The organism is Paenibacillus sp. 01T424 (assembly GCF_056398745.1).
Genome location: NZ_JBFTPZ010000006.1, coordinates 1 through 115,343, shown reverse-complemented (window position 1 = coordinate 115,343; position 115,343 = coordinate 1). Strand labels below are relative to the sequence as shown.

Genomic DNA, 115,343 nt, shown 5'->3' with positions numbered 1-115,343 from the left:
TGTTCTTTATGCCTACACCGGAAGGCATGAGCTTAGAAGCCCAAAGAGCAATTGCAATATTTACAGGAGCATTGATTTTATGGATTACGACTCCGCTGCCTATTTACTTAACATCTATCATCGCTATTTTGCTTCTTCCATTAGTAGGAGCAGTTGAAGATCAAGAAGTGGCATTCGGTACGTTAGGATTTGATGTGATCTGGCTGATGGTTTCCGCATTCATCCTCACTTCCGCCATGATAAAATCAAATTTGGGTAGACGCTTATCCTTATGGATGGTCACGCAGTTTGGTAAAACGCCAAAAAAGACATTGTTTTTATTAATCGTTATTAATTTTATTTTAGCTTTTTTTGTTCCTTCAACTACAGCAAGAGCTACGCTCATGGTGCCAATATGCTTGATTTTATTAGAGGTGTATAAAGTGCTGCCGGGTGAGAGCAATCTTGGAAAAGTAATGATGCTTCAAGGCGTGCAAGCAGATGCGCTTGCTACCTCAGGTGTTATGACAGCTACTTCTGGCAATATCATAGCTGTTGGTTTCATTAATGAACAAGCGGGCGGCGATATTGGTTATATGGATTGGCTTCTCGCCTCTATGCCAACTGCAATTATTACGATGATGATTACTTTCTTCATTGGTTTAAAGCTCTTCTCCATCAAAAGTGAATCCCACTTCGATCATGCGAGGGATACGTTAAAAAATGAGTTGTTAAAATTAGGTTCCTTCTCTTTAGATGAGAAAAAGGCAGTAACGATATTCCTCCTTACGGTGGCATTATGGGCTACAGGAGATTACCATAGCGCTTGGTTTGGCTTTGAACTCAGTACGGAACAGACAGCTGTACTCGCTGCACTTCTCTGTTTGCTTCCAAGGGTAGGTTTGTTGACCTGGAAAGAAACGAACATCAAATGGGAGCTCATGATTTTTGCAGCAGGCGCTTATGCAGTAGGGAATGCATTGGATAAATCCGGCGGCGCAGAATGGATTATTGGAAAAGTAGTCGCTGCGCTCGGATTGGAGAGCATGAATCATGTTTGGGTATATGTCGTTGTCGTATTCCTTAGCATGTACAGTCATCTTATATTTACGAGTAAAACAGTGAGGGTCACTATATTAATACCAGCATTCATCGCTTTAGCGAAAACGCTCGGCATGGACCCTGTGCCTCTTGCATTAGCAGCAGCTATGACCATGACCTATACCATTACACTTCCGCCGCATTCGAAGGTAAATACGATCTATTTTGGAACAGGGTACTTCTCCGTGTTGGATCAAGTGAAATATGCGGTAGTTACTTGTTTTGTCGGAGCATGCGTAATTAGCTTGGCGATCTTTACTTGGTTTAAAGTAATCGGAATATAGAGAGAGCAGGAGGGAGCCATATTGAACAGAAAAGTTATTTTAGCTATTGCAGATGGAATAGGGGATCTTCCACATCCTTTGCTTGAAAACAAAACGCCATTGGAATATGCAGATACACCTAATCTAGATAGATTAGCTTCTACGGGGGTTACAGGCATCATGGATTTGATTAGCCCTGGCATTCCAGTAGGCACCGATATGGGGCATCTAATTTTGTTTGGCTATCAGCCTCATCATTATCCGGGACGCGGGCCAATTGAGGCTTTAGGAATTAACATGAATGTTCTTCCGGGCGATATCGTGCTGAGGTGCAACTTTGCTGCAGTGGATGAGAATGGGATTGTCGTTGATCGCAGGGCAGGACGGATACGCAATGGAACAGAAGATCTTGCTGACGCGATTAACGGGTTAGAAATAATGGGAGTGAGCATATATTTCAAACCGGCTACAGAGCATCGTGCTGTACTTATATTAAGAGGAACTGGGCTCAGTGATCAAATCAGCGATTCAGATCCGAAAGCGCCAAACGATGGCTGCCCATATCATACTATAGTCTCTCTTGATTCCTCGGCGGAGTCCAAACGAACAGCTATGGTTCTAAATTTGTTTCTTCATAAAGCGCATGTCATCTTATCCAATCATTCTGTTAATGTAGAGCGTATGAAACAAGGGGAATTAGCAGCTAATTTTATTCTCACGCGTGGAGCTGGACAGATGATTCAGCTTGATCCCATAACCGATGCTCTTCATATGAAGGGAAGCTGTATTGCTGGAGAGAGTACCGTACTTGGCGTTGCCAAATTGGCTGGCTTTAAACCGGTAACAGATAGTAGAATGACAGGAAATATGGATACGGACGTTGTACTAAAAGCTAAGCTGGCACTTGAAGAAATTTCTGAAAATGATTTTGTATTAGTGCATCTAAAAGCACCCGACGTTAAGGGGCATGATAATAAACCGTTTGAAAAAGCAAAAGCGATTGAATTGTTTGATCAAATGGTAGGAATTATAGCGCAGGGAATATCTGAAGATGTATATTTGGCTGTGGCGGCTGATCATTCTACCCCTTGTGAAATCGGTGAGCATACCGGCGATCCCGTGCCTATTTTAATCAATGGCCCTAGTATTCGAATAGATCGAACCAAACAATATAATGAATTAGATTGTGCGTATGGAGGATTAGGGCGTCTAACTGGACATGGGTTTATTCAAACATTGCACGGATTAATTGGACGAGTGAAAAAGCAGGGTAATTAGGGTAGGAAGAGAAGATCAATCTTGTTCACAAAAGCAAGGCGAAGCGATAGTTATAATTTAATCATAAAGGTCAAGCCACGTTTCCGAAACGTGGCTTTCTTTTTCTTTTAATGGGTTGATGTCGATATTTGACAAATGAAAGACGATTTTGTCACTACATGGTAATATTAGGCTTAAGAACGATAAGGAGGTAACTATTCGTAATATAGCAACTTATTTTTTTGAGATTTCGGACTTGTTAAGGGGTGAGTGGTATGTATATACTGCGCAAAATTACAGAGAAAAAGAAAAATAAAATCAGTTTGGCTACGCTTTTAATCGGATTAGTATCGATTTCAGTTCTACTTACGTTATCGATATTGCTTTTTGTATCTTATGAATACAAGAAACAATCATTATATGAAACAACGCTAACTCTAAATCTTTCAACCGCTTCTAAGATGAGTCAAACGATGGATTCTCTCTTTATATCCATGCGCAGCAGCCTCAAAAATGCTGCTTCTTTTTATTCAGTGGTTAATGCGGCAGATGCGGACTATCTTGATCTCATCCGTAAAAGCAGCAACTATTTTAACTCGATTATGGTCGTAGATGAATCAGGCGTGATTAGGAATATTTCTCCTTCTTCTATTGGGGCTAAAGGGGAGAACATTGTTACGGATGCAGCGATTGAGGCATTTAAAGGTAAAAAACCATATATATCAAAACCATTCATGAGCCCATCTACGAAACAGCTTATCGTATTTATCAGTGAGCCTTTATATGACGAAAAAGGAATCTATCGCGGTTTTATTGGCGGGAGCATCTATTTGCAAAAAGATAATGTCCTAAACATGATTTTTGGAAATTACGGTCTTAATGAAAGCGGATCGAGCTTATATGTTGTAGGCTCTGATGGAAGTCTTCTTTACGATCCTAATATCATTCAAATTGGCAAAAATATTAGCTCCTATCCGATTGTTCAGCAGCTCAAGCAAGGAAAAAGCGGGTATACACTTACGAAAACAGATGGGATTTCTTTATTGGCTGGGTATTCCTATGTGCCGGAAAATGAATGGGGAATTGTAGTATATTCCGAAATGAGTACGATTAAAGCACAACTTAATATCCAAATCCGACAGATTTTGCTTTATTCGCTTTTACCATTTATTCTATTAATGCTCGCTACGATTTGGTTTGCTCACCGACTAGCAAGGCCATTTGTTATGCTTGCCAATATCGTGGGCAACATGGGGAACAAGGAACAAAAGCTCCTTACGATGGATCAGCACTGGAATCGCGAAGCGGATGTGCTAACCAAAACGGTAGTGCTTGCTTTGAATGGCATACAATTGAAAACAGATCAGCTAACCCAGGCGGCAATGACGGATGCATTAACGGGCTTAAGCAACCGAAGAAGCTTAGAAAAAACGATGAAGCAATGGATAGAGGAGCAAAAAAACTATTCCATCATCGTACTGGATATTGATCGATTCAAGCTGGTTAATGATACGTACGGACATCAAGAAGGGGACAGAGTACTTCAGCATTTGTCGAAAATCGTCATGGCTACGATAAGGCCAGGAGACTTATGCAGTCGCTATGGAGGCGAGGAGTTTGTTGTTCTGCTGCCCTATACTAATGTGCATGATGCTTATGAGGTTGCTGAACGCATTCGGGAATCGATGGAAAACAGTGAGAATCACTTAAAGCATAGGATTACCATTTCACTTGGCATTGCTCATTTTCCATCACAATCAAGAAACGCGGATGAGCTGTTTGTACTGGCAGATCAAGCCTTGTATAAGGCTAAGAATACGGGAAGAAACCGGACGATGATCGCGGAAGTGAAAAATGAGTATTTGTGTTCATTTAATAGAAATAATTAGATTAAGAGCACGCCATGAATGAATGTATTTAAGAGGGTGAAGATATGATTTCAATAGGCCTTGCAGGATGGGGCGATCATGACCAGCTGTATGTTCCAGTTAGCAAAGCGGGCAGCAAGCTGCGGCAGTATGCAAAACATTTTCCTGTTGTAGAGGTAGACAGCACTTTTTATGCCATACAATCTAAAGAGCGATTCAGCAAATGGCTGGCGGATACGCCGGAATCCCTTCACTTCGTCATTAAAGCTTATCAAGGGATGACCGGACATCAGCGCGGACCTGCCGTGCCGGCTTCGGAGACAAATGAAATGTTCGGTGCATTTCGGCAAATGCTGGAGCCCGTAATGGAGACAGGCCGATTGACGGCAGTCTTGTTCCAGTATCCGCCGTGGTTTGATTGTACAGCAGCCAATGTGCGAATTCTGCGGGAGACAAAAGCAAGGATGAATGGCATTCCTTGCGCGCTGGAATTCCGTCATCAAAGCTGGTTTACACAGGAGTACTGTGAGAAAACGCTGGATTTTATGAGGCAGGAGCAGTGGATGCACAGTGTTTGTGATGAGCCGCAGGCAGGAATAGGCTCCATACCGATCGTTCTCACAGCAACCGATGCACAATCAACTATTGTGAGGTTCCATGGACGCAATGTGTCTGGCTGGAATCAAGCCAGTGCACCGAATTGGCGCGAAGTTCGGTATTTATATCGCTATAGCGAGGAAGAGCTGCAAGATTGGGCGAATAAGCTGCGGCTGCTGGAACAGCAGAGCGAGCATATTTACGTCATTTTTAATAACAATTCCGGAGGGGACGCAGCAGACAACGCGAAGCGGATGATGGAGATACTGGGACTGACTCGCCCGAACGGCGAAAGTCCGAATGAGCCGCCGCCCCCGATTATCGAGCAGTTGGATTTATTTTAGATTGACGAATATAATTTAGTAAATACAAAATCATCCAATTAATGTAATGGGAGGCTTGATATGAACCAGAGATGGAGCGTGAAGAGAACAGTTGTAAGTTTCAGCTTGTTCATTCTTATCGCATTGGTTTTATCCGTAATTATTTGGTATCGAATAACGGACCCGTTAGTAAATAACGGACTTCAACGAATCAATAATCATGATGGAAAGGTAGTAGAGTATGTCGTTGAGCTCAGCAATGAAGGGTTTCAGAAAATCGACATTAATAAGGTCAGCGTGAATGGTGAAGATCGCTCGAATGACGTCCAACTAGGCATCTCTTATGATTCTACTCATATGGTGCAGGTCCTTCCGAATTCAGATCCGGCTACTCAGTTTATGAAACTATCGGCCTCTTCTATTTATCCAGCGCTTTCTCGGGGTGAGATTCAAGCAGCACTAGAGAAAAAAGAACATACACCAATGCAATACGGCCTCCGAATTCGCTATGAACATCAACCCATACAGAATGTAACGATCACGTACAAATATTTAGGTTTTACGAAAACGAAAAGTATAACCAATTGGTTTGAGTCCGATTCTCTACAATAAGTGAGTACAACTTTATTCTCCACTTTAATAAAAATTGAATACGCTGAGTAGGCGGGGGGACTGTTTATGAGAACGATCAATGTGTATCACTATGACGCATTCAGCAATATTCCAAACATGGGAAACCCTGCAGGAGTCGTATTTAATGGTGATGATCTCTCCGAAGAGCAAATGCTGACCATCGCAGAAAAAGTAGGCTTCAATGAGACGGCATTTCCGCTGAAATCGGATATGGCTGATCTTCGAATTCGTTATTTTACGCCAGGTCATGAAATAAATCTTTGTGGACATGCAACGATGGCAACCATTTATGCGCTGCAAACGAAAGGGCTGCTGGAACATCCGTCAGCATTCACGATTGAAACAAAAGCTGGAGTATTGCCGATAAAAATCGATTTTGATGCAAATGGTGAACCTCTTATTACGATGCGGCAAGCCGCTCCTCAATTTCAGCCATTCCATGGTTCTTTATTGGAGCTGGCTCATTCTATGGGCATCGAAGAAAGTGAGATCGAGACGGAGCTCCCCACTGTGTATGGAAGTACCGGTGCGTGGACCTTATTAATTCCTATAAAAAGCCTGAGTACTTTCAGTAAAATGAAGCCAAACAATTCGTTGTTTCCGCATATTTTAAAAGAAATGCCAAGGGCGTCCATCCATCCGTTTTGTTTAGAAACATACGATGTGAATGCACAGATGCATGCCCGTCATTTCTCATCGCCATTTTCAGGAACGATTGAAGATCCCGTAACAGGTACGGCTTCTGGTGTAATGGGTGCATACTACGCGAAGTACATAGATAACAACTCGGAAAAATCAATTCATCTTGTCGTTGAACAAGGGCAAGAGATTGGCCGCAATGGCAGAGTTGGTGTATCTGTAACAAGGAATAATGATCAGCTCGATATCGAGATTACTGGCAACGCTATTTATGTTCATGAATTTGAGATATAACTACCTAACGCAGCAGTGATAGATTGAGGGTGCATTTAATAGATGTATAAACATATAATATTTGATTTTGACGGCACACTAGTAGATTCAACGTCGGAAATAATGATGGTTTATAACGAATTAGCAGTAAAATATAATTTTAAAAAAGTAAATCATGAAGAATACAAATTATTAAACCATCTATCATTAAAAGAACGGTTTAAAGCTTTAAACGTTCCGATGTATAAGTTCCTTTTGATTAGAAAAATAGGAAAGGAATTTAAGGAGCGCTATAAACAGCATCTTAACTCGATATTATTTATTGATCAGATGAGAGAAGTGGTAAATGCACTTCAAAGTGAAGGTTATAAAATCGCAATCATTACATCGAACTCTGCAGCGAATGTCTCTGATTTTTTACATACTCAAAATTTCAAGGGTATCCATGAAGTTCGATCGTCAAATGGACTATTTGGAAAACATCAAACGCTAAAAAAATATTTAAAATATAATCAATTAAATTGTGAAGATGTAATTTATATCGGTGATGAAACAAGAGATATTATTGCATGTAAGAAATGCGAAATCGATGTCATTGCAGTGTCTTGGGGATTGGATACAAAAGAATCATTGCTGGCACAGAGTCCGAATTATTTAGTCGATCAACCGCATGAAATTAGGGAGATCTTAATAAAATAGAAGAAAAAATTATTGAATATTTTAAACAAGATAAGGAAATTCAAGTATGAGAATCGTCCAATCCATAACGATATTATAAATTTAAATTCGAGGTGAAGCGATGTTTAATCCAGCGGTCTTCTTCTATTAGTTGTGCCGGCATTTATGGCTTAAGAGCCAAAATCTAACCCGTCACAACGGGGATGAAGATGTTTGATGAGAAGGAAATGACAGCTTGGGGAAATGAACAAAGTTACGCTAGAGAACATGTGAAAATTCACAAAAACCCTAGAAGAGCGAAGTTAAGAGACTTCCGCAAAGGAATAAAGGGCGTTCACTATAACAAAGAGGTCAAAGAAGTAAGGAAATCAGACTATCGTAAGTATAGAATACAAATGAAATGCCTTCTTCGAGGCGAGCATTACGAATTGCTGCGAGGCTATCAACGAACAGGTGGACGGATTACTTGGTAGGTCGATAAATAACAGACATTAAACTAGGAGGAGATGAGAATCTCCTCTGATTTGCATGCTTACTGCCATGTATATCCATAGGTTACTTATAGGTTACTAAGTAAAAAGAAATTGCGTACTTCATATTTGTATATCGTTGTACTATTATTAGACATGAAAGGCTTAAGCAGATGAATAAACAAATGATTCAGATATTTGTGGAAGCGTTATCATGATAGTAACCAACCAAGCTATACCATTTTAAATTACGATAAAACTGACGAGGTGAACGAAATGAGAGTTGTTGTGACAGGGGCTGCGGGCAATGGAGGTCAGGCCGTATGCAAAGCATTGGCCCAAGCTGGTTATACCGTTCGGATGGCAGACGTTATGCCCCCTCAGTCTGATGATTTGAAGCAGCTTGAGTTTGTTAGATGTGACATTAGGACGCCAGGCGATGTACAGCGTGCGGTGGAGGGCATGGATGCCGTTGTTCACCTGGCAGCATGGCACTGTGCACACAATCCGCCAGTTAGTGATGAAACTATTTTTTCTGTTAATGTCGATGGTACTTTTTATCTATTAGAAGCATGCAAGCAAGCGGGTATAAAAGCGATTGTCTATGCCTCCTCGATGGCATTCGGATGGGGCTCGGTTTATGGAGTAAGCAAAGTCATCGGGGAAGACCTCTGCAAGGCTTATCATGAAATGACAGGCGCATCGATTGCAATGCTGCGTTATCATGAATTTATTCCTCGGCCATATTTAGAGTTTGGGGAACGATTACTTCGCAATGGGGTAGATAGACGAGATGTGGCGGCAGCTACAGTGGCATCGGTCAAAGCAGCTTTGGAAAAGAAGATTGGGCTATTTCGCACAATTGTACATACCAATCATCATATGCCGCAAGAGGTTGTTCAAAACTTCAGCGAGCTTGGCGCAGAATGGTGTGAGACACAAGTGCCGGGCGCAAGCCGCCTGTTGAAGAAGTATGAGTTGACGCTGCCAAAACAAGTTGAGCAGCATGATCTATCAGAGGCAGAGGAGATGCTTGGATGGAAACCGGCATATGGTTTTCTTGAGTTTTTGAGAGACTTAAAGAGTAGAGATGAAAAAGGGATCGACGTTGCTAATCTATGGGTTCCTTCGGAAATTCCAGCGTTAAATGAATAGGTTGAATAGTGAAAAGCAGCGCTGTCTGAGGATAGCGCTTGAATAAGCAAATGCCATATTTAGGCGTACAAGAGGTGGTCCCTGCAAGCACGGGCCATCTTTTTTTATGATTTTTTTAATTTCATGACATTTTCATTTATTTGGCGTATTATAATGAGCGTGCTTAACCATAGCGAAAAAAAGGAGTTGAGTTCTGTAATGGATAGTCGAAGTAGCGCCGAACCCGAGCCAAGCTTGTTGCAGGGGGAAGTCATGAACAAACCAATCTTCAGAAGATTGATTACTGAACTGAAGGTCAACTCTTTTGTATGGCAGGGGCATTTCTGGCTTCCTCATTAATCTGAGGAGGTTGTAACCATGTTGAATATTTATATTACTGACGAGCACGGAATACTGAAAGAAACGGATGAGATTACTTCAGGATGCTGGGTCAATCTTGTAGCACCAACGGAGCAAGAAATGAATCTAGTAGCTGCTAAAGCACAAATTCCTTTGGATTTTATAAAGGATCCATTAGATGAAGAAGAACGGTCAAGGATTGAAAATGATAATAGCAATGTGCTTATCGTTGTAAATCTGCCATTGGTTTCGACGGATGACAAGGGTATTCCCATGTATGATACGATTCCACTAGGGATGATTATTGCGGACGATTGTTTTATTACAGTGTGTCTAAAAGACAATCCGATTTTTCACGTTTTTGCACAAAATAAAATAAAACAATTTTACACGTACAAAAAAACTAGGTTTTCATTTCAAATTTTATATTTAATAGCGACTTCATATTTGAAGTACCTTAAGCAAATTATTAAAATGACAGACGAAATAGAGAAAAAATTGCATCAGTCGATGAAAAATAAAGAACTATTTTCCTTATTGAATATGGAGAAAAGCTTGGTCTATTTTACAACCTCATTAAAGTCCAACAACATCGTCATGCAGAAAATGTTGAAAAGCAAATACATGAAAATGTATGAGGATGACCAAGAATTGCTAGAGGATGTCATTGTAGAAAACCAACAGGCTATTGAAATGTCTGAAACGCATACGACGATATTAAGCGGTATGATGGATGCTTTCGCTTCGGTCATTTCCAACAATCTGAATATTGTTATGAAGTTTTTGACATCGATTACGATTATTTTATCGCTGCCTACGATGGTCGCAAGCTTCTATGGGATGAACGTTAAAATTCCGTTTCAGGATTACCCTCATGCCTTTTTTATCGCGATGACCATTTCCGTTATTTTATCGAGTGTCACTGCCGTTATCTTCTGGAAGAAGAGGTTCTTCTAAACTATAGCTGCTTTAAATGAAGTAGAGGCTGTTCTAAACGTAGATTTATCTACTTTTAGAACAGCCTCTTTTGGGGTTAGATGAGCTTATTTAATGAACTGGAAGCAGCGAATCAATGAATTCACTAATCTGCTGGTGATATTCATCCCAGAGATAGTCTTTATTCTCAATGATTAGTTTTGGGATGTCCCACGCATTAACAGTTGCACGGACAAAGGACTGACTCCGTGACCACACCTCTGCAGCTTGTTTGAAATCCTCATCTGTATGCAGGGAGACAGGACCCCATTCATTTCCTCTTACGCTGCAAATAAACCGCCATTGTTTCTCAACATCCACTTGATAATAGTAAATAAGGCTAGGTGCCAGTGGTGCCAGTATCTGCTGTAGGGAAGAAGAGAAAACGAGAAGCTTCTGTTTATCCATGCCCATGAGATGAGCGACACTAATGGTGTCTTGAAGAAACACACTTTCAATAATAATGACTTCATGGGCACTGTGTAGCTCAGCTTGAACAAAGTCAAGATAACGAGTGGTGAGAAGCTGTATGAACTGATCTGCTTCTGCTTCATTTGTGAAAGAACTGAACTCCGGTCCTTGTAAGAGCAGGGGATGTAGTGCTTCCTCTTCTAAAAAACACCTTGCTGCTACTTGTTTTGAATTTAGTTTATCTAAAATGGATTTAGCTGTTGTCGTTTTTCCAGAGCCAGGAATACCGTCAATAATAATTAATCTTTTTTGTTTACTCATGTATAGATCCTCCCTAAATTTAAAATGAATAAGGACGGATCATTCTTGGTTTCAGACAGCAAAAATTGAAATTAGCGTTCATTTTCACTTGTTATACCTCCAAACGTTTGGATTCTAACATTAGATTCGCTTCGTTTAATTCATTTCCCTTTTTCTGGTGAGGCTCATTTCACTAGGAATGTTAATTCAACCTTGCTTTGAGTGTATGAGACCAAAGCTTGTGAATTTCTGCTGCAGAACAGTTGAATGCATCTTCAAAATCGAGTGGATTTCTGATGATTTTATTAAGGGCGTCAATGCCATAGTGTTGTAAAACAAATTCAGAGAGCGTATAAGAAAACTGAAACCCCTTTTTTTCATCAAATTCCCATGTGTTATCTTCTAAATCCTCAAAAGTAGGAATTTGGCTGTGTTTCACAAGCTCTGCTATTGAAGAATCGATGTATTCCTTTGTYATGAGACCAGCTTCGTATCCGCCTAGTCCTTGGTATAACCATTTTGGAGCGGCAGGGTTAATATCTGTCACCAACCAAATCGTATAGAGATGGAGTGTTGATTTAAGAATGGATTGATACGTATGTTCTGGACCTGGATGGAGCGGAGAAGCAATTTTTATCGTATTATTCTCAATTACACCCATAAACCAATTGGGCGCATCTGGCTCACCAACCGCATGATGGAAGGATTGAAGATCTGGATAAATTTCTATTGATATTTTTTTTGAAGGTTGATGTCTTAATTGCGTACAAATACGATCAACGCTGGTTTTCAGATGATTGATGATATCTTGATACACCTTGCTATCCTGCTCGGATGCACCCTTAAGCTCATTTTTACTAATAACAGTAATATAGTCGATTACAGACATAAAGCTTCGAACCTCCTCGTCATTGTGCAATTCTTTTCTTAACTTTTCTAAAGCTCTGTACAGGCGATTTTTGACTGCGCTTAATTTCATCTGAGTAATCTCGGACACCTCTTTCAAAGTGCAGCCGACATCATAATGGAGCGAAATGATTTCACGATCAATCTCGCTTAATTGTTCTAAAGCTAAGGTGATATCGATTCGTATCTCTACATTTTTGGTGAATTCAAAAGATATAAAACGATTTTCTAAGTGGTTTAAGTCTACATAGGTTTCGCAATTACGATCTTTTCTTCGGAGTTCATTTTTTAAATTGTTGTTCGCAATATGGCATATCCAAGTGAATAGACTAGAATCACCACGAAAACTATTGATGTGCTCCATAGCCTTCATAAATGTTAGCTGTGTTAAATCCTCTGCAGTCTGAATGTCGACCTTCAGCGAGAGAAATCTTCTAATTCTATCGTAATATAGCGTGAAAATGTCCTCGAATTTGTCGTGGGCCCCTGACATCAAGTGAACCTCCCCCTGTCTTCACGTTTATTAGACACCAGGGAGATGGAAAAAGCCACAGCAAAATGTATTATTTATGGATTGAATTTTTTGTTAGTGCTTAAAGGAAAACCTCCCGTTAATTCGATAAATAAATGGCTTTTTGCCCCATTAGCAGGAAATTCTCCTGCTATATTCGTCAAATAGGCCCATTTGGTGAGGATATGCTGAAAATAACAGGAGTTTTTCCATCTAGTGGCTTTGAGAGCAAATAATCGTTTTAATTAGCGGGAGTATTTCCTGTTAAACGGCTTAGCAGCTGCTAAGTTACCTCAGATAGGAACGCCAAAAAACAAAGGAGCAGCCATCTCGGCTGCTCCTTTGTTTTGCGAATCCATTGTTTGAACTTCCACCCACCATCAATACTTCAGCTTCAATAAATTGCGTTCCGCAATGAAGGTCGTTGTATTAAACAGCAGCAGGACATCCTCAATCCCGTTGGCTTCCATGTAGTCACTAATATTGCCGTTATTGTAGCGAATGTCGATCACATGGATATCCTCGACATGTTGCGTCAGGAAAGGGAGGAAGCTGTGCGCATATGAATCTTTAATGACAAGCAGCTTCTTCTTATCGGCTTGCTTCGGAGGAAGCTCGCTGTGAAGCGTCATTAAAGCGTGCACGCCGCCAAGAAAATACGAGTATTTATCCTTCTTTTCCAAATAGCTCGAATCATACATGGTCGTAAAGGTTTTGTCCGTATCAGCCACGTACATGTCTGTTTTCATTCCGTTTTTAGCTTTGTAGGCTTCAATGGAATCAGGTGTTAAACCGCTGAACTGACCGCGAGTATGATAGCTGCCTAGAAAAGAGTTGGTAACGGTCTCGATGTCGAAATCCTTCTCGGCCATTGGCGTCCAGCCCATCTTCTCCGCGTAAGTAACATAGGCTAGATAGGCGCCATAAGTCGTCCAGTGGTGGTCTGTTTTGTAATAAAGCGGTCTGCTGCTGCCGGCTTCAGGCTTCAGAAATTCGAATCCGTCGATAAACGACAAGCTCCCTTTAACCTGATCGGCAATAAAGCTGTTTACCTTCGTTTGCGGGTAAGCATCAGCCAGCCATGGCAGCCGTTCTGGATACAGGCCAATGGAGGTCGGAGCAAGCATAAAGGTGATGTTGGCGTTAGGATGGTTTTGTACAAACTTCTCCACCGCAGCAGTGTATTCTTCTATATCTTTATCGTTCGGTTTATTAAATTTCTCGAACAAATAGCCGTCAGAGCCTTTGTAGATGCCGTTATTTTCCTGCTGCAGGCGAAGCTGCTCAAATACAGACTTCGTCCATACCCAGTTGGTTCGGAAAGGAAAATGATCGGTTACGTAGTTTTCCGTATCATCGGCAAACTTCTTAGACCAAAGATTATCCCAAGTCAGCTCAGGTGACTTCTGGAGCGTGCGATTCTCAACGTCCGAGAATGCTTGTACGGGCAGTAAAAAAAATAATAACGACATAGCAAATAGGACACCGACGAAACCCCACACAAAAACGTGGTCCGTCTTCTTGCTCAAAACCGCCAGCCTCCTTTTACATTAAAAACGGAAGTAAAGAAATGGGTTAAACGTCGCATCAACCAAGTAAGCAACGGACATAAAGAACAACAAAGCATGCCAGCCAAGCTGTAAAACGGGTCGCGTACTTCTGTTTTCCTTGAGCTTGCGCTTAGGCAAGGATGCGAGCACTAATAATACGAGTAAAATTGCATTTGTGTACAACAAATAGAAAGTTTCATTGTTCCATAATGGCTGGTCATTGGCGCCAAACATAGCAGCAAAGTAAGTACCCATATTTCCTAAATCGTCAAAGGCAAAGAATACCCAACCGATTAAAATAAGCAGCAGCGCATACATATGCCTAACCCAAGCTGGCATTCGCTGCAACAGCTTTAGACCGAACCATTTCTCGAATACAAGAACGACGCCGAAGTATAAGCCCCAAAGCAAAAAGTTCCAGCTGGCTCCATGCCAAATACCGGTCAGCAGCCATACGATCATAATGTTTCGAAGCTGTATCCAAGGACCTTTGCGGTTACCGCCAAGCGGTATGTACACATAGTCGCGGAACCAGGTGCTAAGCGATATATGCCAGCGGCGCCAAAAATCAGTAATGCTTTGCGCCGTATAAGGACGATTAAAGTTTTCGTTAAACCGGAAGCCAAACATCAAGCCAAGCCCTATGGCCATATCGGAGTAACCGCTGAAATCAAAATAAATTTGGAAGGCAAAGGCGATAATGCCGAGCCAAGCGGTCAAGGCAGGCATCGTATCTGCTCCTGTGCTTGATATCGTATTCCATAACAGTCCGATATTGTTTGCGAGCAGCACCTTTTTCGCTAAACCGATAATAAATCGTCTAACGCCTTCAGCGAACAGCTCGATGTTCACTGTGCGATGGCGCAATTGCTCCGCAATTGTAGAATATTGCACGATTGGTCCTGCGACCAATTGAGGGAACAAAGCGACAAACGTACCGAAATCAATCCAGTTGCGTTGTGCCTTTGCTGTACCTCTATAAACATCAATAATGTAGGACATCGATTGAAAAGTATAAAAGGAGATACCGATTGGCAACGCCAGTTCAGTTAATGGTATTTGTGTACCTAATAGTGCATTCACATTGTTAATGAGAAAATCAGCGTATTTAAAGTAACCAAGCAAGGTTAAGTTTACGACGACAGAGGCGACGACAATCCATTTCCGCTGCAGGCTGCTCCGCTTCGGGTTGCTAAGAGCAAGTCCGAAGCTGTAGTCAGTAACCGTCGAGAGCAGCATAATTGCGATGTACACGGGCTCGCCCCATGCGTAGAATACGAGGCTTGTGGCGAACAAAACAAAGTTTTTAATTCGCCACGGAGACACGAAATACAGCAGCAATACAGCAGGCAGAAATAGAAATAGGAAAAGTAGACTGCTGAATACCATATTGCTTATTTTTTAGCGAAGAAGGAATCGAATTCAGTTACAAATTTATCGGCTTGTTCAGAAATGACGAAAAAGACGTGATTGCCTTTCGCTACAAGCTTGTAGTTTTTGGCGTTTTCGTACTGATCCGGCAAATAAGTTTCAAATGATTTTTGAACATCCGCAGCACGTTTCTTGATTCCATCCTCAACAGCAGCAATATCTTTAGCATCCTTCACTTTGAAAACAGCTATTTCATTTGTTTTAACGTTCATTAACGGTGACATAATTGTATAATCTTCCAGAATAGATGGGTCGAAGTAATACATTTGTTTCACCATGTCGCCTGTCATTTCTGCTAGCGCGGGTTGTTCAATTTTGGCCAACATGCCGTCAACCATCTCTTTTGTCGTTTTTGTTGTTACGAACTGCTCTTCTTTGTTGCCTGATGTATTGGAGTTAGCTCCTGAATTTGAGTTTGAACCTGAGCATGCCGTCAGCACCAAACCTAATGCAATGACAAGCATAAATGCAAAATATCTTTTTTTCATCGTAATCAATCTCCTCGGTGTCATTTTTGTTATCAAGTTTAAAAACGGAAAATATTAAGTTTATGTTGCAGTTTTAATTATTATGGTAAAATATGACGTTAATAATTCATGAGAATTTGATTATTTCATTCGAGAGAAAAATGAGTGATTACGCGGAGTTTTTGCCATAGAGGAGAGGCTTGACCATGAAGCAGCAATGCTTTTCGATTTATCGATGGTCAAGCTCTCACAAAAAACGAGGTCGATAGAGTGGACTCAAAAATAGAAATTCGATTTGGAAAGAAAGCTGGATGAACGCTTGGTACAAAAAGCAATTATGAATTCTTCGAATTCGAATAAACGCGATCCTCGGAATTGCCGAGCACGAGCTCACATTGGCCTGCAGCTGAAAGCTTGTCCAAATAGGCTGCCACTGCAATGTAGATGCCAGGTTTTCCGGTAGACATTCGTATATCTTGTACAAGCTTCTGTTCAATTAAGAAGTTAGAGATCGCTAATGTGCTGATACGTCCATACTTGAGAGCATCATCAACGACACGCTGAGCCGGCTGTGACAAATAAAAGGGACTTGAAGTTTTGGCATTCGAGCTGCTTAGCTCAGATTCTCGCATTGCGGCAGCACCTAATTTTTTGCCAGCCTCCTCGAATGCAAACGCATCTTGGTTCACCGGAGGCTCATCGAACACAAACGCGCCTTGGCTCTCCTCAATCTCATCAAAGACGAATGCGCCTTGACTGTTTTCGATCTCATCAAATACAAATGCACCTTGGCCATCATCGGAATTGTCAAAGCTGAGTACGCCTTGCGTTACATCGTTATCTCCAAAATCGAAGGAGCCTTGCGAATGTTTTGGAGGGTCAACAGGCTGCTTGCTGTTCTCCATGATGTCCTTGTCGGAACGGAAGTCGCTATGCAGGTTCGGGGTCTCCGGTATTTGCTGTTCATCGTCTTCTGAAGACGATTGATCATAGAAGGTTAAAGCGGCTGCTATTCGCTTCTTCCTGCTCGCTAGGTCCAGTTCATGCAGTCTTCTGCGGATACGGGACAGCTGTCTCTCCAGCAGCGGAAGATTGGCATCGATATGTGCTTGAATGTCGGCAGGTACTTCAAGCTCAGATGGCAGCGGCAAAAAAAGATGCTGATCGAGCTGCCAGCCATCTCTATATTTGCATAACATTTCATTCATCTCGCCATCGAGGATGTCGAAGCCTTTCATAATATCCGATATCGCTTTCGCATCAATTCCGGTATGCAGCTGTAAATGCTCGATACCGAAGTAGCGAATCGTATTGGTAGGGAGATGAAGCACCTGATGCTGGTAGCGCAAGGAACGGCCGCATTCACATTTTGTATGAGGAGACACTTCGCCGCTATCGGTGAACCCGATATAGTCCCATTCTTCAATAAACGATTCAATATCCTCGAATTCAGCATCCTCAGGAATGAACTGGCATTTTTTTCGGGCAAGCTGTCGTGCGAACAACGTTCTTCTGCCTCTAACGAGCTCATGGTGCAAAAAATGACGTTGCTCCTCCGTGAGCGTTCCCATTATGTTATCGCGCTGCTCCAGCGACATCTCGTATTTCATAACACACCTCTATTCCGTCTAAAAAGGGAGTGAAGTCCCCCTTTATTGCATACTTTATTTATTCACATTATAGATGGGGGAGCACAAGAAGTCATTAGCGATGCCAAACTATACAACTCATTACCCGTTTTTTCATAATGTTCAATCCGCATCCTTAAGATTTGTTGCTTAAAAAACGAATTCGTCCTATCAGGATTTGAAAGTGTATAATATAAAGAAGCTGAGGTTGTATAGATTTTATTTCATAATAAAGGCAGGTCCTCATACTTATGTCCAGCAAAAAAGAGAAAATTGAAGCTCCTAAAATARCAAGCGAATTGAAATCTTTAGACGTTCCTGATTACGAATGGGCGGATGAGATTGAGATTAGCGACAGCATCATTCAAGACAGCGGTGTTCATAATCAATCGGCTTATAAGCCTTGTTTTGATCGCGTGGTGTTTAATAACGTATCGTTTCGGGCGACAAGCCTGCGAAAAGCGGAATTTACCGATGTTCGTTTTGACAACTGCGATTTATCAAATATCGATCTAAGTGAAGCGGTATTTCATAGGGTCACATTCCTTAATTGCAAGCTGCTTGGCATGGATTTGACAGGCTCAATGCTGCGCAACGTAAGGTTCGAGCAATGTGTGGCGGATTATGCCGTACTGCGCTTCACCAATGCCAAAGGCGTTAAATTCGACAAAAGCTCGTTAGCCAAAGCGGACATGTCCAATATGACATTAGCTAATTTCTTTCTGCATGAAACAAATATCGATCAAGCGCAGCTTTCACAGACGAAGCTTGGTGGCATCGATATTAGCAGCTGTGAATTTAACAGCTTAGGCGCGTCGCTAGAGGATTTGCGGCGCTGCATCATCTCGCCTGCACAGGCGATTACAATGGCGACGATTTTTGGGCTTGTTGTGAATGATGGAACATAATGGCGAGCAGTATACCAACGCCTAAATGGTAACAAAGAAGACCACTGCGTACGAGCAGTGGTCTTCTTTTTGCATGGGAATGATTTACTTATATATCGTGTCGTGATACAATCACATCATGATATATCGAGATGCGATATAACATGGGGTGATATACACTTTCAGTAGTTCCACACAAAAGGAGCCGAGTCACAATGGAGAAATTACTTCGCAATTATTTGCCTATGTCGGAAACGGCTTTTTATATTTTGCTGTCGCTTATAGAGACTCGTCATGGTTACGGGATCATGCAGCATGTAGATGAACTAACGAACAACAGAATTCATTTAGGCGCCGGGACTTTGTACGGAAGCTTGTCGCGCATGGAAAAAGACAGCTTGATTGAAGTTGTGCTTGAAGAGGATAGGCGTAAGTTTTATCGCATCACGGATGACGGTAAAACCTTGCTCAAACTAGAGATGAACCGGATTGGGGAGCTGTATCATAATAGTTTAAAAGTGGAGGGGAAACTTCATGAATAACGAGAAACGGGTGACGAAATGGTGGGTAAGCTGGGATTCGGAAAAAATAGAGCGATGGCTTGAGCAAGAGGAAGCTGAAGGATGGCATCTGAGGAAAGTAAGCGGCAATGTCGTTCGTTTCCATTTCCAGAAGGGTGAGACTAGAAAGCTAAGATATTGCCTCGACTATCAGATGAACAAAGACCCAAACTATGTGCAGCTGTTTAAAGAAGCAGGCTGGGAGCTCGTATATTCCGGCGCAGGCTGGTATATTTGGCGAATGCCCTACAGTGAGGTGCGGCCTGAAATCTACTCCGATCTGGATTCTCTAATTGATCGCAACAAAAGAATTTTGTCCCTGCTTTCAGTCGTATTATTCGCACAGTTTCCCATTATATTGATTAACATTTTTCCATTACAAATGTTCAATCCATGGTCATTAATCATTTTAGGTTTGTATATGATCGTTGTTGGGTTGTTTGTTTATGGTATTATTCGTATCGTTTCCAATAATCGAATGCTTATCAAGAGACGAGATTTGCATAAATAGCACAGAAGTAGAGGCTGCCCGCGGGCAGTCTCTTTTCTTTTTTCACATGTGTGCACACCGTTTTGAGCAGGTGAAAAAATCAAACCTGAGTGAACATAAACGCTTCATTTTCGGGAGAATTAGGCGGTCTAATGGAAGTTCATTGCTGTCTAAATTGTTCAGTTGAAGAGACGGTACACCTAGGCTAACATTCATGGAGACGTTCTAAGCAGCACGATCTGCAAACGCATACATAAAGAGCGGATACCCAAACTAAAGGAGGAATTCAATTGTTGAAAAGAAAGAAATGGCTGTCTTTGGCGCTATGCTTCTCTCTATTAGCAAGTTTTCTAACCTCGCTTGCCCCTGTAAACGCAGCAAGTGAAGGGCTAGAGGAAGCTTTAGCTGTCACGGACGATTTTACAGAGCAGGAGCTGAAGGATAACGATTATATTTTATATTTCGTTAATGCAGGTGATTCAACCCCGAAGACAGTTGAAGGGAACGACAAGCTGGGCTTGTATAGCTCGGTTACGGAGCAGGTATATGGAATAGATCCCCTAACGTCTAAATCATGGGGCTTGGTGACGACAACGAGCGGCACAAACGTCTGGGATGCTACGACCAAATCCGGATCGTTAAGATATTATAACGGTACGCAGGTTAGAGATAAGGCACTGGCTTATGACTTTGAGCTGCCAACAGGCGAATATGACGTGACCTTTGGCTTCAATAATCCGTGGAGCGGAAGAAGCGTGAACTTGCTGCTGGAAGGGAATAACGTTTCTGGCGGTGATTTTGCAATTGGCGGTGAAGGGGCTGAAAAATCGGTTACTTATCGCAAAATCAGCGTTACCGATGGGATGTTAAACGTAAGGATACAAGGGCCGGCAACAGCTGCGCTCTCAAACTATAACGATCCACTCGTTAATTATCTCATCATTAGACAGAACAGAACGGTTCCACTTTCTGATTTAGATGACAAGATTGCAGCAGCAAGAGCTGAAGCAGCAAACACGAAATATACGCCATTCAGTCTCGCAGTACTGAACGAGGCCATTCAAGAGAGTGACTCCATTCTGCAATCGTTAGTGGGCACCGGTGCGGATATTACGGATCTCGCAATTCAGGAGCAGATTATTTCGGCTATCGCAGCATTATCAAAGGCGATATCAGAGCTGGCGGTTAAAGAGACATACAATTCTTTTAAGCCCGGTGCGGTTTGGAGAGATACGAACGGGGCGCTCATTCAAGCGCACGGCGCTGGCATGATGTTTGATGAGAATACACAAACCTATTACTGGTATGGCGAGGATAAAACCTATGGTTATTTGCCTGCCAGAGGGGTAAGGGTTTACGCGTCCAAGGATTTGTACAACTGGGAGGATCATGGACTCGCCCTGACAGCGATCGGTTCCATAGATGACTTTGAGAATGATCCGCTTATTTCAGAGCTATATGCTGGTCGGACAGATCAAGCTGATATTTTGAACGACATCGGTACGGATCGCATCATTGAACGTCCTAAAGTCATTTATAACGATCATACAAAAAAATATGTGATGTGGATGCACACGGATGGCCCAAGTGCGACATCGACAGCCAACTATGCGAAAGCAGAAGCCGGCTATGCGCTTAGTGACTCTCCACTCGGACCTTTTGTCTATCAAGAGAGCCACCGCATGGACCAAGCGCCTAAGGGAGCAACTGATAACGGCCAGCCAAATCAGCCAGGCATGGCGCGGGATATGACGTTATTTAAGGATGACGACGGCACCGGTTATTTGATTTATTCGAGTGAAGAAAATTTAACGATGTACATCTCCAAGCTCAATGATTCGTATACAGATGTTGTTGGTTGGCATAAAGACGGCAACGAGGAGCGAGATACGGAGTACAAGGGAGTGCATGGCGAGGACTATGTGCGCGTATTCCCGCTCGCTCAGCGCGAGGCACCAGCACTATTTAAGTACCAAGGGAAATATTACATGATTTCATCCGGTGCGACGGGCTGGGCTCCGAACGTGGGCAAATATACGGTTGCCGACAGCATGATGGGACCGTGGAAAACGATGCGCGATGTTGCGCCTGGAAGCTCAACGACCTTTGGCTCGCAGAGCACTCAAGTGATTACAGTAGACGCGGCTGCGGGGAAATTCATCTATATGGGTGACCGCTGGAATCAAAACGATCTTGCGAATTCCCGCTATATTTGGCTGCCGATTGAATTTGGTCAAAATGATGAAATTGCCCTTCAATGGCATGATGAGTGGTCGCTTGATTTGCTCGACAGCATGGGGAAGGTGACATTGAATACTCCGCTTCCTGCAAGTACAACAATTGGCAAAGCGCCAGCACTTCCGACTACTGTACAAGTGACCTTATCGGATGGAACGGTGAAGGATACGCCGATGAGCTGGAGCATAAATGAAGCGTCATTCAAAATTCCGGGGACGGTGCGCGTCAGCGGCAAGCTGACAGAGATCTCCAATAAGGTAATCGAACATCAGATGTATGTCATTCCAGAGGGCAGCACTTATTTTGTTCATGCAGGCGGTGCGGAAACGTCAGATTATAAAGATATTACTCAATTGATTGGCGAAGATCATTTGCTAAACGGAAACGTTATCGATCAGAAATATGATCCGGCGAACAATCAAACTTGGGGTTATATCGGTGACAATACGCTGACATCCGGTACGAACAGCGGCAATATCTTTGATGGATTGCGTTATTTGAAAAGCAATGCAGGCAATGATCTCTCGTACCGCTTCGACATCGATAATGGAAGCTACGATGTTTATGTAGGCTTGTACGACCCGTGGTCCCAGTATTCAAACGGCAAACGGATAGCTGATATTTTGCTGAACGGAACGGTAAAAACAAGCGGGTATGTTTTCTCCTCAGCAAAAGATGTGCTTAGCTATGGCAATGTAGCCGTTGATAACGGAAAGCTGGAGCTGACGGTGCATAGAGCAGCGAATGCAGGCGCCACCAGTTCCGATCCGCAAATTAGCTGGATTATGATAACGGATAGCAAAGGCGATGTTGTTGAGACTCCTACAGAGCTGATTGTCCATTATGACATGAGCAAGCTGGAAGGCACTTCGGTCATTGACCAGACTGGCAAATACAATGGCAAATGGGTTAACCCTGCCAACGCGGAGTGGATTAAGACGGATGCAGCGGGAGCCATCAGCTTTGCTGGCGGCAATACAAGCTCTTATATTGAAATGCCGCAGGGTATTTTGGATGGGCTGACGGATGTCACGGTATCTGCCCTTGTCAATTGGAAAGGCAAGAACAGTGCAGAATGGCTGTTTGCGCTTGGACAAGGCGATACACATTATTTGTATATGACGCCAAAATATAATGCAGACAACACGGCGCGATTCGGTATCGCAACGAATGGGTGGCGCAATGAAGTGGCGACGAAAGCGCCGCTGCTCCAATCAGATGATTGGAAGCTCGTTACGGCAGTAATGTCGGGTACAGAAAACAAGCTGTTGCTGTATGTAGACGGCCAGCTAGTCTCGTCTGGTAATGCTGGCGGCTTTACTCTCGATCAAATTAACAATAAAAACGGCATCAGCGGTTTTATTGGAAAATCCTTTTATGCGGGAGACGCTTATTTTGGCGGTATGATCGCAGACTTCCAAATCTATAATGGCGCACTTCCTGCCTCTGAAGTGAGCGAGCTTAATGTGGCGGCAAATGAGAAGCTGGCAAGCATGGAGGTGCTGCTGCTACAACATGCGGCCGATCAATTAGATGACCTGAGCTTCCTTGGGGAGAATAGCAGCAAGGATGCAGTGCTGACGGATCTCGAGCTGCCAACGACTGGATTGCATGGAGCAACCATTACTTGGCAATCAGATAATGAGTCAATCATTAGTAATAGCGGTACTGTTGCACGGCCTGTTTTTGAAAATGGAGATCAGATTGTAACACTGACCGCTGTACTCTCAGATGGAAAATCAACTGTAACAAGAACGTTCACGTTTACTGTATTAAAGCAGCCGGATACGGCTGTTCATGTAACAGGAATTACGGTGAACAAGGATGCGGTTATGCTGAAGGAAGAAGAGCAGCTGCAACTGAATGCAGAAGTTGCACCGCTGAATGCGGATAATAAAGCCGTGTTATGGTCCAGCGATGCAGCAGCCATTGCATCAGTCGATACAAACGGCATTGTTACAGCTCTAAAAGAAGGAACAGCTACCCTTACGGTTGTGACGGTAGACGGTGGATTTACAGCTAAGGTTGTCGTAACGGTGGAGAAAAAGAAGGATACTGGCGTAGAGCCTAGCCCAACCCCAGATCCAACACCGAGCCCTAGCCCGGACCCAACACCAAGTCCGAGTCCAGATCCAACGCCTAGTCCGACGCCAAACCCTGGAACGAACCCAACACCAAGTCCGGTTCCAACACCGAGCCCAGACCCAGAGCCGCATTTCAAGGATACAGCAGGGCACTGGGCAGCAGCATCGATTAACAAGCTGTCGGACAAAAACATTTTGGGCGGTTTTCCAGATGGCAGCTTTAAGCCTAATCAGGAAATGAGCAGAGCGGAATTTTCAGCGGTTATTTACAGATTGTTAGGCCTCAAAGCAGAAAGCAGTGAATCTGGCTTCGGAGATATTACGCCGACTGCTTGGTATAGTAAATATGTGAATGGCTTGTATGCCGCTGGAATTATAACTGGTTTCAATGATGGCAGCTTCAAGCCGAATCAGGAAATGACGAGAGAGGAAGCATTCGTTATTTTGTATAGAGCGGTTAAAGACCAAATGATCGTTGCCTCCGGAGCGGCCAAACCATCCTTTGCGGATGAGCCCAGCTTGTCCAGCTGGGCAAAAGAAGCGATAGCAGCATTAACGGAAGCGGGTATCATTAAAGGTTATGAGGATGGTTCAATCAGGCCAAAGGAAAAGATTACACGCGCCGAGATTGCATCGATTGTAGCAAACTTCGTCAAATAGCAGGCTTAACGCGAGACATCCCAAAATAAGGGATGTCTTTCGTTTATTTAAATATAAGGCAGTATATTTTTTTTCTAAAGAACGCCGAATGCGTTTTAGCTTGTTAGACGATAAAAATGATATACTGTTGTGAAAACAATCGATTATTATGGAAAACGATGATATGATTTAAATAACGAAATTTGACGATAATTGTGCGCATGTAGGAGGCTATTTACAGATGGAGTACATTAGTACAAGAGGAAATGTTGGCAAAATAGGGTTTATCGATGCGTTTATGATGGGCTTAGGCAACGATGGAGGACTGCTTGTTCCGAGCGAAATTCCAGTTATTTCAGCTGAAACATTAAAGGAATGGCAGAATCTTAGCTATCAAGAGCTTGTACTTGCTATATTCTCACATTTTACGAATGATGAGATTCCAGCACAGGATTTGAAGGATATGGTGTACGCGAGCTATGCTACTTTCCGTGACCCGGAAGTAACGCCTGTCCGCAAGCTGAAGGATGATCTTTATTTGCTGGAGCTGTTCCACGGGCCTACCTTTGCATTTAAAGATATCGCGCTTCAGTTCATGGGCCAGCTTTATACGTATGTTGCAGCGAAGCAAAATAAAAAAATTCATATACTCGGTGCTACTTCCGGCGATACAGGAGCTTCGGCAATCGAGGGCGTTAAAGGCAAAGACGGCATCAAGATTTGTATTCTACATCCACATGGCAAAGTAAGTAAAGTACAAGAGCTGCAAATGACGACGGTTCAGGACGACAATGTGCTCAATCTATCCGTAGATGGCAACTTCGACGATTGCCAGCGCATGATTAAGGATTTGTTCGCTGACCTTGATTTTAAAGCTAACAATCAGCTTGCGGCGATCAACTCCATCAACTTTGTTCGAATCTTGGCGCAGACGGTTTACTATTTCTATGCCTACTTCCAAGTGGCGAAGCAGACGGATGCGAAGCAGGTTAACTTTAGCGTACCGACAGGCAACTTCGGTGATATTTTTGCAGGTTACCTAGCGAAGCGTATGGGACTTCCTGTAGGTAAGCTCATTCTAGCTACGAATGAGAACAATATTTTGGAGCGCTTTATTCTTGAGGGCGTGTACAAGCCGGGCGACTTCCGCAGCACGTACAGCCCATCGATGGACATTCAAGTAGCCAGCAACTTTGAGCGTTACTTGTATTATGTGCTTGGCGAGGATGCTGCTCAAATTCGCAGTCTGATGGATCAGTTCAAAGCCGAAGGACAAATCGTCATTGCCGGCGATGCGCTGAGCAGAGTGCAAGCCGAGTTTGGCGCGCATGGCGTACAAGGCCAAGAGTGCCTGAGCACGATTAAGAAATATGAAGCGGAAAACGGCTACCTGCTTGATCCGCATTCAGCTTGCGGCGTCGCTGCGGCTGATAAATACAGCAATGAACAAGGAATCACGATCTCGCTTGCGACGGCTCATCCGGCTAAGTTCAACGAAGCCATCGAGCTTTGCGGCATCGAGCAGCAATTCCCTGAGCAAATCGCTTCGCTGTTTAGCAAAGAACAGCGTCAGACTCGCGTAGACGGATCGCTTGCAGCGGTCGTTAGCGAATTAGAAGCATTTTATAACGCATAATCATGAATGCTTGGATACGATGGAAAAGGCAGCATCTAGAGGAGAAATCCTTTCGCTGCTGCCTTTTTTCTATTGGAACCTACATTTAGGCTCGTTTAAGTATATTTCGGAGCACAGAAGTGATCAGCTTATGATCTTGATCATCCGGCAATCCGGATACAGCAATGGTTCCGATTACCCCGAATCCTCGAGCGTAGATGGGATACGCTCCGTTATAAGGAGCGTAGAGCGAAGGGGATAACGAATAACGCTCGGCAAGCGTTGTACCGGCAGCGCGCAACTCGATTTCCATACGATAGGAGCTGACTCCAAAACGATTGACGACGCGTGCTTTTCGCATGACCCAGTCATCATTGTCTGCCGAGGTGCCGGGAAAAGCATAGTGAAACAGCTGTTGTTCGCCTTTTCGAATATCAATCGTTACCGACTTGTTCTCCGATTTGGCCTGCTCAATGAGCCCAAGCCCGATTTGCAGCGCGGTTTCGTTCGTGAAGGAGTCGAATTGCAGCTCCTCTTCCTCGCGCTTCAATTCCTCTAGAGGTTGTTCGTGATTCATTATGCCGATCTCCTTTACAGCGATATATTAAGCTCTGAAGCCGTCTTGCATATGTACTCCCGAGCTTGCTGATACTGCTCATTGGTGGATAGGTGCTCGATAATGAGCGTCGTATCCGGGTGCAGCTTGTTCAGCTCGGTAAGAAATGTACGGTAATCAAGCAAGCCTTGGCCTGGGATGACCTCATCCATATGAACGGTCAATTGACCGCGCAGCAAAATATCCTTCGCATGGCAATTCCGAATATATGGCCCAAGCTTTGCAAAAAAATCACGGATGATCTCGCCATTTTGGTAATAGGCCCGAGGGCTGCTAATGATATTGACGGGATCGAAGTGTACGCCAAAGCCTTTGCGATCGATCGCTTTGATCAAGGCAAGATAGGAGTCAGCCGAATCTGGGAATACCCACGGCATCATTTCCAAAGCAAATACGGTTCTCTCTGGTTTAACCGCATCGATAATTTCACGCGTCGTCTCTACAATGAGCTCAAAGGTTTCATCGCTGAAATTTTCGGGATCGGGTCCGTCCCATTGTTCGCCGCGTGACCCGGCAATGTTTACGCAGCACTGCGCAGCCATCCGTTCTGCAAGTTCCAGACGCTGCGTGCAGTAGGCAATAGCTTTGCGCCTTGTTTCCTCATTTCGGCTAATAGGGTTGCTCCATGCGCCGACCTCGGAAATCAGAATATCATGTTTTGCTGCTGCGGCTAAGTAATCATCCAGCTCGCTAATATCTTCATTGCCGTCTATGGGGCAGGTTGTTGCGCGGAAGCCCGCTTGTATAAGTGCATTTGACCAACTTTCAGGATTTTTGTTTTCTAGAAAAACCTGACCTCCAAGCCTCATCGAAACCCCATCCTTTGTTCGAATATTTTCTCGCTAGCAGGATTAACTTATGTTGAGCAAAGTATAACATGAACACGCGTTTATACAAGATCAAACTTTTTGATGAGGATGAGCCCATTGAAAAAATAAAATTTTGTTGCTGCAAAGGGAATGACAGCCAATTTATGAAATGTATATGATAATGGCATAAACACGCGCTCATGAAAGAGGCTAGCAACAATTGAAAAAGGCAGACATAAATAGTGTAGAGGTCGCCCGACAATATCAGTATAGAGAAGAATGCTTAGTTACTGACTAGGAACTTTCTGAAGAAATTCTGAATATTACTAAGCTTTTTTTAAAGAAAGAAATGCTCGCCTAATTCAAAGGCGAGCATTTCTTTTAGACTATTTAATTAAGGTACCTTTAGAATTCCTGTAAATTGATTAGGTGCAACTCTATTTTTCAATTATAAGACTAATTGAAAAATGTATATGTTCAACTGGTGGATTAACTTCATGTCACAATATATTAGAATTTATCATCTGCAAACGTATTAAAGATAACCATGTCATTTAATAAAATAATCTAGTGTCCCGTGGTTTATGGAAATTGAACCAATGGACGTAATCATGGGGTTCGATGTCAAACTGTTCTTCCGCGAGGAAATGCGCATGGTTAGCGAAATCCGTCTTAAAGATACAGCGAGCTACTCGTTCTATGGATCTGTTCATCCTCCATGTCTCATAGGTTCATGACGAGCCCCAGCCGTTTAATCCTTCTTGCCCAGAGAGATGTACTGATCCTCGGAAGTGCCGAAAGGAGTGTTTAGTAGCGCGCTCATCAAGCCGAAAGCGACCTCGGACTTGGAACGAGTGAAAACGAACTTTGTGACCTGCTCGGGAAGGAGTTCCGGGCATTCCGAGGTGCAGACGACGACAAGGTTCTCCGGGCTCAGGTACTTCAGTACCTGCAAGGCCAAAAATTCGTTGAAGACGACGAGAGGCTTGTTCTCGTGCTGCTGGATAAATTGCTTGAGCGACTCTTCGTCACTGGTGGCCGCATATACGAGCGATTCGTCCAATCCCGAAGAGGATCGAATGATTTCGTGATACCGCTCGTTCGACATGTGTTCGTGAATGAGTGCATAAGGCTGTCCGGCCGGCAATGACGAGTTCAGATCACTGAACAATCGTTGGAAATCAGGATTGACTTGCCGGAACAAGGAATCGTCGATCAAGCTGTCCACGATAACCAGCGGCGAGCCGTATTGCAGATTCCTCGATATCGCATGGAAGGATTGGGCCATAGCGTCAATCAGAAAGACGCCATCCAGCTTGCGCTCGGCAATGATCTCGAAATTGGGTTTGGCCGGATCAATTTGGGATACAAGGAGATGATAGCTCTTCTCCCGACATCGGCGCTCTAATCCGTCAAGGAAAGCTCCGTAGCTGACCGGCTTTGGAATGCGGGCGTCTCCGGTGCTGACGAACAGCACGCCGAGGACGTTGGTTTTACCCAGTGAGAGCGACTTCGCCGTCAAATTTTGAACGTAATGAAGCTTGCTCGCTGCCGTAAAGACCCGCTGCCGCGTCTCTTCTGGAATCGTCTGGGTGCTCACGTAATTAAGGACATAGCTTACCGTGGCGACGGAGACGCCGGCTTCTTTGGCTACGTCGCGAAGTGTCGTTTTTTTCATCGTATCAGTAACCGCCTCGTTAGGATCAAAAGTTTAGATAATCATAAGTCCGAACTTGGAAGGATGTCAAACTTCCCGTTGACAAGCCACGGGAAACGCCCTATACTGAAGCCGCTTAACCGGTTAAGTTAAAACTTGAAGAATAAAGTTCTCAGGAGGGGCTATGCAATATGGAAAATTCGGCTCAATCGAAGCTGATCGTATTACCCGGGGTGCACGCATCCCGGCTGGGGAACGAAAGAGACATCTACATTTATTTGCCTGCGGGCTATGACGATGATCCGTCCGTAAGGTATCCCGTGTTGTACATGCACGTAGGCCAGCACGTATTCGAGCCGAGCAAGCCATCCGGAGAGTCCTGGGGTATGCACCGCGTAGCGGACCGACTATTGGCGGAAGGGCTGATTCGGCCAATTATTATCGTAGCGGTCGAACATAAGTACGAGGACGGAACCAGTGAATATTTCCACGACCTGTGCGCGTATCCTATTCGCTGCGTCGGCGAGCTTTACGAGCATTTTCTAATCGAAGAGCTGAAGCCAATCGTAGATCGCGCATTCAGGACACTGCCGGATGCGGAGCATACGGCGTTAATGGGCTCCTCGGCGGCCGGCATTGCAACGTACAACATCGGGCTCCGCCGTCCGGACGTATTCGGCATGCTGGGCATCCTGTCGCCTTTTTTCGTCCAGGTAGATCCCGGCACGCTGGAAGAAACGCCGCAGTATCGGCTGTATCCGTATAACGATGGGCAGAAAATATGGATGGACATAGGTGGGGCGGAGGGATTCTTCATGCCATCCCACGTGCGGAGCGTCGCGGAGAATATGCAGCAAGCTGGCTGGAAGCAAGGTGAGGAGCTTTATTATTATCTGGACATGGAAGCCGCGCATTCCGAATGGGACTGGAGCCGCCGGGCGCACATGCCGCTGCTGCACTTCTTTGGCGAAGCCGCCGATGTGTCGGTTCTCGCGCTTGAAGGGGACGGTATCGTCGGTGTCGACGGGCCTGTAGTGGTCGTTAATGCGGTTGCCGCGCTTCACAACGGCATACGCTTCAGTTTGCTCAGAGCCGATTACCAGACGGATAATCCGGATGTCCTCGGGATTTCGCCAGACGGAAGGCTGCTTCCACGGAAACCCGGCACTGCGACGATCGTCTGCCGTTATGGGGGCCATGAAGCAGCCAGAATGTATACTGTCGTGGAACGGCTATCTGAGACCGTCGTCGTCGAGCTTGAAATTCGCGTGCCGGATACAACGCCGGAAGATGCCGAGATTTATGCGACGTTCGGCGTTCCGAAGCTCGGCAAAGGATTGTATGGCGGAACGGTCAGTTTGCCTAGAGGATTAACGTTCGATTTTCTCATCACCCGGGGCTACGATAAGGAAGAGGTCGATCGGGATTTCGGGCGGATGCGTTACAGAAGGCTTGTCACGGACGAGGACAAGAGAGTCGTTTACACGGTTCATAATTGGATAGACTTAAGGCCAGTTACGGGAAGAGAGGAGGAGATTTGAATGACGCAGCCTTCGCGAGTGGAAACCATCGCGAATTTCCGATCGGAAATTATGCGCAACGAAAGGGACATTTTCGTTTATTTGCCGCCCGGCTACGGGCAGGAAGCGGACAGGACGTATCCGGTGCTTTACGTCCATGACGGGCAGAACGTATTCTATGAAGCATTTAACGGGCAGTCATGGAACCTGCACCGCGTATGCGACCGTCTGATTGCGGAAGGACGCATCGAAAAATTGATCGTCGTGGCGGTTTCGAATATGGGGCTGGAGCGAAACAGCGAGTTCGCGCATCAAGGCTCGTTCGCGGAGGAGCTCGACTACCCTTGCCGGGGAGAGTTCTATGAACGTTTCCTGACGGAGGAAGTTAAACCCTACATCGACCGTACTTACCGGACGAAGCATGAGAGCCGCCACACCGCACTGATGGGTTCGTCCAGAGGCGGGCTCGCGACTTACCATATCGGGTTCCGCCGTTCCGACGTTTTTGGCAAGCTGGCCATGGTTTCGCCTTATTTTGCCCAATACAATGAGGAGACGATGACGCATCTGCCCATCGTTCAGACTTTCGATGGAAAAGGACCGTTTCAATTATGGATAGATGCTGGCGGCATGGAAGGCATGACTGTGCGTGTCGATCACGTCAGGCACATGGTGGAGCATTTCTTGAAGCTAGGCTACCGGTCTGGAGACGACCTCGTGTTCTGCTACGAACCGATGGCAGAGCATAACGAGGCAGCTTGGGAGCAGAGGGTATACGCGCCGCTTGTCTTCTTCTTCGGAGACAAAGGATCGCCCGTCTCAGCCGAGTTGACCGGTGATCCTATCGCCGGGATCGAGGGAGCCGAGGCATGGGTATACCCGCTTGTCTCATATGAAAGCGGTTTAGTTTCGGTCGACCTGGACGCAAGCTTTCGCGTAACGCCCGAAGGCGCAGCGGCGGTCGATCCGACAGGCTTGATCCGGGCAGTCAAGACGGGGGATTGTGAGATCGCATACAGCGGACATGGGCTGAACGCATTGACAATAATCAGGATCGTGCCGGAATTATCCGAAAAGGTCGAAGTGGAGCTGGAAGTTGTCGTACCAGACGATACCTCGGCAACGGCGAGAGTATATGCGGGGGCGGAACTGGAGAAGTCCGGACCTCGCTCCTACCGAAGGCGGCTTTTCCTGCCGAGAAATACGGGATTTGCTTTTCACGTCTCAGAGCATTCTGGTCTAAGGGAAGCAGGCCCGGAGGGGGCGGATGTCCCGAAGAGGCGGTTCGTCGCTGACAGCAACAAGACGTTGCATTATGAAGTCCAAAGTTGGATGCTAAGTCAATCGATATGAATACGGGGTAAAACACTGACTCGCGGCGCGTTCTTAACGCTATCGCTGCTCGCCGCAGCCGCGTGCTCCAACGGCACAACCGAGTCCGGAGCGGGCGTAACTCCCGTGCAAAGCCAGTTCGATCTGGCGTTCGAGAAGATCGATACGGAGCTTGTACCGGAGACTGGCGCGAGCTTGCTGGTATAGGAGAGCAAAGAAGCCCGGCCTTTTGTGGATGCCATCATCAAGGAATTTACGGAACTATACGGCGTCGAAGTGAAGATGCAGGAGCTTGGAACGATGGATCAAATCGGAAAATTCGAGCTGGACGGTCCAGCTGGCATTGCGGCAGACGTCATTACGACTTCCTAGGACCATCTGGGCAAGGCGGCAAGCGCCGGGCTGATTCTGCCTAACGATGAGTTTGCGGACGCGACGCGCAGCGAGCACGAGGACGTGGCGGTCGCCGCGGCTTCGTATAATAACAGGCTGTTCGGCTATCCCATCAAGGTCATGACTTATGCCATGTTCTACAATAAGGATTTGATTTCTGAGCCTCCGAAGACGATGGAAGAAGTCATCGAGTTCGGGCGATCGTTTAACGATCCCGAAAGCAACAAATACGCGTTTATGTTCGATGTGCCGTTTTTCTATTACAGCTATCCGTTCATCGGATCTACTGGTGGTTATATCTTCGGGAGCGGAGGCACGGATTCTGCTGACATTGGACTAAACAACGAGGGCGCGGTTAAGGGAATGCAAACTTTTGCGGAGTTGCTTAAAGAAATATTGCCGATCTCCGCGGGAGCGGTATTCATTGCCATACCGAATACGCTGCTGTTCATGTATTTGCAGAGGCACTTTGTTGACGGTCTGGCGGCAGGCGCGACTAAAGGATAGAAGAGACAGAGGGAACGACTTCATTGTATTAACGTAGTGTGCAAATCTATAAGGTGTGGACTCACTTTCAGCTATCTTATCACCTTAATAAGCTTACTGCTAAGCCGACGATCTTCAGTTAACCATAAACTGATTTCGCTCGGCTTTCTTTAATGGTTGCGGCTCTTTGATCATTTTTATTAAATGTTCAGAGCAGGTGGTTAATTTGATGAACGGTATAGAAAGATCCTGTAGAAAAAAATCACATGACTTATGCAGTTCATACCAACAGATGGAAAACCACTCGTCTGTGAACCAAATGGCTTTTTTAACCAGTAAGGACGCTTTACTTGCGACCATGTTCAAACCCTATAAGCTTGCGCAGTATACACTTAGTCGATTTTTCACAACTTCGTTTGCATGGAGAACGTTTGGTCATAAACGTGCGGCAAGGCTTCAAGAAGTTAGCGTTACGGCACTAAAACCAGGTGACGTCATAAACTTGATGATACGCTTATTGCCCATCCCTACGCCAAAAAATTGCCTTTCTTATGCTGGTTGTTCGACTCTTCATCCAAAACGTATCGCTGGTGTATGAATCTGGTTGTCCTTCAAGAAAGGGCAAGCGATCTCGAAAGATAAGCGTGTCCCTATTGCCGCGGTCGTCACTGTTCGCTTGAAAGAAGTTGGCATAGAGGACTATGAATACAGCCCTGCAACGTACAAGGGAGCCTATCTCATCATTAGCAACCGCGCATATGGAATTCGTGTTCGCTACGGAGGCATTAGTAGCCTATGCGTTATGGCAAGCAAACAAAGAAAAAAGGAGTAATGAGAGCTGCACCCACGGCGAAATGGTTCGCGGACTCTTCAAAACTCGTTGCCATGTTCGTAAAAGAAACCAAAAGGGATCTGAACGAATCGATATCGATTTTGACACAGAAGTACGAATTTTCGCAAGCATTATTTCTGCCTATTGGCCCAAGCGTCTGCTCATGACCAGGTGGCCGGTTTATTCAAGCATAGATTCTCACAATTCCCACTTAATTCATCGAACTGTATAAGTGATGTCTATATGATATAATAAACTTAGTTTGCTAGATGTGGTTTTCGTTAGGAAAAAATAAGTGAATAGCAAAGGGGAATTCATTTAATGTTAAGAAAAATAGGCCTAATCTTGTTAGTAGTTAGCATGCTGCTTCCAGCATCTTTGAGTCATTATGTTAGGGCGGCTGGGAGCAATAATGTGGATGTGGACAGGGTTGAATTTACATATCCGCATACCCCCTCTCTTTCGAACACGATTAACGAGTATGATGTTTACATTCCGAGAAGTTCGATTTCTACGTACTATTTCGCTATCAAGACCGTCGATGAAAATGCAACGATACAATATCAAATGAATGGAGATAATTGGAAAAATCTTGGACAATGGACATCTACAGGCCATCTTCCTCTAAATCCGGCTAATAACCTCATAGAAATAAAAATTACTTCTTCCGATGGCACAGTCACTCGACTGATCAATTTCCATGTGCATCGGCCGATGGCCAACGATGCTGCTCTAAAGAAGCTGGAAACTTCAGCCGGGACGATTGCATTCGATGCCAATACGCTTAATTACACCGTTCATGTTCCTTATTCGACAGTCTCTACGAAGGTCACTCCTACTCTAAACGATGCCGATGGTAGCTTGTCCATAAATGGAATAGGGGGCACAGATGGCGAAGCTAGCTCCGCTATCCAGCTTGGAGTGGGCAGCACGGCCATTCCAGTTGAAACGATTTCTGCGGATGGCTCCCAAACTAGAAAATATACTATCGAAGTTATTCGTTCTGAGCCTAGCACGAATGCAACTTTGGAGCAGCTAAGCTTATCCGGAAGTGCTTTGCTGCAGCCGGATTTCGCCAGCGGACGCTTCAGCTATGAGGCTGTTGTAGCAAATAGTCAAGATTCCATCATGGTAACGCCTACAGCATCAGAAGAGAATGCTTTAATCGCCTACAGTGCTAATGGGGGATCATTCACTAGCATATTCAGCGGTTCGGCAAGCATTCCTCTGCCGCTGGAGGTAGGCCTGAATACGATTGCGATACGCGTCACCGCCGAGGACAGAGCGACGGTGAATCAATATGTGCTGACAGTTTATAGGCAGAGCAACGATGCGAATTTAAGCAGCTTGTCTCTCTCTGCTGGTACGCTCAGCCCATTATTCGAAGCTGGAATTTATAGCTATTCAGCCGAAGTGGGGAGTAATCAGAGTGCGATTACGTTGACGCCTTCGGCAGCGGGAACGAATGTGTCTATAGCGGTAAGTGTCAATGGCAGTTCCTATCAAAGCGTGACCAGCGGTTCGGCAAGCGCTCCCCTGCCGCTGGAGGCAGGCCTGAATACGATTGCGATACGCGTCACCGCCGAGGACAGAGCGACGGTGAATCAATATGTGCTGACAGTTTATAGGCAGAGCAACGATGCGAATTTAAGCAGCTTATCTCTCTCTTCTGGTACGCTCAGCCCATTATTCGATGCTGGAATTTATAGCTATTCAGCCGAAGTGGGGAGTAATCAGAATGCGATTACGCTGACGCCTTGGGCAGCGGGAACGAATGCGTCTATAGCGGTAAGTGTCAATGGAGGTTCCTATCAAAGCKTGACCAACAGTACGGCAAGCGCTCCCCTGCCGCTGGAGGCAGGCCTAAATACGATTGCCATACGCGTAACGGCCGAGGAGGGAAATGAGCAAATCTACACCGTACAAGTCTTGCGGCCAAGCCACAATGCTACACTGAGCGATTTGAGTTTGTCAGCAGGAACACTTACACCTTTGTTTCATCCTGAAACAGTAAACTACGAAGCATCCGTTGGTTATTCGGTTTATGCGATAACGGTAAAACCAGTTGCAGCAGAGAGTCATGCTTTAGTAAGCGTATCAGTAAATGACTCGACCTACGTCCCAGTTGCAAGTGCTAGCGACAGCGTAGATCTACTGTTGAGTCAAGGGAACAATGATATTCATATTAAAGTCGTCTCGCAGAGCGGTGAAGAACTGCTATACACAATTAGGGTAAACCGAGCTTTTGTTCCGTATACTCCGCCATCTCCGACTCCAACTACGGAGACTCCTGTTGGTCCCGTCAAGCCCATTTCATTTAACGATATTTTGGGGTCATGGGCAGAGCCGATCATACAGTCAGCAGTTCAGCAGGGCTGGATTTCGGGGTACCCTGATGGGACCTTTAGGCCTAACGAGAAAGTATCAAGGCAGGATTTTATCGTCATGCTGGTTAAGGCATTAGGTTGGTCTGGTCCAGCACAAGGGAGTGAACCGAGCTTTAGTGATGGGGAGCAAATCGCCCCTTATGCAGCGAATGCGATCGCACTTGGTTACCAGCATGGTTTATTTATTGGCTATCCGGATGGAAGCCTCCAACCAAAGGGGGGAATTAATCGTCAGGAGTTAGCCGTAATAGCTATGAGAGCGCTTGGCGAACCTGAGGGAGGCGCGCTTGCGCCAGAGACTGGGTTTGCTGATGATCGTCTTATTTCAAATTGGGCCAAATATGCTGTGAAGACAGCTAAAGACCGTGGCATCCTGAAGGGTCGGGGAAAGAATCTATTTGTTCCGGCTGAATCGGCAACTCGAGCTGAAGTCGTTGCTATCATTCAATATATATTGGATGATCTAGCAGCGAGCAAATAAAGGCAATTTGTTATGCTGAGCCGACAGCTTGATCTATTAGTCAAATTGCTGCTGCCCTGACATCAGCCATTGAAGGTTGGTTAACCAATAGAGCTTTCAGGCCTGCTCAGGTGCAGGCTTGGAGGCTCTATTCTATTAGGTATTGGAAACTTGCTATAATACCTGTAGATGACATGACTTATGCAGTTCATCCCAACTGATGGAAAATCACCAAAAGTCAGTATATTGTTGAACAAACCAAAAAATCCCTTGACTTTTCTTAATCACCCCAATAATCACGAAGGATACCCTTTCAACCGGGTATATCTTAGAGGATTTTAGGTGATTTTTTAAAACAAACACTTGAACAGCCACGGTTTCGCGATCTTAATCAAGGAGAATGCGCTGGAGCGCCAATTCTGCGTTCACTATGGGATCATTTCGATTTTTTTTGTATTATGGGGAAAGCGCATAGCCACGCCTATCGCGACCTGCCATTCTACTTCGATACGCCGGTAGAGCCTGTGCTTCAGGCAATCGCTGCGGCAGAAGCGGGCAAGCATGTCATTTGCGAGAAGCCGCTCGCGGTCAGTGCAAGCCAAGCAGCGGAGATGCTGCAGGCGGTAAAAAAAGCAGGCGTTATGCATATGATTTGCCATAATTATCGTTTTGCGCCTGCGATACAGCTAGCTAAGAAGCTGATTGATGGTCATATTATCGGCTACGAGCATACCTTTATTAATATGATGGAATATGATGGCGACGTTCATGGAAGGGCTGCAGAGCGGGATTAAACCTGCTCCGAACTTCGAGGACGGCTATAGAAATCAGCTCGTTATTGAAGCTGTTGAGCGTTCTGCCGAGTCGAGACAGTGGATGGATGTACCTGCAATTAGCGATTCTTTGTTGTTTTCGTAGCTTCATATAACAAAAAATGAATAGTCGGTTGACGTGCAAGGCTGTAGTGAAGAAGGATTATTCTTCTTGCTGCAGCCTAATTTTGATTATACATATGTTATAATCGCCATATTAAATAAGGTGCTGAATCCTATTTCGGGAGTATGTACCACTAGAAATATGTAATTGAGTGAGGGATAACCTGTGAATGACTTCAACAAATTCAATCGCGAGAAATGGAGCAAGATAAGAACAAAGGGCAAGCTGTCGTACGCTATTAGATGGGTGCTTTATTTATTGATTTACGTTTTAATTATTCAGGGAGTACTCATTGTACTTGGTCGTAAAAGTGTAGATCAAATCGAAATGGCGCCTATTATTTTTATTTCAGTTGTCGTGGGTGTTACTCTTTCTTTGATTCGATGGTCTGTGTTTGAGAAAAAATATAATCAGGAATAAATAAGGACGAGGTGAGTATACATGTTGGCATCCATTACCCAAGCTGAGAATGGTTATTCGGTCCGTTTCGAGCGCAATTTGAAGCATGCTGTGGAGAGTGTCTGGTCGATGCTGACTGACAACGAGAAGCTCGCCCAGTGGTTCCCCGAACTGCGTGTCGCGGACCTGCGTGAAGGCGGATTAATAAAATTTGATATGCAGAATGGACATTTTGAAGAGATGGCCATCATTGAGCTCAAAGCGTTATCGGTTTTGGAGTTTACGTGGGCTGAGGATATCGTTCGTTTTGAATTATATGCAGAGCCAGAGGGCTGCCGCTTGGTATTAATCGAGAAGCTTGTCCAAATTACAGCACATACCCCTAGAGATATTGCCGGCTGGGATGTATGTTTGGATGTTATCGAGGYATTGCTGGACGGAAAAACCATTGCCTCTCGCAAGGACGTATGGAAAATGAAATACGATAAATATGTACAAGCTTTTGAAAATTTGCCTCAGGCTAAGAAATAAGTATTCAATCAGCTTGGGTTATTGGATGTGAAAGAGATGATTACAGGAATATTGGTATTTTTATTAGCTGGGTTAGCTGAAATTGGTGGGGGATACCTGATTTGGTTATGGCTGCGTGAAGGTAAGCCGATGTATTGGGGAATGGTCGGAGGCGTAGCTTTAGCACTATATGGTGTTATTGCTACATTTCAATCCTTCCCTTCGTTCGGGAGAGTCTATGCGGCGTACGGGGGCGTTTTTATAGTGATGGCCGTATTGTGGGGCTGGCTAGTCGATAAAAAAACACCTGATTTATACGACTGGATAGGTGCTGCTATTTGCTTGGTCGGTGTTTCAGTTATACTGTGGGCGCCAAGGCATTAGTATGATCTAGCTTGCTGTGTAGAATAACCATTTACAATTCAGGGAACGATTTGTTAACATATATGAAATATTGAAAAAGGCGATGACGAGAAGAGTACATAAACACATTCTTTCGCAGAGAGCCCCGGCAGCTGAAAAGGGGCAAGGAATGGTTTATCGAAACAAGTCTCTGAGCATCACATCGGAACCTGAGCAAGGGGATGCTGTGACAGGAGCTCCTGTTATAGAGCTAGAGTATAAGCATCCTTTGGTGCCGTACTTGAAGAGGTTAATATGGCGACATATTAACGAATCTGGGGTGGTACCGCGAAAAATTTCGTCCCCAAGACGCGAAGTCTTGGGGGTGGAATTTTTTTTTGCTTTTTGGGACATGAAAAATCAAAGTATCGATAGCAACCCTAAATTGGAGGTTTTACAATGAGCAGCGAATTAGAGCCGAACACGGATCATTTTTTATACAAAATCATAAATGAGGATCTTCAAGCAGGCGTGTTTACACGAGAAATGTGCACGCGGTTTCCGCCTGAGCCTAATGGATACCTGCATATCGGAAGCGCCTATGCCATCCATACAAACTATACGATTGCGCAAAAGTATAATGGGAAGTTTCATTTGCGATTTGACGATACGAATCCTCTGAAGGAGGACATCGAATATGTGAATGCCATTATCGAAGATATCAATTGGCTTGGCTATAGTCCGGGCAGCCATATTTATTATGGTTCGGATTATTCAGATGCGATATATGATGCTGCAGTTGCGCTCATAAGTAAAGGAAAGGCTTATGTTTGTGAATTATCACCAGAAGAAGTTACGGAATATCGGGGGACGCTTACGGAGCCGGGCAAGGATAGCCCTTACCGAAATCGCTCCATTGATGAAAATTTAGAGCAGTTTGCGAAAATGAAAAATGGTGATTTTAAGGCCGCTTCCAAAGTATTGCGTGCCAAAATAGATATGAGTGCGCCTAATATTAATTTAAGAGATCCTGTTATTTATCGCATTATCCATGCTGAGCATTACCGGACGGGAAATAAGTGGTGCATTTATCCGATGTACGATTTTGCGCATCCGATTCAAGATGCCATCGAGGGCATTACCTACTCGTTATGCTCCATTGAGTTCAAAGACCATCGTCCTTTGTACGAATGGGTATTGGAGGAGCTGGAATTTGCTCAGCCGCCAAGGCAAAGGGAATTCGGCAGGCTAAATCTAACGGGTGTCGTGACGAGCAAGCGATATTTGAGACAGCTCGTTGAGGGCGGCTTCGTCGACGGCTGGGATGATCCAAGGCTGCCAACGATCCGTGGACTCAGGCGAAGAGGCTTTACGCCCGAGAGCATTAGAAATTTTATCGATGAAATCGGCATGATTAGAGCGCAAAATTCCGTTGATATCGCGATGCTGGAGCATGCGGCAAGACAGGATTTGAAGGCGAAGGTCAAAGGCGTAATGGCCGTCATCCATCCACTGAAAGTGGTTATTACTAATTATCCGGAGGGCCAAACCGAGCTGTTGTCCATTGATAACAATAGCGAGAACGACACGCTTGGCAAACGCAAGGTCACCTTCTCTAGAACGCTATTTATAGAGAAAGATGATTTTATGGAGCAGCCGTCCAAAGGATTTCACAGATTAGCGCCCGGAGCTGAAGTTCGGCTGATCGGTGCCTACTTCATTAAATGTGAGGAAGTCATTAAAGATGAAGCCACAGGTGAGATCATTGAGCTTCGCTGCACTTACGATCCCGAAACGAAAAGCGGAACGGGCTTTACCGGCCGGAAGGTGAAGGGGACGATCCACTGGGTTTCAGAGAGTCACGCGGCTAAAGTGGATGTCCACCTTTATGAGAGTCTGCTGCGGGGTAATGAAATCCCGAAGGATACCGATATAGCTTGGGACAGCGTCATTAATCCGAGCTCACTTCAAATCGTGAAAGATTGTAGAATTGAGCCTTTTGAGGTTCTTCCGCAGCCAGAGGATAAGTTCCAATTCGTTCGGCATGGTTATTTTTGCGTGGACAAAAAACATACAACGAATACGAAGCTAGTCTTCAATCGCATCGTACCGCTTAAGGATACGTGGAAGAAAAAATAGAGCGATAACAAGATGAAGCCTCTCATGTGGTAAAATAATACATATGGAGGCTTCTTTTTTGTGAGGCTCTACAATCGGAGAACGAGGTGATGGAGTGTTCCTGCATAAGCTTCGACCATTGATTTTGTCCGCTGTCCTATTATTTATGCTTTTACCAGAAGCAGCAAGTGCCAACGGGGGACCGCTGCATTATCCTGCGGAGGGTTATGGCAGGCTGGAGCTGGATGATCAATCGCAAGTGAGTTTGGTTCGGGAGAAGGTTGTGTTTACCTTCCGTGATATCGAACGGTACAAAAGCCATGCGGAAGTAACGGTTCAGTATGAACTTCACAATACGTCCGATTCCGCCAAGGACTTGGAGGTTTTATTTGTAACGCCTGCAAGTGAGGCCCTTATGGTATCAGAGGGAAACAAAGAGATTAATGTGATCATGGATCCGAATGTAAAGACGGTTAATTGGCAAAATACCCTATTGAAAAATACGGTCATTGATCCAGTAAGCGGCAAGGAGCTGCGTTTATCCAATTACTCAGCGGAAATTGGTCCAGCACAAGGAGCGAGGTTCCCTTTATCTTTTGAGCCGAACGAAACGAAAAATATTGTCATCAACTATATTGAAAATGGGGGGATGTATAATAAAGGTGTAATTACGACGATTTTTTCCCATCTTTATTTTTTGACCCCAGCAGCTTTCTGGGAGGGCGAGCCGCATGTCGAGCTGGAAATACGGCTAAGCGAACCCGGTGCTGCGCTTCATTCGAATTTAGCAATGGAACAAACGGACTCCAAAACATTCAAAGCTGTTTTTAATGAATTGCCCAGCAAGGACTGGTATTTTTCTTACACGTATCCCAAAAGATTGTTGTATCCAACGAATATAGAGAAGGATCATAATCTCTTGGTGCTGGGAACAGTCGCCGCATTAACGGTAATTGCTGCAGCGCTTGCGCTGTTTTTTAGAAAAAGTATTTTATTTACGATCAGTGCATTTGGGATTTTTGCTTTTACGGTATATTATATCTCGAAAATGGGCGGTTATCCGTTTAACGCTATTTTTGTAGGGTTTGTCGACTTTGTTGTTGGCGTAGGGCTGYTTATTTGTGATATTTTAATTAGAAGAACGATTCGTAGACGTAGAGAAATGACCAAAACCATGTAATCGTCCGTCCACATCTTTTAAAAAACTCGAAATCAACGTAAACTGTAGGAAACATTAGAGGAGAGAGAGTTAAATGACAAACGAAGCATTAACCATTAATCATGAAGATCTATTGGCTGATCTAGAATACCGAGGGCTAGTACAGCAATTTACTAACCGCGAGGAATTACATAAGAAGCTTACGAGTGAACGCGTCGTGCTTTATTGCGGATTCGACCCTACAGCGGACAGCCTACACATCGGCAGCTTGCTTCCGATTTTGTGCTTGCGTCGTTTCCAGCAGGCTGGCCATATTCCACTTGCGCTAGTTGGCGGCGGAACAGGTTTAATTGGTGATCCAAGCGGCCGCTCGACGGAACGCTCGCTGAACACAGCGGATACGGTATCCGAATGGACAGAGAGCTTGAAGCGTCAGCTTTCCCGCTTTCTTGATTTCAATGCTGCGGATAATGCGGCTAAGCTCGTAAGCAACTACGATTGGATTGCGCCGCTGGATGTCATTACTTTTTTACGTGATGTAGGCAAAAACTTTACTGTAAACTATATGCTGGCGAAGGATTCGGTCGATTCCCGTCTTTCATCAGGCATCTCGTTTACCGAGTTCAGCTATATGATTTTGCAAGCCTACGACTTCCATAAGCTGCATCAAGAGCATGGCTGTTCCTTGCAAATTGGCGGCAGCGATCAATGGGGCAATATTACAGCAGGCCTTGATCTGATTGGCAAAATGGGCGGAGGCGACGCTTACGGCATGACGATGCCTCTCGTTACCAAAAGCGACGGCAAAAAATTCGGGAAATCCGAATCTGGCGCGATTTGGCTGGATCGCTCGAAGACATCGGCGTACCAGTTCTATCAGTTCTGGATCAATACTGAAGATAACGATACGATTAAATTTTTGAAATATTTCACATTCCTCTCTCGTGCAGAAATCGAAGCTTTGGAGACTGAGCTTCAGTCGCACCCAGAGAAGCGGGTGGCGCAGCGTGAGTTGGCGCGTGAAATTACTCGCCTTGTTCATGGACAAGAAGCGCTCGACAGCGCAGAGAAAATTACGCAGGCATTTTTCTCCGGCGATGTAAATCAGCTGAGTGAAGCGGAGCTGATTGAAGCTTTACAGGACATGCCTACAACGGTGCTTACGAATAGAGAAGAGATTGCGCTTATGGATCTTCTAATCGAATCTGGAGCTGCACCATCTCGCCGCCAAGCGAAACAAGATATTACGAGCGGCTCGATTTCAATTAATGGCACGAAAAACACGGATGTAGAATCCATCATCGGCTCGGAGCAAAGGCTCTATGACAAATTTGTCGTGCTGCGCCGCGGCAAGAAAAATTACTTCTTGATTCGATTTGAATAGGACAAAAATAAGCCAGACTTCCGATAATGGAAGTCTGGTTTTCTTTTGAATGTTAGATCTACTTTAGGAAGTCGAGTTTACGCTCTCCGAGACCAACGTGTGGTTATCATCCAACATCAATCTCCGCGACGAGCGTCTGGCTATCCATCGATACTAAACTCCACGACCAACGTTTAGCTATTATCCGACACCAATCACTGCGACCAGCGTTTGGCTATCCTGTACATTTGCAGGAACTTCGCCCATATTGAGCTGTGATGGAGATCTATGTTGTATTCATGCAATATCTTGTTATACGATTGACCATTTTAGCTTTTTAAGTGCACCTATATTGTATAGAATGCAGTATAGCTCCATGTAAGTGTGAGAAAGCAGCTTCTATCCAGCGATTATGCAGTATAGGCAATGATAAAGGGTAGTGTAGAGGTACATATTAGCTCAGGATTAGAAAGAGGGTGCCTCTGGAGCCTATGGCTATTGACACCCTCCCCCCAAGGGCTGCGCCCTCTGAAATTCGATTAGTATTAAAGTCTGATTTGATTATGTAAGTGGCTTATGCATGTTGTATGATAGTGATGTGCGTTAACCGTTAGCGTAGAGTAAATAAGTGCAAAAGTGCACCTGTTTTTAACAAACAAGATTGAAATGATGTAAATGGGTGTACAAATACCTCTAATTGAGCAGATTTGAAGAAGATTTGGTTAAATAAGTGCATTTCTGTGCTTAGATGAAGCTGCTGCAGGCGCTGCCGCAAATGTCTTCGCATGACAGGGGAACATCTCCGTTTTCAGATGAAAGGACCTCAAATTCCACTGTAAAGTGGAGTTTGAGGTCCTTTTTCTCAAAGAAAATAAGATCTAATTAGCGCTCAAAAAAATCGCAAAATGACTTTTGAGACAGCCCCATTTTTTAAAAATAGGAGTGACTTTAATCAATGATCAAAGCAAAGCTGCTAAAGTTTAAGCACTGGTCTTTGCGAAGCTGCTCTCGGCTGTCTTGCGGCGGGAACGCGCGCGGGAGAACCCGAAGGAGGTTGCGGCTGTAGCAGCGGCGAGTATGACGCCTGTAGCTCCAATCCAGCTGATAGAGGTAAGCGATACTTGCTCAACGACAACCCCGCCAAGCCCGGCTCCTGCAGCCATGCCCAGCTGAAGTACAGAGCTGTTCAAGCTAAGCATAATACCCGAAGCTTCTGGAGCTAGTGACATCAGATGGTACTGCTGAGTTGGACCGGATGACCAAGCGGTAAAGGCCCAGATCATAAGCAGAGGAAATACGATAACCGGAGACTGTCCAGCCAATGAGAGTAGAACAAGTGCTATCGTATGGAACAGCATGCCGCTGACTAATGTTCGCGGCGCTCCCCATTTATCGGTGCTGTAGCCGCCAAATTTAGACCCGATCAGGCTGGCGATACCGAATGCAAATAGTCCGATGCTCACGCCCTGTTCACTCAGCTTCGTTACGCTAAGCAGGAATGGTGAAATATAAGTGTAAACGATGGAATAGCCGCCGATCCACAAGAAGGTGACCGTCAGTGCCGTTACAATTTTCGGCTGCTTCAAGAGAGCAAGCTGGCTGCGAAGTGGAACGGGCTCTTCACCATCTGTTTTTGGAATGCTGGATAAAATGAGGAGCATTGCAAGCAAGCCAAGCAGTCCGATTGCTCCGAAGATGAGATGCCAGTCGTATACAGATGCGACTACCCTGCCTAGAGGGACACCAACGATTAATGCTGTGCTAAAACCCATAACGAGCGTCGCAATGGCACTGCCCTGTTTATCAACGGGTGCAAGCTTAGAAGCGACGGTCAAAGCGGTAACGACGAACACGCCAGTGCTGAGCGCGAGGACGACGCGGGACACGATCAAAAACTCAAATCCAGGCAAAGCAACAGCAATAAGATTGCCGATCGCGAATACACCTAATGAGTAGAGGAGCAGCTGACGCCGCTCAACACGCGCCGTAACTGCCATAAGAATCGGCGTGCCAATAGCGTAAGCTAGCGAGAAAACGGTTATCAGCTGGCCTGCTGCAGATACGGATACACCTATGTCGTCGGCTACCTTATCCAAAATACCCGCAATAATAAATTCTGACGTTCCAACCAAAAAGCTAATTATAGCCAGCATGTAAATTTTCCACGCGTTAGACATATAAAAAATACTCCTCTCTCCACTCCACTGTTTTTATATTTCTAAATCTATAGAAATATAACCTAAAAAAAATTACTCCAACAAATATGGCGCATACTTGCGAGCCATTTCGCGGTTCACACTGTAGTAGATATACGTACCGTCCTTGCGGAGATCTAGCAATCCGCTTTCCGTCAATTGCTTCAAGTGATGTGAGAGGGTAGAGCCGGCTACGGATTCCAGCTTTGTGCCAATATCGGAGCAGCATAAATTTTTCTCCTCAGTAAGCAGCAGAGCTATTTTCAGACGGGTAGGCTCACCGAGCGCCTTATATACTTTTACAGCTTGACGTACGTCCGCATGATCTTCTGTCATTGTGGCTTCACCTTTCTTGCAGTCGTTATTTCTATATTTGTAGAAATAAGATAGCATATCGATATTCGAATGTAAACAGGCAAGCATTCATTTTATTTTACAACAAGCATTTCCGTAATCGTATAAAAGAAGAAAGGAGCCGCAAGCAGCTCCTTTTCTTTCATCGCATTATAGGTTATGCGCCTTTACCCAAGCCGCCAAAAATTTAAGCTTCCCGTCAAAGTAACCATCATCCTGCCAAGATCCCCAAACGGCGCTTCCGCCTGTATGAAGTCCGATCAGCCAAAGCTGTCTGACGGCTACGAATACGGGAATCATCGCGAGATCTTGCTCGCTTAGCGGGCGTTCCTTCGTATAGGCTTCCAGAAAAGCATCCCAGCATTCATCCTCAAAGCTCTCACTATCCGATCTGCCATGGACGCGATCCCATAAATAAACGGATAGATCATACGAGCGCCAGCCTACGCCGCAGCAGTCAAAGTCAAAGTGTGTCATGCTGCCGTCATCCGAATGAAAGACGTTCCAGCCATGCAGATCCCCGTGGCATACTCCCCAGTCATATGCACCATCCGCGGCTTCTGCAAGGCGAGCTTTCAGCCTGCCGGCTGTTTCTTGAACAAACGCTGCATCGTTCGGGCGATGCTGTAAAGACGGAAGCATCGCCCGAAGAGGCTCGTCGAGCAAATGGGCAGCATCAAGTTCAAACCGTTCATGTTTGGGCTCATAGAAATCCATGGCATGATGAAGCTGCGCTATAGCGCTTCCGTAAGCTTGGCTTGTATCGACATTAAGTTTCCCGGCCCCATCCGCATAAGAGAATAGCACAGCATAACGAGTGCCTTCCGGTGCGTCAAGCTCAGTCAACCATTCGCCATCTCGTCTTTGGATTGGATAGGAAACCGGCAGGATACAGTTTTTAAGATAGGTTAACAAATCCAGCTCAAAACGGATATCGGATTCTGCTCGCCACAAATGCTTATAAATTCGCAATATAAATTTTCCGGTATTCGTATCCACCGAATAGGTATCATTCAAGCCATTGGACACGAATTGGCTCTTTAGCGGTGTACCGATATCATATAATAAGGCCATGGCTTCAAAAAGCGTTTCCTTATGAAATACAGTATGTACGGCAGGGATTTGCAGCATGTCACAATCATCCTTTCAATGTCTTTCACATTATCTATTTATCCTATAGCAATCGTGAGCCGAAGGGGATAGAAACAATGGCTATAGTTGTTTATTACTGCTGGAAATCTCTTTGTTGGGTTTATTTGACAATGTAAGAGCAGCGGATTATTGTTAATCAGAATTGGTAAATCAACTCTGAAGCAGGAGAGGATTATGTGCAGAAAGTGGTAACGAATCATTTTCAAAGCCTGAATGAGTATGTCTATGCTATTCAACAAAGTATCGGCGCCACAGCTGCCGCAACGTATATCATTCAGAACGATGTTGTTGTAAACGAGTGGTATTCCGGTACACATGCAGCATCAGATGCGCCGAGACTCGTGGATGAAAAAACGCAGTTCAACGTAGCATCAATCCGTAAAACGTATCTAGCGCTTGCTGTCAGCTTATTAATAGAGCAAGGGAAAATAGGCAGTGTGGATGATGAAATCGGGAAGTATCTCAATGATTATAAAGATGCAGCGCGAGGGGTAACGTTGAGGCACCTGCTTACGCATACCCATGGATTAATCGAAGAGAACGGGAAGATAACAAGAGAGTTCCCTGCTGGATATGGATGGGAATACCGCAATACGGGAATTGGCATGCTTTTTCAATTAATTAGGCATATTTCGGGGCAAAACTTAAGTTCTTTTATGGCGAGTCATGTATTTAATCAATATGGGTTAAAGGAAACGGGCTGGAGAACAAAAGCAGCGGAGCAGCTTATATATAATTATTACGATGATGAAAATACGTGGGTGGGGTCAAACGATAGTGATGCGGGTGATCAAAGCAATTTGTTCGTTAGTGCGCGCGATCTAGCGATGTGGGGGCATATGCATCTTAAAAACGGCAATGTAAATGGAAAGCAGTTGCTGCCGCAAACTGTTTTTGCAAGAGCTACTTCGCTGCATACGCCACTCACTGTTCCGGCACACCTGCCTCGAAATGGTTTTATATGGTGGCTGCAAAGTGATACTCCTTTAAATCAAATTGGGGAGCATCTGCCGAGCGACGCTTATCAAGTTCTTGGAATTACAGGCTGCGCCTGTTTGGTCATTCCGAGCTGCGATGCCGTAGTGGTTCGCATGTATAACCAGCTGCAGGATTCGAGCGGGTATGATTACTTATACGACATTAGAAAGTTTGGAAATATGGCATATGATCTGCTTCGCAGTTATGGAGGTGCTCGATGATTCAAGGCAACATTATTAAGAAAACTATCACTTCCTTAAAGCAAAGATTAGAGGCGAGCGGGTTATTAAGCTTACAGCTGCGTGAAGGTGAACTATATGAGGCCAAATGTACATTTAGACCTCCTGCAAGGGAAGAAGATTTAATGCTTTTTCAGGAAAAATTGGGTTGTAAACTTCCTCAGGATTATTTGAATTTCCTTAGAATAACGAATGGCTGCTCGCTCTTTGACCATCCGGAGTACGGAGGAGAGGCCTACTTATACGGGTGGCAGGATACATTTGGAGTAACGTACGAGGAGCCTAATGAAGGTTATTTGAAAGTAGCTTACATTTATCAGGATGACATTGTTATTCATTTAAAAGCTTTTAATGAAGGCTCAGACCATTACTTAATGGTCAAAGGCCATATTGATCAATTTCATGATGCGAGGCCGCTGCATATGAATTTTGAGCAATGGTTTGATCGGTTTATCATATGTCAGGGTGAGAAATATTGGAATTGGCCCATTTATAACGCGGGAAATAATAATAGATTAAGAGACTTATAAATAGGAGGCCTAAAGAAGATGATTGAACTAAAAGCAGCAAGTGTAGATGATGGACGTGATATTTTTGACATGTTAGTAGAAATAGGCCCGGGAGAAAATGGGTTTGTGAATAGTGCGTATGATATCGATTATAGCCAATTTCCGGCATTTATTCGAAAAAATATAGCGATCTCGCAAGGTATCGATCTCTTACCCCAGCACGTTCCCCAGACTGTTTTCTGGTTATTCGTTGATTCCTATCCCGTAGGCTACGGGAAGCTGAGGCATTATTTGAATGATAACTTAAAAATATCAGGCGGGCATATAGGATATACGATCAGACCAAGCAAACGAGGAAAAGGGTACGGTACGGTCATGTTAAATGAACTCCTAAAAAACGCAGAAAGCATGGGAATAAAGGATGTAATGCTGTCTTGTGTGGAAAGTAATATCGCTTCTAGAAGAGTCATTGAGTTAAATAATGGTGTATTAGAAGCTAATGAAGGTGGAAAATGCAACTACTGGATTCACATATGAGAATAGTCATCTTATCAATTTGCATAGTCTAGTTTGGAAAATGGATATACAGCATTTTATTGAAGATTTTAAGCAGAAAGCGGCTTCTAAATAGTTGAACCAACTGTTATCTGATTTTAAAAAGGCAATGGCAGCTAGGACTTTTTCCATGTCCGAAGCAACCATTGCCTTTTTCGCTAAAAGGAGTCTAAAGCTTGTTATTGCAAGCTCGAGTACTGCAGTGCAATAGCTGTCAAGAAACATGCAAATGCCAAGACTGCTGCCGATGAACGAACCACATCAAGCAGCTCCCAGCGTCGGATTAGCAACTTCCAGTTGCTAGGCGGCGCGTCGGGTTTCCATTCGAGCGCACCCTTGTTGATGGGGACAGTGCCAATGAGCGTGACTAGGATGAAGATGAGTAAGGCCAGAACGCCAGCCCAGCGGAAGAACAAACCTGGCTCGGAGCCGCTCAGTACTAGCACCGCAGCTCCCGACACGGCCGTAGGTAAAAAGATAGCGGGCACCAGCACACGCAGTTTAAGTACTAGTGCTTGACGAACTTTAATTTGATACTGGTCGTCTAGACCAGCCAGAGACAAGTGCACCCCATAGCGAATGACGAGCTCTTCACCAGCAAGGATGCCTGCAAGGAATAAACTGATGAACTCTATAATGATATGATTCATAATAAGCTCTGACCCAGTGTATAAGCCGAGGGTAGGGGAGATAATAGTAGAACGATGTTAGTCACTAGGATATCCTCCTTATGGTTGTTTTCATGACGGCTCGATTACCGAGCGTTCAAACTGTGGTGAAGAAAAATTGAAATGATAACTATAAAACACACTTTACTTGCCGACAGGTAAGTTGTCAAGTRTGATGAGTATGGCTAAAATGATTGAAAGGCAAGGAGTGTGACAATCATGAGTATGAGTGAGTCAGTGAAACGGACAGGCAGTGAAACAAAAGCGGAAGCTCAGCGTGTAGCTTTGGAGCTTTTCACTGCTAAAGGGTTTGAGGCAACATCACTTCGTGAGATCGCTGAGCAACTCGGGATCAGCAAGGCTGCGCTATACTACCATTTCAAAAGCAAAAATGACATCGTAAATTCAATGATGTCCTCCCGCGGTAACGAGGCGGCTGAACTTCTCGCATGGGCCGTCAGCCAAGAATCGAGTCCAGACCTTCTGGAGCGCACGGTGCTTCGTTGGGTGGATTCTACTTCTGTAGACAAGCTGCGCGGCATCCGCTTCGTAAATGCGAATCCCAATCTCATGCGGAGCGTGGTTAGCAATCCCGGTGGTCAAATCCGTGACAGCCTTGGGGCAGTGGCTGAGCTTGTGGCTGGCAAGGATGCTGATCCTACACGGAAATTACTTGTAAGAATGGCCTTTCTCAGTATTAACTCGGCACTGTTGGCCGCCAGTGGAACGGAGCGTACGGACGAAGAAATTGTTGCAGCCGCGAGAGAAATGGCATTAGCTCTTCTTAACCGCCTTCGCGAATAGCTGATAGATGAGTGTTACTGGTTTTTAGCACTTGGAAATTTATGATTGTTATATTCAATATAGGATAGTGAAATGATCACAGGCTGCCGACAAAGTCGGTAGCTTATTCATTTTAACGTTTGTAACGAACCTAACCATTATTTGACTTCATTTCTCTATAAATTATATGTTGTCAGAAGAAAATAGAGTTGTAGACTGACGTTGCTTCATTAAGCTAACGGTGAGGATACCCTAGTGATATACTTTCAGTGGAGGAACTCTGGTATAAACATTCTCTCGGAAAAGGGTGCAGTGCATGAACAAAACGGATCGTTTGTTAGCCATAGTGCTTGAGCTGCAGCGTAACGAAGTGTTACGAGCCGAGGATTTAGCCGCTACATTTGAAACAAGCGTGAGAACCATTTACAGGGATATTCAGGCTTTAAGTGAGGCCGGCGTATCCGTGATAGGAGCGCCAGGGCAGGGATACTCCCTAATGGAGGGGTATTTCCTACCGCCAGTCAGTTTCACGGTGGAAGAAGCAGTGACGTTACTCATCGGGACAGATTTTATCGAGCAATGGTTTGATGTTCACTATGGCAGTAAGTCTCGAACTTCAAGAGGGAAGATTGAGGCCATCCTGCCGGAACCGATCCGCAGCGAGGCATCCCGGATTCGCAAGAGCTTTCGTTTGCTTGCTTCCGTTGAAGATATAGCACGAATACAAGAGAAGGCATACTTGGAAGCGATTCGTCGAGCGATTCTGGAGGAAAGAAAAATAAGATTCCGCTATTCCAAAAGAATTGCCGAGGCTGATGGGAACCGCCAAAGTGTTCGTACGGTTGCTCCTTATGGACTTGTGCTTCTTCAAGGGTCATGGGTACTCGTTGCACAGTGTGAATTGCGTCAAAACATCCGTCATTTTCGGTTGTCCCGGATGTCGGAGCTTATCGAGCTGGAAGATWGATTTATGTTGCCAGCAGATTTCAATTTAGATGTATACCAGCCTCCAGACGATCGCAACGTTCGTGTGCGCATATGTGTCCAACCTGACATTGCCGATAGGGTAAGGGAATCGAACAACTTCTATATAGAAACCATAGAGAATCATACCGAAGGGCTGCTGGTGACCTTACGTGTTCGGCAGCCTGAGGAATTGCTGCATTGGGTGCTCAGCTGGGGAGGCGGAGTGGTTGTGCTGGAGCCGGAATCCTTCCGACATCGGGTTAGAAACGAACTGAAAAAAACGTTAAAACGCTACTGACATAATGGTGTCAGTAGCGTTTTTGTATACTTAGAAAAAAGATGATTAGAGGCGATGATAGACGATGATTACAACAAAGTTAGCATTAAAACGATTTGAGGAAACTGCGGCACATTATATTCATGAACTGGATCAATTCAGTCTGGAGCAGCTGAAGCAAAAGCAAAGTGAAAACGAGTGGTCAATCGGACAGATGTTTCAACATCTCATTAGCTCGGCGCTTTATATGCAGCTTCGTAATCTTGATCAATGCCTGATGCCAAGCCAAGATCCCACGGTACCTGGAACGGAAAAAACCGAGGTTGGTGTGGCTATATTTTCTCAAGGAAGCTTTCCGCCCATTCGTATTCATGTTCCGCCTTCCCCACAATATACTCCGGAGCAGCCGGAAAGCAAAGAGCAGCTAATTCAAGGCTTACACACTGTCATCCAGAGAATGAAGGACATTGAACCTACCCTTGAAAAAGTGTCCAAACAACATAAAGTGTCCCATCCGAGATTCGGCGGATTGTGTGCGGAGGAATGGTTTCTGCTTGTTGAAATGCACTACCGTCATCATCTTCTGCAGCTGGACCGCTTAAAACAAGGATTGGTAAGGGAAGCGACATAAACATTTATTAAAAAAGGAAAGGATTTCGAGGCATGCAAATGGATGAAATAAGCGAGCAAAGCCGCTTCTGGATTGGTGTTGTGTCCGCGTCCCATGTGAAATGTGGAGAGTCGGGGGGATTCGCTCAGCTCTGTCACGGCAAGTCAGCACCTTTACGTAAGATGCGAGCAGGCGATTGGTTGATCTACTATTCCCCGCGAACAGAAATGAGGAAAGGGGCACCACTCCAAGCGTTTACCGCTATCGGGGAAGTGGATGATGATATAGTCTACGAATATCAGATGTCAGAATCATTTGTGCCATTACGCAGAAATATCCGCTATATTTCATGCCGTGAGGTACAGATTAGAGGTCTTTTAGAAAAGCTTAGCTTCACTCGCGGGAACCGAAATTGGGGGTATTCCTTCCGCTACGGTCATTTTGAGATTGGTCGAGAGGACTTTTTGACAATTGCCAGTGCGATGCTAAAATGAGCGGATAGAAAGTTCATAAAACAGCGACACTCTAGGACTTTATTTTCATATCCTAGGCTGTCGCTGTTTCAATTTCTGAGGTGCTTTGTTATAGGTTGTATCTATTTTTCCTATATAAACTAGATATTGGAAACGGTTTAGGTTCTCTATTATTATGAAATTAAACCTATAGAATTCATGAGATGAGGATAGAAATGAAGCAGAAATGGCAATGTGCAGTAGACAAAACAATTCATCTAACAGCACAGGAACGAAATAAATTAGAGCAAACGTTCGAAAGCTATATGATCTGCCTAATGTTGTATGTACACCACATCTTGCCTATTATACAAATGAAACGATTTCGGATATGAATCAACAACTATTGGATCAAGCTATTGAATAATTTAATAATCTGTATGCTATGGATTGACGTTTCTTAATGAAAGGAGTGGAGTAAAATGAATCCTTTTATCGAACAATTGTTACATTCTAATCAAATGGAAATRGAATTAACGGAAGACATATTATTTGAAATTTACAATGAAGCTAAGAATACGGATGGGGAGGAGGAGGTTTGGAAAAACCTGATCTCGTTATACGATAAACCTCTCCCGAAACAAATCGCTTTTTCCCTTATAGATAGGAATATTGCTATTATGGATTTAGGTCACTCCAAACAAGACTACGATGTCTTGTGGAGATTAGCAGAGATCGTAGACGAAGCCTTATTGACACTAGCGATAGACGTCTACACTCAACTATCCTTTAGCCATGAAGAAATGGAGCTGCTGTTTAACAAATACGATTATCATAAATGGATGATGGAGAGCTTGATTTATAAACAGCCGTCATCACCTGAAAAGCGAAGATTGCTCGAAGCGGCTATAAACAGGAATATGGATGCAGATTCATTGCAAAGATTGCTTACTGTGGTGGACACTGCTAAATATGCGAACCGCAATGATTTAACACTTGAAGAGTTTCAATCCCTTTTTGAGACAAAAGAGCCCTATGTTTGGCTGTCATTATCCCAAAACGCCAACACTCCAGTACATATTTTAAACAAATTATTAGAAGCGACAAGCATAAAAAATGCAAGAGCAATAAGGCAATCAGCAAATGTAAATCTTCAAGGAAAACGCGATAACAATAATGAGGTGATAACGTGAGAATTAGAACGGCAGCTAGGGCAGTCATTATAAAAGACGAGCAATTGCTCGTCTTACGGAGGGCTGGTGTCCAAGGAGAATTTTATGTTCTCCCAGGAGGAGGGCAGGAACATGGTGAAAGTATCCATGAAACGTTGAAGAGAGAAGTATTAGAAGAGGTAAGTTTAAAGGTTGAAATTGAACAATTACTTTTTATTAATGAGTTTATCGCAAAAAGAGATTCATCGTTTTTTGAATTAGAACCGGATGTTCATCAAATTGATTTTACGTTTTTGTGTGCTATTACGTCCGACAATGAAGCATCGGTCGGTGAAACACCAGACCTTCATCAGATTGGCATAGCATGGATTCCATTGCATGAGATAACCGACTATAGTTTGCATCCCGATAATGACTTGAATTTTATTATGGGAGCGCCAACGAGAAATGTATTGTCACAATGGATTTCTAATCCTAACCATATGGAAATCCCTATGTTTATTGAAGGTTAATTAAAGAATGGGGGGTGAGCATATGAATGATTTACGTTATCCAATCGGGCAATTTGAACTCATACAGCATGCAACGACCGAGCTTCGGCAAAGCTGGATTGAGGATGTGTCGCAAATATCTCCGACTCTGCGGCACACGGTACAAAATTTAACGTCTGAGCAGCTGCTTTTACAATACCGTCCGGGCAGTTGGACCGTCAGGCAGGTTGTTCACCATATGGCTGACAACGATATGAATGCTTTTATCCGTTTCAAGAGAGCGCTAACGGAGAATAATCCCACGGCTAGCTCGTATAGAGAAAATTTATGGGCGGAATTAAGCGATTATGAAACACCGCTCGAAACATCGCTGAATCTCCTAGAATCCATTCATGGTCGGTTTACAGCAATTCTCCGATCTTTACAATCATCCGATTTTCAACGAACGTTTACAAGTCCAACTCATGGCGCCATGAGTCTTGATGCTGCGCTTCAACGATTCATTTGGCATAATCGGCATCATACTGCACAGATCGTTTCCATATTTTAAAAAAAGGAGAATCAGGCATGAATAAAATTATTGCCATTACAGGTGCCTCATCCGGAATAGGTCTTGCAACAGCATTAAAATTTGCTGAAGAGGGATGGATCGTCTACGCTGGAACTCGGCATGCAGAACGTGATCAAACAAAGTATAGCGATCAGCCAAATTTCCATTTCATTGAAATGGAAGTAACTAAACCGGAATCATTAGAGCAGGCATTTGAGGTCATTAAGCAAAAACACGGTTATATGGATGTTTTATTTTGCAACGCAGGATTTGGGCTATTACGTGCACTAGGTCAAGCTACTTTCGAGGAAATTCAAGCTGTTTTTGATACGAATGTGTACGGGGTTATGCATACGATTCGAGCGGGTTTGCCACTCCTTCGCAAATCAAACTCTGGGCATTTGATCGCAACGACGAGCGTAGGCGGATTGGTCGGACAACCATTAAATGAAATTTATTGCGCAAGCAAGTTTGCAGTTGAAGGGTTGTTGGAGAGCTTAGCGACCTACTACAAGCCTGCATTTAATATTGATGTGACTCTGCTGGAGCCTGGAGCAATTGGGACCCATTTCAACAATACTGTTTTTGCACATATTGAAAAAACAGGCGGTATTCCAGATGATGAATATAAACAAACGTATGACACCATTATTAATACCTTTTCCAAGCGAAACTCCGTTCCTCAAACTTCTGAATCTGTTGCTGATGTTGTGCTTCAGTTAGTAAATATGGAGACGAAGCCGCTGCGCATTCGTACATCCGATAAAGCTGAAGCGTTTGTACAATATAAAGTAAGCAACGATCCTACGGGGCTGGAGGGCATGCTGAATACCCGTAAACTTCAATTAGAAATGTAATATAAGATAGGAATGGACTATGAGTTATTGCGCCCATAGTCCATTTTTTTACTTTACTATTGAAGCCGCCACAAAGATTGCACATTTGGCGGCTCCCAGCCAACCAGTGAGGTATGAGGCTGGAGACAAACATAGGAGAGGCCTGCGTAGGTTACTGTACTTCCAGCAACATAGCTTGCTTGAGCAGCCCAAGTCGTTGTTCCACCTGAGCCAGCTGTTGTTGAGGCTTGAAGTACGTTGCTAGCTGCCGACAAATTTCCTGCAGCATCCTTTGCTTTCACTGTAAAGCTATAGGTTGTGTTTGCTGTAAGACCGCTAACGGTAGCTGTAATTCCAGCAACATTGAGGCTGGAAGAGCCATAATAAACGGTGTAACCGGTAACTCCGACATTATCCGTTGATGCTCCCCATGAAAGACTAATGGTAGAAGCTGTAGCACCTGTTGCTTGAAGATTATTTGGGGCAGTTGGCGCTGTAGTATCGGCTGGTCCTGCATTGCCGCATGGACCAATTAATTTCCACACGCTGCTAATATCTGGGCGCTCTCCTTTTGTCCACCATTTAGCTTCGTATTCAGAGCCGTTGTAGGAAGCACGCTGTCCGCCTGTATAGGCTGTGTCGGTGTTCCATTGCTGTACGGTGCAAACATTTGCGGGGCTTGTAGTAACCGTAATTGGCGTACTTGCACCAGACACATTGCCTGCTGCATCATATGCCTTCACTGTAAAGGTATAGGCAGTGTTAGGGGATAATCCGCTAATTGCTGCGCTTGTACCCGTTGCATTCACGTTTGTTGTACCGTAAGTCACGGTATAACCGGTTACATTAACGTTATCCGTCGAAGCGTTCCATGCTAAGTTGACACTGAATGCACTCGTACTTGTCGTGCGTAAATTAGCAGGTACTGAAGGTGCTATTACATCCACAACGGGTGCATCAGTAGTTACATTAATCACGTTGCTCGCGCCAGAAATATTGCCCGCTGCATCTCTCGCTTTTACAGTAAATGAATACGCTTTGTTAGCTGTCAAACCGCTGATTGTTGTGCTTGTACCTGTAACGGTTGTTGAAGTTGAACCATATGAGACGATATATCCCGTTACTCCTCGATCATCGGTAGATGCACTCCAAGACAGGCTCGCACTCGTGGACGTTTTGGCAGTTAATTGAAGATTTGCAGGAACTGACGGAGCTGTAATGTCACCTCCACCAGAACCATATTGATCGAGATAGGTACGATGACTCGTAGAAAATAGATTGTTCGTATATTTATCCCAGTTGATAGACCAGGTCATCAATCCTTTTAAATCAGGATAACCAGCGGTATTGCGAAGAACGTAGGTTCCGCCGAAAGGTATACCTTTTATAAGATAATCAAGAGCTTTCTGCACGTTAGCCGGTGTTGTATAACCTCCGCCTGCTGCTTGTGGTGAAGCGGGCAAACCAATGACGATTTGATCTGGACGAAGAGCCGGAAACATATTATTCGGATTGCCTCCGACTGGAAATCCAACAAGCAGCATTTCAGCCATAGCCACATGGAAGTCAGGCGTACCTTGAGAATAGGCTTTACCATCAAGGCCTAACATAGGACCCGTATTATAATGCTGAACATGCAGGTAATCCAGCTCATTTCGCAGATCGTAGATGACAGGGAGGTATGCTCCCCAAAGTCCTGTATAGTTTCCTGCTCCACCCTGAACATAGGCGGTTTCCGGTGCCATGGTCAGAAGGAAATCTGAACTATAGCTATTTAATATTTCACGCGTAGCAGAAATTAAATTTACTATTTTTGGGGTGGTAGGAGCTTTGAAGTTGGTGTCTCCTGTGTTAAGGGCAAGAGAGCTGCCTTCAAGGTCAATATCGAGGCCGTCAAATCCATATAAATTAATAATACCCTTCATCGTGTTCACAAATGTTGTTTTGGCCTGAGGTGTAGTAAGCTCCACTGCACCGTTAGCGCCGCCGATGGATATGAGCACCTTTTGTCCTCTCGCTTTAAGGTAAGCAACATCAGACTGAAACTCGCTAACTGTTGCGTTGTAAGGGGTGAACACCATATTGCCAGTATGTGCGCCACCTGTTGGTTCAGCAAAAGCGACCTGGATCACGTCGTAATCCGGAGAAATATCTTTTAAACGAATATTGGTAGAGAAGTTGTCAAAATTATGCCAGTAGCCTACGATTATTTTGTTGCGAGCTGTTGCGGCCTCTACTCTATCCGTTCCTAAGGGCAATCCAGTCAATACTAGCAGCGCTGCTAGGGCAGCTAAAAGAGCTTTCATCATTCGTTTCGTTGATCGCGAATAATTTTTCATCGTCAACTATCTCCCTTCTCAATATAAAGCTTCTGACCACTACCTTTTTTGTAAGCGATTACATTCAATCTCTTAAAAACATCACCTCCTAACCGTATAAATGGGATGTACTTAGAGTGTGGCGAAAAACCGAGAGGTACAATAGAGTTCGACTCTTCTTGCAATGGAGTAAGAAAACTTGATAGGCAAATAGGAGACTAATTCAAGAGGAAACAACTTTTATTCTGAGGGGGAAAGGAGTAAAAATAAAGGGGGATTTTTCCTGTAGTTTAGGGAGAAAAATCTATCACTTATCGTTGCACCTAGCAATTCTGAATCAGCATAGGCGATTACGAGAGGCGCTGCCAATGAATGAGCGGTTGTCAGTCTTTACTGTCAGGTATACAATGTGTAAGGAGAAAATCAGAATGATAGTTTTAGTAAAGGGAGTGCAACAGGTTTGTCATCAAGTGCTTTAGCTTCAGCTTCGCCTTCTTTCCATGTTCGTTTAACCACATTGCTTTTAGTTGTTGTAGTAGCCGGTATGAGTCAAGGGCTGCTGCTGCCATTGCTTTCGATTATGCTGGAGGATTCAGGCGTATCGTCAGATATGAACGGGATTAATTCAGCTGCCATGTATATCGGAATTTTTTGTACAATGTTTTTCGTTGAGAAGCCGGTCATGCGTTTTGGGTACAAAAAAGTCATTTTAGTCGGCATTTCATTAGTTACACTTGCTAATCTACTGTTTCCATTTACTCATTCGTTGGCGATATGGTTCGTCTTGCGTTTGCTGGTTGGTGTCGGCGATAGCTCGCTCCATTATGCGACACAGTTATGGATTGTAAGCTCAAGTCCAGCCGATCGACGGGGGAAATTTATTTCGCTGTACGGTATGGCTTATGGACTCGGCTTCAGCTTAGGGCCGCTGGGCATCAATCTTCTTCCACTTGGAAGGGCGGTTCCATTCTTAGTGTCCAGTTTATTTTTTGTAACTGTACTGATGCTTGTGCTGCGTATGAAGAATGAAATGCCGGAGCGGGCAGCACGAGGAACGGCGTCTGAGAATCGCTTTGTAAAAACCTACCGTCTCGCGTGGTTTGTCCTTATACCTGGCTTCTTATATGGACTGATGGAAGCTTCTATGAATAGCAACTTTCCGTTGTATGGATTACGGATCAACCTGAGCCAGCATTGGATTTCGCTTCTGCTTATGGCATTCGGAGTCGGGGCTCTAATTCTTCAGCTGCCGCTTGGCATTTGGAGTGACCGGATCGGCAGGAAGCCGGTGTTAATTGGATGTGCAGTGGTAGGTGCTCTCGTCTTTTTCACCATACCTGTCGCTGGCGATAATATTGCGCTGCTCTTTGTATTATTTGCAATTGCTGGCGGAGTGGTTGGATCATTTTACTCTTTAGGTCTCGCTTATGCAGCTGATATACTGCCTCGGGCGATATTGCCTGCGGCGAATGTTATCGCTTCGATCCACTTTAGTATTGGAAGCATCATGGGCCCGACGCTTGGCGGTTATGGGATTCGTTATGTTTCTGTTCATAGTATTTTTCTGTTTTTAGGTGCGGCCTTCCTTATCTTCGCGCTGCTTGGTTTTGGATTTCGGCCGAAAGCAGCTGAGGTGCCAAAAGTAGAAATTTCTAGCTGAGTGCTAAAGTATGGTTCATGCATAAGTGTAGTTTCTGGATCTATTTGGGTGGTTTAATTTATATTGAGGGGAATAGGGCTAGTTTCTAGTCCTATTTTTTTATCTCTAGCTTTTGAGGCGCATTCGTTGTCAAAAGAGAAAGAATTCATCCTTTATGTGCTTATTATTACGCTGAATGAACGGCTAACGGGCAGGCAGGGCAGTTCCAATATGTGGTATATTTGAATTAATGACATTCTTTAAGCGGAGGTGCTTATGAATCCTGCTTTTGACAACTATATCGAATCGCTGGCTGGCCAGGACGTGACCATCATCGGCGCAGGCGTCAGCAACTCACCGCTGATCCGCATGCTGTGCTCAGCAGGGGCGCGCGTCACCGTTCGCGACCGCAATCCGGCCCTGCCCCGGGACGAGTGGGACGATCTAGGCGTTGGGCTCCGCTTAGGGGAGAATTACCTAGATCGCGTTGGGGGCGATATCGTGTTCCGCACTCCGGGCATGCGCCCAGACCATCCGGCGCTGGACTCGGCCCGCGCTGGCGGCAGCCGTGTGACCAGTGAGATGGAGGAGTTTTTTGCGTTGTGCCCTTGTCCCATTTTCGGCGTGACCGGTTCGGACGGTAAAACTACCACCACGTCGTTAATTGCAGACATGCTGGCAAACGGGGGGCGTACGGTTCATCTGGGCGGCAACATTGGCACGCCACTGCTGACGCGCGCGGGCGAGATGTCGCCGCTGGACGTGTGCGCGGTCGAGCTATCCAGCTTCCAGCTGATGGACATGACGCGCTCTCCCCATGTGGCGGTTATAACCAACCTCTCGCCCAATCACCTCGACTGGCACCGCGACATGGATGAATATATCGCCGCCAAGCGTCGCCTGCTGGATTTTCAGAGTGCTGACGACCTTGCCGTTCTTAACGGCGACAACCCGGCTACCGCCGCACTGCGCGGGCGGGGGCGGACCAAGTATTTCGGCGGTCACACAGTCTGCGATGGAGTGATCGATGGTCTGGTACCTATCAGTGACATTCGTTTGCCCGGGTGGTATAACGTGGAAAACGTTATGGCTGCCATGACCGCCGTGAGGGGGACCGTGCCGGACGAGGCAATTCTGGAGACGGTACGCACATTTGCTGGCGTGGAGCACCGAAACCAGTGGGTGGCCACTGTGGACGGCGTGCATTACTACAACAATTCAATCGGATCCAGCCCCGCCCGTACCGTTGCCACGCTGCACGCACACGAGGGCCGAGTGCTGCTGATCGCCGGCGGGAGAGATAAAAACGTACCTTTTGACGAGATGGCTAGGCTGCTGCCTGATCATGTCAAGGTGTTGCTGTTGATCGGCGAAGCGGCCAGTCAAATCGAGGCTGCAGCGCGCAGCGTGCCGAGTTGCCCGCCTATTTTTCGTTGTGAAGGCTTGGCCGAGGCTGTGGCGCATGCGCACAAGCTGGCCGCACCGGGCGACACGGTGCTGCTGAGCCCTGCCTGCACTGCGGTTGATCAATACAGCAACTTTGAAGAGCGCGGGCGCCACTTTGTAGAGCTGGTCGGGGCGCTGCGTCGGTCGGAGAGATAGGATTGAATAAGACACTGGCGTTTTCCGGGAAATCCTGATTGAACGCGTGTGTGGTAAACGGGAACGGGTAACGTTAACTCAATAATACAGCGGCAGTCTAGGGCTTTTTTTCTCGTCCACGACTGCCGCTGTTTTTTTATAGTTGGGGCCAGTCTACAACGAAGCTCCTATGTGAATAGGTTTTTTGCGCCAATCTCTAATGTTAAGAAATTATATCGTTTGCTCCAAAAGTATAGACAGAGCCTGAGCAATCTCTTATTTTAGACATGTGGTCATTTGGGTGGAGCTGTTCAAATCAATAGTAATTGGAGGTCAGCATTAGCGGCATAGTTAACATGAGATAGGCAGATGAAGCAATTACAACATTATAATGGAGGATTATAACATGTTATCTAGTAAGTGGGCCAAGCTGGCAGCAGCTTTTATTTTAACAGCAAGCTTTGCAGGGCAAAATATAGCGTTGACAACAACATTCGCAGAAGCGGGCAACCAGTCGGCTGGGACTTCAGGCACTGGAAAATGGATGGCAGGGGAATACCATGCCCATACCTACGTTTCAGATGATACGCAGCAATCAGTGCAGACGGTGCTCGATCAAGCTTTTGAAACCTATGGGATGGACTGGATGAATTTATCTGATCATCTGAGAACTTCAAAGCGGGATGAAGAAGGAAACTCGCTTCCTTCTCCGATATCATTTACAGATGCTGTTAATAAATATCAGGTTAACATCATTAATAAACTAAAAGACGCAGGAAAGTACAAGGATAAAATTATTTTTTCAGGGTTTGAGTGGGATATGCCAACCTACGATCATGTCGGAGCAGGCATATTAGCGGATAGCGAAGAAAGCAGCTTAAAGGCAACGAGCCTTTTTGAATATTTATATACGGATCGCCCGGAGAGCATGTTTGACCCGGCAGTTGTAGCAGAGTGGAAATTGCAGTACCCAACGCGGCCTGCACTAAATGCGGATACGGCGCGCGATGCTGTGAAGTGGTTGAAAACAAATTATGCAGATTCCAGCTATATGATCATTAATCATCCATCCAGAAAGCTTGTCAATGGCAATGCGATTTTTCGAATTTCAGATATACGTGATTTTAACAATATAGCGCCAAACATCTTTTTTGGGATGGAGGGCATGCCAGGCAATCAGATGGAGCCAGATAGAGCCGGTTTGAATCAAAATAATCCCAAGACCAAGACGTACGGCGGCTCCGACTATATGATTGCTAAGGTTGGCGGGGTGTGGGATGCGCTGCTTGGAGAAGGTCGCCGGTTTTGGAATTTCACCAACTCTGATTCCCATTTTAAAGTATCGCAAGGTCTTTATTCCAGTGGCTACGCGCCGGGTGAATATTCCAAAAATTATACATGGGTAGAAGGCAGCGACATGTCAGCTGTGCTGGACGGCATGCGTTCAGGCAAATCATTTTCGACAACAGGTGATCTGATTAATGCTCTAGATTTCACGATTACTAACGGTGCAAACAAAGGCGAAATGGGGCAAAACTTGAAGGTGAAGGATGGCGATGCGCTTAAGCTGACCATTCGTTTCAAAAGCCCGCAGACAAACAATTACGCCGTGATTAAAAGTGAAAATCCAGCAATCAATGACAAATATATTTACCAAAGTGACGTGACAAATGCCGTTAATGTTGACCACGTTGATTTGATTGCCGGTGATGTTACAGGTGAGGTTAAGCCTGGTACGGATGAATACAACAAAGATACGAATGATTCAACGAAGGTCATTGCCAGATTCACGAGCGAAGACTGGACAACAGACGCGGAAGGCTACAATGTCATTACGTATGATCTCGATCCAGCGTACAAAGATCAGTATTTTAGACTAAGAGGCACTAATCTTGGCGAAAATGTAGCTGGCGAAACTGAAAACGGCGAGCCGCTCATTGACGTCAGAACAGAAGACGATACAACGATTGAGGATCTAGATATCCGTTATATGAAACGGTTTAATGAGATTAACGATCGCAACTACAAGGATCTTTGGTTTTATTCGAATCCTATCTTTGTAACGAGTGAGCCAAACGACGATGGTAACACAGGTCCAGGTCCAGGACCGATCGTGACGCCTCCTCCGGCTCCAGCTACGTCTGTAGAAGTAGACTTAGATGTGTCGAAGGGGATTGATGGCGCAATTAAAGATGTTGTCAGCTTTAATGTGCCAGCAGGCGCTGCAGCTGTTAACGGAAAAATAAGCGCTAAGGTTGTAGGGGCGAATGAGGCACCGTCGGCTGGGACGCTTGAGGCGCTTAGTCCGGTGGTCGAATTCCAAAGCACAGCAGGCAACCAATTCAACAAACCGGTGGAGATTAGCTTCAACTACAAGAAGGATCAAGTCCAATCGGGCAAAAAAGCGGCCATTTATTACTATAACGAGCTGCAAAAGCGTTGGATTTATGTTGGCGGCACTTTCAAAGCAGATAGCACAATTTCAGCCAAGGTGAACCACTTTACTAAATTTGCCGTTTTCCAAGCAGAAGCGAAGCTGTTCTCCGATGCGATAACGCACTGGGTGGCACCATTTGCGGATCGCTTGCTTGGCATGAACGTAATTCAAGGCTTTGAGGATGGGACATTCCATCCAGAAGAGAAGGTTACTCGTGCTGCCTTTGCAAAAATGATCGTGCAAGCTCTGGGACTGCCAGCGGCTTCAGGAGCTGCAAGCTTTGCGGATAACAGCGACATTCCAGCATGGGCTGGAGCTGATGTAGCTGCTGCTATGCAAGCGGGTATTTTGAAAGGCTACGAGCAAAACGGGAAAATGCTTTTCAAGCCAAATCAAACGATTACACGCGCTGAGATGTCAGTAATGATTGCGAATGCTTTAAAGGCTAACGAGCAGCAGCCAGCAAGTGCGGAAATGACATTTAAAGACGCAGCTGCTATCCCGGCATGGGCGAAGGACTCCATCAACCGTGCGGTTTCGGAAGGTATTATAACGGGCTATACCGATCTAACGTTCCGTTCCGGTCGTGCAGCAAGCCGAGCGGAAGCCGCGGCCATGATTTTCAGGCTGCTTGATCGCTTGCATATTTAAATACGAAAGAACCTTCAGCCGCCTATGGAGCAGCTTGAAGGTTCTTTTTTTGTATATTGCAGCGTCATTCATAGCACGAAAAAGAGGTACTCTTAATGGAAGCTTGATCGTATGAATTTTTAAGCGATTAGACACAAGGGTTAAACGAGGAGCGATTATTAAACGAACGGGCAGTTTAACGCAACAAAACTGCTGACGAGCTCGTTTTTATGTTGAAACGGATTTATAACAAATGAGGGTGGTATCTAAATGAAGAAGTTATCTTGTTCATCTGTTCTTACTCTGTGCATCGTACTTTGTCTTATTCTAATAGTCGGATGCTCTAATGCTAATGAAGAGACTAATACAGGAGAAAATACTGATTGGGAACTTACAAAATATAAAACTGTCAACGACCTTGAAGGAGTAACGATGTCTGTTAAGAAAGGAACGGTCACCACTACTGAATTGACTGTAGTATTTGATAATAACTCTGGTAAGCAATGTATTTATGGTGAATATTTTTTGTTGGAAAAGAAAATGGATGGTAGTTGGTATCAAGTCCCTGTTGCTATAGATGGTAATTACGGATTTAATAGTATTGGACATGGCTTGGAGTCTTCAAATGTTAGCGAATGGACAGTTGATTGGAATTGGCTCTATGGAAGACTGGTTACTGGTGAATACCGAATAGTGAAAGATATACTCGATTTTAGAAAAGCAGGCGACTACGATACATACTTTTTGGCGGCGGAGTTTACAATCAATTAGCTGTTAGTTTGAAGTTTATTCTAAAAGAGCCGATTTCACTTGATGATATTACGCTAACGGGCAGGCTAGTTTAATGATTGGGGCTATAAGGCTGTACTAGATAGAACAATGTATAGTGTACTGTTGAGCTATGGGAGACCATAACAAAACCACCTTTTCGAAGGTGGTTTTGTTATGGTCAAATACTAGTATCAAAATTTAACATAGCCTAGATTTTAAATATTGCACCCACATCCCGTGCAGCTCAGCTTCCGATACTTGAAATGCGCCTTGAAAATCAGTGGCATCGCGTATGAATTTGTTGAGCGCATCTAAACTGTATGAATGGATGAGATATTCTACGAGCAAGTGCGAGAATCCATATCCCCCTATCTTCTCGAAATCCCAGGTATCATTAGTTAATGCTTGAAAGCTAGGGACAGCGTTATTTTGAATCGCTTCGGAGGTGCTATACTGGATATATTCTTGTGACATTTGTTTGGCTTCATGCCCGCCGAGCCCGTGTGTAAGCCATTTCGGTGCCAACGGATTGATATCTTTCACTAACCACATCGTAAACAAGCTTATAGTGTGCCGTAGTACCGATTGATACGTATGTTCAGGGCCTGGGTTGAGTGGGGATACGATTTTAATTTTATTGTCTTCATAGGTTCCCATAAACCAATTGGGCGCATCCGGCTCGTTCATTGCTTGATGAAAAGTGGGCAGATCCGGATAGATCTCAATAGCGATTTTCTGAGAAGGTCGATGACGATAGGTTGTAATAATTCGATCTACATTGCTTTTCAACTCTTCAAATAAGTCATGGTATACCTTGTTCATACCATCATTCTTGGAGGGAGCCTCGCTTTTATCCACAATCGATACCAATTCTTTAATAGACATGATTGAAATGTCACCCCATTCTTTTAATTCTTTTTTTAGTTTGTTTAAGGCACGATAGAGTCTGTTCTTGACTGCGCTTTCAGGCATCCCGATGATTTTGGATATTTCCAATAAAGTGCAATCGACGAAAAAACGCAATGATATGATTTGCTGATCTAATTCATTCAATCGGGCTAATGCAGCACTAATATCAAGACGGATATCGACATCTCTAGCAATATCGAGGGATATCGATTGGGACTGAAAATCGATTACTTCGTGCACCATTTCTTTATTTCGTGATCTCGTACGATACTCGTTTTTCACAATATTTTGCGCGATTTTGAATAGCCAAGTAAATATACTGGAGTTACACTTAAACAAGTGAAAGTTTTCCATTGCTTTTAAAAAAGCTTGTTGCGTTAAGTCATCGGCAGTTGCCGAATTTGTCTTTACTGCAATATAATTTCGAATTCTATCTCGATATTGATTATAAATTCCTTCGAAATGCTGGATGTGCTCCTGCTCCTCCGGAAGAACAGGGATTTTCTTTTTGTCTTGAGCTCGTGACACCAGTAGTACCTCCTCCTGAACTTACAATTCATTAGACACCGAAGGGAGGTAAAAAGCCACATCATTTTAAAATAATTTCACACGACGCCATTCCATTTTTTTAAACCCCGAAAAAGCAAAGCGTAAAGGCAATTCAGCCATGTGGTATTAAGTGAGGATTACCAATGGAGAATGAGATTCAGGAGCTTAAAAAACGTATTGGCTTTCTGGAAAAGCAAGTTCAGAACAAACAACTTCAGTCATCTAATATATTGAGGTTGAGCTTAACTTTTATAATAGTACTCGTGACTTTGCTCATCTTGATTGGAATCTTTCAATTTATAACCCCCCAACCAATTGAACTAACGGGTAACGATATTTCAATAAAAAAACGGAAGTAGCCGATAACAATGATCGGCTGCTTCATTATGCTAACTGGCAGTTTAGTTATAATTGTTTACTACCTTCTATATCATTTGTGAGGTGCTATAATTGTAAATATAAGTAAATGGGAGGTTGTACAACTAATGGAAAATAAATTGCCTTTATTTATCGTAACAGGTGCAAGTGGGTCAGGGAAAACATATGTCATTAAGGAACTACGGAGATTGATGCCTGATTTTGATATTTTTGACCCTGATAATCTTGTTGAATTTATTGGGCATGATTGGGAGAAAATGCGAAATATTTGGCTTAGGGTTGCACGAAATATCGCTCAAAGTGGGCGCATGACTATAATATGCGGAACAATGATGCCTTGGGATATTGAAAAATGTGTGGACTATCCATTTTTTAAGCATGTATATTACCTAAACCTACATTGTGATGAAGAAACTCGCGAAAAACGTCTACGTGAAAGAAATTGGTCAGAGGAAGAGATTCAAAACCACAAAAACTTTGCAAAACGATTGCTTGAAATTGCTGATGAGGTCTATAACCCACCTATGCCTACTATTGATACAACGGATACTGATGTAACCGAAGTTGCCTCTCAGATAAAAGAGTGGGTTCTCCAATACGCTTGAACTAACAGGGAACATTAGTTGAACAGTACAAGAAGCAGATACTACGGTAGCTGCTCCTTGTTTTTATTAAGCTAATGGGCAGGATAATTCAATCGTTTCTAGAATATTCCCTGAGTTGAATAATTTTATAAACTGTGAATATAACGTTATCTGAAAAATACGCAAAGATTATTTTTTGAAGGGATGATTAAATTGAAGCAAGGGATATTAGTTTATCTAAATGGAACTTCAAGTTCTGGAAAGACCTCGATATCGACTGAACTGATAAATCAGAAAGAGATTCCTTTTTATCATTTATCAATTGATGATTTTTTTAATAATTACAATGATTTTATTAATAATAAATTTCCAGATGAACCTCCAAGAGAAATAGATCATCAAGTTGTCTCACAATTACTTGATGATTCCATATTCTCAGTGTACCATTCGACAATTAAATTGTTATCAGAACTGGGTTTTAATGTAATAGTAGATACCGTAATCGACAATGACAAGAGGTTTAATGAGTTTCTTGATCAATTTTTCGATCAGTCTACGTTATTTATAGGTGTAATATGCTCGAAAGAAGAACTCATAAGAAGAGAGCAAGCAAGAGGAGATAGAAAAGTTGGACTGGCAGCTTCACAGTTTAGCAAAGTATATTGCTTTGATGAATATGACCTCGAAGTAAATACGGAAGAGATGAACCCAAAAGAATGTGCCGAAAAAATATTAAATTTTATTAAGTCCGATAAGGAATACTCGGTATTTAAGAAATTAAGCAAAAAAAATGTTAGTGTTTCCTAGATGGCGTATCCAGATACCACCATATTCAAGCATTAGGGCTATCGCCCCTCAGCGTCCGAGGGATTTCGGGATTGAGCTAACGGAGAACGTTAGTTCAATAAACAGCGGCAGTTTTGGACTTAATATCTGAGTCCAAGGCTACCGCTGTTTCTATTTTAAAGCAGTCTAATCGATTTATTACTCGAGCATATCCCGCGACGATATGTTTCCTCAGACAGCGCATGTGGAGTGTGTGGTAAGGATATATCGGGATTGAAGAAAATGAAATATGATAATGATTAATAGAGCCGTTATTAATACTAGAAACTATGAAGTTGTATTTGAAGATGATCAATTAAAAGCAACTAATCTGAAAACGGGTGAAGAATTTGGTCGCGTACCGGAGGACCTTTCGCTCGTTGGAATCGATGACAGCAGTCTCGCCGCGACCTGCGAGGTTCCGCTGACTTCCGTCAAGTATCCAAAGCAAAAACTCGGCAAAAAAGCCGCCGAGTTTTTGTTGAATATGATTCAAACCGATAGTCCGGGAAATGAGGGATTATTATACAGACCGTCATTGATAGCGCGTGCATCGACAGCGGCACCCAAGTGATAATGAAGCAGTCATAGACCAAAACCCTATGCTACTGTCGTGTGTTTAGAGGCATCTGACCGGAGATTTTCTTTGTAAATAGAAGGAGACCCTTCCGGTTGGATATTGTCCAGCCGGAAGGGTCCGCATTTTTCTGTTTACGCTTTTACTTAGCCAGATATTCGACGAACCTTACAAAGATAGTGGCTACTTCGGCGCRGGTGGCGGTGGCTTTGGGGTCAAAGAGGTTGTTCGGCTTGCCTAATACAATGCCGATGCCCCGCAGCGCCTGAACGGCCTCCAACGTCCATGAGCTGATCTCACTCTCGTCCGCGAAGGACTTAGATTGGCTTTCAGGTATCTCATAGCCCTTGTACTTCATGTAGTTGTACAGTATCACCAGCATCTGCTCGCGCGTCATCGGTGAATTGGGGTCAAACAGGTCTGCGTTTATACCGTTGACTATGCCGCTTTCGGCCGCCCACTCGACTGCCGCCGTGTACCACTGCCCGTCCGTCACGTCGCTAAAGCGGGAACTCGTGTAGCCGGAGCGGTTTGCGTTCTCAAGATTGGCCAGTACCTGCACGAACATCGCGCGCGTCATTGAGGTGCCAGGTGAGAACGTCGTGGACGTCGTGCCGTTGAAAAGACCGTATGTGTAGGCGAAGTTTACGTAGCTGTAGAACCAGTCGTCCATGTTGACATCCTTGAAAGGATTGCCCGACATCACGAGGAAGCCCAGCGGGGTGTCGTCATCGAACACAAGCTCCGTACCCTCATGGATGTTCAGCGACATGCCGTTGTCTAAGCCGACACTCGCGCCGCCCGGTCCTACCACAACCGCGCCGCCGCTCTGTATCTTCGAGCCGCCGTGGATATCCACCTGGTTGCCGTTCGGCAGGTTCACATGCGCGTCTCCGCCGCCCACTGTGACCGTACCGTCGCCCGCTATCGTCGAGCCGCCCGGAATGGTCACTGTGCTGTTGCCGCCGGGTAGTGCCACTTCGGCGCTCTTGTCCGCCGGAATAGTCACCTTACCGTTTGAGTCTATAGTTGTGCCTTCGGGTACCTTAATCTTCGTCCCACCCTTGGTCGCAATCTCGCCGCCGCCGGGTAGGGTGGTGTTGCCGTTTTTGTCAGTGACCGCGGGCTTATCCTTAGGTGTATTCACTGTGTAGTTCGCCTTCGACAATCCAGCGTTTGTCCCGGTGCCCGTATTGCCGCTGTTGCCACCAGAAGGATCGGGCACAATGGGAGTCGGCGTCTTCGTCGGCGTAGCCGTTGCACTGATCTCCGCGCCGTCGCCCTTCGCACTTACCGCAACGACCTTGAAGGTGTAGCCTTGGTCGTTTGTCAGGCCCTTGAAGGTATATTTGGTCTCCGCCGCACCCAGTGTGACTGGCGTCACGTTGCCGTACCAGACCTTGTAACCCAATATCGCGCTGCCACCGTCGTCAGCCGGAGCAGTCCAGCTCAATGTGACCTGTCCGTCGCCCGCCGTCGCCTTGAAGCCGCCCGGAGCACCGGGCACGTCCGTTTTTCTCTGCGCAAACATCCAATCAAAGACGTCTGTGTAGTCATTGTTCCAAGCCGACAAGTTAGAGGACTGCGCCGTGGGAGCTATGCTCCAAGTCCCCGTAGTTATCTGGTTGTAAAGAACCGCCGCTTCAACTTCGTGCGCTACATAATCAGCCAGGACAGGTGTGTTGGCCTGATTCGGCCTCTGATTCGGCTGATCAAATTGATTGTAGGGCCACGTAAGAGCCTCATTGCTCTCAAAGCGCGAAGCCCTCGCGTTGATCATTTTCGGCATATTGGTGTTTATGAAGCTAGTGAGGTTAGTCTGGTATATTCCAACGTTATGAGCATTTATAAACATCCAATAGGCCAGGTTGGTGTGAACGTCGTTGGCGTTGGCGTTCGGTGAGCCGCTTACAGGGGACATAGGTGCGGCGGCCGCGAAGAAGCCGGGGTAGGCGTTAACTAAGTTGTTCGTATACTGGCCACCCCATGAGAAGCCCGCCGCATATATACGATTAGAGTCTGCTGCGCCGCTAGCAACCAGGTCGTCTATAACCTTCTTAACATTGACTGTGGAGGGAGTAGACGTGCCATTATAGGAAATATTCAGTATATGGCTGGCGTATTTGCCGGGGTTTTCTTCCATTTTCTTCATCAGAGCGACCGCACCGTTGGCGGATTTCATGGCCGCTTTTTGGTCTGTCGTAGCGACTGTGCCGCCACGTCCCATGCCGTGGGTATAGACATACAGCGGCAATCCTTGCAACACTTCACCGTTTTCATCCTTGTGAAGGTAGAGCGCGCGATTGACCGAATTGCCCGTGGGTGTTGTAAACTTGTCAAGGATCGGATTCACAACTTTTTCCTGTTCAAAAACCACGTTGCGAAGCGGACTCCCTTCTGTCAGTACGATCTCGCCGTTTTGGACGATGTTGTAAACCTGCTTTGTCGAGTTACTGCTGCCATCCAGCGTTATATTGCCGCCGCTCGCTGAATAAAACTCAGACTCAACTACGATGTAACGGCCGCTTGCCAGTCCGGCCTGATAATCCGGTGAATTGCTTACCGTCCCCAGATAGCCGCGCACCTTCGGTTTGACATTGGCGTATACCCTTGTGATTTTGCGCGTCCCTTCAAAGGTCACCGAGTCACCGTTCAGGGTCGTGTTCCTAGCCGACAAGGTAAACAAGCCCGGATTAAGCTCGGAGCCTAACGCCGCCTTCCCCTCGCCTAAGTCAATGATGACAGCCGTCGTGTACTCGCCACTGGCGAAGTTGTCATTCCATACGATAAAGGGAAGCAGCTCCGCGTCCGGATCGTTTTTGAATGTCACGTGAATTGTATGGTCAGCGTTAACATTTAAAAAGGTATAAGTGCCAGCGGATAGAGTCGCGGCCTCGCCGTCTACCGTTACGGTATCCACAATTTTGCCGTAATCGGGGGTAAACGTTAATTCTTTGTTTGAGCCCCTATCTATTCTCAGAACATCGCCGGGTGGGTTCGACGTTATTCGGCCGCCCGATCCCGCCGTGGCGGTGATTGAGAATCTGGTGTCCACTTCATTGGCTAAAGAGAGCTCCAGGCTGTTTGTAAATGAAGCAGCGCTGGTATAAGCCGCGTCCGGATCTCCGAAACAGGAAACGACTTCATAGCGGTCACCGCCCTTTTCCGTCGAGTTATTGATATAAACCTCAAAGGTAAGCATGCCCTCCTCCAAGGTCAAGGTTCTTTTGGGTATTCTCATCTCCACGATATATCCTTTTTCCGTGGTCTGGGTCCACGCAGCTCTGCCCGGAGCGGCCTGCCCTGAAAACACGCCCGTCGCGCTGACGCGCCATTGGTTTGCGCCTCCGGTTCCGGTACCGACATAAAACTCCAGGCTGTCGTACTGGTGATCTCCGCCGGCTCCCTGATATAGATTGCTGTCCTCCACAACTACGCGGGCATACAGGTAGTTGTGGTCCCAAAGGATTCTGGCTGTGCCCGTGGCATGGGGTCTGGAGTCGCCGGGCACAGTGCTTTTGTTGATGTGATGCTCCATTGTCAGGGCCCACAGTGGGTCGTCTGACCCGAGTTCGGGAGTTCCGAAAATGGCGGTCGGCGTTTCATTCGCTTCTGCGTTCTCGATGTTGTCAGTGTCGGCGGCATAGCTGGTAGGCATTAGCGACGTCACCATTACCAAGCAACAGAGGTACGCGAGCATTCTGCTAAATCGTTTTTGCATAAATGAAAATCCTCCTTATTTTTCGATCCGGTGCGCCCACGGCTTACCCGCATCGTATTCGGACACATTGTCAATTTGACAAACGCCCAACTATATGATGTGGTATATTTACCAGGTTTTCAACCTGTCAAAATATAGAATCTATGGAAACGATTGATCCGAGAAATCTTTGAAAATAATCAGGATTCAATTCAAATAAATGCTGATGTTAAAGTGGCTTACTTATCTCATATTCAAGGCGAAATGCTAAAGGATTCTAATACAATACTAGAAGAATTCATCGATGCTGGGTGTAAAACTTATGAAGAGATTAGATCATATATTTCAAAGTATTGCTTTGAAGGTTGAAGGAGAAATTGTTAATCAAAAGATAGAATCTTTATCTGGCGGAAAAAAATATGCTTCAATTGGCTAAAGTTTCTGCCAGTAAAGCAAACGTATTGCTTCTTGATGAACCGACAAGTCATTTAGACACCTATACACAAATAGCACTGGAGAAAGCCATTGAAGACCATAAAGGTGCGATTCTCATGATTTCTATTTTGTGGTAAATGGTATGGATTATGTTTTAATCATTGACGATAAGACGATTCGAAAAATGAGTATACAAAAATTTAGAAAGATGATTTATGCTAGTCATTTAGATAGAGACTATTTAGAAACTGAACAAAAGAAAAAATCAGTTGAAACGAAAATAGAATTGGCTTTATAAGATACAGATTTTGTACTTGCAAAAGTATTGGTTAATGAACTGATAAATCAGAAAGAGATTCTTTTTTATCATTTATCAATTGATGATTTTATCAAAGATTTTTTTAATAATAAATTTTCAGATATTGAACCTACAAGAGAAGTAGATGAGCAAGTTATCGCACAAATAATGTTTGATCCCTTAGTCTCAATGTACTATTCGACAATTGAATTGTTTTCAGAAATGGGTTTGAATGTAATAGTAGATACTGTAATCGAGAATGACAAGAGGTTTAATGAGTGTCTTGATATATTTTCCAATCAGCCTACATTATTTATAGGTGTAATATGCTCGAAAGAAGAACTCATAAGAAGAGAGCAAGCAAGAGGAGATAGAAATATTGGACTAGCAGCTTCACAGTTCAGCAAAGCATATAGCATTGATGAATATGACCTCGAAGTAGATACGGAAGAGATGAATCCAATAGAATGTGCCGAAAAGATATTAAGTTTTATTAAGTCGAATCAGAAATACTCGGTATTTAAGAATCTAGTTAAAAGAAATGTTAGTGTTTCCTAGATGGCGTATCCATGAAATGAATGGTTTTGCCCTTTTGATCCAGCTTCATTTTCTTCAAGGAAAAAAGGAAATATAAACAAATAAGCGAATAAAAGTATGGATTACGATGCTATCAAAGGAGTAGAAGCGAAAATGTCTAATCAACTTAGCTCTCTTACCGTATTAATGGTATCCGATTTAGCAAAGTCTCAAAACTTTTATCGCGATTCGCTTGGTTTTAATGTAACCGATTGGTGGGCAGAGCGCGGCGGCTTGCATGGCGTAGCACTCAAGCTATTTCAAGCGGCCGCCCCTTCGGATGTAAGGCCGAATCAGCGTCCAGCTGGCGGCGGTTATGCCGTGGATGTACAGGTTTATACAGAAACATGGGCACAATTGGATGCGCTGTACGAGGAGTTCCGCAGTAAAAATGTTATCATTTCCGTGGAACCAATCATTTATGCAGACGGAGGACCATGGAAAGAGTTCGTCATCGAGGATCCGGATGGCTACCACTTTGCATTTGGCGGAACAGATGGCAACCCAGGCAACTAAAATAGTAAAAAGGCTGCCGATCAATGGATTCGGCAGCCTTTTATTAAAATAAGCTAGACGTTAACAGGAGTAGCCTCTACCATCCAGTCAAATGGATCTGCAATTTTGCCCATTTGAATGCCCGTTAGCGTATCGTAAAGCTTCTTGGAGATTTCGCCTGTCTGGCCTCCATTGATGACGAGAACATCATCCTGCCAGTTCAGTTCTCCAATAGGAGAAATAACAGCAGCTGTACCTGTTCCGAAAGCTTCCTCTAATGCGCCGCTGCGCCCAGCCTCATACAGCTCTTCGATCGTAATCGGACGCTCGACAACTTCAATATTCCAATGACGGAGCATATGAATGATGGAATTGCGAGTCACCCCATCGAGAATACTGCCGTTTAGTGCAGGTGTATGAACAACACCGTTGATTTTGAAGAAGACGTTCATACTGCCGACTTCTTCAATATATTTGCGATGTACGCCATCGAGCCATAGCACCTGAGAATAACCTTTCTCTTTAGCAAGCTCCTGTGCTTTGAGACCAGCAGCGTAGTTGCCGGCCGTTTTCGCTTCGCCCACGCCGCCCTTTACGGATCGAACGTACTCGGATTCGACGAAGATTTTTACCGGGTTCACGCCTTCTGTGTAGTAAGCGCCTACCGGCGACATAATGATGATGAATTTATACTCTGTAGACGGTGCTACACCAAGCTGAGGTTGAGTCGCTATGACGAATGGACGAATATAAAGCGACGTGCTAGGTGCTGTTGGAATCCAGTCCTTATCAACTGAAATAAGCTGCTTTAAAGCTTCAATCGTTGAATCGATATCGAGCTCAGGAACGCTGAGACGCTCGTTAGAGCGATTCATTCGTTGTATGTTTTTTTGAGGTCTGAACAGCAATACGCGACCATCGTCGGTTTTATACGCTTTCAAGCCTTCAAAGATCGTTTGTCCATAATGAAACACTTTAGCTGCGGGGTCTAATACGATCGGTTGGTAAGGCAGAATACGCGGCTTGTGCCAGCCGTTGTCCGTCGAATAATCCATAATAAACATATGGTCCGTAAAATGATTGCCGAACCCAAGCTGGTCCACTTCTGGTTGTTGTTTCTTGTTTTTGGTTAACTCGATTTCCAATGATTGTAGCAAATGGCCCATCTCCCTTTATTGATCGTTAATTGAATGCTATCACTTCATGCGATATATTTAAAATATCTATTTTATTGAATGTCCATACCTTTAGGGTATGAACGGACGGAGTGATCGAATTGGACATGCGGCAGCTTAAATACTTCTTAACTATAGCACAAGAGGGACAGGTTACGCGCGCTGCAAAGCTGCTTAATATGGAACAGCCGCCTCTTAGCAGGCAATTGAAGCAAATGGAAGAGGAGCTTGGCGTCAAGCTGTTTGAGCGAAACGGCAAAGGGTTGATTTTGACCGATTCAGGAGAGCTGCTCAAGAAGAAGGCGGAGTCGCTGCTCTTGCAATTTGATGAATCCCTCAGAGAGGTAAAGGGGATGGAGGAGGGGGTTCGCGGCGTCCTGTCGATCGGGTCCGTTGTTTCCTGCATTTCCTTATTGCCCAAAAATATTGAGCTGTTCAGAGAAAAATATCCTCAAGTTACGTTTAAAATATCGGAGGGCGATCACTTCTATCTTGGTGAACAGCTGGAGAAGCGGGCCATTGATTTAGTTATCGCTCGGCTGCCGTTTGAGGCACAGAAGCATCCGCAGCAATACTCCATTATGCCGCTGCCATCAGATCCGTTTGTTGCCGTTATTCCAAGCTCATGGACGGAATATGCAGGAAAAGAAGCATTGTGCATGAAGGAGCTTGCCCAGTTTCCGTTCCTCACCTTGAAGACGGATCGAACGACTCGCATGCATGAGCAGGTCGTGAACGAGTGCAAACGGCACGGCTTCGTTCCTAATATTATATGCGAATGCTCTAGTGTCGCCATTATTATGTCCCTTATCGCTTGCGGCATTGGGGCGACCGTATTTCCGAAATCGGTTATGTCTTCTTTTCCAAGCACCGTCGTCAAAATGCTCAACATTGAGGATGCGGACTTTCAGTCGGGTGTCGGCATTCTATGGCTGAAGGATCATTATTTGTCCAAGCGCGCGCAGCAATTTATTGAAAGCTTTCGTACTGAAATGTAATAAAGGAGGAGACAACACTTGGATCAGCTACCTATAAGATTAGCGGAAGCCAAGCTTCGTATGTATGAGCAGCAGCATGTTCTGGAGATGCTTGCAAACCTGCCGGAGCAGGAGAAAAACAACCTGGCTGCGCAAATTTTAGAAATTGATTTTGAGCGGATAGCCAAAGCTTTAGCCGGCCGCAGCGATACTAAGAAGCTGAACAACGATACGATATCTTCGATACCTTTTGAAGACTGGGAAGATTTTGAACAGGGAGAAAAAGCGGCATATACTGAAAAGGGCTGGGAGCTGCTGCGAGCTGGGAAAGCTGGAGTTATCGTTGTTGCTGGCGGGCAGGGCAGCAGGCTTGGCCATGATGGGCCTAAGGGTACGCTGGATATTGGACTTCCATCCCATAAATCTTTATTTCAGCTTCAAGCAGAGCGGCTGCTGTATTTATCGAGAAAAGCCGGCAAGTCTATCCCATGGTATATCATGACTAGCCCCGATAATCATGAAGCAACGAAGGCATTTTTTCATTCCTTGCATTACTTTGGTTATCCAGCGGAGGACTGTTTTTTCTTCCAGCAAAATACGATGCCTGCGCTCGATCATGACGGTAAGCTGCTTTTATCGGAGGACGGAACACTAATGCTGGCCCCTAGCGGCAATGGAGAATGTTTCGCGTCGTTAAAACGCACAGGAGCAATTGCTGATATGAAGCAAAGAGGCTTAGAGTGGTTGTTTTATTATAATGTAGACAATGCGCTCATAAAGGTCGCAGACCCTGCATTTATTGGACTAGCTGCGTCACGCAATCAGATGGTTGCAACAAAGGTTATCGAAAAAACGGATGTTGACGAGAAAATCGGGATTTTTTGTTTGAAAAATGATCGTCCGGCTGTACTCGAGTATAACGAAATTCCGTCATCCATTAAGGATAAAAGAACGAATGAAGGGCGATTGTTTTATAGCTTAGGGCATATATCTATCCATCTATTTAAGCTGGACTTCATAGAAGAGCATGCAGATACGGATATTCCTTTCCATATTGCCTCCAAAAAGATGAAATACATGGACGCCGAAGGAAGCATCATCACACCTACGGAGCCAAACGCCTATAAGCTCGAACGCTTTATTTTCGATTTTTTTCCATTGGCCGATGAAGTTACTGTTATACGGGGGATTCGTGAGGAGGAATTCGCTCCAGTCAAAAATAAATCGGGTGAAGACAGTCCGCTTAGTGCACGCAAGCTCGTTCAGTCGCTTCATCGAAGCTGGCTGCGCGCCGCTGGTGTGTCTGAAGAGCAGCTGCAGGGGCGTGATATAGAAATTTCACCATTAATCTCGTATAACGGTGAAGGCTTGAAAGTGGAAGATTGGAGCTTTGACTGATCGCTAACGAACTCCAGAGTCGCTATATGATCAAATTAGACTCTATTTGGTATGTAACGAATCCCACTGGCGCTATTTTACGTTGTAGCTCCATATATTGAAGTTATTTTGTAGAATAACGTTACTGGAGTTCGTTAGAATTTAGAAAACGATCATTTGTGCGAAATAACGTCTCTAGAGTTCATTACATGTTTTGAAATTACTCGAGAGCCAACACAGTCGAAATATAGGGCTGCGTTTACCTATTTTATAAAAAGATATCAACAAGGAAAATGTTTACATTACGAACGTGTGTACGGTATTATTGAGGTGGCTGATTATTCATGTTTATTAGCTAATAGAATAGACTTCTTTCTAAAGGGAGATGATCTGATGAATACAGAACACGTAACATCTACCGATCAATTGCAACAAAAACTAGATAATCATTGCAATTGTCTAGCTAAACAAGGTTATCTTAACGGTTGTGTATTGGTTGCATTCGAGGGACGAATCATCTTAAACAAGGGTTATGGGATGGCAAGCTTTGAGCTGGATGTTCCGAATGATCCGCAGACGAAATTCCGTATTGGCTCGATTACAAAACAATTTACGGCGGCAGCAATCGTTATGATGCATGAACTGAAGCTTCTGAACGTAGAAGACCCGATCTCCGAGTACCTCCCCAGCTACCCAAATGGCGATAAAATTACGATTCATCACTTGCTAACACATACATCAGGAATTCCGAACTACACAGGCCTAGAGGATTTTGTACCAAAGATGAGGCTTGTTTCTTCTACAGACGACCTCATTGCCAGATTTGCAGACAAGCCCTTGTTGTTTGAACCGGGGGAGAAGTTTGATTACAGCAATTCAGGATACGTGCTTCTTACAGCAATTATCGAGAAAATATCCGGACGCACCTACGAGGACTATATTTACCATGCCATATTGAAGCCGCTCGGAATGATAAATACCGGTTATGATCATGCTAAAAAAATATTGAAAAACCGTGCATCCGGCTACGAGGTTTGGGGTGAAGTAGTGAATGCAGAGTTTCTGGAAATGACTATTCCATCCGGTGCTGGAGGCATGTATTCGACCGTTGAGGACCTTTATATTTGGGGACTGGCGCTGCATTCACATAGGCAGATCAGCGAGAAGGCTTATGCGAGCATGACGACACCTTTCAAAGATACATATGGCTACGGATTATCTATATATGAGGAAGAAATTATGGGCAGCCTCAGGAAAGTTATCGGTCATGGCGGAGGCATTAATGGTTTCTTAACCGAAATGAGGCATTATAAAAAAGAAGATGTAACGGTAATCGTTTTATCTAATCTAGTAACGACGCAGGTAGGAGCGATTAGTCAGCAGCTGGCGCGGCTTGTTTTGGGCGAAGAAGTGCAGCTTCCGATATCGCATACGCCGATCAAGCTGAAAATCAATCAGTATAACAATCTCATTGGCAGCTACGATGTGGAAGGGGAGCCAGGCTCGCCATTAATCATTTCGCAAGAGCAAGAGAAGTTTTATCTCACCCAAAATACGTGGTTTAAATTTGAGCTCTGTCCTTATTCCGCAGTAGAGGGAGAACTGCTGTTTTTCTTGAATGGAATGGACGGAAAGATTACTTATACCGAAACCGGATCTGTACCAGAATTAACGGTTCAGCTGTTTGGCGGCGTCAAAAAAGCAGTGAAGAGCGTTAAGTCATGATTCAAGCCGTTATTTTTGATTTAGACGGTACGCTGCTGGATCGTGATCGTTCCTTATTGAAGTTCGTAGAGGAGCAATTCGAGAGATTGATTAGACCGAACGTCGAGGTGGATAAAGAGAGTTATATTAAAAGGTTCATCGCATTAGACAGTCGTGGCTATGTTTGGAAGGACAAAGTATACCAGGAGCTCATACGAGAGTTTGAGCTAAGGCTGGATTGGAATGAGTTGCTAGACGACTATAAAAAAGGTTTCTCAAATCATGCGGTTTCATTTCCTAATATGATAGAACTGCTCGATGGCCTTAAGGAAAAAGGCTATAAGCTGGCAATGATTACGAACGGATTCGGGGTCTTTCAAGCGAGCAATATTCAGGCCCTCCAAATCGCTCATTATTTTGATGAAATTCTTATTTCGGAGCGAGAAGGCCTTCGCAAGCCTGATCCCGCTATATTCCTGCGAGCTGCGGAAAAACTGAATGTGGCGACAGAGGCATGTGTTTATGTTGGAGACCATCCAGTCAATGACATCACTGCGAGCAAAGCGACAGGTATGAAGGGAATATGGAAGGAAGACAACTATTATACGGAGTCATTTGAGTATGACGCGAAGGTGAAGGACTTAATAGAAATTAGACATTTAGTTGAACAATGGAAATAACGGAGGAAAGCTAAAATGGAGCTAAGACCGAGGGTTTGTGCGGCAATTATTCGTGATGAGAAAATTTTGATGGTCTTTCAAGATCATCCCCTCGAGAATCGGAGCTTCTGGACATTGCCCGGCGGTGGCGTAGAAGCTGGGGAAACGAATGAGGATGCGGTTATTCGTGAGGTTAAGGAAGAAGTCTGTCTAAACGGCAAAGCGGAAAGACTACTATTTGAAGCGGAATATTCATTAGGGCCGGATTATTGCTATCTTGTTACCGTTGATGCGAAGGAAGAGGCGCAGCTTGGAGTAGACCCTGAGCTCTCTGCTGATGAGCAGGTATTGAAAGGAATCGCATGGTTTACATTAGAGGAAAAGAAAAACGATCTGCAGGTGTCTAGAGTCATTGCTTGTCTATAGCTCTTTTCCCCATCTATGAAAAATTAGTTGTAAAATGGTAAATTCACCTTTACAATAATAGGAATGACTGGAAGGGGTGGAGGTATGAAGACGATGATAGAGGCGCTTCGGGAAAGACCTCGATTATCATTTTTATATTTCCATTCTTATATGAAACACTAAAGCGATTGCTGCTTTAGTGTTTTTTTTATACTTAAAAACGCGAAGGAGTGTTTTAGAAATGATGAGAGAACAATTGGCGAAAGCAATCTATGAAGCAGCCTATTTAGAGGGAGAGTTTAAGCTGCGTTCAGGTCAAGTTTCGAATCACTATTTTGATAAATACTTATTTGAGTCCAATCCTAAGCTTTTGGCAGAAATTGCAGAGAAACTGGCTCCGTTAGTACCCAGCGATACCGAAGTATTGGCAGGGCTCGAGATGGGCGGCATTCCGATTGCAACAGCTCTTTCACTGAAAACAGGTATACCTGCAGCATTTGTAAGAAAAGAAGCAAAGAAATACGGTACCTGTAAGCTTGCTGAAGGTATACATATAGCAGGGAAAAAGGTCTGTATTATTGAAGATGTGGTTACAACAGGAGGGCAGATTCTTATCAGCACGGATGATCTGAGGAAATATGGGGCTGAGATCAAGTCCGTTATGTCGGTGATTGAACGAGAGCCGCTGGGCAGGAGGAATCTCGAAGAGGCGGGATTAACCTACATTTCTTTATTCCATATCGATGAGCTATTGCAAGCTTCGACTAAGTAATATTTCGTAATACCAGAGCAACTACTACCCTTTATAAGAGAAAATGATAGCAAGCTGCTATTAAATTGATTGGTAATTTGAATTAAAATTCGTTAATATGTATTAATATGCAATAATATCCGACGACTTGTTTAGACTTGATCGCCAAGATCAAGAAGGATTACCCCCATATTAAGGTGTATTCAGCGATAGATCCTTATCGTAGCAGCATGGATGAGGAATATGAGTATGCACAAAAGAAGCTTGAAGCGGGAGCAGACGGTTTCTTCACGCAGCCATTTTTTGATCTGAGCTTGATGGAGCAGTATTCAGATATGCTGAAGGGCTCCGAAATTTTCTGGGGCGTATCGCCGGTCGTATCGGACAAATCGCAAAAATATTGGGAAACAAGAAATCATGTTGTATTCCCTGCTGATTTTCAACCGACGCTTGAGTGGAATATCGATTTTGCGAGGCAAGCATTAGCGTTTACGAAGAAGACGAACAGCCACATTTATTTTATGCCGATAAAAGTCGATTTGCAGGCTTATTTTGATGGGATTTTCAGTAAAGTACTCGTATAAAGTAAAATGCGAATGGATAATAAATGACGGCTGTCTCCAAAGGCAACATGCCAAGAGGAGCAGCCTTTTTTGTGTTTTTATGAAAAAAACTTCATTGGCTGCAAGATTATAATAATGCTACAATCGTTCAAGTGTGGTCATTTGGAAATGTAAGGAAGTTTAGATATCGTACAATATATTAAAAAAGGGTTGAAGACGATATGGCTATCAGAACCAAAACGGTCATTTTCACCATATTGCTTGTACTAGGCTTGCTGCTTCGCTGTTATTATACGGATTGGGATAAAAAGCTGACGGGTGACGAGGTTGGCTATAATAAAATGGTGCTGCAGCTGCTTCACGAGGGCGTTTACGGATATGCGCCATATGCTTATTCAGAAAAACCTAATGCGTTTACAACACCAGGTTATCCTCTTTTTTTGGCTGGCTGTTATGCCGTATTTGGATATGCGGGAGATCGTCCCCCAGTCGTACAAATTCAGGCGCTGCAAATATTGATTCAGCTTATATGTGCAGTTATCATGTATGGGATTGCGAGACGGATGTTTGCGCATACGGGCATTAGCCTGTTTATGATGGCTTGTTATTTATTGCATCCCACGTTTATTTTATCGCCAATGTATCTTTTAACAGAAACGTTATACGGTTTATTTTTTCTAATATTTATTTATCTTTTAGTGAGGTGTGCACAGGAGACAAAGCTTAGATGGTTTCTATCACTAGGTGTAGTCTTCGGCATTTGTGTACTGATCCGGCCAACGATCGTTCCCTTTATAGTTGTTTTGCTAGCTGGTGTAGCGGTATACGGCAGAAAATATGGAATGGCAGCGGTGCTAAAAGCGATTTCCGTTATTACGATCGGATTTGCTGTAATGATGCTGCCCTGGTGGATTCGCAATTGGATGACCTTAGATAAGGTGCTGTTGCTCGCGGAGCAGACGGGAAATCCGTTGTTATGGGGTTCTTATCCTTTTGAACGGAGTCCTCATGTAGACGTTAAACAAGATCCCGCGGAAATGGGGAGAATAGCTTATGAGCGAATTATCAATGGTTTCCGCAATGAGTTTTTCACTTACCTGAGCTGGTACAGCTGGGGCAAGCTGCTAATTTATATTAGTGAGATTTTTCCGGGTTTAGGATATATAACAGTAAATAAGCTATTTTCCAAGCTGATAACCATTTTGCATATGATCGTTATGGTCATTGGTTTGGGTGGACTCGTAAAGATCATTATCCATGAAAGAAGAAATGCGATGTATATGATGATTGCATTGCTCGCCGTGTTTAGCATACTGCTGTATCTTCCCTTCTCGCCTACGCCAAGATATTTTTATCCGACGATTCCGCTTTGTTTGTTGGGACTGGGATATTTGCTTTCATGCACCATAACGTCTAAGGGCAGACCAAATAAAAACGAAGGTTATCGAGCATAGTTGCTTTAAGGCATGGACGTTTTATAATAGATAGAACTAAATGTAATATCGCGTTTTATTCGAATATAAGCAGCAGGAAAGAAAGTATGAATAAGGACTTTAACAAAGGTGGTATTTTGGTAAATGGCAAAAGGAAAATATTATGTCGTCTGGGTTGGCAAGAAAACAGGGATATTCACTTCATGGCCCGAGTGCCAAGCGCAGGTTAGTGGAGTACAGGATGCGAAGTTTAAATCTTTCGAGACGAAGCCGCTGGCGGAAAAAGCTTTCCAAGACGGCTGGCGCAGTCATTGGGGGACAGGCTCAGGCAAAGCTGCTGCTTCGAGCGCAAAAACAGGGAGCAGCGTAAAGCAGCCTGTACTGCTTCAGGAAGAAACGGCTTCTATTGACTACGATAGTATTTCTGTTGACGTAGGAACGCGAGGGAACCCAGGGCCTGTCGAGTACAAGGGTGTGGACACACAAACGAGCGAAATTTTGTTTTATGTCGGGCCCATTCCGAATGGTACGAACAATTTAGGTGAATTTATCGCTGTGGTTCATGCACTTAGGTACTTGAAGGAGAAGGGCAGCACGAAGACAATCTATAGTGATTCTAGAACGGCTCTGAGTTGGCTACGTAATAAGAAGGTAGCCTCCACCTTAAAAAGGGACGCATCCACCGCAAAAATATGGGAGCTAACGGATGAAGCGGTGAAATGGCTGCACACGAATACATACACGACTAAAGTGTTGAAATGGAACACCGAGGAGTGGGGTGAAATTAAAGCTGATTTTGGGCGAAAGTAATGGAACGTTGACATTTTGTAGGGAGCGGAGAGCATGAAGCCAATTACAATTCTGATAGCTGACGATGATACGGAGATTATCGATTTGATCGAGCTGCACTTAGAGAAAGAAGGTTACCAATGTGTCAAAGCTTCTAACGGCCAAGAAGCTGTAGATGCTGTTCAGAAGCGTTCGATCGATTTAGCGATTTTAGATATTATGATGCCAAAGTTGGATGGGTATGAAGCAACGAGACAAATTAGGCTAAAACATCATATACCTATCATTTTTTTAAGTGCCAAGTCGTCTGATCTCGACAAGATTACAGGGCTAGTAAGAGGAGCGGACGATTATGTAACGAAACCGTTTAATCCTATGGAATTGATAGCGCGTGTGAACGCTCAACTCCGGCGTTCTACGCAGTTTAACCAAGTAGCTCCAGTTAACAGTCTCTTGTTGGAGGCTGGAGGATTAGTCATCTGCCTAGAAGAACGAACAGTCGCTTTTTATGGCAAGCCTATCGGATTAACGCCGAAAGAATTTGATATTTTGTATTTGCTAGCTAGTAATCCGAAGAAAGTATATAGCTCAGAACATATATTTCGACAGGTGTGGGGTGAAGCTTATTATGAAGGAAGCAATACGGTCATGGTACATGTCCGCACCTTAAGGAAAAAACTCGGAGAAGACTCACATAAAAATAAGTTGATCAAAACCGTCTGGGGAGTAGGTTATAGCTTCTATGGCTAAAATGATCCGCAGCTTTCGCTCAAAAATGATTCTACTTTTTGGTCTAAGTATGCTATTTTCCGGGGTAATCACCTATTCGATATATAAAGTTCTCCAACTCTATTATTATACGACTAAAGTAGAGGATAGCTTTACTAAAGTTCGTTACTTCATAAGAGATATTGGAGATGTAAACTTTTTTCTTATCCTATTTATTCCTCTTTCCATTTGGTTTTTCTTTCTGCTTACTAAACGATATTCAGCGTATTTTCATGAAATATCGGGGGGAATTAACCTGCTGGCGAAGGGCGACTTTCACAACCACATTAACATTTCATCCAAAGATGAGTTTGGGGATATTGCCAGAGACATAAATTTAGCAAGCGAAAAATTAAAGCTGGCCTTGGAAAGAGGAGATTTTGAAGAAAACAGCAAGGAACGATTGGTGTTGAATTTAGCTCATGATTTGCGTACACCGCTAACTTCTGTTTTAGGTTATTTAGATTTCATCCTTCAGGATGATCAACTGTCCAAAGAACAAGTAAACCACTATACGAGCATAGCTTATACAAAATCTCAACGTTTGGARAAACTCATAGATGAATTATTCGAAATTACGAGAATGAATTACGGAAAAAATAAGATTGTAAAAAAACAAGTCGATCTTAGCGAGCTTCTCATTCAATTAAACGAGGAATTATATCCTGCTTTTGAGAAAAACCACCTCACAACAAGGCTGAATGTCGCTCTGCATTTGAACATACGAGGTGACGGGGATTTATTGGCACGCGTATTTGAAAATCTTCTGACGAATGCAATCCGTTATGGAAAAGACGGCAAGTTTATCGATATAAACGGCAAACTTGATGGAGAAGAAGTGGTCGTGCACATTGTCAATTACGGAGATTGTATCCCAGAGGAAGAACTGCCGCATATATTTGATATGTTTTATACCGGCGATAAATCTAGAACCTATCAAGAAGGAAGTACAGGACTCGGCCTGTTCATTGCGAAAAACATAACGATGCAGCATCAAGGCACTATTTCAGCAGAGAGCAATTTTATTCATACGATTCTTGAAGTTCGGTTGCCACATGATAAAGGATCTGATGGCAGCTAGAAATCATAATAATATTCATTTAAGGAAAATTTTATGTTTACCCTACTTTTTCTTTTATCATTCACCCCTATTCTAAATGTACGAATGGGAGGTGGAACGAAGAATGAAGAAGTGGGGTTTTTGGCATGTCTTCATTGCAGGGAAACATATGAAAAAGTGGTTCAGAAAGGATTCCTCAGCGGCTTTGCTATTTCTCGTGCCGAGCGTTTTCGGGTTTGCGTTATTTTACCTGATTCCGTTTGCCATTGGAGTATTCTATTCTTTTATGGATAGTACGGTAGATAGCCAGTTTGTTGGATTAGATAATTACCGCGAGCTATTTGCGAGCGACTCCTTCCGAAAAGCGTCATCCAATACGTTTTATTTCAGCGTGGTGAGTGTTCCGCTTATACTTGTGCTGTCGTTAGGTCTTGCCATCATTTTAAATAAAARTATATATTTGCGAAATTGGCTGCGCACTGCCTATGTGCTGCCACTTGTCGTCCCTGTCGCCTCGATTCTACTCATTTGGCAGATGCTGTTCGATTGGAACGGCTCTTTGAACGCATGGCTTGCCGGGTTCGGATTTGAACGGGTGGATTGGATGAAAACCGATGCGGCCCGAAACGTAATCATTATCGTTTATCTATGGAAGAACATCGGATATAACGTCATTTTATTTTTGGCGGGACTGCAACAAATTCCTAAGGATTATTATGAAACCGCCCAGATTGAAGGTGCAGGGCGGTTAAGGCAGTTTCGTAGTATTACGCTGGTCTATTTAACATCCACGATGTTTTTTGTAGTTATTATGTCGATCATTAATTCGTTTAAAGTATTTCGGGAAACGTATTTGATCGCAGGCGAATATCCGCATGACAGCATATACATGATGCAGCATTACATGAACAATATGTTCACGTCGCTTAATATTCAAAAGCTGACAGCCGCCGCGACATTGATGGCAGGATGTATTCTTCTGATCGTCATGGGTTTGTTTGTGATGGAACGCCGTTTTCGGCAGTACATGGAGTAGGGGGAAGGAAGGCTGTGCTAGTTGTAAAAGTAGTACAAAAAATAGTGTTAACGGGAGTCATGTGTACAATAGCAGTTTTATTGTTGTTTCCCATTGTGATTACGTTCACAAACTCATTCATGACAGAGCAAGAAATTGCCATCAATTATAGTCCCATAGGGCAAATAGAAAAAGTGGAGGCAGGAAGAGAAAATCCTTTTGTAAATTTAAAATTGCTGCCGGATCAATTGACCCTGGAGCAGTTTTACAACGTGTTGGTGGGCAGTCCGAGATATTTGATGATGTTCTGGAATTCGGTATTTTTAGTCGTGCCAATCATCATAGGACAAACCCTCGTAGCAGCGCTTGCTGCGTACGCTTTCTCAAAGCTGAAATTTCGCGGTCGAGAACACTTGTTTCTCGTCTATATCCTGACAATGCTCATGCCGTTCCAAGTCACGCTAGTGCCCAATTATATTATGGCGGATAAGCTAGGGCTCCTGAATAATCCGAATGCGATTATATTACCTGGCATATTCGCGGCTTTTGGTGTGTTTATGCTCAGACAGTTCATGCTTGATATTCCCTATGCTTACATAGAAGCGGCCAAAATGGACGGAGCTGGACATTTGCGAATTTTTTTTAAGATTATTACTCCGATGATCAAACCGGGTCTGGCTGCGCTTGTGATTCTCTTGTTTGTTGATTATTGGAATATGGTAGAGCAGCCGCTTATTTTTTTGGACGATCCATTTATGCAGCCGCTATCGGTGTTTTTATCTAGGTTGAATGGTGAGATGGGGATAGCTTTCGCTGCATCTATGCTTTTCATGGCTCCGATGATGCTGCTGTTTCTTTATGCGGAAACATATTTCATCGAAGGCATTCAATTGTCCGGAATTAAAGGTTAGGGGGAAAGATGGGAGATGGAGCTGGAAAAAGAGCCACCAGATCGCAGGCGCAAACGAAACATTTTAGTTGTATTTTTTATTCTGATGGGACTGTTACTATTTTTTACGCTTCTTAGCAATACGCTGCAGTCGCTGGCATTGCCGAAAGTAAGTACGGAAAAACCAGTCAAGGGCAGCCTTGCCTTGTCGCTCGAAGGCAGCGGTATTTTGCAACCGATCGCCCAAGCCAAATTATCGAACCCTGCTGGTTGGAAAGTCCGAAAGGTCCTCGTGAAAGAAAACGATCGAGTAACGAAGGGGCAAAAGCTCATTCTCTACGACAGCAAATCCGCCGAGCGAGAACTGTTAGATGAGAAAACCAATTTGGACAAGCAGAAAATTGAGCAGCAAAATATGCAAGATCAGTTCATCCAAACAATGATTGAAGGGGATGAGCTGAAAATTCGGAAAGCAAGACGGGATCTTGAAACGATGAAACTTGATCTTAGCACGCAGCAACGTAAAATTGACGATTTGAAAGAGCGGCTAATAAGCCAAAAAGAAATTACAGCTCCTTTTGATGGCATTATTACGCAATTGAATGCTGTCGAAGGGTTAGCACCAACAGGAGAACCTGATGTTGTTATTTCGAACAGCAGTCTTGGTTATCGCTTGGATATAACAGTTGATTCAAGGCTGCTCACAAGCTTCGGGCTATCAAGCGGAGTGAAGATAGAAGTCGAGGTAGATACTGCTCAGAAACAACAGACACATATGCTGGGCGGCATGATTGATGAGGTAGTAAATGCAGAACCCCGTACAAATAGCTCATCTAGTGAAGATACTGGTCAGACCAAAACGGTTTCACAACATATTCTTCGCATAAAAGTCGCAAATTCAGAGCTGAAAGGAGGTGAACAGGCAAAAATTAAACTGGATGCACGCTCGCAGCAAGAGGGATTGCTCATCTCCAATGAGGCTATTCATAAGGATCAAGAAGGCATTTTCATCAATAAGCTTGAAGTGCAAAGGGGAGCATTAGGCAATGCCTATGTTGTCCGTAAGGTCAGAGTTCCTTTCAGCGAAAAAAACGACATAGTAACGATGATTCAAGCGGATAACCTATATGAGGATGAACTGATTATTTTGCAGAGCAGCGAGCCTCTTCAAGACGGAAATCGTGTTCGCCTGCAGTAGTAAAGCAAGTAGAAGAGAAAAGGATAGGAGAAATGTATACCATGAAAAAGATGCTGTTTATTATGGTTTTGATGCTAGTCATGACCGCATGCAGTTCTGGGGGCGGCGAGGAGTTGGAAAGCGCGAATAAGCCCGGAAGCAGTGAGGGGAAAACGGTCGTTACATTGGCAGCGCGACAACCGAGCATATTTTTGCAGACGGCAGAAAAAAAGTTTGAAGATAAGTATCCGGACATCGATATTCAAATTCAAGTCACAGAGGAATATGAAAAATATACAAAAACGACGAACGCAGCGCTCCTTTCAGGGAAAGGACCGGATATTTTTGATATAAGCAGCTTGCCTATAGAAGATTATGTGAGCAAGAAGCTTATTCTAAATATGGATGAGCTTATGGAGAAGGACAAAACGATAAATAAGAGCGACTTGCAAATGAATATTTTGGATCAATTAAAGTCGAATGATGGTATGTATACTATGCCTTTTGGTTTCTCCTTGCGGGCATTCATTGGCGATGGGGACATTCTAGGGAACACGGATATTGACGATAAAAATTGGACGTGGAAAGAGTTCGAGAAGACTGTGAAGGTATTGGGGGAGAATGGGCCGGAACGCCGCTATGCTATGGCAAATGACCCGCCGGAAATGCTCCTGCAAGAAATGCTTATAGATAAATATTCAGAGTTTGTGGATCATGCAGCGAAAGAGGCAAAGTTCGACTCTCCATTATTTATGGAGGCGATGCAACAAATTAAAGGGATGTTTGATAATAAAGTTATGACTGCGGAACATGCTGATATCGGTAAGCAAATGTTCCATTCCATTGTTATTGAATCGCCGGCAGACTTTATTAATGCTCCTCTACTCTATTTCTCAAATCCGAAGCTGCTGCAAAAACCGGAACAAAAAGGCGGAACAAGGATTATTACTTATTCCCGGTTCGCCATTCAAGCCCAATCTCCCGTTAAAGAAGAAGCTTGGAAGTTTATTTCCTTCTTGTTATCTGTGGAAGGACAATCTTTGCAAGATAGAGTAGGGTTTTCATTACTGAAATCTGTGAATGAAAAACAGCTGAATGAGATTCAGCAACAAATTAAAGGTGGAACGTACAAGCTTCCGGACGGGAAAGTGCCGCAGGTAACCGATGAACAATTTAATCAATTTAAGGAACTGATTAGTACAGCGGATAACTATTCAGATGTGGACGGTAAAGTGTTTTCTATTGTAGGAGATGAGGCCAGCTCATTTTTTAGCGAACAAAAGTCTGCTGAAGAAGTTGCGAAGCTGATCCAGAACAAGGTGACCACTTACTTGAACGAGTAGTTAACAATAGAAGTAGCCTAATTAGTTTCCCCGAAGCGAGGACGGGGAAACTTTTTTGTGTTTTTTGAACGTACGGCTAAAGTAATAAATGTCGTTGAAGCCTGTCGCTGTTGCAACCTCAGACACGGTAAGTGGACTGTGACGCAGCAAATAATCGGCTTTGCCGAGCCGAGTCATCGTTATATATTCTGTAACGGTATGACCGCTCAGCTCTTTGAACAATCTGCTAAAGTGGTAACGGCTGAGGTTTGCCATGCTTGCCAGCTGGTCCACCGAAAGCTCATCCTTGTAGCTGTCCTCAATATGCTTGAAGACAGGTGCGAAGCGCTCAATGTTCTTCATACGCTCTGCATATTCGTCTTTGGTGAGCACGGTAGCGACATGACCGCGAAGCAGCAGCGTCAACAGGCGGTAGAGCTCGGACTTTATGGCCAGCTCGTAACCGAACTCGCGCTGTTCGAGCTCATTGATGATGGCATGCATGCAGGATGTTACTTTGCTGTCGTCGCCAATATAATTTTGCAGCAGAAGGCGGTTCTGCGTAATGGGCGTAATGAACTTCGTTTCGGCAGCATCCACCGACTGGCTGTGCAGCAAGGAAATGTCGGCGATGAGCGCATAGTAGTACAAATCTGATGATAGGCTAATTCCGTAGTGAAGCTCATTGCTGTTCACGACGATGAGATCGCCAGCGGATGCTGTTATCGTAGTAGAACCGCACTCTATCGAGGCTTTGCCCGACACAAAATATAAAAATTCAAGATGTTCATGAAAATGATGCGGGAAAATGACCATTCCCTGCTGGTCGAAGGTGTTGTGATGCAGTTTTATCGGAAAATGAGGGTCTGGCATGTCCATAGGCTCACGCAGTTCTTCGAATTTTTCCAACTTGAAAGACCTCCTCAGTAGGATAGCACAATTGTACAAACAAACCGCACAGCTTTACATGGAGTTGCAGGTTGAAACCATTATAATACGAAAGTGTAGACATGCAAAACCTTACTATTAGAATTCATAAGGAGAGATTAGCAATGAAACCGATACAAATCGCGGTTATTGGAACAGGCTCTATCTCATCATCTCATCTAGATTCCTATAAGAAAAATCCTAATGCGAACATTTACGCGGTTTGCGATTTAAATGAAGAGCGCGTAAAAGCCGCAGCTGAGAAATATGGCGCCGAAAAAATTTATACGGATTATCACGAGCTGCTCGCCGATCCAGTTATTGAAGCGGTCAGCATTTGTACGTGGAACAATACGCATGCTGAAATCAGCATTGCGGCTCTTAAAGCTGGCAAGCATGTGCTCGTAGAAAAGCCGCTTTGCCGTACGGTTGAAGATGCGCTTCTTGTGCAAGAGGCTGTAGAGCAATCCGGCAAGCTCCTTCAAGTGGGCTTCGTCCGCAGATACGATACGAGTGCACAATTGATTCGTGCGATGGCTGACAGAGGCGAGTTCGGTGAAATTTATTTTGCCAAAGCATCAACGCTCAGACGCCTTGGAAATCCAGGCGGATGGTTCTCCGACATTGAGCGCTCAGGCGGCGGACCGCTTATTGATATTGGCGTACACGTTATCGATCTTTGCTGGTATTTGATGGGACGTCCGAAGCCGGTATCCGTTAGTGCCAATACGTATCGCAAGCTTGGCAATCGTGCCAATGTAAAAAACTTAAGCTTCTACCAAGCGGCGGATTACGATGCGGAGAAAAATACAGTTGAGGATTTAGCGAATGCACTTATTCGCTTCGAGAATGGCGCATCGCTGCTCGTAGATGTCAGCTTCACGCTGCATGCCAAGTCTAATGAAAACACAGTTAAGCTGTATGGGGAAAAGGGCGGTTTTGAGATCGATCCGGAAACCGTTATTGTAACAGAGCAAAATGACACGATCTTAAACGTATATCCGCAGACGGATCACGCTGGCTTTGATTTTGTTGGCGCTTTTCAAAATGAAATCAACCACTTCGTTGATTGTGTTGCTAACGGAAAACAGCCAATCAGCCCAGTGGCGGATGGCGTGGAAATTATGAAGATATTAGTCGGCATTTATGAATCCGCAGCAAAAGGAGCGGAAGTGCGTCTATGAAATTAGGAATCAGCACATACAGCTTATATAATGCACTGAGAACGGGCGAAATGACGATACAGGATGTTATCGTATATATCGCATCCATTGGCGGAGAGCATGTTGAAATTGTACCGCTTGGCTTTAACCTTACTGAAAATCCGGAACTGATCGAAGTGATTAAGAAGCAAGCGCAGGAAAGCGGTATTGAAATATCGAATTATGCGGTAGGTGCAAACTTCTCCGGATTAAATGAAGAACAATTCGAGCAGGAGCTTGACCGCTTGAAGCGTGAAGTGGATATTGCGGCAGCACTTGGTGTGAAGAAGATGCGTCACGACGTGGCATCATCGCAAAACCTATCCATTTCTAACTTCTTGTTGGAGCTGCCAAAGCTAGCGAAGGCTTGCCAAGCAGTTGCGGATTATGCAGCAACGTTTGGAATTACAACAAGTGTAGAAAATCACGGTTATTTTATACAACATAGCGACCGGGTACAGGCACTCATTGAGGTTGTAGATCGTCCAAACTTCAAGACAACGCTTGATGTCGGGAACTTCCTTTGTGTGGATGAGAATCCTCTTGCTGCTGTTAAAAACAATGTCAGCCTGGCTTCTATGGTCCATATTAAAGATTTCTACTATCGTCCATCTACCGAAAATCCGGGTGAAGGCTGGTTTAAATCCAAAGGCGGCAATTGGCTTCGGGGAGCAATCGTCGGACATGGTGACATCGCAATGCCGCAAGTACTGCGTGCTGTGAAAGAAAGCGGCTATGATGATTATATTTCCATCGAGTTTGAAGGCTTGGAAGATTGCCGTCTTGGAACGAGACTTGGCTTTGAATTCGTAAGACGTGTATGGAACGAAATTTAAACGAAGGAGTGACTCGAAGATGACATCACCTATCATTACGAACAAAATCGGCGTTATCGTGGATAGCTTTCAGGTTGGTGTAAAGGAAGGTTTGCTTAAAGCGAAGCAGGTTGGTGCGGATGGCGTGCAAATGTATGCGGTACATGGCGAGCTGGACCCTGCTAACCTGAACGCAGCTGCAAGAAAAGAATGGAAGTCTTATATTGATGGGCTAGGCCTTGATATTTCCGCTCTAGTTGGCGATTTGGGCGGCCATGGTTTTCAGGACCCGGCAGAAAACCGTGCGAAAATCGATAAATCCAAACGGATTATGGAGCTTGGCATGGAGCTTGGAACAAACATTATTACGACGCATATCGGTATCGTTCCAAGCGACAAAAACAGCCGTGTTTATGAGACGATGCATGCGGCATGTGAAGAGCTAGCTAGATTCGCGAATGATATGAACGCTTATTTTGCGATTGAGACAGGACCTGAGACGTCTGCGCATTTGAAGTCGTTTCTTGATGGTCTTGGCACCAAAGGCGTAGCTGTTAACTTTGACCCTGCCAACATGGTTATGGTTACGGGAGATGATCCTGTTCAAGGCGTTTACACGCTTAAGGATTATATCGTTCATACGCATGCGAAGGACGGCGTGAAGCTGGGAGATGTTGATCCGCGCGACGTTTATGGCGATTATGGCTACGAGGTTGCCCTCGACCATGAGAAAATTGCTGCGATGGCCGAAACAGGTTCTGCGTTCCGCGAAGTGCCGCTTGGTGATGGTACTGTAGACTGGCCGGCATATTTGCGAGCGCTTCAGGAAATTGGCTATACAGGTTATTTGACGATCGAGCGTGAAGTTGGTACGAGCCCAGAAGCGGATATTAGCAAAGCCGTTCAGTTTTTGAAAGCTTTTAAAGGACAGTAAAACAGGCATGGAGCATCCTCAATCGTTTTCTACAGATGAATTATAGGCTGCTAGCAGTCCAGTTGGAAGGCAAACCGTCTGGCTGCACGGTGGCAAATAAGAGGTTAGTCATCAGTTTGAAATGAATGTGTGATGTAGATTTAAGCGAAATCTCATGAAACCGCCCAAAAGAAAGCTCTCATGGTATAATCCATGAGAGCTTTCTTTACTTTTGTAGTTAGCTTTAGGGTGGCAAGGGTGAAGCGAATTCTGTAAAATAATAGAGGACTAGTATTATCGATTGATAACCAGGCAAACCATTCAAACTAGAGGACGTGCAGAAATGACAGTGGAGATTGTTCAAGTATCACATAACGATAAGGATTTACACAGGCTTATTCAGAAGCTGGATGAGGATTTAGCGCAAAGATATACGGCAGAGGAAGTATTTACAGTAGATTTTAGTGATCCTGGAATTGAGCAAATTGTATTTGTGGTTGCGTACGAGCAAGGAGAAGCGGTTGGTTGTGGAGCCATAAAACCGCTGGATGATGAGTATATAGAATTGAAACGATTTTATGTCAGCCCCGAATTTAGAAGGAACGGCATAGCCGCACAAGTTTTGAATGATTTAGAAGCCAGAGCGAAGGATATGAATTATCAATATATCCGTTTGGAAGCAGGGGCTCCTCAGCCAGAAGCGCTTCATTTTTATAAAAAACATCATTATTATGAAATTGATAGATATGGTGAATATATTTCCTGCGATTCAAGCCTTTGCTTTGAAAAGAAGCTTTAAGTACCACCGTTAGCTCGAATGTCGGAACGCTATAATAAAACAAACCAACGACGCAAGGGTGGAAATGGTTCGCACATGATTCCATGGCGTCCAGCTCGCAACATAACGCGTCCATAATTCGGAACCTGCAACACTTGGATCCGCTGAGGCGAGCATATCGTTTAAAGGTACGTTAAATACAATCGTTACTAGCACGGAGCCAATGAGATAGAGAAGGCTGCCGGCAAGCAAATAGGTTGCCGCGGGTTCACCTAATCGGAAAAAAGAGGTGATCGCAAGTAAGATGCTTGCTAACGCTGTCCCAGAAAACAATAGACCAAACAACGGGTTCAGTATAACGAGGTTAATGGACTGCATTGCGGCAATGCTTTGCGCTGCAGGAAGACGCGAGAGAGCGGTCATCATGAACGTCGAAAAGGCAAAAAACAATCCTGCCATCAAACCTGAGCCAAGAGCAGAGAAAAAGGTTAAGACAATGATGGAGCGATCAAACATTTGGAACCCCCCATATACCTGCAGCTGCGGTGTCTCGAGCGTAGTCGGCAAAATCCCGAGGCTCACGGTTTAGAGCGAGCTGAACGCCATCTGTCAGGTGTGAATTGCGTCCATCCAGCACTTTAGTAAATAGCTCAGTCAATAACGCGAGAACGTAATCAGGCATATCCTGCTGCGCAAGCGCAGAGATAAACTGCTCGGAATTTACCTGTACGTAGCGGACATCTCTGCCGCAGGCTCTCGCAATTTCTTCGGTAGCTTCCTTAAAGGTAAGCGCACGCGGGCCAGTCAGCTCATAAAGCTTGCCGATATGGCCATCCTCAGTCAGCGCTGCAACTGCGACATCGGCAATGTCATCCGCGTCGACGAATGGTTCAGCTACGTCCGCGGCAGGGAGTATAACACTTCCGCTGAGTACGGAGTCCAGCAGGAAGCTTTCACTGAAATTTTGACAAAACCAGCTCGCCCGCAAAATCGTCCAGTCAGCGCCAGAGTCGCGCAATGCTTTCTCACTAAGCTGAGCTTCTTCTTCACCTCGGCCGGACAAGAGTACCAAGCGCTTGATTCCTTGTTTCACTGCTAGATCAGCGAAAGCACCGATCGATGCGGCAGCACCGGGAAGCGCTAAGTCGGGGTAGTACGTAATATACACAGACTCTACGCCTTGCAGGGACGCTGCCCATGTTGACGGATATCCCCAATCGAACGAAGGATCACTTGAGCGGGAGCCGATTCGTACGGACAGTCCACGAGCGCTCAATCTGTCTGCTACGCGGCGACCCGTTTTACCGGTGCCTCCAATGATCAAAATAGGTTTGTTTCTCATAAAATCTCTCCTTTGCGTTTTTATTTATATTCAACAAAACAGTTATACTTGTTTGCACAAGCAAATGTTTTCTTAAATAAAGAAGATGTTGTCATTCTTTATTTTCTAGTTGATCACTTACCGCACATAGTTGAAAGGACAGCTCTTCGCTTTCTTTTTCCCCGAGCAATAAGGCGTAACGTTTACGCAAATTCATCCAGCACTCATTAATCGTGTCATTTAATGCTTTGCCTTTCTCGGTGGCGGAAATAAGTGATAAACGCCCATCTACTCGGCTGGTGAGCAGCCCTTTGATAACAAGCTTCTCAATCAGACGGGTCACTGTGGAGGGCTGGAGATGGAGAATCTCGCCTAACTCCTTCTGTGAGATGCCATCCTTCTCATACACAGCCATTAATAAAAAAGCAGCCGTGGGTGACATGCCGCTAACGGCAAATTCATCTTCTGCCATCTTCGTAATAATTCTGCCCAATCGGTTTGCAGTGAAGTACAGGCATTCCTTTAAATACGTATCCAGCATCGTAGTTACCTCATTTTTACATAAAAGTTGTTTGTGCATACAAATATAATATATTTCCATTTTGTTGTAAAGCCTAATTTTTTTATGGCTGCGGCAGCCTAAATATTTCTTTTCAATTCTAGGCTGCCTCAGCATTTTAACTAACAGTTATACGAGCAAATCTGCTCGTCGCTCACTCCGCCAGCGAAGAACAAACAGTAGAATTGCGCCGGCGGCAAGAAGCAAATAAGTTAGCGGCTGCACATACTGCGCGTATAAAATATCGGCAAGTTTACCGATTAGTAATTTTTCCATCCATCCAAACATCAGAAAAGCATAAGGGATTTGGAGTCCGATGATGACCATGTAATTGGTTGCCATGCTTGAGATCCATGCTGCAAACACGGCGGTGATTAGACTGAGCATATATATGGCTGCTACAGTCAGACAAATGTATTGTCCGAATGTGAGATCATACCAAAAGTAACCTATATTAAATATTGAATTGATGCCCGAGTCCAGAAATAATCCTGTTCCCAGCCTGCTATACATGAGGAAGAAGACGCCAAGCTGTACGGTTACGATAAGGAGTGTGGAAATCATCGCTGCAGTAAGCTTTCGCAAGAAAAGCCTTCGTCCGATTCGCGCAGTATATTGCAAATGAATAAGATTGCTTCGTTTATCGTGAAGAAAAATAGGTGAAACCATAAAGAGGATACTTAAACCGATAAGAACGGTCATGTAGATGATTAAACTCATATAATTGCTGAATACAACATCGGTAAATATCGAGTCACCCTCATCGGAAGCAACATGTTTCTCCATTCTATTCTGCTGTTTCGCATCAACCTCGCCATATGCGTTGTAAGGATATTTTTCACTATTTTCATAGCGTTCGATCATGTACCTGCGTGCTTGCAGCTCCCAGAACAGTTCGGTATCCGACTCGAATACAGCATAATTATGGAGCTTGTTCAGTTGCTCATTGTTATAATCACTGTTGTAAAATTGCTCATAGGTAGTGATCCCAGCATCCATGAATTGCTGATCGGTCTTCATGAATTGTTCTGCTTTTTCGATTGTTTCATCGTATTTCTGTCTAAACAGCTCATACTCAGCATTATCCATATGCGTGCCATAATCCTTTTTCATCTCAATGCTGGCTTTATGAATTTCAGTATCGGGATTTCCGTTAGGAAAATGTTGAAAATAAAACTGTATGAATAAAAAATAAAATACAACATTGATCGCTAGAAGCATAATGACCATTCTCAGGCCAAATACCTTCTTTATTTCATGCAGCACGATTGTCATAGGAGCTCCTTTCTAATTAATATTTTGTCGTTTAAATTGATGCAAGCAGAGGAAGCAGCACAGTGTTAACAGCGCCAGCCAAATGCCAGCTGTAATCCATTCGTTATTTGGAAGGCTCATGAAGGCGCCGCTTGCTGTAAACCACGCTTTCGGATTCAATACAAGATGAAACGGAGTAAACCCTGTAAATAAAATAAGCTTTAAATCTCTTGGTACGATGTTGGTAATTAGGAGAAAAGAGCCGAAAAGAATGGCAAATGCTCCAAATACCAAGTAGCTGTTGCGAATAATTGCGGTTAACACAAAGGTAATGGCGGTAAAGATAAGCAGGAGCACAAAGATGAGCGCGATAGCACAGCCTAAATAGGTAATATAAGACATCGAGTGCCATGTTAAATAAGGATAAGGCATGCCGAATTCCCAATTGAAAAAGCTGCTGACCGGCACCTTCCAAAGCCCCTTGTAGCTGAAGGTCAGGAAGTAAGCGGACAAGGATATTCCGGTTAGAGCGGTCGTCACGATTATGCTGGCTGCGAAGGAGGAAAGCAGCTTATCCGTTTGCAGCTTTCTGCCTCGTTTGGTGGAGTAGTGCAGCAGATGTGTACCTTGCTCAAATTCGTAATTGCTTATATACCCGGTCATTAATACAACTAAAATCATCAGCTGCAGCAAAATAGATCCAATGAGCGTTTTGAACAGCATCGAATGTGATTGATAGATTTGACCAATGAAAAATAGATTCTTGTGCTCGCCACTTTCGATAAGCTGCTGTAGTCTCTCAGCAATGTGGTCATACCGCTGTCTCACCAAATCAGCCGCCGAGCCGCTGAATCCATATTTCTTTATCTCGCCCTCGGCGATCTGCTTCATATTGAACCCAGCATAGGTATCATCGATGTCTTGCATCAAATAATAATAATTTTGAATAACTTGCAGCTCATTAAACAAATCAAGCTCATCTCTGCTGTAAAGATTCGGTTGATCGGTCACGTAACGCTTATAATTTTCATATTCAAAAAAATCGCTGGGCATCTCATACGTTTGAGATGTCCGTTTATTCGTCAGCTTGTTCATATCGTCCAGTCGCGACAAATAGTAAGACTTGTAATCCTCCTGCATCGGCTTAGTAATCTCGGAACCGAACTGTGCAACAAGCTCGTTCAATATGCTCATTTCATCCTTTTTATAAGCCTCTTGAGCAATGAGGAATAGATTATAAGCGGTAAACACCAGCAGCAGCGCGATAATGACGGGTGAGAGAAGCGCTTTTCTCAGCTCGCAAACTCGAATTTTCCAGCTCATACCGGTTGTTCCGCAGCAGCTTCATCCTGGTATATGTAGATGAATACATCCTCAAGGCTTGGCGCTGATGGGTTCCAATCAGGCTTAGGATGTCCGGTGCCTATAAACCTAAATTTCATCCGACCTGATTCCTGCTTCTCAGAAAGCGACAGATACGAATGTCGAAATGCATCCGCAGCATCGAAATCAACCGTAGTTTCATACACCATACCGTCGATGAGGCTGCAAATATTCGCAATGGAATCCTTATGCAGCACACGTTTGTCCTTGATCAAAATAATTTCATTCGCAATCGATTCAACATCCGACACGATATGTGTAGACAATATAACGATTCGATTACGCGCTAGGCTGGTCAACATATTGCGAAAACGGGCTCGTTCCTTCGGGTCCAAACCCGCTGTAGGCTCGTCCAGAATAAGAATTCGCGGATCATTCAGCAGCGCTTGTGCAATGCCAACACGCTGGATCATGCCTCCGGAAAACTTTTTCATCTTTTTATCGATCACATCTTCAAGCGCAACGAGCTTCAGCAGCTCCACGATTTTGGACTTCGCAGCAGTGGTCTCGATGCCCTTTAAAGCCGCAATATACAGAAGATATTTCCGCGGACTATAATTTTTGTAATAGCCGAAATGCTGGGGAAGATAGCCGAGCTGCTCGCGATAGCGTTCATCCAGCCTTATAATATTTTCACCGTTGTACAATATTTCACCCTCACTGGGGTACAGCAGTGTGACTAACATTTTAATCAACGTCGTTTTTCCTGCTCCGTTCGGAGCGAGCAGTCCGTAAACGCCGTTGTTGAATTCAAGATTAATTTGCTCCAGCGCGCTGAAGTTACCGAAGTGTTTGGACACATTTTGTACGGTTAGCATGTCAGACAGCTCCTTCCGAGCTTTGGAATGTCGTTAGCTTCTTAAGATTTTTTAAGGATATGGCGCATCCAAAGATGGCGACTGCAATATAAATCGAAATGGGAATGGCGGATATGAAATGTAGATAAAACTCTTTGTTTAGCTGCAGGAGAGTCAGATTCAAAATAAACCAGCCTGCAATGAGCACATATTTCATCATGTCCGAATGTACGCTGACCATGATGTACAAGAAAGCTGCAGAGAAAAGAAAAAGTGAAGCGGCTGACAGCGATATTGCGAATAAAACGTTTAGTTGGCTGTAAATGATGGCTGCCGCGACAATTAAAACCGCATTAACGACCATGCAGGCGAGGCTGAATACGAGCATCCTCAGTGAGGCAAGCTGGTACACATTATACTTGCAGGTCATTTCTGTCTCATAGGTATCGCTGTATTTTCGGCGGACAAAAAATAGGAGAGCGATGACGAGATACAAAACGGGAGATCCGATGAAAATGGCTGAATATAGGTCTTCACTCAGTACTCTTGTACGTTCAAATGCGGTGAGCGCGAACCAGATGATAAGAGCGAACCCGGCAGTTATCGCAAAGACGATTTCTGTCCAGTCATGGAACAGATGCCTGAAGCCGAGACGACGATACATCGTTCGTAAATAGTGATAGAACGTTTGCTTTGGAACAAGGCCAGCTGCAACAATGCTGCGGATATGCTGTTCTATCTCAAGTTCATCCGGCAGTTCGACTTGCTGAAATTTTTGCTCATTCATTGCTGTCGCCTCCAAGCTTTTTTTTTAGCCTTCTGATCATGGCGTAGTATTTGGTCTTCGCTGTTGATTCTGGAATATTGAGCAGCGGCGCAATGTCAGAGAATGTGTACTCAGCAAAAAACTTCAAGCGGAAAATATGCTGTGAGGCAGCATCCATTTGATTTACCTGGAGCATAATCGTTTCAATCTGCTCTCTCTTTTCTATTTCCAATGTAAAATCGCCGTCATCTGGCATTTCCTCCTCTATCGGAGCGGTATGACGGGCATAGCTGTAATATTTGGAGCGATAGTAGTCGACAATTCGGTTTGTGGCAAGCTTGTACAGCCAAGTACGGAAGGAACCGCGTGTTCCGTCAAATTTTCCAATCGACTGCAGCATATGAATGAAAATGTCCTGTGTAAGATCCATGGACAGCTGTTTGTTCGTAGTTTGCCTGTATGCGTAGCTGTACATTTCCTTGTAGTACCGGGAAACGAGTGCATTCGCTGCCGTTTCACTGGATTGTCGCTGAACTTGCTTGATCCATGCTGCTTCTGTGTCCATATCGCTCTCTCTTTCCCGCATAGTAAATTGCCGCTTGCTTGTATATTCGAAGTCCGGTCAGAAATAGTTTGCATGTGTTAAAAAAATACTTTTTCTTGGTGAATTGCACACATACGAAAAACCGCCAGCGAAGCGCTGGTGGTTGAAGGTATTCGAGGAGGTATGGAGCAATGCAGCAACACAGCAGCATAATCTCCATTGCCTCTCTTTTGCAGTTGTATAGGATGATATAAATAAATTTATTATCCTGCTAGAGCCTCAGGCAGCTCGCGCTCATAGTGTTTATGCAAAACATAACGCTGCAGTCCCCGGCTGCTTAACAGCGCTTTTTTTGCATAAGAAGCTGCTTCTAGCTGGTTTCCTGTTTTTTCTTCAATTTCGGAAAGTAATGCATTTTTCATCCATGGCTTGGAAACTCTAGCAGCGCTTGATCGAGCAAGCTCTATGTTTCCTTCTTCCAAATGAACAAAGGCTGCATAATAATGTTGGTAATCCATTGGCCGTATATGTACGATTTGGTTTTTTACCGAGGAAACATCTTTCCGATATGCACCATGAAAGGCCATATACAATGCTTGTCTGTGGCGCTGTTTATACTTGAGAAGCAATTGAGGCATCAGACGTTCAACTTCTTCATCTTGTCTGTTCGAAGATGCATATAAAATATAAAAGGCAGGGTTTTTACGCTGGGCAATTAAAAATTTCTCCAATCGATCCAAATCTGTTTCAAGAAGCGGCGTATAAAGAGGTAATCCAAAGAACAAAAAGACAATAATAAAGCTGGAAATGATGGAGTAATTGGTGCTTAAACCCAACATGCTTAAGGAAATATTGACGATAAAAACGAAAAGAAATGCAAATAGCGTACGGACTGGCGAGTTAATATTGAAACACATCCTTTTCTCAATAACTGCTCGATATAACTAAAGATGTTGAATGGAATAGAGAAAAATTTCCCATTTCAGAGTATTATAATACAGAACGTAATAAGGACACTAGTCTATTAATCGTTTCTATTGATCGTTTTTAAATCTCATGAGCTGTAAAATCTGTGTATTTTATTGTCTTTGAGTYTGAATTTTGCTACAATTTCTATCAGGTTATATTTGGAAGGGGAATCAACACTATGCCAGTTACTTTGTAATAGTTTAATCCACAATTCTATTTTTACTATTACAAGGAAACAAAGCAAAGTGTGTTATACATCACATCATGCGGCGAATCCTTGTGATTTGCTGCTTTTTTTGTGATTTATGATGCTTCTCAATATTCTGCTTTGTATTCCTTCTATACATTAGGAGGATATCGATGAGTCATTCACAAAATACAAGTAATAGCATTTTAACTATAGCGTGCAAAGATATTATTTTGAGAGAGTATCAGGTCGAGGATTTAGATGCTCTGCATAATCTCACTTGGCAGCCTCATTTTCATGAATTTTTGCTGGATTGGAATGTTTCTAAGGAACAAAGGGCAGACTGGTTCAATCATTATGAAATACCAGAAAATCTACTTTTTTTAGAAGCGGTATCCAAAGATGGTGATATAGGAGAGCTGCGGCTGCGACTGAGTATAATATCCAGAGATACTGGCGAATTTATCGGTGTTTGCGGGACAGGAATATTGGATAAAATATCGCCGCCCAACAGAGAGATTTTTTATGGGATTTCAAATGATCATAGAAATAAGGGTTACACGACTCAAGCTGCAAACGGATTGATTCAGTATTTGTTCGAAAATACGAATGTCGAGGAGCTCGTGGCTATCGCTCAGATACGCAACGTACCATCGAATAAAGTGATCCTAAAATGCGGTTTTGAATTTCAAAACAATATCGTTATTGAAAATAGGGAATACAGTTATTACAAGCTTAAGCACATACAACATTCACAAATTTTATGATTTAATTCAGTGTAAAGGTATAGGAATAAAGAGCACTTAAAGCTATAATGGTTTTTAGTATAGCATTTACAAAAGGACATGGGCCGTTAATGACTGTTTGGTCCAGCCGAAAAATAACTTTTAAGGAGTACTCGAAATGACTAAAACGCTTATTTTCGGGCACAAAAACCCGGATACCGACACGATTACATCAGCGATCGCATACGCTGAGCTAAAAACAAAGCTAGGTGCTGACGTTGAGGCGATTCGCCTTGGGGACGTTAATGGCGAAACACAATACGCTCTTGATTATTTCGGCATCCCAGCTCCTCGTTTGATCGAGAATGTTGCTGACGAGACTGACACTGTTATTTTGGTCGATCATAACGAGCGTCAACAATCCGCAAACGATATCGACAGTGTACGTGTACTTGAAGTAATCGATCACCACCGTATTGCTAATTTCGAGACAAGCCACCCTGTATATTTCCGCGCTGAGCCTGTAGGCTGCACAGCGACGATTTTGAATAAATTGTACAAAGAGAACGGCGTTGAAATCCGCAAAGAAATTGCTGGCCTTATGCTGTCTGCTATCATTTCTGATTCCTTGCTGTTCAAATCGCCAACTTGCACGGAGCAAGATGTAGCAGCCGCTCGCGAGCTTGCTGAAATCGCTGGCGTTAATGCAGAAAGCTACGGTCTGGACATGCTTAAAGCAGGCGCGGATCTTAGCGACAAAACGATTRCACAGCTGATTTCCCTAGATGCGAAAGAATTCGCAATGGGCAGCTACAAAGTAGAAATCGCGCAAGTAAACGCGGTTGATACAAACGATGTTATTTCTCGTCAAGCTGAGCTGGAAGCAGCACTTAACGATATTATTGCAACAAAAGGTCTTGATCTGTTTGTGCTTGTTGTAACGGACATTTTGAACAATGATTCCGTAGCGCTTGCACTTGGCGCTCAAGCTCATGCGGTTGAGAAAGCTTACAACGTAACGTTGGTAGACAATAAAGCGGTACTCAAAGGCGTTGTTTCCCGCAAATCGCAAATCGTACCTGTTCTTACAGAAACGCTAAGCAGCCTGTAAGAAACAGCGAGGCAGCAGCCGTTTGCCAAAAAAATAGCAGTCTGAAGCTTGGATTTCAAGTTTCAGGCTGCTTTTGTTTTGCTATACTAGAGAAGAAGGAGCGGATGACATGTTTACTGTAACAGAATATAGCGCTGAATTAATGAAGGACCCGTTTGGCATTTTATCAGGAAAGAGGTATGAGTTCATTCTTGATCTGGATGTAGCGGATGATGATGAGCTTTATCATGACGAGGGCGTGACGCTCCGTGTCATTTATGTGATCGAAGAGGATACAGCCCGAATCGCAAAGTATGAATTTCTAACCACTTCCTCCAATAAGTACATTGATTTTGAGCTGGAAGAGGATGAAGAGAAGATGGTACTGGCGTTTTGTCAGGAGCATTTTGACAAGTCGGAGGAATAAACAGCCTTTTAGCAGTTGAATTATAATACATAATTCAGTATGGAGCAGGGCTGGCAACGTTTTTTAGCCATGTCATGGATTAGCTGACATTGGCATAGATTAAAAAACCGAGAAGAGGCAGCACCCAAATGAGCGGTACCATTGCGATGGTAACCGCTATTTTCATTTTATTGAACCGATAGAGCACCCAGCTTGCAATAATGGACAAAATAAGAGCTACCGGATAAAGCCAAATCACAATAAATAAAAGCACAGGCCAGAATAGATTTTCTGAACCTGGCGAGTCGAACATCATAACAGACATTAACGCGACAAAAAGCCAAACGAGCGTAAACAATCCGAACAAGATTTGACTAATCAGCATTGTAAGAAAAACCTTTTTGTTTTTCATCACTCAACCCCCCTTTCCCCCAAATATTATTAAAGCAAGCCTCGCGGATTTGTACAAGTGAAATTGTTACTTTCTGCCTATCCTCGGTTCCCTTTGTTATTTGTCACCCCTTAACCGCATAAAATTCAAAAACAGCTATTTTTTGCGGTGCATGCAGAGAGGAGCAGGTGATGAACAGGGCAAATAAGGATATTGAGCTGGCAGAGCAATTTGGCGCCCATAATTATCATCCCCTGCCGATTGTGATTAGCAGCGCAGAGGGCGTATGGGTGCAGGATTCAGAAGGCGCGCGCTACATGGATATGTTGAGCGCTTATTCGGCATTGAATCAAGGGCATCGACATCCTCGGATCATTAGAGCGTTAAAGGAGCAGGCGGATAAGGTCACGATTACATCACGAGCTTTTCATAATGAGGCACTTGGTGCGTTTTGCGAGAAGCTGGCGGCCTATACCGGCAAGGAACGAATTCTTCCTATGAATACAGGGGCAGAGGCAGTTGAGACGGCGATCAAAGCTGTACGACGCTGGGCTTACAGCGTCAAGCAAATACCGAATGATCAAGCTGAAATCATCGCTTTTGAGGGCAATTTCCATGGCAGAACGCTGACACTGACGTCTTTCTCCTCAACGGAGGAATATAAGCAAGGTTACGGTCCCTTTACACCTGGATTTCGTGTTGTTCCATATGGCGACCTAGAGGCAGTGAAGGCGGTGATGCAGCCGAATACCGCTGCGATATTGATTGAGCCGATTCAAGGCGAGGCGGGCATTCGGATTCCTCCGGATGGATTTCTTGCTGCTGTTGCTCAGCTATGTGCAGAACAGCAGGTGCTGCTTGTGGCAGATGAGATTCAAACCGGCTTCGGGCGTACAGGACGAAAATTCGCATGCGATTGGGAAAATGTCATTCCTGATATTTATATTATGGGGAAAGCGCTGGGTGGAGGGGTCATGCCTGTATCGGCTATCGCCGCGAACGGGAGCATTATGGATGTATTCGAGCCGGGCTCTCATGGTTCAACCTTTGGAGGAAATCCGCTTAGCTGCGCTGTTGCGATTGCAGCGCTTGAAGTAACCGAAGAGGAAGGGCTGGCGGAACGCTCACAGCTGTTGGGGCAATATTTGATGAGCAAGCTTGCTACATTGCGCCATCCGGACATTGCTGAAATTAGAGGACGCGGATTGTTCATCGCCATTGTGCTTTCGACGCCTGCAAGGCCTTATTGCGAGAAGCTGATGGAGCTGGGACTGCTTTGCAAGGAAACGCATGAGCATGTCATTCGTTTGGCACCGCCGCTCATCATCACGGAAGAGGAGCTCGACTTTGCCTTCGAACAAATTCAAACGGTCTTCGCGAATAGCATACAGGCAGGAGCGTGACGGCGATGAGCATTCAACAGGTGGCAATYGTTGCTGTTCCTTTTGGGAAAGGGGCAGGGAATCCCGGTGCGGAGCTTGGTCCAGCGCATATATTGCAGGCGGCAGAGCTTAGCCGCAAGCTGGCGGAGCTTCACATCCCGCATCGGTTAGCGGGCGAGATTGGCTTAGTTACTCCAATACCGCCGCTTCAATCCGCAAATGCCAAACATTTGTCTGAGGTGCACGAAGTGACCAGCCGATTGTCTGAGCGCGTATCGGAGATCGTTGCGGCAAGGGAATTCCCGTTAGTGCTAGGCGGAGATCATAGCATTTCCATTGGGACGATTGCTGGCTTAGCCGAGCATTATAAAAATCTTGGAGTCATTTGGTTTGATGCGCATTCGGATTTGAATTCGGAGGATACAAGTCCCTCGGGCAATATACATGGGATGTCGCTTGGCATCAGCCTTGGCAGAGGCATTCCTTTGTTAACGAATTTAAGAGGATTTTCGCCCAAAATAAAGCCAGAGCATGTCGCGATTGTCGGAGCCAGATCGCTTGATTCCGGCGAGAAGGCCTATATCCGATCTTTAGGCATCGCTTGTTATACCATGCATGATATTGATCGCCTTGGTATTGCTCGCGTGATGGAGAAGGTGATACAGCAGCTTAAGCAAACGACTGATGGCGTCCACGTCAGCTTTGACATTGATAGCCTTGATCCGGTTGAGGCACCGGGTACGGGCACGCCTGTCAGGGGCGGACTCAGCTACCGTGAAGCGCATCTTGCACTTGAGCTTCTTTATCAATCGGATCTGGTCACATCAGCCGAAGTCGTGGAAGTTAATCCAAGCCTCGACCATAATGACCAGACGGCTAAGCTTGCGGTGGAGCTAATTGGCTCGCTGCTGGGTGAACAGATTTTGTGAAGCAAGGGAAAGAGCCTCAAGCGACTAGCAAAGATTCGAATGAGCAGGAGGAACTGAGCTATGCGGGAGCCATATCAGAACGAACCATTTACCGATTTTTCGGTAATCGACCATATTAATGATTTTCAGGAGGCGCTGCGCAAAGTTGAACTGGAGCTGGGCCAAGAGTATTTTCTAAGGATTGGTGCTGACCGCATCGAGACGATTCAAAAGCGAAAATCAATCAATCCCTCTGATGTTGGGCAGCTTGTAGGAATCGTCTCACAGGCGGATTCTGAGCTGGCGCATAAAGCCATACTTGCTGCCGCAGAGACTTTCGAGCATTGGAAGAAAGTGACGCCTTCTGCCAGGGCGAGAGTATTGTATAAAGCAGCGACGTTACTGCGAAGGCGTAAGCACGAGTTTTCTGCATGGCTCGTTTATGAAGCGGGCAAAAGCTGGGCGGAGGCCGACGGAGATACAGCCGAAGCCATCGATTTTTTGGAGTATTACGGGCGGGAGATGGAACGGCTTGCAGAGCGTCAGCCTATTGTTGCTGTAGCAGGCGAGGATAATGAGCTAGTCTATATCCCGCTTGGCGTTGGCGTTATTATTCCGCCATGGAATTTTCCGCTTGCGATTATGGCGGGCATGACCATGGCGGCGGTTGTTGCCGGCAATACGGTAGTATTAAAGCCGGCCAGCGCGACGGCTGTTATCGCGGCGAAATTTGTTGAGCTGCTGGAGGAGGCAGGGCTGCCTGACGGTGTTGTGAATTTCTTGCCCGGCGCGGGAAATGAGGTGGGTGATTTTTTGGTGGAGCATCCATTAACCCGCTTTATATGCTTTACGGGGTCAAGGGAGGTAGGCCTGCGTATTAACGAGAAAGCCTCTATCGGCCAGTCGGATCAGAAATGGTTGAAGCGCATCGTTTCAGAGATGGGCGGCAAGGATACGATTATTGTTGATGCGGAGGCCGATCTTGAGCTGGCGGCCGATGCGATTACAGCATCCGCTTTCGGTTATGCTGGACAGAAATGCTCGGCCTGCTCGCGTGCTGTTGTGCATGAACTCGTCTATGACGAGGTTATTGATAAGGTTGTTGAACGAACAAAACGGCTAAAGCTTGGGAAAGCAAGCGAGCAGTCTACTTACGTTGGACCGGTCATTGACGAGCGAGCCTACATGAGTATTTTAAAATATATCGAGGTTGGGCGCAGCGAAGGAATCATCGTACATGGCGGCAAAATTGGAGATAGCAGCGGTTATTTCATTGAACCAACAATCATTAAGGATGTCGCTCCGCTTGCCCGCATCGCGCAAGAGGAAATATTCGGGCCGGTACTCGCGTTTATTAAAGCGGGCAGCTTTGACGAAGCGCTTGCTATCGCGAACAACACCGATTATGGGCTGACGGGTGCCGTCATCTCGCGGAACCGCAGCAGATTGGAGCAGGCCCGCGAGCAGTTTCATGTCGGCAATCTTTATTTTAACCGCAAGTGTACAGGTGCCTTAGTTGGGGTCCATCCTTTTGGCGGATTTAATATGTCAGGTACGGATTCGAAGGCCGGCGGGCGTGATTATTTGCTGCTCTTCACGCAGGCGAAGGTTGTATCAGAAAAATTCTAATCGTTACAGGCGAGCGGATTGGGCTATTAGGCTGCCGATCCGTTCAATGCCGCTCTCAATGTTCCTCTCAATCACATTGGTCACATTAAGCTTTAATAGATTTGCCCTCTGAAAAGTAGACAAGTAGTCACGATCCATGGCATCAACCAGTATGTCCTCCTTGCGTAATTTGCTGATTAGGAGCGGGACAGAAATGGTTTCATGAAGCAAAATATGAGTATGAACGATCGGGTAATTGGATCGCTCATAGGTGAAGGCACCTTTGCTGCGTGAAGCTTCCTTCGCAAGCGCCGTATCGAGAAGCTTAGCCCTTTCCGAGTATTTCCCGCGGATTTTGGCGCGATGACGCTCGAACATGCCGCTGCGCAAATAGATTTCAAGAGCGGCTTGCGACAGCATGGAGCTGTCGATGTCGTCTTGTTTTTTGTATAGGCGAAACGCTTCTGCAAGTAAATCAGGGATGACCGCAATACCGATCCTCAGGCCGGGAAATATAATTTTGGAATAGCTCTTTAAATAGATGACATGAGAGGAGTCGTCATAAGTGTAGATCGGATCGGCTTTGCTGTTCTGCTCGAAATCAGCTAGAAAGTCGTCTTCAACGATATATACATCGTATTTGGCGGCCAGCTTAGCGAGCAGCTGCTTCTCTTTCTTCGAATAGGAGCAGCCAAGCGGGTTGTGAAACCGCGGCATCGTATAAAAAAACTTAATGTCCTCTGTGCGAAAGATCTCCTCCAGCCTGTTGAAATCAATGCCGGAGAAACGACGCTCGATGCCAATTACGGGTACATTCCGTGTTTGTAAATACTCTATAAACAGATGATAACCTGGCTGCTCAATCAGCACCTTCTGCTTGCCGCTCGGAAATGGCATAGATGCAAGCAGAGACAGCGCCTGTTGAACCCCGGAGACAACAAAGATATTGCGCTCTGGCGCAAACACCTGATAGCTCATCAATTGCTTGCGAACGATATCAATCAAGGAATCCATTCCTTTGGCGGTGCCATAAACAAATAAGTCCTTCTGGTAAGTGTCGATTGCTTTATTAATGCAATGCTGAAAATCCAAATAAGGAAACAATGCCGGATCGGGCGCCGATGCTGCAAAGTTGAGCAGGCGGGCTGCTTCATCTTGAGCGGCGTTCATTCCTTTTACAACAAAATAGCCGCTTCTTGGCATCGCATAAATGAGATGGCGTTTCTCCAGCTCATCCAAAGCTTTAATAATTGTGCTCTTGCTGCAATTGAACTGCTCTGCCAGCGCTCGAATGGAAGGGAGCTTCTGCCCATCCTTATAGGGCTGCTTTGCAATGAGCTCCTCCAGCTCATTCATGAGCTTTAAATAAAAGTACATTTTAACAGTGCCTCCTGCCATCTGTACCGATACAGATGGCTTTTTTGTATATTGTAGCATGTGCAGCTTTGGAGATACGATACCTATATAAAGCGAACAGTTACTAGGAGGTATACCATGATGACAACACACAATAATTCGAAGTCGAAACGGCTTGCGTATACAGCGATTATTGTTTATTCCACTATTGTAGGGCTTTCTTTTCTTTTCGGAAAATTAGCCTTGACGGTTACAAGTCCGCTGGACAGTCTCGCCCACCGTTTCACCATATCTTTTATTGCGGCAACAATACCAGTCGCATTCGGCTGGATCAAGCTGCAGCTTAAAGCGCGGGATATGCTAAGCATTCTTCCGCTAGCTGTCTTTTATCCGTCGATGTTTTTTGCTTTCCAAGCCTATGGATTACAGTTTACATCCTCCGCAGAAGCAGGTATTATTCATGCCACAGTGCCTATCTTCACGATGATTGCCGCAGCGTATTTCTTGAAGGAGCGGACGACTAAGGTACAGAAGCTTTCGACCCTGCTCTCTGTTGTTGGGGTTATATTCATCTTTGTCATGAAGGGGACGTCAATCGATATTTCTAATGTAAAAGGCACCTTGCTCATACTTTTGTCAGCTCTTTCCTTGGCAGGCTATAGCGTACTAGCAAGGCGACTCTCTGGTCGCATGAAGGTAATGACGATGACGTATATGATGACGGCTATTGGCTTCCTTGTATTTAACTTTATCGCAATAAGCCAACATGTCGCCAAAGGAACGATTGCTCATTATTTTGAACCATTTGCCAGTCCAGTGTTCCTCCTATCGATATTATATTTGGGCGTGCTCTCTTCGCTCGTATCCAGCTTGCTCAGCAATTACGCCTTATCCAAGCTTGAAGCGTCTAAAGTGAGCGTATTTAATCATCTGGCAACGTTGGTCTCTGTTATCGGTGGATTTGTGTTTCTCGGCGAGAAGCTGGCATACTACCATTTCATTGGCGCTGCAGTTATCGTTGTTGGTGTGCTGGGCACGAACATGGGGGCATTCGGTAAAAGAAAGGGAACATCTCCGATAAGTGTTTCTCAAAAGGTGGAACGATAACAGAAGGCAGCGATTCCATCTGAGTCGTACAGCTGCTGCCGGAAAGCTTAGTTATACTCATTCTCTACGCTGACAGCTGCTCTAATAATGGATATGATTAGGTTTGTAGGTTATTAGAAGCGGCGTTAAGGGGATGATCAAGTGATCGAGAATAAGGATACATGGATTGTGGAAGCGGATATTACAAGCATGCAATCAGCAATGGAAAAAGGATGGATAAGCTCAGAAGAGCTGGTCCAGTTATATATGGAGCGAATCAGCAAATATGATGGCGTTCTTCGATCTATTTTGGAAATGAACCCTGATGCCATTGAAATTGCCAAAGCGTTAGATAAAGAGCGACAAGAAAAAGGGAGTCGTGGCAGCCTGCACGGTATTCCGATTTTGCTCAAGGATAACATCGATACACACGACAATATGCACACAAGCGCGGGATCAGTAGCTTTAGCGAATTCATATGCTGCGGAAGATTCCTTTGTTGCTTCGCAATTACGTGCCGCAGGAGCGGTTCTGCTAGGCAAAGCGAACATGACAGAATGGGCTAATTTCATGTCAGGCACAATGTGGGCGGGATACAGCTCAAGAGGAGGCCTTGTGCTTAACCCGTATGGTCCGGGAGAGCTGTTCATTGGCGGTTCAAGCTCGGGATCAGGCGCTTCGGTTGCCGCCAATTTGGCAGCTGCTGCAATTGGCACGGAAACTTCGGGATCCATCATAAGCCCTGCAAGCCAAACGAGCCTAGTAGGAATTAAACCAACGATTGGGTTAGTAAGCCGAGCTGGCATTATACCGATTACAAACAGTCAGGATACAGCAGGTCCGATGACTAGAACGGTAACGGATGCGGCTATTCTTCTTGGAACATTGGCAGGCGCCGATGAGCGAGATGCGGTTACGGTAAATGGGGCAAAGCAAGCTCATTCCGACTATACGCCATTTCTTGATGCTAGTTATTTAAAGCAAGCAAGGATCGGAATCCCGCGCTTTTATTATAAAGATTTGGACGAAGACAGGCTTGCGATCATGGAGTCGGCTATTGCGGTTTTGAAACAGGCTGGCGCGACGATTATCGATCCCGTTGAGCTGCCGTGTGAGAAGGTTGATTGGGATTGGCATGTGCTGCGATATGAATTCAAAAAATATATCAATGACTACCTCGGAAAGCTGGATGAATCGGTTCCGGTTCATTCCTTGAAGGAGTTAATTGCTTATAACGAAGAGCATGCAGACATTGCTTTAAAATATGGGCAGGATACGCTGCTTTCGGCGGAGGAAACGAGCGGAACGTTGACCGAACAGGAATATGTCGATAGTATTTTGAGAAATAAAGAGCTGGCAGGCAAGCAGGGAATTGACTTCGCATTAGAGGAGCATCAACTGGATGCTTTGTTGTTCCTAGGCAATGATGATGGCGATGATCTTGCCGCAAGAGCGGGTTATCCGGTCATTACCGTGCCTGGCGGTTATGCGGAGAAGGGAATCATTGCCGAAGGCGGCTATACGACCAAGGGACCGCAAGGGGTCACATTTATAGGTACAGCCTTCAGCGAGCCTACCTTAATTAAACTAGCCTATGGCTTTGAGCAGGCGACCAAGCATCGTGTATCTCCGTCAGCTTTTAATTGAATAGCTTGAAATAAGCAGGCGTAAACAACGGGTATAATCCGCTGGTTTGCGTCTGTTTTTTTGGGAAGAAATAAGGAATAGAAACAAGTATGGCTTGTTATGTTTTAGATTCTGCGTATCTTTTTTTAGTTATGGATCGTTTTCTAATAAAGGTGTTTTGGAGGAGTGTATTTAGAATGCAAAAGGTACTTATTCTAGGTGCAAGCGGTCTTGTAGGAAGAGCATTGGTTGATGAATTGCAGCACGGTTTTGACCTGTATGGCACTTATTCTTCATCATTTACGAGTCTGCCTACGGATAAGCAGTACAATTTAGATGTTGAGCAAATGGCTGAAATGAAGGAAATCATCCATTCGATTAAACCCGATATTGTTATTTCTTGCTTAAGAGGAGAGTTTGATCAACAGCTGTTGTTCCATAAAGAATTGGCTATGGAATTAGCTAAGCATAATAGTCGACTGTATTTCTTTTCTACGACGAACGTATTTGATGGAGACTTTTCAAAGCCTCATTTTGAAACAGATCTACCTATTTCCGGCACCGATTATGGGAAATTCAAAATCGAATGTGAAAACATGCTTACAGAAATTTTGTATGAACGAGCGATCATTGTCAGAATACCCGCGATATGGGGGAAAGATTCTCCGAGATGGAACACGATTAAAGATAGTATCGAAAATAATAAAGAGATAGAAGTTTACAGCAATCTCGTGTTTAATAATCTTCTGGATGTTTCGCTCGCTAAACAGCTGCGCTTCATTATTGAAAAAGAGCTAAAAGGAATTTTTCATTTAGACGCAGTGGATACGCTGACTCAAGGACAATTTTATGAACAGATTTTAAAACAATTAGGAAGTGAAAAGAGTATATTGCGAGAACGATTATATGAAGATGATGCTGCTACATATTATTTTCAGTTGCGTTCGAATCGCGATGACTTTGTCAGCGCTCCGCGAAGCACCAATGCTGAGATGATATCATATTTAGTGAGCGATTATTTGGATAAAGAGCAGCAATAGTTTAAAAAGGATGGGGCGGCCGGCGAGGCCACTGAAGAACTTAAGGTTTTTGTGAGCCCCCAAAGCGATAAGCAAAAATGCGACACCTTCTCCTGATATTCCGGAGAAGGTGTCGCATTTTTGAGGTCTTGGCGCTGTTTGTTAGTCAGCTAATTTCAATATCCGTTTTAA

107 protein-coding genes, 2 pseudogenes and 1 other annotated feature (1 of these 110 running past the window's edge) are annotated in these 115,343 nt (G+C 44.5%); of the genes and pseudogenes, 79 read left to right on the top strand and 30 right to left on the bottom strand.

Annotated elements, in window-relative coordinates:
* The 11 genes from AC1DPK_RS07805 to AC1DPK_RS07755 all read left to right on the top strand — a co-directional run.
* Positions 1–1,364, top strand: the 3' portion of a protein-coding gene (locus tag AC1DPK_RS07805; RefSeq protein ID WP_477509915.1) for an SLC13 family permease. 124 nt of this gene lie to the left of the window's left edge; the window shows 1,364 of its 1,488 coding nt (coding positions 125–1,488); its start codon lies beyond the left edge, outside the window; the stop codon is at positions 1,362–1,364.
* Positions 1,365–1,385: 21 nt separating this feature from the next.
* Positions 1,386–2,621, top strand: a complete 1,236-nt coding sequence (gene apgM / locus AC1DPK_RS07800) for a 2,3-bisphosphoglycerate-independent phosphoglycerate mutase (protein ID WP_477509914.1) — start codon at positions 1,386–1,388, stop codon at positions 2,619–2,621.
* A 254-nt stretch (positions 2,622–2,875) separates the two neighbouring features.
* The gene (locus AC1DPK_RS07795; RefSeq protein WP_477509913.1) at positions 2,876–4,489 is read left to right on the top strand and encodes a sensor domain-containing diguanylate cyclase; all 1,614 of its coding nucleotides are present in this window, start codon (positions 2,876–2,878) and stop codon (positions 4,487–4,489) included.
* A gap of 44 nt (positions 4,490–4,533) precedes the next feature.
* On the top strand, positions 4,534–5,409 hold the full coding sequence (locus AC1DPK_RS07790) for a DUF72 domain-containing protein (RefSeq protein WP_477509912.1): 876 nt from the start codon (positions 4,534–4,536) through the stop codon (positions 5,407–5,409).
* A gap of 60 nt (positions 5,410–5,469) precedes the next feature.
* Positions 5,470–6,000, top strand: coding sequence for a hypothetical protein (locus tag AC1DPK_RS07785; protein ID WP_477509911.1), 531 nt, complete (start codon positions 5,470–5,472; stop codon positions 5,998–6,000).
* 66 nt (positions 6,001–6,066) lie between these two features.
* Positions 6,067–6,954 carry a PhzF family phenazine biosynthesis isomerase gene (locus AC1DPK_RS07780; RefSeq protein WP_477509910.1) on the top strand — a complete coding sequence of 296 codons (888 nt, stop codon included), beginning with the start codon at positions 6,067–6,069 and terminating at the stop codon, positions 6,952–6,954.
* 42 nt (positions 6,955–6,996) lie between these two features.
* Entirely contained in the window at positions 6,997–7,632 is a 636-nt protein-coding gene (locus tag AC1DPK_RS07775) for an HAD-IA family hydrolase (RefSeq protein ID WP_477509909.1), read from the top strand.
* Positions 7,633–7,820: 188 nt separating this feature from the next.
* Complete coding sequence (locus AC1DPK_RS07770; protein ID WP_477509908.1) at positions 7,821–8,084, top strand: hypothetical protein; 264 nt, start codon at positions 7,821–7,823, stop codon at positions 8,082–8,084.
* Positions 8,085–8,357: 273 nt separating this feature from the next.
* Entirely contained in the window at positions 8,358–9,236 is an 879-nt protein-coding gene (locus tag AC1DPK_RS07765; RefSeq protein ID WP_477509907.1) for an NAD-dependent epimerase/dehydratase family protein, read from the top strand.
* Positions 9,237–9,434: 198 nt separating this feature from the next.
* Complete coding sequence (locus tag AC1DPK_RS07760) at positions 9,435–9,575, top strand: hypothetical protein (protein WP_179089775.1); 141 nt, start codon at positions 9,435–9,437, stop codon at positions 9,573–9,575.
* Positions 9,576–9,593: 18 nt separating this feature from the next.
* On the top strand, positions 9,594–10,532 hold the full coding sequence (locus tag AC1DPK_RS07755; protein WP_076267332.1) for a magnesium transporter CorA family protein: 939 nt from the start codon (positions 9,594–9,596) through the stop codon (positions 10,530–10,532).
* 90 nt (positions 10,533–10,622) lie between these two features.
* On the opposite strand, the gene AC1DPK_RS07750 is transcribed toward AC1DPK_RS07755, so the two are convergent.
* The 6 genes from AC1DPK_RS07750 to AC1DPK_RS07725 all read right to left on the bottom strand — a co-directional run bounded on the left by AC1DPK_RS07750 (position 10,623) and on the right by AC1DPK_RS07725 (position 17,736).
* The gene (locus AC1DPK_RS07750) at positions 10,623–11,282 is read right to left on the bottom strand and encodes a P-loop NTPase family protein (RefSeq protein WP_477509906.1); all 660 of its coding nucleotides are present in this window, start codon (positions 11,280–11,282) and stop codon (positions 10,623–10,625) included.
* Between the two features lie 181 nt (positions 11,283–11,463).
* Positions 11,464–12,660 carry an RNA polymerase sigma factor gene (locus AC1DPK_RS07745; protein WP_477509905.1) on the bottom strand — a complete coding sequence of 399 codons (1,197 nt, stop codon included), beginning with the start codon at positions 12,658–12,660 and terminating at the stop codon, positions 11,464–11,466.
* 398 nt (positions 12,661–13,058) lie between these two features.
* Positions 13,059–14,207 (bottom strand): DHHW family protein, encoded by a 1,149-nt coding sequence (locus AC1DPK_RS07740; RefSeq protein ID WP_477509904.1) that lies wholly within the window; start codon positions 14,205–14,207, stop codon positions 13,059–13,061.
* 21 nt (positions 14,208–14,228) lie between these two features.
* Positions 14,229–15,617: an MBOAT family O-acyltransferase gene (locus AC1DPK_RS07735; RefSeq protein WP_477509903.1), complete on the bottom strand. Its 1,389-nt coding sequence runs from the start codon at positions 15,615–15,617 to the stop codon at positions 14,229–14,231.
* 5 nt (positions 15,618–15,622) lie between these two features.
* Positions 15,623–16,147, bottom strand: coding sequence for a DUF4358 domain-containing protein (locus AC1DPK_RS07730; RefSeq protein ID WP_477509902.1), 525 nt, complete (start codon positions 16,145–16,147; stop codon positions 15,623–15,625).
* A gap of 314 nt (positions 16,148–16,461) precedes the next feature.
* A complete protein-coding gene (locus tag AC1DPK_RS07725; RefSeq protein ID WP_477509901.1) occupies positions 16,462–17,736 on the bottom strand; it encodes a DUF3895 domain-containing protein in 1,275 nt (424 codons plus the stop codon).
* A gap of 269 nt (positions 17,737–18,005) precedes the next feature.
* Here AC1DPK_RS07725 and AC1DPK_RS07720 point away from each other — a divergent pair, with 269 nt between their 5' ends.
* The 5 genes from AC1DPK_RS07720 to thrC all read left to right on the top strand — a co-directional run bounded on the left by AC1DPK_RS07720 (position 18,006) and on the right by thrC (position 26,288).
* Positions 18,006–18,662 carry a pentapeptide repeat-containing protein gene (locus AC1DPK_RS07720; protein WP_477509900.1) on the top strand — a complete coding sequence of 219 codons (657 nt, stop codon included), beginning with the start codon at positions 18,006–18,008 and terminating at the stop codon, positions 18,660–18,662.
* Positions 18,663–18,856: 194 nt separating this feature from the next.
* Complete coding sequence (locus AC1DPK_RS07715; protein WP_339205035.1) at positions 18,857–19,183, top strand: PadR family transcriptional regulator; 327 nt, start codon at positions 18,857–18,859, stop codon at positions 19,181–19,183.
* Positions 19,176–19,712, top strand: coding sequence for a DUF2812 domain-containing protein (locus AC1DPK_RS07710; protein ID WP_441880795.1), 537 nt, complete (start codon positions 19,176–19,178; stop codon positions 19,710–19,712). Before AC1DPK_RS07715 ends, AC1DPK_RS07710 begins: the two co-directional genes overlap by 8 nt.
* Before the next feature lie 269 nt (positions 19,713–19,981).
* Positions 19,982–24,673, top strand: coding sequence for an S-layer homology domain-containing protein (locus tag AC1DPK_RS07705; protein WP_477509899.1), 4,692 nt, complete (start codon positions 19,982–19,984; stop codon positions 24,671–24,673).
* A 220-nt stretch (positions 24,674–24,893) separates the two neighbouring features.
* Positions 24,894–26,288 (top strand): threonine synthase, encoded by a 1,395-nt coding sequence (gene thrC, locus AC1DPK_RS07700; RefSeq protein WP_477509898.1) that lies wholly within the window; start codon positions 24,894–24,896, stop codon positions 26,286–26,288.
* A gap of 85 nt (positions 26,289–26,373) precedes the next feature.
* On the opposite strand, the gene AC1DPK_RS07695 is transcribed toward thrC, so the two are convergent.
* The 4 genes from AC1DPK_RS07695 to AC1DPK_RS07680 form a co-directional block, all read right to left on the bottom strand.
* Positions 26,374–26,844: a heme-degrading domain-containing protein gene (locus AC1DPK_RS07695; RefSeq protein ID WP_477509897.1), complete on the bottom strand. Its 471-nt coding sequence runs from the start codon at positions 26,842–26,844 to the stop codon at positions 26,374–26,376.
* A 14-nt stretch (positions 26,845–26,858) separates the two neighbouring features.
* A complete protein-coding gene (locus tag AC1DPK_RS07690) occupies positions 26,859–27,692 on the bottom strand; it encodes a sugar phosphate isomerase/epimerase family protein (RefSeq protein WP_477509896.1) in 834 nt (277 codons plus the stop codon).
* 554 nt (positions 27,693–28,246) lie between these two features.
* The gene (locus AC1DPK_RS07685; protein ID WP_430053991.1) at positions 28,247–28,405 is read right to left on the bottom strand and encodes an IS3 family transposase; all 159 of its coding nucleotides are present in this window, start codon (positions 28,403–28,405) and stop codon (positions 28,247–28,249) included.
* Between the two features lie 38 nt (positions 28,406–28,443).
* Positions 28,444–29,370 carry a LacI family DNA-binding transcriptional regulator gene (locus AC1DPK_RS07680; protein ID WP_477509895.1) on the bottom strand — a complete coding sequence of 309 codons (927 nt, stop codon included), beginning with the start codon at positions 29,368–29,370 and terminating at the stop codon, positions 28,444–28,446.
* A 170-nt stretch (positions 29,371–29,540) separates the two neighbouring features.
* Between AC1DPK_RS07680 and AC1DPK_RS07675 the strand changes: the two genes are divergently transcribed.
* The 14 genes and pseudogenes from AC1DPK_RS07675 to tyrS all read left to right on the top strand — a co-directional run bounded on the left by AC1DPK_RS07675 (position 29,541) and on the right by tyrS (position 43,607).
* Positions 29,541–30,890 (top strand): alpha/beta hydrolase, encoded by a 1,350-nt coding sequence (locus AC1DPK_RS07675; RefSeq protein ID WP_477509894.1) that lies wholly within the window; start codon positions 29,541–29,543, stop codon positions 30,888–30,890.
* Positions 30,891–32,222: an alpha/beta hydrolase gene (locus tag AC1DPK_RS07670; RefSeq protein ID WP_477509893.1), complete on the top strand. Its 1,332-nt coding sequence runs from the start codon at positions 30,891–30,893 to the stop codon at positions 32,220–32,222.
* Positions 32,223–32,432: 210 nt separating this feature from the next.
* Positions 32,433–32,573 carry a hypothetical protein gene (locus AC1DPK_RS07665; protein ID WP_477509892.1) on the top strand — a complete coding sequence of 47 codons (141 nt, stop codon included), beginning with the start codon at positions 32,433–32,435 and terminating at the stop codon, positions 32,571–32,573.
* A 6-nt stretch (positions 32,574–32,579) separates the two neighbouring features.
* Positions 32,580–33,101, top strand: coding sequence for an extracellular solute-binding protein (locus tag AC1DPK_RS07660; protein ID WP_477509962.1), 522 nt, complete (start codon positions 32,580–32,582; stop codon positions 33,099–33,101).
* Between the two features lie 583 nt (positions 33,102–33,684).
* Positions 33,685–33,912: a hypothetical protein gene (locus tag AC1DPK_RS07655; RefSeq protein WP_477509891.1), complete on the top strand. Its 228-nt coding sequence runs from the start codon at positions 33,685–33,687 to the stop codon at positions 33,910–33,912.
* A 321-nt stretch (positions 33,913–34,233) separates the two neighbouring features.
* Positions 34,234–36,780 (top strand): cadherin-like beta sandwich domain-containing protein, encoded by a 2,547-nt coding sequence (locus AC1DPK_RS07650; protein WP_477509890.1) that lies wholly within the window; start codon positions 34,234–34,236, stop codon positions 36,778–36,780.
* 437 nt (positions 36,781–37,217) lie between these two features.
* Positions 37,218–37,481 (top strand): annotated as a pseudogene (locus tag AC1DPK_RS07645) (Gfo/Idh/MocA family protein); the annotation flags it as partial.
* Between the two features lie 46 nt (positions 37,482–37,527).
* Positions 37,528–37,677 carry a hypothetical protein gene (locus AC1DPK_RS07640; RefSeq protein WP_477509889.1) on the top strand — a complete coding sequence of 50 codons (150 nt, stop codon included), beginning with the start codon at positions 37,528–37,530 and terminating at the stop codon, positions 37,675–37,677.
* 183 nt (positions 37,678–37,860) lie between these two features.
* The gene (locus tag AC1DPK_RS07635) at positions 37,861–38,115 is read left to right on the top strand and encodes a hypothetical protein (RefSeq protein WP_441880783.1); all 255 of its coding nucleotides are present in this window, start codon (positions 37,861–37,863) and stop codon (positions 38,113–38,115) included.
* Positions 38,116–38,136: 21 nt separating this feature from the next.
* Complete coding sequence (locus tag AC1DPK_RS07630) at positions 38,137–38,625, top strand: SRPBCC family protein (RefSeq protein ID WP_477509888.1); 489 nt, start codon at positions 38,137–38,139, stop codon at positions 38,623–38,625.
* 36 nt (positions 38,626–38,661) lie between these two features.
* Positions 38,662–38,988: a YnfA family protein gene (locus tag AC1DPK_RS07625; protein WP_076267312.1), complete on the top strand. Its 327-nt coding sequence runs from the start codon at positions 38,662–38,664 to the stop codon at positions 38,986–38,988.
* Positions 38,989–39,061: 73 nt separating this feature from the next.
* Positions 39,062–39,315: a binding site (T-box leader), on the top strand.
* A 90-nt stretch (positions 39,316–39,405) separates the two neighbouring features.
* Positions 39,406–41,085, top strand: a complete 1,680-nt coding sequence (locus tag AC1DPK_RS07620; RefSeq protein WP_477509887.1) for a glutamine--tRNA ligase/YqeY domain fusion protein — start codon at positions 39,406–39,408, stop codon at positions 41,083–41,085.
* A gap of 94 nt (positions 41,086–41,179) precedes the next feature.
* Positions 41,180–42,244 (top strand): hypothetical protein, encoded by a 1,065-nt coding sequence (locus tag AC1DPK_RS07615; RefSeq protein WP_477509886.1) that lies wholly within the window; start codon positions 41,180–41,182, stop codon positions 42,242–42,244.
* 73 nt (positions 42,245–42,317) lie between these two features.
* Positions 42,318–43,607, top strand: coding sequence for a tyrosine--tRNA ligase (gene tyrS / locus AC1DPK_RS07610; protein ID WP_477509885.1), 1,290 nt, complete (start codon positions 42,318–42,320; stop codon positions 43,605–43,607).
* Positions 43,608–44,566: 959 nt separating this feature from the next.
* Here tyrS and AC1DPK_RS07605 read toward each other — a convergent pair.
* From AC1DPK_RS07605 to AC1DPK_RS07595, 3 genes are all read right to left on the bottom strand, one after another.
* On the bottom strand, positions 44,567–45,763 hold the full coding sequence (locus tag AC1DPK_RS07605) for an MFS transporter (RefSeq protein ID WP_477509884.1): 1,197 nt from the start codon (positions 45,761–45,763) through the stop codon (positions 44,567–44,569).
* Between the two features lie 72 nt (positions 45,764–45,835).
* Positions 45,836–46,117 carry an ArsR/SmtB family transcription factor gene (locus AC1DPK_RS07600; protein WP_054025100.1) on the bottom strand — a complete coding sequence of 94 codons (282 nt, stop codon included), beginning with the start codon at positions 46,115–46,117 and terminating at the stop codon, positions 45,836–45,838.
* A 168-nt stretch (positions 46,118–46,285) separates the two neighbouring features.
* On the bottom strand, positions 46,286–47,266 hold the full coding sequence (locus tag AC1DPK_RS07595) for a phosphotransferase (RefSeq protein WP_477509883.1): 981 nt from the start codon (positions 47,264–47,266) through the stop codon (positions 46,286–46,288).
* Positions 47,267–47,463: 197 nt separating this feature from the next.
* On the opposite strand from AC1DPK_RS07595, the gene AC1DPK_RS07590 reads away from it, so the two are divergent.
* From AC1DPK_RS07590 to AC1DPK_RS07580, 3 genes are read left to right on the top strand one after another with little or no spacing between them, the layout of a single operon-like run.
* The gene (locus tag AC1DPK_RS07590) at positions 47,464–48,486 is read left to right on the top strand and encodes a serine hydrolase domain-containing protein (protein ID WP_477509882.1); all 1,023 of its coding nucleotides are present in this window, start codon (positions 47,464–47,466) and stop codon (positions 48,484–48,486) included.
* Positions 48,483–49,034 (top strand): SMI1/KNR4 family protein, encoded by a 552-nt coding sequence (locus AC1DPK_RS07585; RefSeq protein WP_477509881.1) that lies wholly within the window; start codon positions 48,483–48,485, stop codon positions 49,032–49,034. Before AC1DPK_RS07590 ends, AC1DPK_RS07585 begins: the two co-directional genes overlap by 4 nt.
* Before the next feature lie 18 nt (positions 49,035–49,052).
* A complete protein-coding gene (locus AC1DPK_RS07580) occupies positions 49,053–49,550 on the top strand; it encodes a GNAT family N-acetyltransferase (RefSeq protein ID WP_477509880.1) in 498 nt (165 codons plus the stop codon).
* Positions 49,551–49,747: 197 nt separating this feature from the next.
* Here AC1DPK_RS07580 and AC1DPK_RS07575 read toward each other — a convergent pair whose 3' ends face one another.
* Positions 49,748–50,137, bottom strand: a complete 390-nt coding sequence (locus AC1DPK_RS07575; RefSeq protein ID WP_477509879.1) for an anthrone oxygenase family protein — start codon at positions 50,135–50,137, stop codon at positions 49,748–49,750.
* Positions 50,138–50,455: 318 nt separating this feature from the next.
* Between AC1DPK_RS07575 and AC1DPK_RS07570 the strand changes: the two genes are divergently transcribed.
* The 8 genes from AC1DPK_RS07570 (at position 50,456) to AC1DPK_RS07535 (ending at position 56,394) form a co-directional block, all read left to right on the top strand.
* A complete protein-coding gene (locus AC1DPK_RS07570) occupies positions 50,456–51,040 on the top strand; it encodes a TetR/AcrR family transcriptional regulator (RefSeq protein ID WP_477509878.1) in 585 nt (194 codons plus the stop codon).
* A 295-nt stretch (positions 51,041–51,335) separates the two neighbouring features.
* Complete coding sequence (locus AC1DPK_RS07565; RefSeq protein ID WP_477509877.1) at positions 51,336–52,283, top strand: helix-turn-helix transcriptional regulator; 948 nt, start codon at positions 51,336–51,338, stop codon at positions 52,281–52,283.
* Positions 52,284–52,350: 67 nt separating this feature from the next.
* Positions 52,351–52,893: a DinB family protein gene (locus AC1DPK_RS07560; RefSeq protein ID WP_477509961.1), complete on the top strand. Its 543-nt coding sequence runs from the start codon at positions 52,351–52,353 to the stop codon at positions 52,891–52,893.
* Positions 52,894–52,931: 38 nt separating this feature from the next.
* Positions 52,932–53,366, top strand: a complete 435-nt coding sequence (locus tag AC1DPK_RS07555) for an EVE domain-containing protein (protein WP_477509876.1) — start codon at positions 52,932–52,934, stop codon at positions 53,364–53,366.
* Positions 53,367–53,806: 440 nt separating this feature from the next.
* Positions 53,807–54,517, top strand: coding sequence for a hypothetical protein (locus tag AC1DPK_RS07550; protein WP_477509875.1), 711 nt, complete (start codon positions 53,807–53,809; stop codon positions 54,515–54,517).
* Positions 54,514–55,008, top strand: a complete 495-nt coding sequence (locus AC1DPK_RS07545; RefSeq protein WP_477509874.1) for an NUDIX domain-containing protein — start codon at positions 54,514–54,516, stop codon at positions 55,006–55,008. The genes AC1DPK_RS07550 and AC1DPK_RS07545 overlap by 4 nt, the downstream gene beginning before the upstream one ends.
* Before the next feature lie 22 nt (positions 55,009–55,030).
* Entirely contained in the window at positions 55,031–55,537 is a 507-nt protein-coding gene (locus tag AC1DPK_RS07540) for a YfiT family bacillithiol transferase (RefSeq protein ID WP_477509873.1), read from the top strand.
* 17 nt (positions 55,538–55,554) lie between these two features.
* A complete protein-coding gene (locus AC1DPK_RS07535) occupies positions 55,555–56,394 on the top strand; it encodes an SDR family oxidoreductase (protein ID WP_477509872.1) in 840 nt (279 codons plus the stop codon).
* A 56-nt stretch (positions 56,395–56,450) separates the two neighbouring features.
* Here the strand turns inward: AC1DPK_RS07535 and AC1DPK_RS07530 are convergent, their stop codons facing one another.
* Complete coding sequence (locus AC1DPK_RS07530) at positions 56,451–58,712, bottom strand: fibronectin type III domain-containing protein (protein WP_477509871.1); 2,262 nt, start codon at positions 58,710–58,712, stop codon at positions 56,451–56,453.
* Between the two features lie 439 nt (positions 58,713–59,151).
* On the opposite strand from AC1DPK_RS07530, the gene AC1DPK_RS07525 reads away from it, so the two are divergent.
* The 4 genes from AC1DPK_RS07525 (at position 59,152) to AC1DPK_RS07510 (ending at position 65,749) form a co-directional block, all read left to right on the top strand.
* On the top strand, positions 59,152–60,351 hold the full coding sequence (locus AC1DPK_RS07525) for an MFS transporter (protein ID WP_076267294.1): 1,200 nt from the start codon (positions 59,152–59,154) through the stop codon (positions 60,349–60,351).
* Between the two features lie 255 nt (positions 60,352–60,606).
* Positions 60,607–61,932, top strand: coding sequence for a UDP-N-acetylmuramoyl-L-alanine--D-glutamate ligase (gene murD / locus AC1DPK_RS07520; protein ID WP_477509870.1), 1,326 nt, complete (start codon positions 60,607–60,609; stop codon positions 61,930–61,932).
* 385 nt (positions 61,933–62,317) lie between these two features.
* A complete protein-coding gene (locus AC1DPK_RS07515) occupies positions 62,318–64,999 on the top strand; it encodes an S-layer homology domain-containing protein (protein ID WP_477509869.1) in 2,682 nt (893 codons plus the stop codon).
* A 249-nt stretch (positions 65,000–65,248) separates the two neighbouring features.
* Positions 65,249–65,749: an immunoglobulin-like domain-containing protein gene (locus AC1DPK_RS07510; protein ID WP_477509868.1), complete on the top strand. Its 501-nt coding sequence runs from the start codon at positions 65,249–65,251 to the stop codon at positions 65,747–65,749.
* A 198-nt stretch (positions 65,750–65,947) separates the two neighbouring features.
* Here AC1DPK_RS07510 and AC1DPK_RS07505 read toward each other — a convergent pair whose 3' ends face one another.
* Entirely contained in the window at positions 65,948–67,186 is a 1,239-nt protein-coding gene (locus AC1DPK_RS07505; protein ID WP_477509867.1) for an RNA polymerase sigma factor, read from the bottom strand.
* Between the two features lie 506 nt (positions 67,187–67,692).
* Here AC1DPK_RS07505 and AC1DPK_RS07500 point away from each other — a divergent pair.
* The 3 genes from AC1DPK_RS07500 to AC1DPK_RS07490 all read left to right on the top strand — a co-directional run bounded on the left by AC1DPK_RS07500 (position 67,693) and on the right by AC1DPK_RS07490 (position 69,568).
* A complete protein-coding gene (locus AC1DPK_RS07500) occupies positions 67,693–68,190 on the top strand; it encodes an AAA family ATPase (protein ID WP_477509866.1) in 498 nt (165 codons plus the stop codon).
* 192 nt (positions 68,191–68,382) lie between these two features.
* Positions 68,383–68,976, top strand: a complete 594-nt coding sequence (locus tag AC1DPK_RS07495) for a chloramphenicol phosphotransferase CPT family protein (protein ID WP_477509865.1) — start codon at positions 68,383–68,385, stop codon at positions 68,974–68,976.
* A 268-nt stretch (positions 68,977–69,244) separates the two neighbouring features.
* On the top strand, positions 69,245–69,568 hold the full coding sequence (locus AC1DPK_RS07490; RefSeq protein ID WP_477509864.1) for a substrate-binding domain-containing protein: 324 nt from the start codon (positions 69,245–69,247) through the stop codon (positions 69,566–69,568).
* Positions 69,569–69,713: 145 nt separating this feature from the next.
* On the opposite strand, the gene AC1DPK_RS07485 is transcribed toward AC1DPK_RS07490, so the two are convergent.
* Positions 69,714–73,292 (bottom strand): S-layer homology domain-containing protein, encoded by a 3,579-nt coding sequence (locus tag AC1DPK_RS07485; RefSeq protein WP_477509863.1) that lies wholly within the window; start codon positions 73,290–73,292, stop codon positions 69,714–69,716.
* A gap of 153 nt (positions 73,293–73,445) precedes the next feature.
* Between AC1DPK_RS07485 and AC1DPK_RS07480 the strand changes: the two are divergent.
* The 3 genes and pseudogenes from AC1DPK_RS07480 to AC1DPK_RS07470 all read left to right on the top strand — a co-directional run.
* Positions 73,446–74,001: pseudogene (locus AC1DPK_RS07480) on the top strand (ATP-binding cassette domain-containing protein); the annotation flags it as partial.
* A gap of 30 nt (positions 74,002–74,031) precedes the next feature.
* Positions 74,032–74,562, top strand: a complete 531-nt coding sequence (locus AC1DPK_RS07475) for a chloramphenicol phosphotransferase CPT family protein (protein ID WP_477509862.1) — start codon at positions 74,032–74,034, stop codon at positions 74,560–74,562.
* A gap of 132 nt (positions 74,563–74,694) precedes the next feature.
* Complete coding sequence (locus AC1DPK_RS07470) at positions 74,695–75,096, top strand: VOC family protein (protein WP_477509861.1); 402 nt, start codon at positions 74,695–74,697, stop codon at positions 75,094–75,096.
* A 53-nt stretch (positions 75,097–75,149) separates the two neighbouring features.
* On the opposite strand, the gene AC1DPK_RS07465 is transcribed toward AC1DPK_RS07470, so the two are convergent.
* Entirely contained in the window at positions 75,150–76,232 is a 1,083-nt protein-coding gene (locus AC1DPK_RS07465; RefSeq protein ID WP_144376722.1) for a branched-chain amino acid aminotransferase, read from the bottom strand.
* 119 nt (positions 76,233–76,351) lie between these two features.
* Here AC1DPK_RS07465 and AC1DPK_RS07460 point away from each other — a divergent pair, with 119 nt between their 5' ends.
* The 15 genes from AC1DPK_RS07460 (at position 76,352) to AC1DPK_RS07390 (ending at position 91,160) form a co-directional block, all read left to right on the top strand.
* Entirely contained in the window at positions 76,352–77,248 is an 897-nt protein-coding gene (locus tag AC1DPK_RS07460) for a LysR family transcriptional regulator (RefSeq protein ID WP_441880752.1), read from the top strand.
* Positions 77,249–77,266: 18 nt separating this feature from the next.
* Positions 77,267–78,625: a UTP--glucose-1-phosphate uridylyltransferase gene (locus AC1DPK_RS07455; RefSeq protein WP_477509860.1), complete on the top strand. Its 1,359-nt coding sequence runs from the start codon at positions 77,267–77,269 to the stop codon at positions 78,623–78,625.
* A gap of 372 nt (positions 78,626–78,997) precedes the next feature.
* Positions 78,998–80,329, top strand: a complete 1,332-nt coding sequence (locus AC1DPK_RS07450; RefSeq protein WP_477509859.1) for a serine hydrolase domain-containing protein — start codon at positions 78,998–79,000, stop codon at positions 80,327–80,329.
* On the top strand, positions 80,326–80,988 hold the full coding sequence (locus tag AC1DPK_RS07445; protein ID WP_477509858.1) for an HAD family hydrolase: 663 nt from the start codon (positions 80,326–80,328) through the stop codon (positions 80,986–80,988). Before AC1DPK_RS07450 ends, AC1DPK_RS07445 begins: the two co-directional genes overlap by 4 nt.
* Positions 80,989–81,003: 15 nt before the next feature.
* Entirely contained in the window at positions 81,004–81,393 is a 390-nt protein-coding gene (locus tag AC1DPK_RS07440; RefSeq protein ID WP_477509857.1) for an NUDIX domain-containing protein, read from the top strand.
* 220 nt (positions 81,394–81,613) lie between these two features.
* Positions 81,614–82,144 (top strand): orotate phosphoribosyltransferase, encoded by a 531-nt coding sequence (gene pyrE, locus AC1DPK_RS07435; RefSeq protein ID WP_477509856.1) that lies wholly within the window; start codon positions 81,614–81,616, stop codon positions 82,142–82,144.
* Between the two features lie 137 nt (positions 82,145–82,281).
* Positions 82,282–82,707 (top strand): methylenetetrahydrofolate reductase, encoded by a 426-nt coding sequence (locus AC1DPK_RS07430; protein ID WP_477509855.1) that lies wholly within the window; start codon positions 82,282–82,284, stop codon positions 82,705–82,707.
* Between the two features lie 200 nt (positions 82,708–82,907).
* Positions 82,908–84,140 (top strand): ArnT family glycosyltransferase, encoded by a 1,233-nt coding sequence (locus AC1DPK_RS07425; RefSeq protein ID WP_477509854.1) that lies wholly within the window; start codon positions 82,908–82,910, stop codon positions 84,138–84,140.
* A gap of 123 nt (positions 84,141–84,263) precedes the next feature.
* Complete coding sequence (gene rnhA, locus AC1DPK_RS07420) at positions 84,264–84,929, top strand: ribonuclease H (RefSeq protein ID WP_477509853.1); 666 nt, start codon at positions 84,264–84,266, stop codon at positions 84,927–84,929.
* A gap of 33 nt (positions 84,930–84,962) precedes the next feature.
* Positions 84,963–85,658 (top strand): response regulator transcription factor, encoded by a 696-nt coding sequence (locus tag AC1DPK_RS07415; RefSeq protein WP_441880743.1) that lies wholly within the window; start codon positions 84,963–84,965, stop codon positions 85,656–85,658.
* Positions 85,651–86,757, top strand: a complete 1,107-nt coding sequence (locus tag AC1DPK_RS07410) for a sensor histidine kinase (protein ID WP_477509852.1) — start codon at positions 85,651–85,653, stop codon at positions 86,755–86,757. Before AC1DPK_RS07415 ends, AC1DPK_RS07410 begins: the two co-directional genes overlap by 8 nt.
* A 148-nt stretch (positions 86,758–86,905) precedes the next feature.
* Positions 86,906–87,772, top strand: a complete 867-nt coding sequence (locus tag AC1DPK_RS07405; RefSeq protein ID WP_477509960.1) for a carbohydrate ABC transporter permease — start codon at positions 86,906–86,908, stop codon at positions 87,770–87,772.
* Positions 87,773–87,831: 59 nt separating this feature from the next.
* The gene (locus AC1DPK_RS07400; protein ID WP_477509959.1) at positions 87,832–88,662 is read left to right on the top strand and encodes a carbohydrate ABC transporter permease; all 831 of its coding nucleotides are present in this window, start codon (positions 87,832–87,834) and stop codon (positions 88,660–88,662) included.
* 15 nt (positions 88,663–88,677) lie between these two features.
* The gene (locus tag AC1DPK_RS07395; RefSeq protein ID WP_477509851.1) at positions 88,678–89,838 is read left to right on the top strand and encodes an efflux RND transporter periplasmic adaptor subunit; all 1,161 of its coding nucleotides are present in this window, start codon (positions 88,678–88,680) and stop codon (positions 89,836–89,838) included.
* A gap of 41 nt (positions 89,839–89,879) precedes the next feature.
* On the top strand, positions 89,880–91,160 hold the full coding sequence (locus tag AC1DPK_RS07390) for an ABC transporter substrate-binding protein (protein WP_477509850.1): 1,281 nt from the start codon (positions 89,880–89,882) through the stop codon (positions 91,158–91,160).
* 21 nt (positions 91,161–91,181) lie between these two features.
* On the opposite strand, the gene AC1DPK_RS07385 is transcribed toward AC1DPK_RS07390, so the two are convergent.
* Positions 91,182–92,048, bottom strand: coding sequence for an AraC family transcriptional regulator (locus tag AC1DPK_RS07385; protein WP_441880739.1), 867 nt, complete (start codon positions 92,046–92,048; stop codon positions 91,182–91,184).
* Positions 92,049–92,191: 143 nt separating this feature from the next.
* Here AC1DPK_RS07385 and AC1DPK_RS07380 point away from each other — a divergent pair, with 143 nt between their 5' ends.
* From AC1DPK_RS07380 to AC1DPK_RS07365, 4 genes are all read left to right on the top strand, one after another.
* Positions 92,192–93,250: a Gfo/Idh/MocA family protein gene (locus AC1DPK_RS07380; protein ID WP_076267279.1), complete on the top strand. Its 1,059-nt coding sequence runs from the start codon at positions 92,192–92,194 to the stop codon at positions 93,248–93,250.
* A complete protein-coding gene (locus tag AC1DPK_RS07375) occupies positions 93,247–94,104 on the top strand; it encodes a sugar phosphate isomerase/epimerase family protein (RefSeq protein WP_477509849.1) in 858 nt (285 codons plus the stop codon). The genes AC1DPK_RS07380 and AC1DPK_RS07375 overlap by 4 nt, the downstream gene beginning before the upstream one ends.
* A gap of 19 nt (positions 94,105–94,123) precedes the next feature.
* Positions 94,124–95,017 carry a sugar phosphate isomerase/epimerase family protein gene (locus AC1DPK_RS07370; protein ID WP_441958153.1) on the top strand — a complete coding sequence of 298 codons (894 nt, stop codon included), beginning with the start codon at positions 94,124–94,126 and terminating at the stop codon, positions 95,015–95,017.
* A 322-nt stretch (positions 95,018–95,339) separates the two neighbouring features.
* A complete protein-coding gene (locus AC1DPK_RS07365) occupies positions 95,340–95,795 on the top strand; it encodes a GNAT family N-acetyltransferase (protein ID WP_477509848.1) in 456 nt (151 codons plus the stop codon).
* Positions 95,796–95,804: 9 nt separating this feature from the next.
* On the opposite strand, the gene AC1DPK_RS07360 is transcribed toward AC1DPK_RS07365, so the two are convergent.
* From AC1DPK_RS07360 to AC1DPK_RS07320, 9 genes are all read right to left on the bottom strand, one after another.
* Entirely contained in the window at positions 95,805–96,290 is a 486-nt protein-coding gene (locus tag AC1DPK_RS07360) for an anthrone oxygenase family protein (protein ID WP_477509847.1), read from the bottom strand.
* On the bottom strand, positions 96,283–97,116 hold the full coding sequence (locus tag AC1DPK_RS07355; RefSeq protein ID WP_477509846.1) for an NmrA family NAD(P)-binding protein: 834 nt from the start codon (positions 97,114–97,116) through the stop codon (positions 96,283–96,285). Before AC1DPK_RS07355 ends, AC1DPK_RS07360 begins: the two co-directional genes overlap by 8 nt.
* A gap of 91 nt (positions 97,117–97,207) precedes the next feature.
* Complete coding sequence (locus AC1DPK_RS07350; protein ID WP_076267273.1) at positions 97,208–97,636, bottom strand: MarR family winged helix-turn-helix transcriptional regulator; 429 nt, start codon at positions 97,634–97,636, stop codon at positions 97,208–97,210.
* A gap of 147 nt (positions 97,637–97,783) precedes the next feature.
* Positions 97,784–98,929 carry a hypothetical protein gene (locus AC1DPK_RS07345; RefSeq protein WP_477509845.1) on the bottom strand — a complete coding sequence of 382 codons (1,146 nt, stop codon included), beginning with the start codon at positions 98,927–98,929 and terminating at the stop codon, positions 97,784–97,786.
* 12 nt (positions 98,930–98,941) lie between these two features.
* On the bottom strand, positions 98,942–100,231 hold the full coding sequence (locus tag AC1DPK_RS07340) for a hypothetical protein (protein ID WP_441880734.1): 1,290 nt from the start codon (positions 100,229–100,231) through the stop codon (positions 98,942–98,944).
* Positions 100,228–101,109, bottom strand: a complete 882-nt coding sequence (locus AC1DPK_RS07335) for an ABC transporter ATP-binding protein (protein ID WP_441880733.1) — start codon at positions 101,107–101,109, stop codon at positions 100,228–100,230. The genes AC1DPK_RS07340 and AC1DPK_RS07335 overlap by 4 nt, the downstream gene beginning before the upstream one ends.
* A 1-nt stretch (position 101,110) precedes the next feature.
* Positions 101,111–101,875 carry a hypothetical protein gene (locus AC1DPK_RS07330; protein WP_441880732.1) on the bottom strand — a complete coding sequence of 255 codons (765 nt, stop codon included), beginning with the start codon at positions 101,873–101,875 and terminating at the stop codon, positions 101,111–101,113.
* On the bottom strand, positions 101,868–102,419 hold the full coding sequence (locus AC1DPK_RS07325) for an RNA polymerase sigma factor (protein WP_477509844.1): 552 nt from the start codon (positions 102,417–102,419) through the stop codon (positions 101,868–101,870). The genes AC1DPK_RS07330 and AC1DPK_RS07325 overlap by 8 nt, the downstream gene beginning before the upstream one ends.
* 242 nt (positions 102,420–102,661) lie before the next feature.
* Entirely contained in the window at positions 102,662–103,315 is a 654-nt protein-coding gene (locus AC1DPK_RS07320; RefSeq protein ID WP_477509843.1) for a hypothetical protein, read from the bottom strand.
* A 412-nt stretch (positions 103,316–103,727) separates the two neighbouring features.
* On the opposite strand from AC1DPK_RS07320, the gene AC1DPK_RS07315 reads away from it, so the two are divergent.
* The 3 genes from AC1DPK_RS07315 (at position 103,728) to AC1DPK_RS07305 (ending at position 105,796) form a co-directional block, all read left to right on the top strand.
* Complete coding sequence (locus AC1DPK_RS07315) at positions 103,728–104,321, top strand: GNAT family N-acetyltransferase (RefSeq protein WP_477509842.1); 594 nt, start codon at positions 103,728–103,730, stop codon at positions 104,319–104,321.
* Between the two features lie 136 nt (positions 104,322–104,457).
* On the top strand, positions 104,458–105,390 hold the full coding sequence (locus AC1DPK_RS07310) for a manganese-dependent inorganic pyrophosphatase (RefSeq protein WP_477509841.1): 933 nt from the start codon (positions 104,458–104,460) through the stop codon (positions 105,388–105,390).
* A 109-nt stretch (positions 105,391–105,499) separates the two neighbouring features.
* Entirely contained in the window at positions 105,500–105,796 is a 297-nt protein-coding gene (locus AC1DPK_RS07305; protein ID WP_339204976.1) for a DUF6509 family protein, read from the top strand.
* 79 nt (positions 105,797–105,875) lie between these two features.
* On the opposite strand, the gene AC1DPK_RS07300 is transcribed toward AC1DPK_RS07305, so the two are convergent.
* Complete coding sequence (locus AC1DPK_RS07300; protein ID WP_477509840.1) at positions 105,876–106,187, bottom strand: hypothetical protein; 312 nt, start codon at positions 106,185–106,187, stop codon at positions 105,876–105,878.
* 170 nt (positions 106,188–106,357) lie between these two features.
* Here AC1DPK_RS07300 and AC1DPK_RS07295 point away from each other — a divergent pair, with 170 nt between their 5' ends.
* The 3 genes from AC1DPK_RS07295 to pruA are packed head-to-tail and all read left to right on the top strand — an operon-like array spanning position 106,358 to position 110,085.
* Positions 106,358–107,569, top strand: coding sequence for an ornithine--oxo-acid transaminase (locus AC1DPK_RS07295; RefSeq protein ID WP_441880726.1), 1,212 nt, complete (start codon positions 106,358–106,360; stop codon positions 107,567–107,569).
* A gap of 5 nt (positions 107,570–107,574) precedes the next feature.
* Positions 107,575–108,477 carry an arginase gene (gene rocF / locus AC1DPK_RS07290; RefSeq protein ID WP_441880725.1) on the top strand — a complete coding sequence of 301 codons (903 nt, stop codon included), beginning with the start codon at positions 107,575–107,577 and terminating at the stop codon, positions 108,475–108,477.
* Between the two features lie 60 nt (positions 108,478–108,537).
* Positions 108,538–110,085 carry an L-glutamate gamma-semialdehyde dehydrogenase gene (gene pruA / locus AC1DPK_RS07285; RefSeq protein ID WP_441880724.1) on the top strand — a complete coding sequence of 516 codons (1,548 nt, stop codon included), beginning with the start codon at positions 108,538–108,540 and terminating at the stop codon, positions 110,083–110,085.
* Positions 110,086–110,088: 3 nt separating this feature from the next.
* Here the strand turns inward: pruA and AC1DPK_RS07280 are convergent, their stop codons facing one another.
* On the bottom strand, positions 110,089–111,441 hold the full coding sequence (locus tag AC1DPK_RS07280; protein WP_441880723.1) for an aminotransferase-like domain-containing protein: 1,353 nt from the start codon (positions 111,439–111,441) through the stop codon (positions 110,089–110,091).
* 117 nt (positions 111,442–111,558) lie between these two features.
* Between AC1DPK_RS07280 and AC1DPK_RS07275 the strand changes: the two genes are divergently transcribed.
* From AC1DPK_RS07275 to AC1DPK_RS07265, 3 genes are all read left to right on the top strand, one after another.
* On the top strand, positions 111,559–112,527 hold the full coding sequence (locus tag AC1DPK_RS07275) for a DMT family transporter (protein ID WP_477509839.1): 969 nt from the start codon (positions 111,559–111,561) through the stop codon (positions 112,525–112,527).
* A gap of 141 nt (positions 112,528–112,668) precedes the next feature.
* Positions 112,669–114,153 (top strand): amidase family protein, encoded by a 1,485-nt coding sequence (locus AC1DPK_RS07270; protein ID WP_477509838.1) that lies wholly within the window; start codon positions 112,669–112,671, stop codon positions 114,151–114,153.
* A 176-nt stretch (positions 114,154–114,329) separates the two neighbouring features.
* Complete coding sequence (locus tag AC1DPK_RS07265) at positions 114,330–115,172, top strand: sugar nucleotide-binding protein (protein WP_477509837.1); 843 nt, start codon at positions 114,330–114,332, stop codon at positions 115,170–115,172.
* Positions 115,173–115,343: the final 171 nt, after the last annotated feature.

Coding starts and splice junctions, on each gene's coding strand:
- AC1DPK_RS07795 (WP_477509913.1), top strand. CDS start 2,876: ATGTATATACTGCGCAAAATTACAGAGAAAAAGAAAAATAAAATCAGT.
- AC1DPK_RS07790 (WP_477509912.1), top strand. CDS start 4,534: ATGATTTCAATAGGCCTTGCAGGATGGGGCGATCATGACCAGCTGTAT.
- AC1DPK_RS07785 (WP_477509911.1), top strand. CDS start 5,470: ATGAACCAGAGATGGAGCGTGAAGAGAACAGTTGTAAGTTTCAGCTTG.
- AC1DPK_RS07780 (WP_477509910.1), top strand. CDS start 6,067: ATGAGAACGATCAATGTGTATCACTATGACGCATTCAGCAATATTCCA.
- AC1DPK_RS07775 (WP_477509909.1), top strand. CDS start 6,997: ATGTATAAACATATAATATTTGATTTTGACGGCACACTAGTAGATTCA.
- AC1DPK_RS07770 (WP_477509908.1), top strand. CDS start 7,821: ATGTTTGATGAGAAGGAAATGACAGCTTGGGGAAATGAACAAAGTTAC.
- AC1DPK_RS07765 (WP_477509907.1), top strand. CDS start 8,358: ATGAGAGTTGTTGTGACAGGGGCTGCGGGCAATGGAGGTCAGGCCGTA.
- AC1DPK_RS07760 (WP_179089775.1), top strand. CDS start 9,435: ATGGATAGTCGAAGTAGCGCCGAACCCGAGCCAAGCTTGTTGCAGGGG.
- AC1DPK_RS07755 (WP_076267332.1), top strand. CDS start 9,594: ATGTTGAATATTTATATTACTGACGAGCACGGAATACTGAAAGAAACG.
- AC1DPK_RS07750 (WP_477509906.1), bottom strand. CDS start 11,282: ATGAGTAAACAAAAAAGATTAATTATTATTGACGGTATTCCTGGCTCT.
- AC1DPK_RS07735 (WP_477509903.1), bottom strand. CDS start 15,617: ATGGTATTCAGCAGTCTACTTTTCCTATTTCTATTTCTGCCTGCTGTA.
- AC1DPK_RS07730 (WP_477509902.1), bottom strand. CDS start 16,147: ATGAAAAAAAGATATTTTGCATTTATGCTTGTCATTGCATTAGGTTTG.
- AC1DPK_RS07725 (WP_477509901.1), bottom strand. CDS start 17,736: ATGAAATACGAGATGTCGCTGGAGCAGCGCGATAACATAATGGGAACG.
- AC1DPK_RS07715 (WP_339205035.1), top strand. CDS start 18,857: ATGGAGAAATTACTTCGCAATTATTTGCCTATGTCGGAAACGGCTTTT.
- AC1DPK_RS07710 (WP_441880795.1), top strand. CDS start 19,176: ATGAATAACGAGAAACGGGTGACGAAATGGTGGGTAAGCTGGGATTCG.
- thrC (WP_477509898.1), top strand. CDS start 24,894: ATGGAGTACATTAGTACAAGAGGAAATGTTGGCAAAATAGGGTTTATC.
- AC1DPK_RS07695 (WP_477509897.1), bottom strand. CDS start 26,844: ATGAATCACGAACAACCTCTAGAGGAATTGAAGCGCGAGGAAGAGGAG.
- AC1DPK_RS07690 (WP_477509896.1), bottom strand. CDS start 27,692: ATGAGGCTTGGAGGTCAGGTTTTTCTAGAAAACAAAAATCCTGAAAGT.
- AC1DPK_RS07685 (WP_430053991.1), bottom strand. CDS start 28,405: ATGAACAGATCCATAGAACGAGTAGCTCGCTGTATCTTTAAGACGGAT.
- AC1DPK_RS07680 (WP_477509895.1), bottom strand. CDS start 29,370: ATGAAAAAAACGACACTTCGCGACGTAGCCAAAGAAGCCGGCGTCTCC.
- AC1DPK_RS07675 (WP_477509894.1), top strand. CDS start 29,541: ATGGAAAATTCGGCTCAATCGAAGCTGATCGTATTACCCGGGGTGCAC.
- AC1DPK_RS07670 (WP_477509893.1), top strand. CDS start 30,891: ATGACGCAGCCTTCGCGAGTGGAAACCATCGCGAATTTCCGATCGGAA.
- AC1DPK_RS07640 (WP_477509889.1), top strand. CDS start 37,528: ATGGAAGGGCTGCAGAGCGGGATTAAACCTGCTCCGAACTTCGAGGAC.
- AC1DPK_RS07625 (WP_076267312.1), top strand. CDS start 38,662: ATGATTACAGGAATATTGGTATTTTTATTAGCTGGGTTAGCTGAAATT.
- AC1DPK_RS07620 (WP_477509887.1), top strand. CDS start 39,406: ATGAGCAGCGAATTAGAGCCGAACACGGATCATTTTTTATACAAAATC.
- tyrS (WP_477509885.1), top strand. CDS start 42,318: ATGACAAACGAAGCATTAACCATTAATCATGAAGATCTATTGGCTGAT.
- AC1DPK_RS07605 (WP_477509884.1), bottom strand. CDS start 45,763: ATGTCTAACGCGTGGAAAATTTACATGCTGGCTATAATTAGCTTTTTG.
- AC1DPK_RS07600 (WP_054025100.1), bottom strand. CDS start 46,117: ATGACAGAAGATCATGCGGACGTACGTCAAGCTGTAAAAGTATATAAG.
- AC1DPK_RS07595 (WP_477509883.1), bottom strand. CDS start 47,266: ATGCTGCAAATCCCTGCCGTACATACTGTATTTCATAAGGAAACGCTT.
- AC1DPK_RS07585 (WP_477509881.1), top strand. CDS start 48,483: ATGATTCAAGGCAACATTATTAAGAAAACTATCACTTCCTTAAAGCAA.
- AC1DPK_RS07580 (WP_477509880.1), top strand. CDS start 49,053: ATGATTGAACTAAAAGCAGCAAGTGTAGATGATGGACGTGATATTTTT.
- AC1DPK_RS07570 (WP_477509878.1), top strand. CDS start 50,456: ATGAGTATGAGTGAGTCAGTGAAACGGACAGGCAGTGAAACAAAAGCG.
- AC1DPK_RS07555 (WP_477509876.1), top strand. CDS start 52,932: ATGGATGAAATAAGCGAGCAAAGCCGCTTCTGGATTGGTGTTGTGTCC.
- AC1DPK_RS07540 (WP_477509873.1), top strand. CDS start 55,031: ATGAATGATTTACGTTATCCAATCGGGCAATTTGAACTCATACAGCAT.
- AC1DPK_RS07535 (WP_477509872.1), top strand. CDS start 55,555: ATGAATAAAATTATTGCCATTACAGGTGCCTCATCCGGAATAGGTCTT.
- AC1DPK_RS07530 (WP_477509871.1), bottom strand. CDS start 58,712: ATGAAAAATTATTCGCGATCAACGAAACGAATGATGAAAGCTCTTTTA.
- murD (WP_477509870.1), top strand. CDS start 60,607: ATGAATCCTGCTTTTGACAACTATATCGAATCGCTGGCTGGCCAGGAC.
- AC1DPK_RS07515 (WP_477509869.1), top strand. CDS start 62,318: ATGTTATCTAGTAAGTGGGCCAAGCTGGCAGCAGCTTTTATTTTAACA.
- AC1DPK_RS07510 (WP_477509868.1), top strand. CDS start 65,249: ATGAAGAAGTTATCTTGTTCATCTGTTCTTACTCTGTGCATCGTACTT.
- AC1DPK_RS07500 (WP_477509866.1), top strand. CDS start 67,693: ATGGAAAATAAATTGCCTTTATTTATCGTAACAGGTGCAAGTGGGTCA.
- AC1DPK_RS07490 (WP_477509864.1), top strand. CDS start 69,245: ATGATAATGATTAATAGAGCCGTTATTAATACTAGAAACTATGAAGTT.
- AC1DPK_RS07470 (WP_477509861.1), top strand. CDS start 74,695: ATGTCTAATCAACTTAGCTCTCTTACCGTATTAATGGTATCCGATTTA.
- AC1DPK_RS07450 (WP_477509859.1), top strand. CDS start 78,998: ATGAATACAGAACACGTAACATCTACCGATCAATTGCAACAAAAACTA.
- AC1DPK_RS07445 (WP_477509858.1), top strand. CDS start 80,326: ATGATTCAAGCCGTTATTTTTGATTTAGACGGTACGCTGCTGGATCGT.
- AC1DPK_RS07440 (WP_477509857.1), top strand. CDS start 81,004: ATGGAGCTAAGACCGAGGGTTTGTGCGGCAATTATTCGTGATGAGAAA.
- pyrE (WP_477509856.1), top strand. CDS start 81,614: ATGATGAGAGAACAATTGGCGAAAGCAATCTATGAAGCAGCCTATTTA.
- AC1DPK_RS07425 (WP_477509854.1), top strand. CDS start 82,908: ATGGCTATCAGAACCAAAACGGTCATTTTCACCATATTGCTTGTACTA.
- rnhA (WP_477509853.1), top strand. CDS start 84,264: ATGGCAAAAGGAAAATATTATGTCGTCTGGGTTGGCAAGAAAACAGGG.
- AC1DPK_RS07415 (WP_441880743.1), top strand. CDS start 84,963: ATGAAGCCAATTACAATTCTGATAGCTGACGATGATACGGAGATTATC.
- AC1DPK_RS07400 (WP_477509959.1), top strand. CDS start 87,832: ATGTGTACAATAGCAGTTTTATTGTTGTTTCCCATTGTGATTACGTTC.
- AC1DPK_RS07395 (WP_477509851.1), top strand. CDS start 88,678: ATGGAGCTGGAAAAAGAGCCACCAGATCGCAGGCGCAAACGAAACATT.
- AC1DPK_RS07390 (WP_477509850.1), top strand. CDS start 89,880: ATGAAAAAGATGCTGTTTATTATGGTTTTGATGCTAGTCATGACCGCA.
- AC1DPK_RS07380 (WP_076267279.1), top strand. CDS start 92,192: ATGAAACCGATACAAATCGCGGTTATTGGAACAGGCTCTATCTCATCA.
- AC1DPK_RS07375 (WP_477509849.1), top strand. CDS start 93,247: ATGAAATTAGGAATCAGCACATACAGCTTATATAATGCACTGAGAACG.
- AC1DPK_RS07370 (WP_441958153.1), top strand. CDS start 94,124: ATGACATCACCTATCATTACGAACAAAATCGGCGTTATCGTGGATAGC.
- AC1DPK_RS07365 (WP_477509848.1), top strand. CDS start 95,340: ATGACAGTGGAGATTGTTCAAGTATCACATAACGATAAGGATTTACAC.
- AC1DPK_RS07360 (WP_477509847.1), bottom strand. CDS start 96,290: ATGTTTGATCGCTCCATCATTGTCTTAACCTTTTTCTCTGCTCTTGGC.
- AC1DPK_RS07355 (WP_477509846.1), bottom strand. CDS start 97,116: ATGAGAAACAAACCTATTTTGATCATTGGAGGCACCGGTAAAACGGGT.
- AC1DPK_RS07350 (WP_076267273.1), bottom strand. CDS start 97,636: ATGCTGGATACGTATTTAAAGGAATGCCTGTACTTCACTGCAAACCGA.
- AC1DPK_RS07345 (WP_477509845.1), bottom strand. CDS start 98,929: ATGACAATCGTGCTGCATGAAATAAAGAAGGTATTTGGCCTGAGAATG.
- AC1DPK_RS07340 (WP_441880734.1), bottom strand. CDS start 100,231: ATGAGCTGGAAAATTCGAGTTTGCGAGCTGAGAAAAGCGCTTCTCTCA.
- AC1DPK_RS07335 (WP_441880733.1), bottom strand. CDS start 101,109: ATGCTAACCGTACAAAATGTGTCCAAACACTTCGGTAACTTCAGCGCG.
- AC1DPK_RS07330 (WP_441880732.1), bottom strand. CDS start 101,875: ATGAATGAGCAAAAATTTCAGCAAGTCGAACTGCCGGATGAACTTGAG.
- AC1DPK_RS07325 (WP_477509844.1), bottom strand. CDS start 102,419: ATGGACACAGAAGCAGCATGGATCAAGCAAGTTCAGCGACAATCCAGT.
- AC1DPK_RS07320 (WP_477509843.1), bottom strand. CDS start 103,315: ATGTGTTTCAATATTAACTCGCCAGTCCGTACGCTATTTGCATTTCTT.
- AC1DPK_RS07315 (WP_477509842.1), top strand. CDS start 103,728: ATGAGTCATTCACAAAATACAAGTAATAGCATTTTAACTATAGCGTGC.
- AC1DPK_RS07305 (WP_339204976.1), top strand. CDS start 105,500: ATGTTTACTGTAACAGAATATAGCGCTGAATTAATGAAGGACCCGTTT.
- AC1DPK_RS07300 (WP_477509840.1), bottom strand. CDS start 106,187: ATGAAAAACAAAAAGGTTTTTCTTACAATGCTGATTAGTCAAATCTTG.
- AC1DPK_RS07295 (WP_441880726.1), top strand. CDS start 106,358: ATGAACAGGGCAAATAAGGATATTGAGCTGGCAGAGCAATTTGGCGCC.
- pruA (WP_441880724.1), top strand. CDS start 108,538: ATGCGGGAGCCATATCAGAACGAACCATTTACCGATTTTTCGGTAATC.
- AC1DPK_RS07280 (WP_441880723.1), bottom strand. CDS start 111,441: ATGTACTTTTATTTAAAGCTCATGAATGAGCTGGAGGAGCTCATTGCA.
- AC1DPK_RS07275 (WP_477509839.1), top strand. CDS start 111,559: ATGATGACAACACACAATAATTCGAAGTCGAAACGGCTTGCGTATACA.
- AC1DPK_RS07265 (WP_477509837.1), top strand. CDS start 114,330: ATGCAAAAGGTACTTATTCTAGGTGCAAGCGGTCTTGTAGGAAGAGCA.